Origin of the sequence: Streptomyces sp. NPDC087845 (genome assembly GCF_044742755.1) — a bacterium.
Lineage (GTDB): Bacteria > Actinomycetota > Actinomycetes > Streptomycetales > Streptomycetaceae > Streptomyces.
On record NZ_JBIUVC010000002.1, the window covers coordinates 338,978 to 453,312 of the forward strand.

The following is a 114,335-nucleotide window of genomic DNA, read 5'->3' on the forward strand; positions in this document are numbered from 1 at the left end:
TTCCTGATGGCCTCCCCCTCCCCGTACCACGCCGTGGCCACCGCGGCCGAGCGGCTGGAGAAGGCCGGATTCCGGCAGGTCGAGGAGACCGCGGCCTGGGACGGCACCAGCGGAGGCAAGTACGTCCTGCGCGGCGGCGCGATCGTGGCCTGGTACGTGCCGGAGGGCGCCGCGGCGCACACCCCGTACCGGATCGTCGGAGCGCACACCGACTCGCCGAACCTGCGGGTCAAGCCGCTGCCCGACACCGGGGCGTACGGCTGGCGGCAGATCGCCGTGGAGATCTACGGCGGGACACTCCTCAACACCTGGCTCGACCGCGACCTCGGCCTCGCCGGGCGGATCTCGCTGCGCGACGGCACGCACCGGCTGGTGAACATCGACCGGCCGCTCCTGCGCGTACCGCAGCTGGCCGTGCATCTGGACCGGTCGGCCAACCCCGACGGCCTGAAGCTCGACCGGCAGAAGCACATGCAGCCGATCTGGGGCCTCGGGGACGTCGAGGAGGGCGACCTGATCCGGTTCGTCGCCGAGGAGGCGGGCGTCGACGCCGACGACGTGACCGGCTGGGACCTGATGCCGCACGCCGTCGAGCCGCCCGCCTACCTGGGCCGGGACCGCGAGCTGCTGGCCGGGCCCAGGATGGACAACCTGCTCTCCGTGCACGCGGCCGCCGCCGCGCTCGCCGCCGTCGCCGGGCAGCCGGACGCCGAGCTTCCGTACATCCCCGTCATGGCCGCCTTCGACCACGAGGAGAACGGCTCGCAGTCCGACACCGGCGCCGACGGGCCGCTGCTCGGCACGGTCCTGGAGCGTTCCGTCTTCGCCCGCGGCGGGACGTACGAGGACCGCGCCCGTGCCTTCGCCGGAACCGTCTGCCTCTCCTCCGACACCGGCCACGCGATCCACCCCAACTACGCCGAGCGCCACGACCCGACCCACCACCCGGTGGTCAACGGCGGACCGATCCTCAAGGTCAACGTCAACATGCGGTACGCGACCGACGGCAGCGGCCGGGCCGTGTTCGCGGAGGCGTGCCGGAAGGCGGACGTGCCGTGGCAGACGTTCGTCTCCAACAACTCGATGCCGTGCGGCACCACGATCGGCCCGATCACGGCCGCCCGGCACGGCATCCAGACCGTGGACATCGGCGTCGCGATCCTGTCGATGCACAGCGCCCGTGAACTGTGCGGCGCGGACGACCCGTATCTGCTCGCCAACGCGGTGGCGGCGTTCCTGGCGGGCTGAGTCCGCCCCGCCCGGCCGCGGCCCCGGGCATGGCCGCCGCCGGGCCGGGTACCCGATCCGTACACCGGCCCGGAACCGCCGGGCCGTCGAGGAGGCGGGATTCATGGGACTCGGAGGATGCATCATCCTCATCGGCGCCGGGGCGATACTGACCTTCGCCACGGACTGGGAGATGGACACCGTCAACGTCGACCTGGTCGGCTGGATCATGATGATCGTCGGCATCATCGGGGTCTTCGTCTACGCGAGCATCGCGCGGCGCCGCCGGATGGTCGTGCCGCCCAGCACCACGATCGTGTCCGAGGACGAGCGCCACCACCCCTGACCCACGGCGTCTGCCGGTAGCGCCCCGTCGACCGGCCGGTGACCCCTCGCCGACACCGCGGCACCCCCGATATCCTGGGACTTTGCCCGTGCCCCCACCTCGGGCGTACCCCGCCCGGAAGGGAAGCCGTACGTGGAGTTCCGGCTGCTCGGCACCGTCTCCGTCGACACGCACACCGGGCCGCTCCCGCTCGGCCCCGCCAAACGCCGCAGCCTGCTGGCCGCGTTGCTGCTGTCCGCCAACACACCCGTATCCATCGCGCGGTTGACGGACTCCCTGTGGGACGACGAGCCGCCGCTGCATGCCCGCAGCGTCATCCAGGGGCATGTGTCCCGGCTGCGGGCCCTCCTGGTGGGCGCGGACGCGGAGGCGTACGGGGTGGAGCTGGTCACGCTCGGCGACGCGTACGTGCTGCGGGCGCCGGAGACCCTGCTGGACTCGCAGCGGTTCGAGGAGCTGCTGGTCCTGGCGCGGGAGCAGCGCAACCCCGCCGACACCGTACTGATGCTCAAGGAGGCCCTGTCCCTGTGGCAGGGCCCGGCGCTCACCGGCGCGTTCGCCGGGCCGCCGCTCCAGGCCGCCGCCCATTCGCTGGAGGAGTCGCGGCTGGCGGCGGTCGAGCAACTGGCACGCACCTACGCGGCGCTGGGGGAGCACAGCCGGGCGGCGGCGATGCTGCGGGCGGAAGCGGTCGCGCATCCGATGCGGGAGTCGCTGGCGGCGGCGCTGATGACGGCGCTGTACCGGGCGGGGCGCCAGTCGGAGGCGCTGGACTGGTTCCACCGCACGCGGCGGCTGCTCGCCGACGAGCTGGGGATCGACCCGGGACACGAACTCGCCGACGCGTACGCGCTGATACTCCGCGGCGACCCCGGTCCGGACGAACGGCCCGCCGAACCTGCCGAACCTGCCGACCGCTCGCACGACGTGAACGGCGCTACGGAGGGCGGGGCCGGGGCCCGGACGGAGACCGGGGCGGGGACCGGGGCAGGGGCCCGGACGGAGACCGGGGCGGGGCCCGGGGCAGGGGTCCGGACGGAGGCCGGGGCCGGTACCCGTACGGGCATCGTCCCCGGCCCGCCGCCGCCTCCCCGTCCGCTCGCCCCGCCGCCCCTCGTCGGTGACCCGCACCCCACCGATCTGCTGCCCCGCGCACCCCGCGGCTTCCACGGGCGGGTTCCCGAGCTGGCCGCGCTCACCAGGGCCGCGGCGGGCGAGGCGCCCGTCTGCCTGGTCACCGGACCGGCCGGCGTGGGAAAGACCGCGCTGGCCCTCCAGTGGGCGCACCGCAACCCCGCCGCCTTCCCGGACGGACGGCTCTTCGCCGATCTGCGCGGGTTCAGCGACACCGGTGAGCCCGCGCTCCTCGAAGTCCTGCGCGAGTTCCTGCTGGCGCTCGGCGTCGCCCCGCGCCGCGTCCCCGAGTCCGTCTCCGCCGCAGCCGCTCTCTTCCGGTCCCTGACGGACCGGCGCCGGCTGCTCGTCGTCCTCGACAACGCCCGTGACTCCGCCACGGTCAGGCCCCTGCTGCCGGGCGGCACCGACTGCGTCACGCTGGTCACCAGCCGGCACCGGCTGGAGGGCCTCATCGCCTCGGACGCGGCCCGCCCCGTCCCGCTCGACATACTCGAACCGCAGGACAGCACGGCACTGCTGGCCGGGGTGCTCGGTGAGGACCGGGTCCTCGCCGAGCCCGTGGCCGCCCGTCGGCTCGCCGGACTCTGTGGCGGGCTGCCGCTCGCCCTGCGCGTCACCGCGGCCCGGCTGGCGGGACGTCCGCAGCGGACGCTGGCCGACGTGACCGACGAACTGGCCGACGAGCGCAGCCGGCTGACCTACCTCGACGTGGACGACACCGGCGTCTCGGCCGCGCTGCGGCTGACCGTGCAGCAGCTGCCGCCGGACGCCGTCCACCAGTTCACCCGGCTCGGCCACCACCCCGGCGGCCACTTCGACCCGTACACGGCCGCCGCGCTCGCCGGCACGGACCCGGTCGCCGCCGCGGCGGCGCTGGAACGGCTCGCCACCGCCCACCTCGTCACCGAGACGGCACCCGGGCGCTGGGGGCTGCACGATCTGGTCCGCCTCTACGCCCGCGGGCTGGACCCCGCGTCCGGCGCCGAAGCCCTCGTCGGCGTCCTCGACCACTACATCGCCACGGCGCTCGCCGCCGCCGACACGGCCGAACCCGGCGGTGAGCCCTGCTTCGTCCTGCCGGACGGCTACCACCGCCCCACCGCCGTCAGGGACTTCACCGACCGGGCGGCGGCGATGAACTGGCTGGCCACCGAGCGCGACGACCTCGCCCTGGCCGCCGTCGCGGCCCGGACCGCCGGGCTCGACGACCGGGCCTGGCGGATCATCCTGCTCCAGTGGCCGCAGGTGGTCTGGCGGGTACGGGACGGCTGGGCCCCGCTGCTGGAACTGGCCCTGGACTCCGCCCGCACCGAGAACGATCCGTACGCCGAGTCACGGGTGCTGAATCTGCTGGGCTGGGTGCTGACCGAGGAGGGCAGGACCACCGACGCCGTCACCCTGCTGGAGCGCTCGCCCGCCCTCGCCCGGCAGGCCGGTGACCGGCTCGGCGAGGCGACCGCGCTGATCAACCTGGCCATCGTCCAGGCCGAACAGGGCGGGCTCGACGCGGCGCTGGAAGGCTGCGGACGGGCCGTCGGCCTGGCCCGCGAGGAATCCGACGCGCACACCGAGATGCTCGCCCTGCAGCACCTCGCCCGGATGCAGCTCACCGCCAACCGCCCGCAGGACGCCCTGCACTCCGCCCGGACGGCGCTCGACCTCGGGCCCGAGCACGAGGAGGTCGCCCGCCGGGTTCTGCTGCTGGCCGTCAGCGGCGAGGCCCGGCTGGCACTCGGCGAGGAGGACGACGGCATCCAGCTGCTGGACCTGGCCGCCGGGGAAGCGGAGAGCGCCGGTTACGACGAGGGCGCGGTACGGGCCCTCGAAGCGCTGCTGCGGGTCACGGCGCGAACGGAATACCGCAAACGGTACGAAGAGGCGGTCCGGCGGCTCACCGACAACGGCTGAGCCGCGCGCCCGCGCGATGCTGAGCCGCGCGCCCGCGCGACGACGTGAGAGTGACGGTCCCGAACGTCAGCGGGACGTCAGCGGGACGCCATCAGAACATGAGCGGCCCGCCCCAGACTCATAGATGTCAGCAGGTCAGGGGCGTTCGCCAATGACCAGGCGTCCGCCTCACCGTCACACTCGGGGGAATTTCCATGAGCACGCTCCGCCACCGCACCACCGTCCTCGCCGCCGCGACCACCGCGGTGCTCGCCCTGGCCCTCACCGCCTGCGGTGGGGACGACACCGGCACGAAGTCCGCCGGTTCGGCGAGTGACGCCGCATTGGCTGCCGCTTCGACGGGCGCCTCCCAGCCCGCCGCCGACGCGACGACCACGAACACCGGAGCCACGAAGGCGAACACCTCGAAGACCGGCACGTCCAACGGCAGCGCCAAGACGGGCGGCAGCACCAGGACGGGCGGCGACACCAGCGACAGCTACGCCTACAAGCACCCGTGCAAGAGCGGGGACCTGTCGGTGCGCGTGTACCCCCGCGAGGGTTCGGCCACCCAGCAGGTGATCGAGGTCAACAACGTCGGCGCGAACTCCTGCGGCCTGAGCTACTTCCCGCGGGTCAGCCTGGGCGCCGCGAAGGCCTCGGACCACAGCTCCGACATCCAGCCGGCCGTTCCCGGCGGCCTGGGCGGCGCACCCGCGTACCCGGTCAAGCCCAAGACGGCCGCCATTGCGGTGATCGACCTCAACCCGAGCGGTGCGAACGGCCTGACCTGGATCGACGAGATGAACGTGCTCACCGACGGCGACCACATGCCCAACGCCGACACGCAGAACTTCGAGCTCGGCCCCGATGTGAAGGTGCGCGACCCGAAGCTCGGCCTGTACCGGAGCACGGTCGCCGAAGCGGTGAGCTCCATGAAGCAGGCGGGCACCTCCTGACCCGCTGAGCCGGGACGTACGGCGAGCCCCGGGACGCGGCCCCTGCCCCGCCGCACACACCGCACCCGGCGCAGAAGGCCCTCCTTGTCCGGAGGCCGGGGCTCCGGCGCCGTCAGGCCCGCTCGTCCATCCCTGCCAGCACCAGCGGCAGCCGGGGCGTTCCCTCCGCGGTCACGCGGACGGGGACGCCCCAGTCCTGTTGGTGGACGTGGCAGGCCGGGTACTCGTTCGCCCCCGCGGCAGAGCCGCTGTCGGATGCAGTGTCGTCGCAGGACGCCGCCATCGCGGACACATGCAGGACCCCCTCGGTGACGCCGTCGGCCAGGACCAGGTCGCGGAACAGGTCGGTGCCGGGACCGGACCCCTCCGCCAGCAGCCCTGGCGGGGTGGCCGAGACCAGCAGCCGGGTCGAGGGACCGTACCGGGTGTCCAGCTTCTGGCCGGCGGGCGCCTGGAAGACCACGTCGAGCCGGAGCGTGCCCGGGGCGATCTCGGTGGCCGCGCGCCGGGTGCGGTGCGCCTGGTCGGCGACGCGCACGGCCTCCTCGGGAAGCCGCAGCCGGGTCAGCCGGTGCCGGGCGGACTCGACGACGACGAGATCGCCGTCGGCCGCCACGGCGCCACTGGGCTCGCGCAGATCCGTGGCCAGGGTGGTGACCTCACCGCTCGCGGGGTCGTAGCGCCGCAGCGCGTGGTTGTACGTGTCGCAGACGGCCACGGACCCGTCGGGCAGCGCGGTCACTCCCAGCGGGTGCTGGAACAGCGCCTGATCCGCGGCGCCGTCGCGGTGCCCGAAGTCGAAGAGGCCGGTGCCGACGGCCGTGCGGACGGCGAAGCCGGTCCCGTCGCGTTCGACGTACCGCAGGGCGGACGTCTCCGAGTCGGCGACCCACAGCCGCTCCCCGTCGGCCGACGCGGCGAGCCCGGACGGCTGGGCGAACCAGGCCTCGTCGGCCGGACCGTCGACCAGGCCCTCGTTGGTCGTGCCCGCCGCGACCCGCACCGTCTCCGTCGCGGGGTCGTACGTCCACAGCTGGTGCACGCCCGCCATGGCGATCCACAGCCGGTCCGCGAACCAGGCGACGTCCCAGGGGGAGGAGAGGTCGACCTCGCGGGCCGGGCCCGTCGTCGGCGAGCCCTGCCACCACTGGCGGCCGGTGCCGGCGAGCGTCGTCGTCACCCCGGTGGCGAGGTCGAGGGCGCGAAGGGCGTGGTTGACGGTGTCGGCGACCGTGATCCGGCCGTCGGGCAGCACGGCGAGCCCCTGCGGCTCGGAGAACCGGGCATCCTCCGGTCCGCCGTCGGTGAACCCTCGGTCCCCCGTACCGACGTGACGACGAACCGTTTCGCTGTCACGTTCGATCTCGACGAGGCGGTGGCGGGTCGTGTCGGAGACGAGGAAGCCGCCGTCGGGCAGGAGCAGGGCCTTGCCGGGGAACCGCAGATGCGTGGCGACCGGTTCGGGCGCGACATAGGGGCCGTCGCCGCGGCGCAGCGTGCCCTTCGCCCCGTGCTCGGCCTCCAGCTCCTCGACCAGCTTCGCGAGGGCGTGCGCGTGGCCCTCGCCCGCGTGCTGGGCGACGATGTACCCCTCGGGGTCGATGACGACGAGCGTGGGCCAGGCGCGTACGGCGTACTGCTTCCAGGTGGCCAGTTCCGGGTCGTCGAGGACCGGGTGGTGGACCTCGTACCGCTCGACGGCGTCGACGACTGCCTGGTGCTCGGCCTCGTGGACGAACTTCGGCGAGTGCACACCGATGATCACGACGGTGTCGCGGTGCTTCTCCTCCAGCTCGCGCAGCTCATCGAGGACATGCAGACAGTTCACACAGCAAAAGGTCCAGAAATCCAGGATCACAATGCGTCCTCGCAGGTCAGCGAGGGTGTATTGCTGGTCGCCTGTATTGAGCCAGCCGCCCTTGCCGATCAGCTCGGGGGCCCTGACGCGTGCACGTGTTGCCATGTGAAGAGTCAACATCACCAGGGCCCGCGCGCATTCCGGAGGGTCCACGCATTCCGGAGAGCCCTGGGGGAACCTGTGAACCATGAGATTCCTGGTACGTGAACGGCTCTTCGCTGTCGGTGACGACTACTGGATCGAGGACGCGGACGGCCGCAAGGTCTTCCTCGTCGACGGCAAGGCCATGCGGGTGCGTGACACCTTCGAGCTGAAGGACGCGCAGGGCCGGGTCCTGGTCGAGATCCGGCAGAAGCTGCTCAGCCTGCGCGACACGATGCTCATCGAGCGCGACGGCGAACAGCTCGCCACGGTCAGACGCAAGCGGCTGTCGCTGCTGCGCAACCACTACCGGGTCACGCTGCTGGACGGCACCGATCTCGACGTCAGCGGCAAGATTCTGGACCGCGAGTTCGCCATCGACTACGACGGGGAACTGCTGGCCCAGATCTCACGGCGGTGGCTGACCGTCCGGGACACCTACGGCATCGATGTCGTACGGGAGGACGCCGATACGGCGCTGCTCATCGCCGTATCGGTGTGCGTCATCGTGCTCGCCGACAAGGAGCACCACGAGGACTGACCCCGGCACGTTTCACGTGAAACGCGCCGACCTGCCCGCCTCCGGAACGCGTGCCGACCCGCCCGCCTCCGGAACGCGTGCCTACCCGCCCGCCTCGGAAACGCGTACCTACTTGCCCGCCCCGGGAGGGGTCAGCCCCAGCCGCCGGTCCTTGAGCGCCGGGAACTGCTCGCGCGTGGCGGCGACCTTCGCCGGGTCGAACTCCACGCTCAGCACCTCCTCGTCCGCGCCCGCCTCCGCGAGCACCTCGCCCCAGGGGTCGACGACGATGCTGTGTCCGGCCTGCTGGACTCCGGCGTGGGTGCCCGCGGTGCCGACGGCCAGGACGTACGACTGGTTCTCGACGGCGCGGGCCTGGGCCAGCAGCGTCCAGTGGGCGCGGCGGCGCTCGGGCCAGCCCGCCGCGACGATCAGCGTCTCGGCGCCCGCGTCGACCAGGCCGCGGAACATTTCCGGGAAGCGCAGGTCGTAACAGGTGGCGAGGCCCAGCGTGGTCTGCGGCAGGGCGACCGTGACGAGCTCCTCACCGGCCCCCATCATGACCGCCTCGCCCTGGTCGAAGCCGAAGCGGTGGATCTTGCGGTACGCGGCGGCCCGCTCGCCCTCGGGCGTGAAGACGAGCGCGGTGTTGTAGAGGGTGCCGTCGGCCGCGCGCTCGACGAAGGAGCCGGCGTGCAGCCAGACACCGGCGTCGGCGGCGGCCTTCGCCATGATGTCGTGGGTGGGCCCCTGGAGCGGTTCGGCCTCGTCCGCGAAGGCGGTGTACGCGAAGGCGCCGACCGGCCAGAGTTCGGGAAGCACCACGAGATCCGCACCGCGCTGGGCCGCGATCAGCGAAGCCGCGCGTTGCCTACGGGAATTGACGGATTCGTCCGGGTCTACTGCGATCTGGATGAGGGAGGCGCGCACACTACCACCGTCCTGGCATTCGAGCCGTCAACACGGGCCTACGATCGTCACACGAAAGCACTGCCGGGGTGCCTGCTCGCAGCGTAACTTAGCGATCGAACCTCCCACGCAGCCCGCCGCCCGCGCCCAGCACTCCAGCCCATGCACCGCAGAACCGCACGAGGGGTCCCGTGACCGTCCATCCCAGCCTCCAGACCTACGCCGATGCCTGGACCCACTCCATCGAGTCGATAGCCGAGCTGGTGAAGCCGCTCGCCGAAGGAGAGTGGAACAGCCGTACGCCGTGCCCCGCCTGGTCGGTGCGTGACATCGTCTCGCACATCATCGGCATGGAGTCCGAGCAGCTCGGCGATCCGCGCCCGATCCACACGCTGCCGCGCGATCTCTACCACGTACAGAACGACTTCGCCCGCTACATGGAGATGCAGGTCGATGTGCGGCGCCACCACACCGCGCCGGAGATGACCTCCGAGCTGGAGTACACGATCATTCGCCGCGCACGTCAGCTGCGCAACGAGTCGCGTGACCCCCAGACCATGGTCCGGGCGCCGCTCGGCGCCGAGCAGACCCTCGAACTGGCCTTGCAGATGCGGGCCTTCGACGTCTGGGTGCACGAGCAGGATCTGCGGGCGACGCTGGGGCAGCCCGGCAATCTGGACTCCCCCGGCGCCACCGTCGTCCGGGACACCCTGCTCGCCGCGCTGCCGAAGGTGGTGGCCAAGGACGCGGGCGCGCCGGCCAGTTCGGCGATCGTGCTCGATGTGCACGGGGAGCTGGAGTTCCTGCGCACGGTCAGAGTCGACGCGGAGGGCCGCGGGTCGGTGGACGGTTCACCGTCCCTCGGACCCGCGGTGACGCTGGCGATGGACTGGGAGACGTACTACCGCCTCGCCTGCGGGCGGGTGCGCGCGGGGGCGGTCGCGGACCGGATCAAGGTCGAGGGCGACGCGGACCTGGCTGCGGCGATCCTTCAGAACTTCGCCGTGACGCCGTGAGGCCGTGAGGCCGTGAGGCCATGAGGCCGTACCGCCGGGGCATTCGCAATGCCCGGACGTCGCAATGCCAGGCGCCGTAGCGCCTCGGCGGCGCCGTGCCACTGTGGTCGGCGGCGCCCGTCGCGCGAGGACGGGCGCGCCGCCGATCCGGCGCGACAGCCGCGCTACGCGGGTACGTGCACGGCTTCCACCCGGCTGATCACATGGTGGTCCCGCTCACGGTGCGTGGCGCGGGAGTGCAGCCGCAGAATCTGTACGACGCCGAGCGCCTCCAGTACGAAGACCGAGGAGAACGCGATCCGGTAGTCGTCCCCGGTCGCGTCCAGCAGCACGCCGACGGCGAACAGCGTGGTCATCGAGGCGATGAAGCCACCCATGTTGACGATGCCCGACGCGGTGCCCTGACGCTCCGGCGGGTTGGCGGGCCGTGCGAAGTCGAAGCCGATCATCGAGGCGGGACCGCAGGCACCGAGCACCACGCACAGGACGACGAGCAGCCACGTCGGCGCGTGGTCGTCCGGGTAGAAGATGGTCGATGCCCAGAGCAGCGCCGTCACCGCGACCGTGCCGAGTGCCAGCGGGGCGCGCGCCGCGTGATGGCGGGCGATGATCTGCCCGTAGACCAGTCCGAACGCCATGTTGGAGAGCACCACCAGGGTGAGCAGCTCACCGGCGGTGGACCGGCTCAGCCCCTGCGCCTCCACCAGGAACGGCAGCCCCCACAGCAGCAGGAACACCATGGCCGGGAACTGCGTGGTGAAGTGCACCCACATACCCAGCCGGGTACCGGGCTCCCGCCAGGACGCGGCGATCTGCTTGCGTACGTAGGCGGCGCCCGCGTGCTCGGCGGGCGGCGGCTCGTGCCCCTCGGGGTGGTCCTTCAGGAACAGGAGAAGGAGGACGAGGACGAGAACCCCCGCGGCGGAGCTGCCGGCAAAGGTGGTGGTCCAGCCGAATCCGTGCAGGGCCCGCGCGATGAAGAGCGTGGAGACGAGGTTGCCCGCCATCCCGAAGAGCGCGGCGACCTGCCCGATCAGCGGGCCGCGCCGGGCCGGGAACCAGCGGGCGCCGAGCCGCAGCACGCTGATGAACGTCATCGCGTCGCCGCAGCCGAGCAGCGCCCTGGACGCCAGTGCCATGCCGTACGAGGGGGAGAGCGCGAAGCCCAGCTGCCCCAGGGTGAAAAGGACGGCCCCGAGGGTGAGGACCTTCTTGGTGCCGAGCCGGTCGACCATCAGGCCGACGGGTATCTGCATGCCCGCGTAGACGAGCAGCTGGAGGATGGAGAACGTGGAGAGCGCGGAGGCGTTGACGTGGAACCGGTCGGCGGCGTCGAGCCCGGCGACCCCCAGGCTGGTGCGGAAGATGATGGCGACGAAGTAGACGGCGACACCGATGCCCCAGACCCACGCGGCACGCCGGCCGCCGGGTGGATCGCCGGGCAGGGACAGGGTGGGAGCAGCGGCGGAACTCACCGGTCCTCACCCCTGACGAGCACCTTGACCCGGCTGACATGACGCCGCACGACCTGCGCGGCACTGTCCGCGTCACCGGACCTGATCGCCTCCAGCAGCTCACCGTGCTCGGTGATGTTCGCGGCGATCCTCCCCGGGTGCGCCTCCATCACGGCGACCCCCATCCGCAACTGCCGGTCGCGCAGCTGGTCGTAGAGGCGCGAGAGGATGTCGTTGCCCGCGTTGCGCACGATCTCGGCGTGGAAGCAGCGGTCCTTCACGGACACGGCTGCCAGATCCCCGGCCTCCGCCAACTGCCGCTGATCGTCGAGAAGTTCCTCCAGTCGCCCGATCAGCTGCGCCGACGCGGGCACGGCCTTGCGGGCCGCGAACTCCTCGACCAGCAGCCGGGTCTCCACCACATCCGCGATCTCCTGCGCGGAGACGGCGAGCACGAGGGCGCCCTTCTTCGGGTACAGCTTGATCAGCCCCTCGACCTCCAGCCGCAGCAGTGCTTCGCGCACGGGCGTGCGGGAGACCCCGACGGCCTCCGCGAGATCGCCTTCGGTGAGGAGCGTGCCGCCCTCGTAGCGACGGTCGAGGACCGCTTCCTTGATGTGGGTGTAGACGCGCTCGGCGGCGGGCGGCTGTTTGACGGAAGACTTCACGGCGGACTTCGCAGGGGGCTTCAGGGCTGGAGGGGCGGCAGGCATGCACACAGCATAGATACAAGATGCGTGCATGAGTGCACCCGTCCGGGATCCGGATGGATTTTCGGACGGATCCGGGACAGGTCGCATACGGGTGCGGGCCTTTCCGGACGGATGCGCGTACGGAAACGAGACGGGTTTCCGGACGGGTACCCTCCTCCGGCCCGAAATCTCCGTTGCTCCGAAATTGCCCCAGGAATCAGCACATCCTTCCCCGGGTCTCATGAGTCTCACCACCGAGCGGCACCCTCATGTGGCCGCATTCCAGGTGCATTTGGAGCGTTCAAGTTGAAAATCGGCATTAAGGGCATAAACCGCGTTACCGCCACTGCCACCGTGGCCCTGACGGCGGGTGCCGTCATCGCGGGCAGCGTCTTCGCCTCCACCGCGCAGGCTGCCACGCCCACCCCCACGATCACCGCCAAGGGCGGTTTCGTGATGAACAACGGCACCGCGAAGACCCTGTTCAGCAAGGCCGCGGACACCCGACGCCCCACCGGCTCCACCACCAAGATCATGACGGCCAAGGTGGTGCTGTCGCAGAAGAACCTGAACCTGGATTCCAAGGTCACGGTCCAGAAGGCGTACAGCGACTACATCGTCTCCAAGGGCGCCTCGTCGGCCCACCTCATCGTCGGCGACAAGGTCACCGTCCGCCAGCTGCTGTACGGCCTGATGCTGCCGTCCGGCTGCGACGCCGCCTACGCGCTGGCCGACAAGTACGGCTCGGGCAGCACCCGCGCGGCCCGCGTGAAGTCGTTCGTCGGCAAGATGAACTCCCAGGCCAAGTCCCTCGGGATGAAGAACACCCACTTCGACTCGTTCGACGGCATAGGGAACGGCTCGAACTACTCGACGCCGCGCGACCTGACGAAGCTCGCCAGCAACGCGATGAAGAGCTCCACGTTCCGCACGGTCGTGAAGACCAAGTCGACCAAGCAGAAGGTCACCACGAAGTCCGGTGGCTACCGCTACATGTCGTGGTCCAACACCAACACGATGCTCAGCAGCTACAGCGGCGCCATCGGCGTGAAGACCGGCTCCGGCCCGACCGCCAAGTACTGCCTGGTCTTCGCCGCCACCCGCAAGGGCAAGACGGTCATCGGCACGGTGCTCGCCTCCACGAACGCGACCACCCGCACCGCGGACATGAAGAAGATCATGGACTACAGCTTCAAGAAGTAACCCGGCCGACCACGGCAGCACACACGGAGGGGGCTCGCGCCACGCGGGCCCCCTCCCGCTTTCGCGGCCCCGTCAGGCAGTGCCTTCCAGCCGGGGCGGCAGGGCCCGTCGTGCCGCGCTGATGAGGTTCTGCGCGTCGGCGCCGTACGCGGCGGACTGCCTCAACGTCTCCCAGGTGCGCAGATAGGTGCTGACGCTCGGCTCGTCGTCGATCCACAGCTCCGCGTGCCAGTTCTCGACGATGACCTGGCGGTCGTCGTAGATCCAGAATGCGGTGGCGGGGGGAATCCTGAGCGAAGCGGACAACGGGACGATCCCCAGCTCCACCGTGTCCAGCCCGATGACTCCCGCGAGGCGGTCGAGCTGAGCGGCCAGCACCGGCGGCGGGCAGACCAACGCATGGAGGGCGGCTTCCCACAGAACGAGGTGGAAGCGCTTGGCGGAGTCGTACAGCGCCTCCTGCCGCTTCATACGGGAGCGGACCGCGTCCTCCGTGTCGGCCGGCGATCGTTGCAGTTCCGCGTATCTCGTGAAGACCGACCGGGCGTAGTCCGGGGTCTGGAGGATCCCGAAAATCATGGAGGACTCCCAGCCACGGAACACGGAAGATTCGGCGTGGGCGCTCAGGTGGGTGTCCTGGACCGCCTTGTGTCCCGAGGCCAGCTGCCGCCGCCATGACCGGATATGTGACTCGAAGCCGCGCAGGCGCGCGAGCAGTTCGTCGTAGCTCTCGGGCCGACCGGTCGCCTCCGCCCACCTGCGCAGGTCGTCGGACGTTGGGGTCTGCCTGCCGTTCTCCAACCGGCTGACCTTCGACTTGTTCCACCCGCACCGCTCTGCGAGCCCCGTACCGGTGAGCCTGCCACCGGCAGCCGAGAGCCGGAGTTCACGCAACCGCACTCCGAGTGCTTCTCGTGCCTGCTGATAGTCCGTGCTCACCGGTACGCGCCCGCCTACTCGTTCTGTGCGGCCCGTCCTGCCGCGAACTCGTCGTACGGGACGGCGTGATGCAGCGCGGCATCGCGTGCCATGGCGTACCGCAGTACCGCCGCCGGCTCCGTGACCATCCGTTGACGCCGCTGCCCGTGCCGTTGAAACGCAGCCGTCGGGTCATGATCACGTCCTTCCCTCGGAAACTGGTCCCTCAGGCTTCCACAGGGTCGGAGCCCTGCGCCTCGGGCTACATCAGCCTGAATCAGCAACCTTAAGCAACGCCACCGACGGGAGGCGCAACTTCGCGCAATTCCCATGGCGTTCCAAGACTGCCGCTCCTTACCGTCCCATTCGTACTCCGCAATGCCCGCCCTGTGCTTCCCGCAAGCGGCGAGCTCGAATCGATACGGCACAGTCTGTCTCCGAAGGAGTAGTCCATGACCGTCGCACTCGACCGGCCTGTCCGAACCCGCCCGTGCACACGTGACCCGAAGGAACTTCTCAACACCGCCCAGTCCCACGTCAGGCACCTGACCATCAACGTTCTGGACAGCGGAATGACGCTCTGGGACCGCGAAGTCGCCCTACTGCTGCGAGACCACACGCTGGTTCGCGACATGGCCGAGCGCATCCTCGGCAACGCCGTCATGTACACCATCGGCTGTATGGAGCACCCCGAGGTCCACCTCGGGGTCGGCAAGCTCGTCGACATCGGCGTCCACCAGCTCATCCTCGACACGCCCGTGTGGTGGGCCCTCTGCGACGCGTACAACGAAGGCCGGTACAAGCATCATGCCCCGTTCATCGCACGGCGCCGCGACGGTCTGTGTCTGCGCACGGCGGACTTCCTGAAGTCCATCGGCTTCGACATCGACGAAGAACTGTGGGCGATCGACGGCACGGACTGCTCGCCGTGCGACAACAAGGTCCCCGACAGCCACTGAACCACCCCGCGCTGGCTCCTGCCCTCGGCCCTCCGAAGGCAGGGGCCAGCCCTTTCCGAGAGGAATCGTCTTGCCCGCGCAGCACGACATCGCCGCCGAGACCGAACTGTGGGACGCCTACGCCGCTTCCGCCTTCAAGGACGACCTGGAGCCGGTCTTCTGCTGGACCCAGTACGCCGGTCACGGACCCGGTCCGGAACTGCTCGGCACCCCGCGTTCGGTCCTGGAGATCGGCTGCGGCACCGGCCGCGCCCTCGCCCACCTCGCTCAGCTGGGTATCGCCGCTCGGGGCATCGACCTGTCTCCGGTCATGGTCGAGAAGACTTCCACGAGATGGTCCGACAGCGGCGCGGAGTTCGTGTGCGCGGAGGTCCTGGATCACCTGAGCAAGTACGGGGACACGTACGACGCCGTCTACTCCATCTTCGGAGCCGCCTGGTTCACCGACCCGGGCCGCCTCTTCCCGCTCGTCCGCCGACGGCTCAACCCCGGCGGTGTCTTCGCCTTCTCGCAGCCACCGGCCATCCCCGGCGCGTACGGACCACAGGGCATGTACAAAGGCGGCTTCGCGGGCCGGGCGATGTTCACCTACCGCTACAGCTACCGCCCCGCGTTGTGGGAGCGCCTGCTCACCCGCGCCGGGTTCGCCACGGCCGACGCACAGGTCCTGGACGCCCCCCATCCGGGTCACATCGGAACGCTGCTCGTGCGCGCGGTCGCCTAGAAATCCCGGAAGGTGCGGCCGTTCCGGGTCAGCCCGACTGGACCAGCCCGTCCCGGAAAGCGTCCCAGGCGGCGGGAGCGATGACGATGACGGGGCCGTCGGGCCGCTTGGAATCGCGGACGGCGATGGTGCGGGGGATGTTGCGGGCCACTTCGACGCACTCCTGGCCCGCGTTGCCGCCGCTGTAGCTGGACTTGACGAACTTGTACCCGGGCACGCGGTTTACAGCTCCCTGAGGATGTCATTGATGAGTCTGACCGAGGTGTGTTGCGCAAGCCCCAGACGCGAGATGCGGTCGAAATGGCTGCCGTGGCGCTCGGCATCAGTATCGCTCTCCAGCCAGAGAGTGGTCGAGGTCGTATCCATGTGAACCACGTCGAGCGCTCCCGGTTCAGCGAAGGACACGATGGTGAAGGCGCTTGTCATGCCAGGGTGAGCACCCGCGATGTACGGCATCACCTGAAGCTTCACGTTCGGCTGCCGAGCCACGTCCAGCAGCCTGCCTAGCTGTTCCCTCATCACCTCGCGTCCGCCCACCAACTGACGCAGGGCACCTTCGTGCACCACCGCCCGCAGCTCAAGCGGTCGGTCGCCACTCAACCGCGCCTGCCGCGTCATCCTGGACTCGACGAAGGGTTCGATCTCATCAGGGTCATCCCAGGACCCGTTTCCCACGGCGAGCGCTCTGGCATAGTCCGGGGTCTGAAGCAGTCCGGGCACGATAGCGACTTGCCACGTACGGAGACTGGTGGCGATGTCCTCCAGAGCCACGTACTCGACCATGGACTGAAGTCCCGGGTACTGATTCCACCAGCCGCTCGCCTTGCGACGTTCGCGGTCGGTCTTGGCAAGAGCCAGCAACCTGTCGACGAAATCGGCGTCAGCCTCGCCGTACAGGTGGCACAGGGCCCTGATGTCAGGATCCCGTATCGGTACGAGGCCCCGCTCGATCTTCGCGACCTTGGCGACCGACGCCGTCAGCGCCTCCGCAGCGTGCGATTGCCGCAGGGAACGCCCCTCACGCATGCGCAGCAACTCGCCGCCGAGACGGCGCCCGAGCACAGTCGAAACCGTCCGGCCCCGATCAGGGCTGTTACCTGCCACGTCGCATCCCTCCGCCGAGTGGCCCAAGTCTGGGACTCATTCTCCTCGAACACCAACTAGGGCAGAGAATTTTCTGCCCGAACTTATTGCTGCACACGCAATCACACCGCTACCGTCGGTACTCCACCGCTCGCACAGCGGAGTCGAAACCGGCGGAAGTGCACCGCCCTGCCTCGCGCCGAAACCGGCGCCCCGCAGGCGCGGCATCGCCACCGCCCCCTCACCGAGAGGCACGCGTCCATGACCGCAGCCGAACAGATCTCCGTCCCCGAACCCGTCCTCCGCGAGGACCGGCTCGCCTTCACTCCGACCGCCCGCAGCGTCTCCTTCTCCCGGCGCCGCACCGCGCGGCTCGTTCGGGAGTGGGGCCATCCGGAGCTGGCCGGCGACGCGGCCCTCCTGGTCAGCGAGTTGGCGACCAACGCACTGCTCCACGGCGCCATCCGGGGCCGCCTCTTCCGCGTCCACCTCACCCTCACCGCGATCGCACTCCGTATCGCGGTGAGCGACCCGCGCGGTGAACGGCTGCCGGTCCCACGCGAGGCCGAGGCCGACGAGTGCTACGGGCGGGGCCTCATGATCGTCGCGCGGCTCGCGGACCGGTGGGGCGTCGAGCCGCGCACCGTCGGCAAGACCGTGTTCGCCGAACTCGCCCTGAAGCAGGGGCCGGACGCGCCGGTGGGCCCGCGCGAACATCGCGCGGGCCCACCTCATACACGTATCGCCGAAGGGACACGTACCGCCCAAACCTCTACGCCCAGGTGATCAGCCGCTTCGGCTGTTCCAGGATCGCGGCGACATCCGCCAGGACCTTGGAGCCGAGCTCGCCGTCGACCAGGCGGTGGTCGAACGACAGGGCCAGCGTGGTGACCTGACGGGGCTTCACCTTGCCCTTGTGGACCCACGGCTGGAGCTTGATCGCACCGACCGCGAGGATCGCGGACTCGCCCGGGTTCAGGATCGGCGTGCCCGTGTCGACGCCGAAGACACCGACGTTGGTGATGGTCACCGTGCCGCCCGCCATCGCAGCCGGGGACGTCTTGCCCTCGCGGGCGGTGGAGACCAGTTCGCCCAGGGAAGCGGCCAGCTGCGGGAGCGTCTGCTCGTGCGCGTCCTTGATGTTCGGCACGATCAGACCGCGCGGGGTGGCGGCCGCGATGCCCAGGTTGACGTAGTGCTTGCGCACGATCTCCTGGTTCGCCTCGTCCCAGGCGGAGTTGACGTCCGGGTTCCGCTTGATCGCGACCAGAAGCGCCTTGGCGATGATCAGGAGCGGGTTGACCCGGACCCCCGCCATCTCCTTGTCTTCCTTGAGCTCCGCGACCAGCTTCATCGTGCGCGTCACGTCGACGGTCACGAACTCGGTGACGTGCGGGGCCGTGAAGGCGCTGCCGACCATCGCCTGGGCGATGGCCTTCCGTACGCCCTTGACCGGGATACGGGTCTCCCGCGCGCCCGCGACGACGGCGACCGGCGCCTCGGCGGCGGGGGCGGCCTCCACCGCGACGGGTGCCGGCGCCGGCGCCTGTGCCGGTACGGGCGTGGCCGCCGCGTGCACGTCCTCGCGGGTGATGATCCCGCCCTCGCCGGTCGGGACGACCGTCGCCAGGTCGATGCCCAGGTCCTTGGCCAGCTTGCGCACCGGCGGCTTGGCGAGCGGCCGGCTCTCCCGGACCGTCACGGCGCCGTGGCCGTTCATCTCGCCCTGGATCGCCGCCGCGGCAGCGGGCACCGCCGTCGTGGCGCCCTTGCGGGCACGCCGCTTGGTCGAGCTCTCGGAGACGCCGTACCCGACCAGGACCGGCTGACGGCCCTTGGGAGCCTCCGGCTCCGACGGTTCCGGTTCCGCGACCGGCGCGGGAACTGCGGCCGGCGCCGGGGCCGCGTCACCGCTGCCCGGTGCCACGTCCACCGCGATGATCACCTGGCCGACGTCGACGGTCGTGCCCTCGGGGAAGCGCAGCTCGTGCACCACCCCGTCGAACGGAATCGGCAGCTCCACGGCCGCCTTCGCCGTCTCGACCTCGCACACGACCTGACCGTCGGTGACGGTGTCGCCGGGCTGGACGTACCACTTGAGGATCTCGGCCTCGGTCAGTCCCTCGCCCACGTCGGGCATCTTGAACTCACGGAAGCGAGCAGCGTTGGATGTGTCGGTCATCGTTGTCACGTCCCAGTCCTCAGTACGCCAGCGAGCGGTCGACGGCGTCGAGCACGCGGTCGAGACCCGGCAGGTACTCGTCCTCCAGCCGCGCCGGCGGATACGGGGCGTGATAGCCGCCGACCCTCAGCACCGGTGCCTCCAGGTGGTAGAAGCAGCGCTCGGTGATCCGGGCGGCGATCTCGGCACCGGAGCCGTAGAACACCGGCGCCTCGTGGACCACGACGAGCCGGCCGGTCTTCTCGACCGAGGTCTGGATGGCGTCGAAGTCGATCGGGGACATCGAGCGCAGGTCCAGGACCTCGATCGACTTGCCCTCCTCCTCGGCGGCCTCGGCCGCCGCCAGGCAGACCTTCACCATCGGGCCGTACGCGACGAGCGTGAGGTCGGTGCCGGTACGGGCCACCGAGGCCTTGTGCAGCGGACCGGGGATGGAGTCGGTCTCGACCTCGCCCTTGTCCCAGTAGCGGCGCTTCGGCTCGAAGAAGATGACCGGGTCGTCGCTCTGGACGGCCTGCTGCATCATCCAGTAGGCGTCGCTCGCGTTCGACGGCGAGACCACCTTCAGGCCCGCGACGTGCGCGAACAGGGCCTCGGGGGACTCGCTGTGGTGTTCGACGGCGCCGATGCCGCCGCCGTACGGGATCCGCACGACGACCGGCATCTTGATCTTGCCGAGCGCGCGGGCGTGCATCTTCGCGAGCTGCGTGACGATCTGGTCGTACGCGGGGAAGACGAAGCCGTCGAACTGGATCTCCACGACAGGCCGGTAGCCGCGCAGGGCCAGGCCGATCGCCGTACCGACGATGCCGGACTCGGCGAGCGGGGTGTCGATCACCCGGTCCTCGCCGAAGTCCTTCTGGAGTCCGTCGGTGATCCGGAAGACTCCGCCCAGCTTGCCGACGTCCTCACCCATGATGAGGACCTTGGGGTCGGTGTCGAGAGCCTTGCGCAGCGACTCGTTGAGAGCCTTCGCGATGGACATCTTTTCCATGGCCATGGCTACTTGCCCTCCTCGGCGGTGTCTGCGAACGATGCCTGGTAGGCGGCGAACTGGGCGCGCTCCTCGTCGACGAGCGGGCTCCCGTCGGCGTAGACGTGGTCGAACATCGCCATCGGGTCCGGATCGGGCATCGCCCGTACCGCCTCGCGCACCCGCTTGCCGAGGGCCTCGCTCTCCTCCTCCAGCGCGGTGAAGAACGCCTCGTCGGCGGCGCCCTGCTTCTCCAGGTAGGTACGCAGTCGCAGGATCGGGTCCTTGGCCTCCCAGGAGGCGCGTTCCTCGTCGGCCCGGTACTTCGTCGGGTCGTCGGAGGTGGTGTGCGCGCCCATGCGGTAGGTGAACGCCTCGACGAGCGTGGGCCCTTCTCCCCGGCGGGCCCGCTCCAGCGCCGACCTGGTGACCGCCAGGCAGGCGAGGACGTCGTTGCCGTCGACCCGTACGCCGGGGAAGCCGAAGCCCTGCGCGCGCTGGTAGAGCGGGACGCGGGTCTGCTTCTCGGTCGGCTCGGAGATCGCCCACTGGTTGTTCTGGCAGAAGAAGACGACCGGGGCGTTGTAGACCGCGGAGAAGGTGAAGGACTCGGCGACGTCTCCCTGGCTGGAGGCGCCGTCGCCGAAGTACGCGATCACGGCCGAGTCCGCGCCGTCCTTGGCGACGCCCATGGCGTAGCCGGTGGCGTGCAGGGTCTGCGAGCCGATGACGATCGTGTACAGGTGGAAGTTGTTGCTGTTCGGGTCCCAGCCGCCGTGGTTCACACCGCGGAACATCCCGAGCAGATTGGTCGGGTCGACCCCGCGGCACCAGGCGACGCCGTGTTCGCGGTACGTCGGGAAGACGTAGTCGTCGTCGCGCAGGGCCCGGCCGGAGCCGATCTGGGCGGCCTCCTGGCCGAGCAGGGAGGCCCACAGGCCCAGCTCGCCCTGGCGCTGGAGGGCGGTGGCCTCGGCGTCGAAGCGGCGGGTCAGGACCATGTCCCGGTACAGACCGCGCAGTTCTTCGGCGGTCAGGTCGATCCGGTAGTCCGGATGCTCCACGCGCTCGCCCTCGGGCGTCAGCAGCTGTACGAGCTCGGGCTCGGAACTCTGCGGCGTCTTGGCGGGCGTCTTCGCGGACGTCTTCGCGGTCGTTTTCACGGTCGTCTTCGCGGTCGTTTTCACGGCGCTGGTCCGCTTACTGCTGCGTCGCGGTTTGCTCGCGGCAGTGCTCTCCACGGTCACGTGCGTGCTCCTCCGTCGGTCCGGCCCCCGGGGTCTGCCGGGAAGCCAGTGCGGCTCGCCTGTGTCCGTACCCGTGCACGGGGTGGGTGCCGCTCGGTCCGGGAACAGGCGTGACAGGTGCCCCGGCGAGCGCCCTGCCAAAAGCACGTTACCCAGTAGGCCGCATAACTGCGAAACCCTATCTGACCTGCGATTTTGCTTGGATTTCCAAGTAAATCGAAAAAGTCGGGAACTCTCGCTGGTCACAGCTCTGGGAACAGCCTTGCAGGCCGCCGGAACAACGGCACGTTATCCCGCCGTTCGGCGGCAGGGAAGAGGCGAGTGTGTGAGACTGCGTTTTGTGCGCGAACAAGGAAAAATCACTGTTTTTCTGCTGGACGACCACGAAGTCGTCCGGCGCGGAGTCCATGAATTGCTCTCGGTCGAGGACGACATCGAGGTCGTCGGTGAGGCCGGCACGGCGGCGGACGCGCTGGTCCGCATCCCCGCGACCCGGCCCGATGTGGCGGTGCTCGACGTACGGCTGCCGGACGGGAGCGGGGTGGAGGTCTGCCGGGAGATCCGCTCCCAGGACGAGAGCATCAAGTGCCTGATGCTGACCTCGTACGCCGATGACGAGGCGCTCTTCGACGCGATCATGGCGGGTGCCTCGGGCTATGTGCTGAAGGCGATCCGCGGCAACGAACTGCTGAACGCGGTACGGGACGTGGCGGCCGGGAAGTCGCTGCTGGACCCGGTCGCGACCGCCCGGGTGCTGGAACGGCTGCGCGACGGCAAGAAGGGCCGGGGCGACGACAAGCTCGACAGCCTCACCGAACAGGAGCGCAAGATCCTCGATCTGATCGGGGAGGGACTGACGAACCGGGTGATCGGCGAGCGGCTGCACCTCGCCGAGAAGACGATCAAGAATTACGTCTCCAGCCTGCTCGCCAAACTGGGCATGGAACGGCGCTCGCAGGCCGCCGCGTACGTGGCCAGGCTCCAGGCCGAGAAGGGCTGAGCAGCACGGCGGAACAGCCCGGGGCGCAGGCGGTCGAGCACCGCGTGACGGGACGGCCGGGACGGGACCGGGCGGCACACGGCAAGGCGGCCCGGATGCGCGGGCGGGCGGCGCGCGCCGGACATGCCGGGAAGTGGGCGAAGAGGCCGCGGCCCTCGGTGATCTTCGGGACTTTGGTCCCGGACCACCTGGGGCCGCGGCCTCTGTTCACGGCCTCCCCGGTGACGGAGAGTCGAGGGCATGCCCCCTGAGGAACTCCACGCGATCGAACTGCTCGGCCGCGTCCCGTACGGCCGACTGGCGACGAGCATGCGAGCCCTCCCGATACTGGCGGTCGCCCGCCACATCGTGATCGACGGCCGCGTCGTCCTGCGGATGCACGACGGCCTCGGCTACCACGAGGCCTGCAACGGCACGGTCGTGGCGTACGGGGCGGACAACTTCAACACCGCAGCCTGCGGGGACGCCGGTGAGCTGTGGTCCGTGCAGTTCACCGGCCCCGCCGAGATCGTGCACCCGACCCCCGAACAGCAGGAGCGCTTCGGCGCCGCCCCGGCCCAGGTGAACGGAGAGCCCTTCGCCCCGGCCTACCTCGGGGTCGCCCCGCACTTCGTCTCCGTGCACACTCTGGGCTTCCCGCGCAAGTCCGCGGAGCCGCAACGCAGCGTGATCTAACATCTGGCGAGTGCTGCGCTCATCTGTAACCCTTCCGTCTGCTCCGCCGGCCGGCGAGGCGCTGTGCTCGTCCGCACCCCGTCCGGCCGCGCCCCGCCCGCCCGTTCCTCCGGTGGACGAGGTGCTGCGCCGCTACCCGGATGCCGGTGAGCCCCTCACCTGCAAGCCCATCACCCAGGGGCTGCTCAACCACGGCTACCGCGTCTCCACCACCCGCGGCCGCTACTTCCTCAAGCACCACCTCGACGACGCCACCGGCGACCGCGCCACGATCGTCCGCCAGCACCGCGCCACCCAGCGGCTCCAGTCACTCGGCGTGCCCGTCGCCCCGCCCGTGGAGGACACCGAGGGCGACACGGTGACGGAGATCGGCGGCCGGTGCTACGCCCTGCACCCCTGGGTCGACGGGTTGCACCGGGCCGGCGCCCAGCTCACCGCCGACCAGTCGCAGCGGCTCGGAGCGCTGCTCGGGGCCGTGCACACCGGGCTCGAACAGGTCATGGAGGCGGGCACGGGGCTCGCCGGCCGGTCCGGCGGGTACCGGAGCCCCGACCCCGCCGACACCTTCGCGCTGATCGAGGACCTGCTGGCGGCGGCGCGCGGGCGCCACCCCCGGGACTCCTTCGACGAGCTGGCCGAACACCGCCTCCTGGAGCGGCGGGCCCTGCTGGAACAGCACGCCGACCGCCGGCCGCCCACCCCCGACATCCCGGCCACCGGGTGGGTGCACGGCGACTTCCACCCGCTGAACGTCCTCTACCGGGGCACCGACCCGGTCGCGATCGTCGACTGGGACCGGCTGGGAGTCCAGCCTCGCGCGGAGGAGGCGGTACGGGCCGCGGCGATCTTCTTCGTGCAGCCGGCCGGAAAGCTGGAACTGGAGAAGGTACGGGCGTACGCGGGTGCCTACCGGCGGGCGGCCGGGGCGGGAGCGGCAGAACTGGCCGCGGCGGTGCACCGGGTGTGGTGGGAGCGGCTCAACGACTTCTGGATACTGCGCTGGCGGTACCGCCTGCACGACCGGAGGGCCGACCCGCAGTTCCCTGCGGTGTCGGCCCTGGCGGTCTGGTGGACGCGCGAGTACGAGGCGGTGTGCGAGGCGTTCACCGGGTGAGTCCCCGGGAAGGCGGTGAGGCCCCCGGAAAGTGGTGAGGCCCCTGGAAGGTCAGGGGGCCGCGCCCCCGGGGAGGCCGGCGTTGCCGCCCTGACCCGCGCTGGTCCCCGTGGTGTCGCCGGCGGAACCGCCTTCGTTCCCTCCCGTACCCGCTGTCGCGCCGTTGTCGGTGTTGCCGCCCGTACCGGTGCCGCCGCTGTCGCCCGAACCGGTGCTGGTGCCTTCGTCCGTCCCCGTGCTGCCGTCGGTGCCGGTACCGGCGTCGGTGTTGCCGCCCGTGGACGGTGTCGACGGCTTGTTGGACGGCGGCTCGGACGGCTTGCTCGGCGGGACCGACGGGGAGTAGGAGTGCCGCGGGGTCGTTTCCTGCTGGTTTCCGGTGGAGTTCTCCGGCTGCTGGCTGCGCTCGGTCTGCCGGTCGGTCGGCGAGGGCGGACTCTCCGGCTCGGACGGCGAGACGGAGGTCTCCGTGGGCGTCTTCTTGTGCTGGTTGTCGTTGTTGCCCGCCGCGTTGACGGCCATGGCGACGCCGGCCCCGATCGCGATCAGCGCGAGCACGACGAACAGCCACAGCTTGCTGCGGCCGCCACCTCCCTGGTGCCCGCCTTCGTAACCACCGTCATCGGGGTTCATCGGCGGCAGGATCGGGCCCTGCGAGGTGTCGCCGTGCTGCGGGTGGCCCATCGCCATCGTGGCGCCGGTGACGCCCAGGGCCGGGGTGTGGCCGCCCTCGTGCATCGCGACCGGGCCGGTGTTCCAGGTGCCCGTGTGGCCGCCCTGCACCTGGAGCATCTGCAGGCTGTACTGGACGAGGCCGCGCATCTCCTCGGCGCTCTGGAACCGGTCGTCCGGGTCCTTGGCGAGCGCGCGCATCGCCAGCCCGTCCAGCTCCGGCGGCACCATGTCCAGCACCTCGGACGGCGGGATCGGAATGTCCTGCACATGCTGATATACGACGGAGAGCGGCGTCTCGCCCGTGAACGGAGGCCGCAGCGCCAGGAGTTCGTACAGCAGGCAGCCGGTGGCGTAGAGGTCGGAGCGGTGGTCGACGGCCTTGCCCAGCGCCTGCTCGGGGGAGAGGTACTGCGGCGTCCCCATGACCATGCCGGTCTGCGTCATCGTCGACTGCGCGCCGTGCAGCGCACGGGCGATGCCGAAGTCCATCACCTTGACCGCGCCCGAGTTCGTGATGATCACGTTGGCGGGCTTGATGTCGCGGTGCACGATGCCGTGCTGGTGCGAGTACGCGAGGGCTTCCAACACGCCCGAGACGATGATCAGCGCCTGCTCGGGCGGCGGGGCCTCGGCACTGAGGAGCAGGTCGCGGATGGTGCGGCCCTCGACGAGCTCCATCACGATGTAGGGGACGGTCTGGCCGCCCACGACGTCCTCGCCGGAGTCGTACACGGCGACGATCGCGTGGTGGTTGAGGCCCGCGACCGACTGCGCCTCGCGCGTGAACCGGGCCTTGGAGACCGGGTCCTCCGCGAGGTCGGCACGCAGGAGCTTCACCGCCACCGTGCGTCCCAGCCTGACGTCCTCGGCCGCGAAGACCTCCGCCATGCCGCCCCGGCCGAGCCGGTGGGTCATCCGGTAACGTCCGTCACCGACGACACCGTCGATGCCCCAGGAGTCGGTGCCATCCGAAACTCCGCCGCCGTTTGCTTCGGAATCGGGTGCCATCAGTCCTCGCCGTCGTATCTGTCCGCGCGTCCGCGGGTTCTCACGGTGTCTAGCTGCATTGCCACGTCACGCTACAGCCTTTGCCGGACACACCGTTTCCGAGAGGGACCGGTCATCCAACCGCCCGGCGCGCCGGGCGCACAAATTCCATGAGGTTCCTGTAACGCTTCCGAGACGCTTCTTGTGCGTAGGGTCACGGAACGAGCACCTGGCTTGACGTGTCGTACCCCTCGGGCAGACTTGGCCTGATAGGGATCATCGCGTCAGTCGCGCGCCGAGGGGGAAGCAAGTCATGAGCCAGGACGGCGCACACGGCGCTCAAGGGCGCTACGCGGGCGGTTCGGTCGCCGGCGGCCGGTACCAGCTTCGCGACCTGCTCGGCGAAGGCGGGATGGCGTCCGTATATCTGGCGTACGACTCCGCTCTGGACCGCCAGGTCGCAATCAAGACACTGCACACGGAGCTGGGCCGCGAGCAGTCGTTCCGCGAACGGTTCCGGCGCGAGGCGCAGGCTGTTGCCAAACTGCAGCACACCAACATCGTCTCCGTCTTCGACACCGGCGAGGACGAGCTCGGCGGCGCGCTGATGCCGTACATCGTCATGGAGTACGTGGAGGGGCAGCCGCTCGGCTCCGTGCTCCAGGCGGACATCCAGAGCTACGGCGCGATGCCGGCCGACAAGGCGCTCAAGGTGACGTCCGACGTACTGGCCGCGCTGGACACCAGCCACGAAATGGGTCTCGTCCACCGCGACATCAAGCCCGGCAACGTGATGGTGACCCGGCGCGGTGTCGTGAAGGTCATGGACTTCGGCATCGCCCGCGCCATGCAGTCGGGCGTCACCTCGATGACGCAGACCGGCATGGTCGTCGGCACCCCGCAGTACCTCTCCCCCGAGCAGGCCCTGGGCCGCGGGGTGGACGCGCGCTCCGACCTGTACTCGGTCGGCATCATGCTGTTCCAGTTGCTGACCGGGCGCATCCCGTTCGACGCGGACTCGCCGCTCGCCATCGCGTACGCGCATGTCCAGGAGGAGCCGGTCGCGCCCTCCGCCATCAACCGGTCGATCACCCCGGCGATGGACGCGCTCGTCGCCCGCGCGCTGAAGAAGAACCCGAACGAGCGCTTCCCGAGCGCCGCGGCGATGCAGGACGAGATCGCGCGTGTGCTGAGCGCGGGCGCGCAGACGGGCGCCCCGGTGATCGTCGCGGGCGGCGGCGCACCGTCGAACAGCGGTTCGGGCGTCGGCTCGGCGGTCTTCCCGCCGGTCGACCAGTCCACTCCGGCACCGCAGAGCGTCCAGACGCCGTACCAGCCGGGCCCGTACCAGTCGGGCCCGTACGGCGCGCCGACCCCGGCTCCGTCGTACGGCTATCCGCAGTCGGGCCCGGCGTACCAGGGCCAGGCGCCGATGTCCCCGATGCAGCAGCAGACCCCGCCGCCGTACACGATCGCGCCGCAGACGCAGCCCGGCTCCCGCGGGGGCGACTCCAGGCGGAACATGCCGGTGATCGTCGGCTCGATCGTGGTCGCGCTGATCGCGATCGGCGGGTTGATCACCGTGCTCTCGCTGAAGGACCCGGGTTCGGGCGACGACCCCGCCGCGAACGACTCGCCGGCCACGAGCGAGCACAAGGACCCGGAGCGGAACCGGACGATGAGGACCGAGGCCTGCACGGACCCCCTGGAGGACACCAACGACCCGAACAAGGTCGACGCGCCGAGCTTCCTCTACAAGGACATCCTCTCGGCGAAGGCGTGCGCGGACGCGGCGGGCTGGACGATCAAGGAGATCAAGGTCCCCGGGAACGCCTACGCGGAGGACCAGGTCGTCGACCAGTTCCCGACCTCCGGAACGGCCGTGCCCAAGACCGGCGCCCACTTCGAACTGCGCATCGCGACGGGCGACCCGGCCTGAGCGGACGCGGGCACGGATGCTCGCGCAGAGGGTGCTTGCGCAGAGGGTGCTGCGCGGGTAGGCGGTCGGAGGGCGGTGCACAGATCAGCGGTAGGCCGTGGGGCACGGGCAGGCCGTGATGCGCGGGCAGGCCGTGGTGCACGGCTGTGGGGAAGTGACGGCCCGCTGTGTCCGTCCGCGAGGGTGCCTTCCGGGACCGCGCACGCGTAGTGGCGGCTCCAACGCGTAGTGGCGGCTCCCAGGGACCGGTGCGGCCCCAGGGGTTCACCACACGCCCGAGATGCCGGACATATCGTCACATGTGACGCTGCCCTCATGGCTCCAGGACTTCTCCCTTCGCGGTCCACGAGGTGCGTGGTCTGCCTCATATTCTCGGCGGGCGCGGCGCTGGGGGCCGCGACGGGCGAGGCGCACGCGGAACGGCGTGCGCCCGGCGGGGCGGCGGGGGCGGTCAGCGTCCCGGTGACGCCGCCCGCGACCACGTCGTCCGCACCGCCCGCCCGCCCGTCCACCGCCCCCGATACCGAACCGCCGGACGAAGCTCCGGCCACCCCCTCGGCCACTCCTTCGGCCGAATCCCCCGCGATACCCACGGCCACTCCCCCCGACGACGCCTCGACCGCCCCCGCACCCCCGGCGTCCTCCGCACCCCCGGCATCCCCGGCATCCCCGGCATCCCCCTCCCCGACCTCCGGCGCCCCTTCACCCCCGCCCTCCGCCGACCCTTCCCCCGCCTCCGCGGCCGACGGGTCACCGCCCCCCGAAGCGCAGTCCCCGCTCGCCGGGCGCGAGGCCGGGGAGGGGCGACTGCGGCCCGGACGGCCGCACCCGCCGTGGGAGCCCACCCACGCGAACAGTTCCCTCGACGAGCCCGACGCGCGACCTGCGGCAACCGATCCGGGGCCGGTGCCCGCCGCGATACCGGCGGCCAGCACGTCACCCGAGCCCGGCCGGCCCGCGCCCCAGGCCTTCGGCGGTCCGGCCGCGGAGCGGGTGCAGCGGGTGTCGCTGGGAGGGGGAATCGCGTTGATAGGACTGGGCCTGGGCTTCCTGGCGTTCCGCATGCGCCGCCCGAACTGAGGCGGGCCGCAGCCCCGCCGCAGCCTCCCCTACCCCAGCACCCACGGCCTTCCCACCAGCGCCCATGGGCTCCCGACGGGACTTGCGCCGAACAACATACTCGGTATACATACTCAGTATGTCGATCCGTCACGGGCTACTGGCCCTGCTGGAACGGGGGCCCAGATACGGCTCCCAGCTCCGTACCGAATTCGAGTCGCGCACCGGCTCCACCTGGCCGCTCAACGTCGGCCAGGTTTACACGACCCTGAACCGGCTGGAGCGCGACGGCCTGGTCGTCCAGGACGACGAGGACGACCAGGGGCACGCCCTCTACGCCATCACCGACGACGGCCGCACCGAACTGCGGAGCTGGTTCGAAACGCCCGTCGACCGCACCAATCCGCCCCGCGACGAGCTGGCCATCAAGCTCGCCATGGCGGTCGGCGCGCCCGGTGTGGACATCCGGGCCGTCATCCAGGCCCAGCGCCACCACACGGTGAAGGCGATGCAGGACTACACCCGCCTCAAGGCACAGGCCCTCGCCGATGTCCCGGCCAACCGCGACGAGGTGGCCTGGCTGCTCGTAATCGAACAGCTGATCTTCCAGGCGGAGGCCGAGGCCCGCTGGCTGGACCACTGCGAGTCCCGGCTGATCCGCCTCGCCGAGGCCGCCGCCACGGAGCCGGAGCCCGAGGCGCGTACGACCGGCCGCACCCCGGCCGACCGCGCTCCTGCCCGTATCGCCCGCCCGCGCACCCGGCGCTGACCACGGCCCGCCGCGTACGCGCCCGGCGCCCGGCACCGCCCCGGCCCACCGCGTACGCGCCCGGCGCCCAGCACCGCCACGGCCCACCGCGCACGCACCCGGCGCCCAGCACCGCCACGGCCCACCGCGCACGCACCCGGCGCCCAGCACCGCCACGGCCCACCGCGCACGCGCCCGGCGCCCAGCACCGCCACGGCCCACCGCGCACGCACCCCGTGCCGGCCCCGGACCGCTTCGGCGTCCGGCGTCGGCCCGACAGATCCGCTCCAAGGGGGAACCACCCACCATGTCCTCGCGCGCGCCGTCCCGTTCCACGGCCTCGTCCGGCTCATCGCCGGCCGTCGACGCACCGGTGCTCGAACTCCGAGCACTCACCCGCACCCACGGCACCGGCATCGCCGAGGTGCACGCCCTTCGCGGCATCGACCTCGCCGTGCACGCCGGTGAACTCGTCGCGGTGATGGGGCCCTCGGGCTCCGGAAAGTCCACCCTGCTGACCATCGCGGGCGGCCTCGACACCGCGACCAGCGGCCAGGTGATGATCGAGGGCCAGGACATATCCGGTCTCGGCCGCAAGGGCGTCGCCGCCCTGCGCCGCCGCAGCATCGGCTATGTCTTCCAGGACTACAACCTGATCCCCGCGCTCACCGCCGCCGAGAACATCGCCCTGCCGCGCGAGCTCGACGGGGTCTCCGTGCGCAAGGCCCGCAAGGAAGCGCGGGCGGCGCTGGAGGAGATGAGGCTCCTGGAGATCGCCGACCGGTTCCCGGACGAGATGTCGGGCGGCCAGCAGCAACGCGTCGCGATCGCCCGCGCGCTGGTGGGGGACCGGCGCCTCGTACTCGCCGACGAACCGACCGGGGCGCTCGACTCCGAGACCGGCGAGGCCGTGCTCGCGCTGCTGCGCAACCGCTGCGACAAGGGCGCGGCCGGTGTGATGGTCACGCACGAGCCGCGGTACGCCGCCTGGGCGGACCGGGTCGTGTTCCTCCGGGACGGCTCGCTCGTCGACCAGACGCTCACCGCCGGCGCCGACTCGCTGCTGGCCGCCGAGGGTGCCGAGGGCGCCGCGTGAGCGTCTTCACGGGCTGGCGCGCCGCCCTCCGCATCGCCAGGCGCGACGCGATGCGCGCCAAGGGCCGCAGCGCGCTGGTGGTCGCGATGATCGCGGTACCGGTACTCGGCGTCACGGCGCTCGATGTGACGTTCCGCAGCGTGACGCCGAGCGTCGCCGAGACGCTGACCAGCAAAATCGGCTCCGCCGACGCGCTGTTCAGCGACGAGGCGATGGGGCCCATCGAGCAGCTCCCCGACGGAGCGGTGAGCAACGTCTACATGGGCGTCGACGACGCACCGCCCGTGAAGGACGGCGGCGCGGTCGACGTCAGGGCGACGTTCCCCGAGGGTTCGCGGGCGATCACCATGCAGTCCGTCCCGGCGAATGTCACCACCCGGTACGGCGTCACGGACACCGAGATCGTCGAGATCCGGACGTCGGACGAGATGGTGCGCGGCAAGATCGACCTCGTGCGCGGCGCCTACCCGCACGGCAAGGGCGAGATGGCCGCCACGGAGCCGTTCCTGAAGGCGACCGGACTGCACGTCGGCTCGACCACCACCGTGCGCAACTCCGGCCGGACGTACACCGTCACCGGCGTGGTCGAGCTGCCCAGTGAGCTGAAGGCCAAGGTGCTCTACGCCGACCCCGGTGCGGTCATCGCGCCGTGGCAGGCCAAGGCCGACCACGACAAGAAGGTGCTTCCGCCCAACGCCGGTTCAACGGACTGGCTGGTCAAGGGACCCGCAGGGGTCGGCGTGACCTGGCCGACCGTCGTGGAGGCCAACAAGTCGGGCGTGCTCGTCACGTCCCGGCAGGTCGTCAACGACCCGCCGCCGGACTCCGAGGTCCCGCTGATGGCCAGAAACCCCGGCATCAGCGACAACGAGCCCCACGTGCTCAGCACGGCACTGATCACCGTGATCGCCATGGCGGTCCTGGAGATCGTGCTGCTCGCCGGACCGGCCTTCGCGGTCGGCGCGCGCCGTTCGCGCCGCCAACTCGGCCTTCTCAGCACCTGCGGTGGAGACCGGCGCCACATCAGGGCCGTGGTGCTCGGCGGCGGTCTGGTGCTCGGCGGCACGGGAGCGGTGGCGGGTGTCGTGGCCGGCCTCGGGCTCACCACGGCTCTTCAGCCCATGATCGAGAACTGGGCCGGAAAGCGGTTCGGCTCCCTCACGACGCCGCCCCTGGAGTTGCTGCTCATCGCCGCGATCGGCCTGGTCACCGGCCTGCTGGCGGCGATCGCCCCGGCGATCGTGGCGAGTCGGCAGTCCGTACTGGAGTCGCTCACCGGCCGCCGCGGCGTCCGTCGCTCCTCACGCGTGCTGCCCGTCCTGGGCGCCTGCGTGATGGCGTTCGGCGCCGCGATCGCCCTCTACGGCGGCATCAGCGGAAATTCGGCACTGGTCGCCGGTGGCTCGATCGTCGCCGAACTCGGGCTGCTGGCCTGCATCCCGGTGATCGTCGGCTTTCTCGGGCGGCTCGGCAGGATGCTGCCTCTCTCGCCCCGGGTGGCGCTGCGCGACGCGGCCCGCAACCGCGGCCGTACCGCCCCCGCGGTCGCCGCGGTGATGGCGGCCGTCGCGGGTTCGGTGGCCATCGCCACGTACATGGCCAGCCAGTCGGCCGAGAACGAGTACAACTACGTTCCCCTGCTCACCAAGGGAACCGTCGTCCTCTCGTCCACCGACGAGAAAGCGGCCGAGCGGCTCCCGCTGGTGCGGAAGGCCGTGGAACGGAGCCTGGCCGTCACCAGCGGACACGCGGACTTCCGGCGGGTCTGGGCAGGCAGCGACTGCAACACCTACGAGGAGAACCACTGCGGCTCGCTGGAACTGGTCAAGCCCACCGGCAAGGCCCACAGCTGCCCGCTCACCGGCAAGGGTGCCCAGAAGCTCGCCGCGCGGCTCTCCGCCGACGAGCACAAGAAGCTGATGCGGTCCCCCGCGTGCCTCGTCGACCTGACGGCATCCGGAGCCTTCAGCACCGATGAGAGCGACATCGTCGTCGCGGACGCGGCCCTTCTCGACACGTACGTGAAACTCGACGACCCCGCGGCCGCCAGGGCACTGGCCGCCGGCACCCCGGTGCTGCTCAACCCGGTGTACGCAAAGAACGGCGAGGTCACCGTCAAGGCGGTCCACCAGTACAGCGAGAAGGACAAGGAGAACGGGAAGCTCCACCCGGGCAAGGCGCGGACCACCGTGGACAAGCTGAAGGTGTATGTGGCCCCGGCGAAGTACGCCGCCACCCCCGGAATCCGCATGATCCTCCCGGCGAAGACCGCCGAGCGGCTCGGCCTGCACACCAGGGCGACCGGAAGCGCGTATGCCGTCGTCCATACACCGACGGACGCCGAGTACCAGCGGGTTTCCGGTGCCATCGAACAGGCCGGCGGCGGCTTCTGGGTGCAGTCCGAATCCGGCCCCGGCCGGCGGGACGACACCGGCCTGCTGATCCTGACCCTGTTCGCCGGCACGGTGACCCTGGGCGCGGCCGCGATCACGACGGGCCTCGCCAAGGCGGACGCGGAAGCCGATCTCAACACCCTCAGCGCGGTGGGCGCCCCTCCGGGCGTACGACGGAAGCTCTCCGGCTTCCAGTGCTTGGTCGTGGCGCTCACGGGTGTGGTGCTCGGCACACTGGCGGGCCTGGTGCCCGCGGTGGCGCTGCGCCTCATCGACCTGCAGGAAGCACTCAAGACGATGCGGCTCGAACCCACGCACTCGGCGTACACGCCGATCGTGCTGCCCTGGGAGACCATCGGCCTGCTGGTCGTGTGCATTCCGCTGCTGGCCGGGGTGCTCGCGGCGGCGTTCACACGGTCGCGCCTGACGTCGGCCCGGCGGCCCGGATGACGACGCCATCGGTGCGGTCAGTGGCCTGACCGGCTGAATTGGTGCCCCCGCGAACGGTGGATCAACCGTTCACGGGGGCACCACCGTGTTGCACGGCAGGTGTGCGAGACAATGGCGCCATGGAGATGCCGAGGAATGAACGGTCGCAGGAGCACCCCCAAGTCCTCGTAGTGGGGCAGGACGGCATGGCGATCGGCGGCGGTGGCACTGACGACGAGTCGCGTGAGGTCCCGGTGACGGAGATGGTCGAACAGCCCGCGAAGGTCATGCGCATCGGCAGCATGATCAAGCAGCTCCTGGAGGAGGTCAGGGCTGCTCCTCTCGACGAGGCGAGCCGGGTCAGGCTCAAGGAGATCCACGCGAGTTCCGTGAAGGAGCTGGAGGACGGCCTCGCGCCGGAGCTGGTGGAGGAGCTGGAGCGGCTCTCCCTGCCGTTCACCGAGGAGTCGGTGCCCTCCGAGGCGGAACTCCGGATCGCGCAGGCCCAGTTGGTGGGATGGCTGGAGGGCCTCTTCCACGGCATCCAGACGGCGCTGTTCGCGCAGCAGATGGCGGCGCGGGCCCAGTTGGAGCAGATGCGCCGCGCCCTCCCGCCGGGAAGCGGACACGAGGACGAGGACGGCGGCGGGGACCAGCACGGAGCCATCCGGTCGGGCCCGTACCTCTAGTCGGTACGCCCTTCTAGTCGGTACGCCCCTCCGGTCCGTACCCCGCATGGGTCGGCACACCGCGCTGACACGTATGCGCCGCACCGGCCGGTACCCGCTGCACCGGCCGGTCCGTGCCGCACTGGTCGTACGCGCCTCTCTGGTCCGTACGCGCCGCACTGGCCGGTGCGCCCTCCGGTCGGCGCCGCTCTGGCCGGTACGTCCTCCGGTCCGTGCCTCTCGATGGCGGAGCAACACCACCAAGGCCCGGCACACATGGTCGACGACCTGTGTGCCGGGCCTCGTAGCGTGCGGTGCGTGCTGCTCGGTGGCGGGGCGGGGGTGGGGGTGGGGGTGGGATTGGGGCGAGGGCGGGGGGGCGGGCCGTGGGGTGTCAGCCCGCGGGTGTCCGCAGAAGCACCTTCCCGATGTGCACGCTGGACTCCAGCACCCGGTGGGCCTCGGCAGCGTCGGGCATCGGCAGCGTGCGGTCCACGATCGGCCGTACGATGCCGTCGGCGATCAGCGGCCAGACGTGTTCGCGTACGGCAGCGACGATGGCGGCCTTCTCGGCGAGCGGGCGGCCGCGCAGCGAAGTCGCGGTGATGGCGGCCCGCTTGTTCAGCAGGGCGCTCAGATTCAGCTCGCCCTTGACGCCGCCCTGGAGGCCGATGACGGCCAGCCGGCCGTTGACGGCAAGCGCCTGCACGTTCCGGTCCAGGTACTTCGCACCGACGATGTCGAGGATGACGTCCGCACCGGCCCCGTCCGTCGCCTCGCGCAGCTCCTCGACGAAGTCCTGCTCCCGGTAGTCGATCAGGATGTCGGCGCCCAGCTCCGCGCAGCGCGCCAGCTTCTCCGGTCCGCCCGCGGTCACGGCGACCCGTGCGCCCACGGCCTTGGCGAGCTGGATCGCCATCGTGCCGATGCCGCTGGACCCGCCGTGCACCAACAGCGTCTCGCCGGGGCGGAGATGGGCCACCATGAACACGTTCGACCAGACCGTGGCCGTCACCTCGGGCAGCGCCGCGGCCAGTGCCAGGTCGACTCCGTCCGGCACGGGCAGCAACTGCCCGGCGGGTACGGCGACCTTCTCCGCGTAACCGCCTCCGGCGAGCAGTGCACACACCTCGTCACCGACCGACCAGCCGCTGACCCCGGGCCCGATCGCCGAGATGCGGCCCGCGCACTCCATGCCCGGGTACGGGGACGCGCCGGGCGGCGGGTCGTAGAACCCCTGCCGCTGCAGCACGTCGGCGCGATTGACCGCGCTGGACACGACATCGACGAGGACCTCGCCCTCGCCGGCTACCGGATCGGGCACCTCGGCCCATACGAGCGCCTCGGGGCCACCGGGTTCGGGGATCGTGATCGCATACATGGCGGCGAGGCTACTCCGTGGCACGCCCGGGTCGAGGCCGTGCCACGGGCCGGAGGACACCGTGCCACGGGCCGCACGACGGCGGGGCGAGCGGACGGGGAGGCGGCGGCATGATGTGGCCGCGCAACGGCGGGACACGGTCCGTCCGACGTGCACGGGAACAGACACAGGAACGGGAACGGGCACGGGCACGGGAGCAACGCCCGGCAACGAGCGCGGCACCGGAGCAACGCCCGGCTACGAGCGCGGTGTGCCCGTGGCCGGGTTGCTCAGCGGCGGTTCGTTCGAGGCGCGCACGATGGTGATCAAACGGTCCGTCAGCTGCAGAGGACTGGCCGCCGGATCGTCGTATCCGAGCAGTCGATGCCCCCGCAACACACTGACGACGAGATCCTCGGTCTCCCGGACGCTCTTGCCCACCTCGGCCTTTATCACTGGCCGTTCGACGAGGTCGAGGCCGCTGCCCTGCTGGATCAGGTCCTCCATCACCGTGCCCGCGCTGGGACTGAGGACGGAGAGGCCGAGCAGCCGGCCCGCCGCACTGGCACTGGTGATCACGGCGTCCGCCCCGGACTGCCGGAGCAGCGGCGCGTTCTCTTCCTCGCGCACCGCGGCAACGATCTTCGCCCCACGGTTGAGCTGCCGCGCCGTCAACGCCACCAGCACCGCCGTGTCGTCGCGCTGGGTGGCAATGATGATCTGCCGCGCCTTCTGGAGCTCGGCACGCAGCAGCACCTCGCTGCGCGTCGCATCACCGACCACGCCCACGAACCCTTCGGCGTTGGCGATCTCGATCACCTTGGACGCCGGGTCGACGATGACGATCTGCTCTTTCCTCAGGCCGGTGGCGCACAGGGTCTGGATGGCCGAACGGCCCTTCGTGCCGAAGCCGACGACAACGGTGTGGTCACGCAAGTTGGCTCTCCAACGCTTCAGCCGAAAATCCTCCCGGGTCCGTTCCGTGAGGACCTCAAGAGTGGTGCCGACCAGGATGATCAGGAACAGCACCCGCAGCGGCGTCACGAGCACCACATTGGTGAGCCGGGCCGTGTCTCCGTACGGGGTGATGTCTCCGTAGCCGGTGGTGGAGAGGGTGACCGTCGCGTAGTACACCGCATCGAGCAGGTCGACCTTGCCGTCGGCGGCATCGTGATATCCGCCACGGTCGAGCCAGACAATCAGCACAGTGGCCGCAAGCACCAGCAACGCCATCATCAGCCGCTTGGCGACCTGTCGCGCCGGTCCGGCGACGACCCTGCGCGGGAGCTGCACCCGCGTGGGCACGACATGTTCGTCGGCGCGCCTGGCCATCGCATCGTGGCCGGGAAGTTTCACGTGAAACACCCTTCCGTCCACGGCAACGCCGAGGCCCACGGTAGATCGAGGATCTCCACCTCGGTGCCGGACCGTACCCCGCCCGGAGGTACGACGGCCAGCCCGTCGGCCGCGGCAATTCCTCGGAGCATCGCCGGACCGTTGTAATGCAGCGGTACGACGTGCTCGGCAGCGCTGCCGGTTCCCGCTCTTCCGAGACTGTGTGCGCTGCCGCCGGTGCCGCCCGTGCCGCCCGTGCGGCGGACGACGGGCACCAGACGGGTGTCGTACGGGTGCCCGTGCACCTCGTCGCGCACGAGGACCCGGTACGGCGCCGCCGGCGCACGGCCGGCCAGCCCTCGGAGCAGCGGCTCGGCGAGCGTGAGGAGCCCGGAGACGGCGGCCAGCGGATTGCCCGGCAGCCCGACCAGATACGGGCCCGCATCCGGGCCCGCATCCGGGCCCGACGGCTTGAGCCCGGCCAGCAGCATCGGGTGGCCGGGGCGGACGGCGACGCCGTCGACCAGCAGCTCGGCCCCGATCTCGGCAAGGACCGGGTGGACGTGATCGACAGGTCCCGAGGCCGTACCGCCGGTGGTGATGACCAGATCGGCGTCGGAGGTGGTGAGGGCGCGCCGTAGGGCCGCGATGTCGTCGCCCAGACGCTGCGGGGCCGCGGCCTCGGCGCCCAGTGCGCGCAGCCAGGGGCCGATCATCGGGCCGAGCGCGTCACGGATCAGTCCGTCGTGGGGCAGCCCGCCGGTGAGCAGTTCGTCACCGAGGACGAGGACATCGACGCGGGGGCGGGGGACGGTGTTCAGCTCGTCGTACCCGGCGGCGGCGGCCAGACCGAGGACTGCGGGCGTCACCAGGGCCCCGGCGGGGAGAAGCTGATCCCCGGAGCGGCATTCCTGACCGCGGGGCCTGATGTCCTGTCCGGGATGTACCTGGTGCTTCGCGTGGAGCAGCCCTTTGGCCTCGTCCACGCGAGCGTGCTCGCTACGGATCACGGCGTTGGCGTCCGCCGGGATGCGTGCCCCGGTGGCGATCCGTTCGGCATCGCCGTCGGGGAGCGCGGCAGGGGCGCGGTGCCCGGCGAGGATGCCCAGCCCCGGGCCCGGTCGGGGGCCTGCGTCGGCGCCCGCGCCCCCGCCCGCGTCTCCGGAGCCCTCCTCGTTTCGGTTCCCCTCGACCTCGCGAACGGTCCATGGCCCCGGCCCGGTGACCACCCAGCCATCCATGGCGGAGGTGTCGAAGGACGGCAGATCGGTGAGCGCGACGAGCGGTTCGGCGAGTACGTGTCCGAGCGCCCGGTCGAGGGGGAGCCGCCGGGTACGGACGGGAACGTCACGGCCCGACCGCGCGGCGAGGGCGCGCGCCTCCCGCCAGGAGACCGCCCGGCTGTGCCGGTCACGCCCGTGCGGCCGGACCGCGCCCTGGTTCGGCGGCGGGGGTGAAGACGGGGCCGGCGACGGGGCCGGGGGCTGGTATGCGGACGCGCGCTCTTCCGTGGGGCGGGGCCGGTCCGTGGAGTCCGACGGCTCCGAGGAACACGCGTCCATGGAATCGGACCGGTCCACAGAGCGAGGCCGGTCCACGGAGTGGGGGCGGTCGTCGGACTGAGACCGGTCCCCCGAGCGGAGCCGGTCCGCAGGCTGAGACCGGTCCCCCGAGCGGAGCCGGTCCGCGGGCTGAGGCCGACGTGACGGGTGGGGCTCACTTGAAGACCGGCGCCCGACCAGAGCGAGGGCCTGTTCAACAGCCCGGTCCTCCTCGGCGGCCCGCAGTTCCTCCCGGGTCGGCACCCGGTCGCCCGACGCCGGACGGTCACGCGCCGAAGGCCCGTCGTCCACCGTGGCCCCCACACCCGTCGAGGGCCCGTCGTCCACCGTGTGCCCCACACCCGTCGAGGGCCCGCCGCCCGTCGGCACAGCGCCCATCGACGCGGCATCGGTCGCCGGGGACAGGTCGGGCCCACCGTGGCGGGCGGTCATTGCGTCTCGTTCTCGTCCGCCCACCGGAGGGCCAGCGCGGCAGCCTTGCGGGCGGCCTCGGCCACCGCCTCGGGGCCGTCGCCGTCGCTGCTCGCCTTCGCCGCCGCGTACCCGACGAGGAACGTCGTCAGGGGCGCGGCGGGGCGGGCGACGCCGTGGGCGGCGTCACGGGCGAGATCGAGCAGGACGTCGGTGTCGACGTCGAGTTCGATGCCCAGTTCGTTCTTGACTGCGGTGATCCATTCGTCCAGCACCGTCCCATGGTCTCTGATGCGGGCGCGGGCCGATGCGATGTCCTCCCAGGTGTCGCAGTCGAAGGCGGCGAGGGGACCGGCCTCCACCCGGGCAAGGTCGAGTTCATTCGTCAGCAACCGCAGGGGCAGTCCGGACAGACCGCCGTGCTCGGTGGCGATCAGGGCGAGCTCGCGGCGCAGCGGTTCGCCACGGTAGACGGCGACGAGAGGCTGGTCGCGGCCGTCCTGATCGGTGCACAGGGCCCCTTCCCGCCCGCCGTCACATGCGGCGGCCAGCAACGCTCCGACCGTGCTCTCCCCGAGGAACGGCAGGTCGGCGGAGAGTACGAGAACCCATTCCGCGCCGGTACGCCGGACCCCGGCGTCGAGCGCGGCCAACGGGCCACCGCCCTGCGGTTCTTCACGCGTCCAGGTCACGGCGCGCACGGTGGGCCGCCGACCGCCCACCACCACGGTGGTCGAGGCACCGGCGCAGGCCGCGAGCACCCGGTCGAGCAGCGCACGGCCACCGACCCGGATCCCGGGTTTGTCGGCGCCGCCGAGCCGTTTGGCGGCCCCTCCGGCAAGGACGATGGCGTCGTACGCGGTCATGCCTCCGAGTATGCGGGCCACGGACTCCCGTTGGTCCTCCCGGTCCGCGATCCGGCGGATCCACGAAGGGAGGCAACGGGAGCCCCCAGCCGAATCCGCCTACAACGTGCGCAGCAGCACCGCCGGTTGTTCCACGCAGTCGGCCACGTAACGCAGGAAGCCGCCTGCCGTACCGCCGTCGCAGACCCGGTGGTCGAAGGTCAGCGAGAGCTGGACGACCTGTCTTACGGCCAGCTCGCCCTCGTGCACCCACGGCTTGGGCACGATCCGGCCGACGCCCAGCATCGCCGCCTCCGGGTGGTTGATGATCGGGGTCGACCCGTCGACCCCGAACACCCCGTAGTTGTTCAGTGTGAACGTCCCGCCCGTCAGCTCCGCCGGGGTCAGCCTCCCGGTCCGGGCCGCCTCGGTCAGCCGGGCGATCTCGGCCCCGATCGACTCCGCGTTCCGGGCCTGCGCGTCCCGTACGACCGGGACGACCAGTCCCCGCTCGGTCTGCGCCGCGAACCCGAGATGGATCTCCGGCAGCCGCACTATCTCCCGCGCCTCCGGATCCACCGTGGCGTTGAGCTCGGGGAACCGGGCCAGCGCGGCAGTGCAGACACGAGCCAGCAGGGCGAGCACCGACACCTTGGGCCCCGCGGCCGTACCACCGGCGCTGTTCATCGCCGATCTGGCCGCCATCAGCTCGGTGGCATCGGCGTCTACCCAGCACGTGGCATCGGGGATTTCCCGTCGGCTGCGCGCCAGCTTGTCGGCGACCGCGCCCCGTACACCGCGCAACGGAATCCGCTCCCCGGCCGAGCTTGCGACCCGGCGCCCGATCGACGGCTGCACCGGAGGCAGCGGCGCCGCTACGGAAGGCGCCGCTGCGGAAACCGGCTCGGGCGCCGAAACCGGCTCGGTCATCGGAACCGACTGCGGGATCGCGGTCGGCGAAGGAGCCGCCACGCCGGCTGCCAGTGCCCTGATCGCCGACTCGACATCGGCACGCATGATCAGTCCCTCGGGCCCGGAGCCCGCCAGCTGCCGCAGATCGAGGTCGTGCTGCCGTGCCAGCTTCCGAACCAGCGGGGAGACGACGGCCACCGGGCCCTGCGTCCCCTGGGGCGCGTCCGGAACAGACGCGGGGGCTGCGGCCACCGCCGCCACCTGTGCGACACCAGGCACCGCCACCGCCTCCGGACGGACCCGTCGGCGGCGCGCCACCGGCGCACCCGTCCCGTACCCGACCAGCACATTGCCGGACGGCTCCACCTCACCGGCGCCGGAGACGGAACCCGCCCCGCCCGGACCGGCCCCGGAACCCCCGGCCGACACCACCGCGCCGGCCCCCGTGCCGTTCCCCGACCCCGAGCCCGTCATTCCGGCCGGCCCCGGGGAACCCGCCACCCCCAAGGCCCCCTCGGACCCCACAGCCACCGTCAACAACGGCGCCCCGACCGGAAGCTCCGCGCCCTCCTCGCCGAACCGCGCGGTCACCACGCCCCCGTACGGGCACGGCACCTCCACCATCGCCTTGGCCGTCTCGACCTCGACGACCGGCTGGTCGATGGCGACGACGTCGCCGACCTCCACCAGCCAGCGCACGATCTCCGCCTCGGTGAGCCCCTCGCCGAGGTCCGGGAGCTTGAATTCGAGTACCTGTGGCATCAGCTCTCCGCCTCCCACTGCAAGCGGGCGACCGCGTCGAGCACCCGGTCCACGCCCGGCAGATGGTGCCGCTCCTGCATCGGCGGCGGATACGGAACGTCGAACCCGGTGACCCGCAGCACCGGCGCCTCCAGGTGGTGGAAGCAGCGCTCGGTGACCCGGGCCGCTATCTCGCCGCCCGGACCTCCGAAACCGGAGGATTCATGGACGACGACCGCGCGCCCCGTACGCCGCACGGAAGCGGCGACGGTCTCGTCGTCGAACGGCACCAGTGAGCGCAGATCGACGACTTCGAGGTCCCATCCCTCTTCGACGGCGGCTTCCGCGGCCTCCATGCAGACCGGAAGCGACGGCCCGTACGTGATCAGCGTCGCGCTGCGGCCGGTCCGGCGGACGACGGCCCGTCCGACCGGTTCCACGGCCAGCGGTGCCTCGGGCGACCAGTCCGACTTCGACCAGTAGAGCCGCTTGGGCTCCAGGAAGACCACCGGATCGTCGGAGGCGATCGAGGCCCTCAGCAGCCCGTACGCGTCCTCGACAGTGGCGGGCGTGACGACGTGGAGACCGGGCGTCGCCATGTAGTACGCCTCCGAGGAGTCGCTGTGGTGCTCGACGCCGCCGATCCCGCCGCCGTACGGCACCCGGACCGTGATCGGCAACGGCATGGCACCGGCCGTCCGGTTCCGCATCTTGGCGACATGGCTGATGAGCTGCTCGAACGCCGGATAGGCGAAGGCGTCGAACTGCATCTCCACCACGGGCCGCAGCCCGTACATCGCCATACCGACGGCCGTGCCGAGGATGCCCGCCTCGGCCAATGGGGTGTCCGTGCAACGGTCCTCGCCGAACTCCTTCACCAGACCGTCGGTGATCCGGAAGACCCCACCGAGCGCGCCGACGTCCTCGCCGAGGACATGCACCGTCGGATCCTCGGCCATCGAGTCGCGCAGCGCTCGTCCGAGCGCCTGCGCCATGGTGGCGGGTTTGGCCTTCGCCGTCCGCTCTCCGGCCGGTGCCGCTGCGGTGGTCATCGCCCTTCCTCCATGTCGTTGCCGTGCTGGTCCTGCTCGGCCTCCAGCTCGACCCGCAACCGGGCGGCCTGCTCCCGCAGTTGCGTGGTCTGTTCCGTGTACACGTGGGCGAAGAGATCCATCGGGTCGAGCACCGGATCGGTGTTCATGCGCTCGCGCAGAGCTGCCGCCATCCGCTCCGCGTCCACGCGCGCCTCCTCGATCCCGTCGTCCCCGAGCAGCCCCCGCCCGGTCAGCTCCCGCTCCAGGAGCTGAATCGGATCGTGCGCGCGCCACGCCTCCACTTCGCTGTCGCCGCGGTAGCGCGTGGCGTCGTCGGCGTTCGTATGGGCGTCCATGCGGTACGTCACCGCTTCGACGAGCGTCGGCCCGCCACCGCTCCGGGCCCGTGCCACCGCCTCGCCGAGGACCTGGTGCACGGCGACCGCGTCATTGCCGTCCACCAGCCGGCCCGGCATCCCGTACCCCACGGCCTTGTGCGCCAGGGACGGCGCAGCGGTCTGCTTCGCCAGCGGCACGGAGATCGCGAAGCCGTTGTTCTGCACGAGGAAGACGACCGGGGCCCGCCAGACGGCCGCGAAATTCAGTGCCTCGTGGAAGTCGCCCTCGCTGGTCCCTCCGTCACCGACCATGGCCAGCGCCACCACGTCGTCGCCCTTGAGGCGCGCCGCGTGTGCCAGGCCCACGGCGTGCGGCAGCTGGGTGGCGAGGGGGGTGCAGAGAGGCGCGATGCGGTGTTCGCGCGGGTCGTAGCCGGTGTGCCGGTCGCCACGCAGCAGCGTCAGTGCCTCGACCGGGTCCAGGCCGCGCGCCACGGCCGCCAGCGTGTCGCGGTAGCTGGGAAAGAGCCAGTCCCGCTCCTCCAGCACCAGCGCGGCCGCTATCTCGCAGGCCTCCTGCCCCGTGCTCGACGGGTAGACGGCGAGCCGGCCCTGCTTGGTGAGAGCGGTGGCCTGCGCGTTGTACCGCCGGCCACGGACCAGCTCCGCGTAGAGCCGCAGCAGCAGCTCGGGGTCGGCGTCGGCCACGGCATCCGTACCGAGCACGCGGTACGGCTCGGGGTCCGGGAGCAGCGGCGCGGGATCGGTGAGCGGCTTCCAGGCCGGTGGCGGCGTGGGCCGGTAAGCGGCCGCGCCGGGCAGCTCTTGGACCGTCATGACAAGCACCTCCTGGCATCGAGGGGTTTCGAGCGGCGTCGGTCGGCGTCGGGGGTCGTCCGATGCCGAGGGGTGTCGAAATACATCGAAATGTCGAGCACTGTCCGAGGCGCTGATGTGGCGTGCCTCACCTACCGATTGTTCGGTCGCGAGCGCATTTTGGCTACAGGCGCCTTCAGCCTGTGGACAAACGGTTATCCACAGCCTGGGATGGGGGCAGGTCGTCCAGGACAGGGAGGCGCGGGCACATGTCAGCTGAACAAATGGCCGAGGGGGGCGAGGGTCCCGGCCAGATTCCGCCCGCGCGCCCGCTGGACGCAGTCGACCGCGACATCCTGCGGTTGCTCCAGACGGACGGCCGCGCCTCGATACGGTCGGTGGCCGACCGCGTCCATGTGTCCCGGGCCAACGCGTACGCCCGGATCAACCGGCTCATCGACGCCGGCGTGATCCGCGGTTTCAGCGCGCGCGTGAACCATGAGCGGGCGGGGCAGGGGGCCTCCGCGTACATCACGCTCAAGATCGTCCAGAATTCCTGGCGCACCGTGCGCGAGCAGCTCCAGGCGCTGCCGGGGGCCACTCACATCGCGCTCGTCAGCGGCGACTTCGATGTCCTGCTGCTGGTGCACACCCCGGACAACCGGTCGCTGCGCGAACTGGTCCTGACCAAGATCCAGGCCATCCCGGAGGTGCTCTCGACCCGCACGCTCCTGGTCTTCGAGGAGACGGACCTGGCCCCGGGCCCGGCCAGACCCACCGAGCTCACGTAACGGGACCCCGTAACCGGAAATTCAGAACGTTTCGGCCCCGCGGCTGGACCGCCCAACGGCTGCCCGACGGCTGGACCGCTCAGCGGCTGGACCGCATCCCCTCGAAGGCCACCAGGACGAGCGTGTCCGCCAGCCGCTCACCGTCGACGCCGCCGTCCGGCTGCGGCCGATACCACTCCACCAGGGAGTTGACCATCCCGAAGAGCAGCCGCGTCACCAGTCGTATGTCCACGTCGGAGCGGAGATCGCCGTCCGCAACAGCGGCCCTGAGGAGGTCGGTCACCCGGTGGTCGAACTCGCGCCTCCGCTCCATGGCCCATCGCTCGGTCTTCGTGTTCCCCCGTACGCGCAGCAGCAGCGTGACGTAGGGAAGTTCGGCTATCAGCACGTCGACGGTGCGACGGGTGACGTACTCGACCCGTTCGATCGCACGCCCCTGCGTCGCCCCCGGCTCGTCGAGAATGCCGAAGAGCCCGTCCAGCGCCCGGCTCACCGCGCGACGGAGCAGCTCCTCCTTGCCCGCGACATGGTGATAGATGGACGACTTGGAGATGCCCGCAGCCCTGGAGAGATGCTCCATGGACGTGCCGTCGTAGCCGCGCTCGTTGAAGACACGGACGGCGACGGTGAGCAGAGTCTCCGGGGTGTACGTGTCCCGCTTGGCCGTGGTCATGTCCGCGATCCTCCCCTACGAGTTGTCCACAGGTTTGGCGGGCCCCCTTGTCCCGACCGATCGTTCGGTTACTCTAACTCTGTCCGCCCGTCCCTGCCCAGCTCGCTGAGGAGTTGGTCCGTCATGGCCGCCGAGCTCTCCCCGCACCTGCTGTCCGAGAAGCACCGCCCCACGCTCGACCAAGCCCTCGACGCGATCCGTACGCGCGCCTACTGGTCCCCGCATCCCGAGCATCCGAAGGCATACGGCGAGGGCGGTGCCCCCGGCAGCCTGAGCCCCGCCGAGGGCAAGGCCGCCTTCGACGCCGTGCTGCACACCCGGCTGGACCTCGGCCAGCCGGGCACCGACGGCTGGACGGGCGGTGAGATCTCTCCGTACGGGCCGGAGCTGGGGGTCGAATATCCGCACGCCGACCTGGATGTCCTGCTGCCGGCGATGCGTGCGGGTATGGCCGCCTGGCGGGCGGCGGGCCCCGAGACCAGGGCCCTGGTCTGCCTGGAGATCCTCGCGCGGATCAGCGCCAGGACCCATGAGTTCGGCCACGCGGTGATGCACACCAGCGGCCAGGCCTTCATGATGGCGTTCCAGGCGGGCGGCCCGCACGCCCAGGACCGCGGCCTGGAAGCGGTGGCGTACGCGTACGAGGAGCAGATCCGCACCCCGCAGAGCGCCGACTGGTCCAAGCCCCAGGGCAAGCGCGACCCGCTGCAACTGCACAAGTCGTTCACCGCGGCCCCCCGCGGCATCTCGCTCCTGATCGGCTGCAACACGTTCCCCACGTGGAACGGCTATCCGGGCCTCTTCGCCTCCTTGGCCACCGGCAATCCCGTCCTGGTCAAGCCGCACCCGCGCGCCGTGCTTCCGCTCGCGCTCACGGTGCAGCTGGCCCGCGAGGTGCTCGTCGAGGCAGGCTTCGATGCCAACCTGGTCGCCCTGGCCGCCGAACGACCGGGGGAAGGCATCGCGAAGACTCTCGCGGTGCGTCCCGAGATCAAGATCATCGACTACACCGGCTCCACCGCCTTCGGCGACTGGCTGGAGACCAACGCCCGCCAGGCCCAGGTCTACACGGAGAAGGCCGGAGTCAACACGATCGTCCTCGACTCCACCGACAACTACCGGGGGATGCTCGCCAACCTGGCGTTCTCCCTCTCGCTGTACAGCGGCCAGATGTGCACCACCCCGCAGAACCTGCTGATCCCCCGGGACGGCATCACGACCGACGACGGCGACAAGACGTACGACGAGGTCGTCGCCGACATCGCCGCCGCAGTGAACGGCCTGCTGGGCGACGACACCCGGGCGAACGCACTGCTCGGCGCACTGGTCAACCCCGAGGTGAAGGCCCGCCTGGAGGCGGCCGCGGCGCTGGGTGAAGTCGCCCTGCCCTCCCGTGAGGTGGCCAACCCGGAATTCCCCGACGCCGTGGTCCGCACCCCCGTCGTCGTCAAACTGGACAGCACCAAGCCGGACGACGAGGAGCACCTCTTGTCGGAGTGCTTCGGACCGGTCTCCTTCGCCGTAGCGGTCGACTCGACAGCCGACGCCGTGGAGCTGCTCCGCCGCACGATCCGCGACAAGGGCGCGATGACGGTCGGCGCGTACACCACTTCGCCGGCGGTGGAGCGCGCGGTGGAGGACGTCTGCCTGGACGAGTCGGCGCAGCTCTCGCTGAACCTGACGGGCGGGGTGTACGTCAACCAGACCGCGGCGTTCTCCGACTTCCACGGCTCGGGCGGCAACCCGGCGGCGAATGCGGCCCTGTGCGACGGAGCGTTCGTGGCAAACCGCTTCCGCACAGTGGAAGTCCGCCGCCAGGCATAACCCGCACCGCTCTCCCGGGCCCCTCTCCAGCCCCTCGGGCGTTCGAGGAGCAGAGGTCCGGGGGACGGAGCCTGCGGTTACGGAAGGGGAAGGGCGGGGCAGCGAACCCGCCGCAGACGCCCCGCGGACGCCCTGCAGGCAACCGCTCCGCGCCCGCCCCGCCTACCGCGCTGTCCCTGGAATCTCCGCGTACCGCTGCACCCACGCATGCATGGCAATCGCGGCCGCGGCCCCCGCATTGATCGACCGCGTCGATCCGAACTGCGCGATGGAGCACACCATCGCCGCGTGCTCGCGGGCCTCTTCCGTCAGCCCGGGCCCTTCCTGCCCGAAGAGCAGCACGCACCGCCGCGGCAGCTCGGTCCGCTCCAGCGGAACCGCCCCCGGCAGATTGTCGATCCCGATGATCGGCAGCCCCTCCGCCGCCGCCCATGCGGTCAGCGACTGCGTGTCGGGGTGGTGCCGCACATGCTGGTACCGGTCGGTGACCATCGCACCGCGCCGGTTCCAGCGCCGCCGGCCCACGATGTGGATCTCCTTGGCGAGGAAGGCGTTCGCGGTTCGCACCACGGAGCCGATATTGAAGTCGTGGCCCCAGTTCTCGACCGCCACATGGAAGTCGTGCCGTCGCAGATCAAGATCGGCGACGATCGCCTCCCGGGTCCAGTACCGGTAGGCGTCGCCGACGTTGCGCCGGTCGCCGTGGGCGAGCAGCTCGGGGTCGTACCGCTCGTCCACGGGCCAGGGCAGTGGGTGCGGTCCGACGCCGATCTCCGAGCCGAACCCGTCGTCGTACTGCATCGGTTCCGTGGCCGGGCCGGGTTCCGCCGCCGGTACGGGCGCGACGGCCGGTTCATGTCCTGGGGACTCCTCGATCAGCGGCTTCCCGCCGGTACTGCCAGTGCCGCCCATGCCGTCGGTGCTGCTGCCGCTCTCACTACTCACCCGACGAGCGTATGGCCCCCGTCGCCGCTGTGCTGCGGGGCCTCCTCGTCATCGACGGCACGCCGCTGCCCCGGCGCCTTGCCCCTGCGCGAGAACAGCAGCTCCCGTCCGAGGGTCACGCGGCCGCCGAGCCAGACCAGGAAGACGGTCGGCAGGAAGACGGAGTCGGCGGCGATCATCGCCATCGAGAAGAAAGGCAGCCCGAGCAGCAGGGCGATGCCGGCGTGCTCGCAGATCATGGCGACGAGCAGGACGTTCTTGACCCGCCGGTTGAACAGGGTGAAAGGAAAGGCGACCTGAACGATGACCGTGCCGTACGTCAGCAGCATGACCATCACGCCGCTGGCCGCGAGAATGTCCGACAGTCCGGGCCAGGGCGTGAAGTAGTCGAGCTTGAGCGGGTAGTACAGCGCCGTGCCGTCCTGCCACCGCGATCCCTGGATCTTGTACCACCCCGCCGTCGCGTAGATCATGCAGACCTCGGCCGCGATCACGACAAGGGTCGCGTTGTGGGCGAGATTGGCGATGACATCGAGCAGGGTGCGCGCTTCACTGTCCGGCGCACGGCGGTTCACGACCCACCAGGCGCCCTGGCCGGCCCAGAGGAGCCAGAAGAGAGCCGGCAGCCACGTGGTGCCGCCCAGACCGTCTGTCACGGTGGCCGCGATCAGAGCCAGGCCGAGGACCACCCAGAGAATCGGGCCGGCCACGTCCCGCGGTGCCGAACGCCGAAGGGCGGCGATGTCCGCATCCGTATCCGTATCCGTATCCGCGTCAGCCGGCAGCCCCGGTGTGCGGCCCACACGCCCCGCCGCTCCTGCGCGATCTGCACGGCCTGCGCGCCGGGCGTCCAACGACCAGACCTGCCCGCAGCGCGTCAGCACGAGGTAGATCGCCATGAGATGGATGACGTTGTCGCCACCGTCGCCCATGAAGATGCTGCGGTTCTGCAGGGAGAGCACACCGACCATGAAGAGGACCGACATGGCGCGGGTGTGCCAGCCGACCATGAGCAGTGCGGCGGAGAGCAGCGCCACCGCGTACACGATCTCGAACCAGACCGTGCTGTCCGACCACATGAGCGTGGTGAAGGCTTGATTGCCCGATATGAGCTGCTGCGCCATGTCCCAGCGCCATGGGGCGTCGGGACCGTACATCTCATGGCGGTGTGGGAGTTCACGCAGCAGGAACAGCAGGTAGGTGGCGGAGAAGCCGATCCGGATGACGGCGCTCTGGTACGGGCCGAGGGCCGAGGAGGTGATGCGCTGGATGCCGCGGGCGAGCCTGCGATCGAAGGTTGGCGTGCTCACTTGTCCGCCCCCTTGGCATTCTCGGGGAGATCGGCCGGGGTGATGGTCCACCACGGCAGCACCCGGTAGGACGGCTTCGTGCTGATCTTCTCCTCGCTCCAGCCCGGCGCCGCGATGGACCGCACCTCGGAACGGATCTGGATGCGCTCCACGGTGCCGCCGTAGTCGTGCTCGCTGAGGCGCCGCATGGCGATACGGCGGATGTAGCGCTCGGAGAGCTCACCGCGCAGGCCGTTCGCCCGGTCCTCGTTGTCGTGCGAGTTGATGTAGAAGTCCCAGCTGCGGCGCAGCTCGTTCTGATGGATGTGGCTGGGGAGAAGATTGCCGCGTATCGCCTTCTCGTCCTCACCGGAAAGACTCATCCAGGAGGTGGTGCGGCGGCGGTCGGCCCCGGCTATCTCGGCTCGCACGTGAACGGCCACGTTCTGCTGGAGGGGGTTCGGGGCGAAGAGCTTCCAGTTCTGTTCGAACTCGGGATAGATCCAGTCGTCGACCGCTTTGCCGTGCTGCTTGGTCAGGGTGTTGGAGGGCGCGACATGCAGGAACACCATGGCCAGCTGACCGCACGCGACCAGCCCGATGACGGACAGCGCGATCGCGGCAACGATCTGGTACGGAAGCGACAGGGCGGCGATGCCCCCGCGAGGAGGTGAACCCGGCTCCCGACCGGCGCCCGGCGATGTGTCCTCGCCCCGCCCCGGCCCTGGCCCGGCGCCCCCGCTCCCGCTCTCGGCACCCCTGTCGTCGTACGAATCCATCCCGCCCCGATCCCCGTCGATCCCCGGTCAGTTATCCACAGGGTTGACACCCTACGGGCCGCCGACTCACCATTGAAGACATTGAACCGAACGATCGGTCGGTCGGTAGGGAGTCCGGGATGACGGCAGTGACTGCGGACCAAGCGGCGCAGGCGGGACCAGGCAGGCCCGAAGGGGCGGACGAGGCCCTGGAAGCGGCTTTCGACGCCGCGGTGGCTGCGGACGAGCGCATCGAGCCGCGCGACTGGATGCCTGATGCGTACCGCGCCTCGCTGGTCAGGCAAATGGCCCAGCATGCCCATTCCGAAATCATCGGAATGCAGCCGGAGGCCAACTGGATCTCGCGAGCGCCCTCGCTGCGCCGCAAGGCGATCCTGATGGCCAAGGTGCAGGACGAGGCCGGGCACGGGCTCTATCTGTACAGCGCCGCGGAGACCCTCGGCACCGGCCGCGAGGAGCTGCTCGACAAGCTCCACGCAGGCCGCCAGAGGTATTCCTCGATCTTCAACTACCCGACGCTGACCTGGGCGGACGTGGGCGCGATCGGCTGGCTCGTGGACGGCGCCGCGATCACCAACCAGGTACCGCTCTGCCGCTGCTCCTACGGCCCGTACGCCCGGGCGATGGTCCGCATCTGCAAGGAGGAGTCCTTCCACCAGCGCCAGGGATACGAGCTGCTGCTCACCCTCAGCCGCGGCACCCCGGCGCAGCACGAGATGGCCCAGGACGCGGTGGACCGCTGGTGGTGGCCGTCCCTGATGATGTTCGGCCCGCCGGACGACGCATCGGCCCACTCGGCACAGTCGATGACCTGGAAGATCAAGCGGCACTCCAACGACGAGCTGCGGCAGCGCTTCGTGGACATCTGTGTCCCCCAGGCCGAAGCGCTCGGACTCACCCTTCCGGACCCGGATCTCCGGTGGAACGAGGAGCGTGGGCATCACGACTTCGGGGCGATCGACTGGAAGGAATTCCAGGAAGTCCTCAAGGGCAACGGCCCGTGCAACGAGCAGCGCCTCACCCAGCGCCGCCGGGCGCACGAGGAGGGCGCCTGGGTCCGGGACGCGGCAGTCGCGTACGCGGAGAAACACGCAGCAGTACCCGATGGGGAGGCGACAGCATGAGCAGCTCGACCGAATGGCCACTGTGGGAGGTGTTCGTGCGTTCGCGCCGCGGGCTGTCCCACACCCACGCGGGCAGCCTGCACGCCCCGGACGCGGAGATGGCCCTGCGCAACGCGCGCGATCTGTACACACGCCGATCCGAGGGCGTCTCCCTCTGGGTGGTCCCCTCCGCCCAGGTCACGGCCTCCTCGCCGGACGAGAAGGACTCCTTCTTCGAACCGGCCGGTGACAAGCCCTACAGGCACCCGACGTTCTACGAGATCCCGGAAGGGGTGAAGCACCTGTGACCGCGGCCCTCGCCCTGGGCGACGACGCGCTGGTGCTCTCGCACCGGCTGGGGGAGTGGGCCGGCCACGCCCCCGTGCTGGAAGAGGAAGTGGCCCTGGCCAACATCGCGCTGGACCTGCTGGGGCAGGCCCGGATACTGCTCTCCCTCGTCGGGGACGAGGACGAGCTGGCGTATCTGCGCGAGGAACGCGCCTTCCGCAACGTCCAGCTGGTCGAGCAGCCGAATGGCGACTTCGCCTGCACCATCGCCCGCCAGCTCTACTTCTCCGCCTACCAGCGACTGCTGTACGAGCAGCTGGCGGCCGGTGGGAGCCCGTTCGCCGGGCTGGCGGCGAAGGCGGTCAAGGAGGTCGCGTATCACCAGGACCACGCGGAGCACTGGACACTCCGGCTCGGCGACGGCACAGCCGAGAGCCATGAGCGGATGCAGCGCGGGGTCGATGCTCTGTGGCGGTTCACCGGCGAGCTGTTCCAGCCCGTGGAGGGCGTGGAGATCGACTGGCAGTCACTGCACAGCGGCTGGCTGGAGTCCGTCACCGCGGTACTGGAAAGGGCCACGCTGACCGTGCCGACGGGACCGCAGTCCGGAGCGTGGACTGCGGGCGCGGGCCGCCAGGGTATCCACACCGAACCCTTCGGCCGGATGATCGCCGAGATGCAGCATCTGCATCGCAGCCATCCGGGGGCGTCATGGTGACCGGAACACTCCTGGAGGAGGAGCTGTACAGGCTCGCAGGGTCGGTGCCCGATCCCGAACTGCCCGTGCTGACCCTGGACGAGCTGGGAGTGCTCCGGGGCGTGGATGTCGTCGCGCCCGGCAGGGTCACCGTGCGTCTCACCCCGACCTACACCGGCTGTCCGGCGATCGAGGCCATGTCGTCGGACATCGAGCGGGTGCTTCATGACCACGGCATACCGGAGGTCTCCGTGGTCACCGTGCTCTCACCGGCCTGGTCGACCGACGACATCAGCGCGGCGGGGAGGCGCAAGCTGGCCGAGTTCGGCATCGCGCCCCCGCGCCCGCACGACGCCACGGCGCCCTCGGACGGCCCGGTGCCGCTCACGCTCTCGGTGCGCTGCCCGCACTGCGGCTCGACCGATACGGAGCTGCTGAGCCGGTTCTCCTCCACCGCCTGCAAGGCGCTGCGCCGGTGCGTGACGTGTCGCGAACCGTTCGACCACTTCAAGGAGTTGTAGATGTTCCATCCGCTCCGGGTCCGCGCGATCGAACGGCTCACGGACGATTCGGTGGCCGTCACCCTCGCCGTGCCGCCCGAGCTGCGCGAGACCTTCCGCCACAAACCCGGTCAGCACCTCAATGTGCGCTACATCGTCGACGGCGAGGAGATCCGCCGCTCGTACTCGATCTGCTCCCCGGCCGCGGAGGAACCGGCCGACCCGGTGCTGCGAGTGGGCATCCGGCTCGTCGACGGCGGCGCGTTCTCCACCTACGCGCTGAAGGAACTCGCCGTCGGTGACCTGGTCGAGGCGATGCCCCCCATGGGCCGCTTCGTGCTCACGCCCCGCGCCGGACATTTCGCGGCGATCGTCGGGGGCAGCGGGATCACCCCGGTGCTGTCGATCGCGGCAACGCTGCTGGCGCGGGAGTCCGACGCCCGTTTCTGTCTGATCCGCAGCGACCGGACGGCACTGTCGACGATGTTCCTCGACGAGGTCGCCGACCTCAAGGACCGCTACCCGAACCGGTTCCAGCTGATCACGGTGCTCTCCCGGGAGGAACAGCAGGCAGGTCTCCCGTCCGGCCGGCTGGACCGGGATCGGCTCGTCGAGCTGCTGCCCGCGCTGCTTCCGGTCACGGAGGTGGCCGGCTGGTACCTGTGCGGGCCGTTCGGACTCGTGCGGGCGGCCGAAGGCGCACTGCATGGCCTGGGCATCGACCGGACCCGTATCCACCAGGAGATCTTCCATGTGGACGACGGCCCGAACGCGCCCGCCCGCACCCCGGCCGAAACGCCCGCCCACAGCCGGCTCACCGCGACCCTGGACGGCCGCTCCGGAACCTGGCCGGTGCAGGATGGCGAATCACTGCTGGAGACAGTGCTGCGCAGCCGCTCCGACGCCCCATACGCCTGCAAGGGCGGTGTGTGCGGGACCTGCCGGGCGTTCCTGGTCTCGGGAGAGGTGCGGATGGACCGCAACTTCGCGCTGGAGCCCGAAGAAACGGGAGCCGGCTATGTACTGGCATGCCAATCGCATCCGGTCACTCCGGAGGTGGAACTCGACTTCGACCGCTGAGCGTCGGCCGGTGACCGCTGGCCACACCCCAGTTCACCCACCCAGCCCCACGCATCCACGCATTCACGCATCCACGCATCCACGCATCCGAGTCTCCCCTCCTGTTCCCTTCTCATAGAACGTGTCCTATCTTGACGATCCGTCAGATCCGGGTACAGGAGCAGCGGTTCGCGGGAGGCCAGGGCAGTGGACTTCACCTTCACCGAGGAACAGCAGGCAGCCACCGAGGCAGCGAGAGCGGTCTTCTCGGACGTCGCGCCCGACGGGGTTCCCAGCCCCGCTCTCGTGCCGGGCGCGGTGGCCGAGGACATCGACCGGTCCCTGTGGGCCGGACTTGCCGCAAGTGACCTGCTGAGCCTGACGCTGTCGCCGGAGCACGGCGGAGCCGGACTGGACCTCGTCGCGCTCTGCCTGGTGCTTCGCGAGTCCGCCAAGGTGCTTGCGCGGGTGCCACTGCTGGAGACGTGCGGGGTCGCGATGGCCCTTCAGCGCTACGGCGACCCGGGGCTGGCCGCCGAATTGCTGCCCCGGGTCGGCCGGGGCGAGCTGGTCCTCACCGTCGGGGCCAACGGCCGTTCCGGCCACGATCCGGCCGAGCTCGCCGTCGCAGCCCGCCGTGACGTTCCCGCGAGGAACGACCGACCGGGCGCAGAACCTGGCGAAGGGCCCGACGAGAGTCCTGGCTTCGCGACCGCGAATGCCGACGGTGACGCTGCGGGCTGGGTGCTCGACGGGGTGCAGTCGGGGGTGCCATGGGCGCAGGCTGCGGACTGGATCGCGGTTCCCGCCCACACAGGCGAGGGCCGGGCCGTTCTCGCACTGATCCGGCCCACCCACGAAGGCGTCACCCTTGCCGAGCAGGTCTCCACCAGTGGTGAGCTGTTCGCAGAGGTCCGGCTGGATTCGGTGAGGATCGACGGCCGCGCGCTGATCGACACCGCCGGAACCTGGGAGTGGCTGCGCGCCCTGCTCACCATCGGGACGTGCGCGCTCGCGCTCGGGCTGGGCGAGGCCGTCCTCGCCATGACGAGTGAATACACCGGCAAGCGTGAGCAGTTCGGCTTTCCGATCGCGACCTTCCAGTCCGTCGCGGTACAGGCTGCGGACCGTTACATCGACCTGCGGGCCATGGAAGTGACGCTCTGGCAAGCGGCCTGGCGGATCTCCACCGGGGCCGACGGTGCGCTGCCCGTCGAGGGCGACATCGCCGTGGCGAAGATCTGGGCGTCGGACGGTGTCCGCCGGGTCGTGCAGACGGCACAGCATCTGCACGGCGGCTTCGGCGCGGACACCGACTACTCGCTGCACCGCTTCCACGCCTGGGCGAAGCAGATCGAACTGTCCCTCGGCCCGGCGGCTGCGCACGAGGAGGCACTGGGCGACCTCCTGGCCGCGCACCCGCTCGGCTGATTCCTCACCAGGCCCTCAACCGTCGCCGGTCCGAGCAGCCGAGCAACCGCGCGGCGGCCCGGCGGGCGGCGTCGCGCCCCAGCGCCCCGGCTGCCCTGCGACCAGGCAACCGGGCGGCCACTCGGCTCAGAGCACGAAAGCCGGGTTGCCGTTGTCGGTGATCATCGGGCGCCCGGCACCGTCCCAGGCGAGCATCCCGCCATCGATGTTCACGGCATCGATGCCCTGCTGCACCAGGTACTGGGTGACCTGGGCGGACCTGCCACCGACCCGGCACATCACATGCACGCGCCGCCCGTCCTCGGCCGCTTCGGTGAGCTCACCGAAGCGGCCCACGAAGTCACTCATCGGAATGTGCAGGGCGCCTTCGACATGCCCGGCCGCCCATTCGTCGTTCTCCCGGACGTCCAGCACGAAGCCGTCCGACGGAACCGCCGCAACATCCACCGAGGGCAGCGGGGCGAAATTCATGGGTCATGCCTTCTCTCGTACGTACGCTCCAGAGTCACCAGGAACGCTACTGCACGAGACCGGCCAGATCCGCCTCACGCCGAGCGACCTCGCCCAGCAGCTGATCGGCGATCTCGTCGAGCAACCGGTCCGGATCGTCCGGAGCCATCCGCAGCATGGCCCCGATCGCGCTTTCCTCAAGCTCCTGAGCGAGCACCGTCAGGAGTTCCTTGCGCTGGGTCAGCCAGTTCAGCCGGGCGTAGAGCTCCTCGCTCTCACTGAGCTCCGCCTCGGGCACCACCGGCCCCGCCGCCCACTCCTGCGCCAGCTCCATCAGCAGCGCCTCGTCACCACGCCCGTAAGCGGCGTTGACACGGGTGATGAACTCGTCGCGGCGGGCCCGCTCCGTCTCGTCCTGTGCCAGGTCCGGGTGGGCCTTGCGCGCCAGTTCGCGGTAGAGCTTGCGCGCCTCCTCGGTCGGCCGGACCCGCTTGGGCGGCCGGACCGGTTGCTCGGTCAGCATCGCCGCCGCCTCGGGGGACAGCCCGTCGGAGTCGATCCAGTCGTGGAACAGCTCGTCGACGCCCGGCATCGGCATCACGATCGCCCGGGCCTCCTGAGCCTTGCGGAGGTCCTCGGGATCACCGGTCCTGGCGGCACGGGCCTCCGCGATCTGCGCATCGAGCTCATCGAGGCGGGCGTACATCGGCCCGAGCTTCTGGTGATGCAGACGGGAGAAGTTCTCGACCTCGACCCGAAAGGTCTCCACCGCGATCTCGAACTCGATCAGCGCCTGCTCCGCCACCCGCACCGCCTTGGCGAGCCGAGCCTCGGGACGAACCTCCTCCGCGCTTCCGCCGGCAGCCCCGCCGGCCCCATCAGCGGCACCGGCCCCCGAACCGGCACCATCGCCGACACCGGCTGACCCGCCGTCCTGCGCATCCGGGGCATCCGGGGCATGCTGTTCGTGCTGCCGGTCGTTGTCCTGCCGGTCATCGTCGTTCCGGGTGGTCGGCACCCCGGCGGCTTCGTGGCTCACCCGTCCAGCGTATGGCCACCTTCGACGCCCCGATCACGCGCGGTCGGCGGACTGCCTCTCACACGTCCAGTTCGGCGGCTATTCGCCCCGCTCCTACGGCCCGTACCAGCTCTGCGTGGTCCGCCTCCGTACGGTCCGCGTAGGTCACCGCGAATGCCGCCACCGCCTCGTCCAGCTCGTCGTTCTTGCCGCAGTACCCCGCGATCATTCGCGGATCGGCGCTGTGCGCATGGGCCCGCGCCAGCAGCGCACCCGTCATCCGGCCGTAGTCGTCGACCTGGTCGGCTGCCAGGGCCGCCGGGTCCACGCTGCCCTTGCGGTTCCTGAACTGCCGTACCTGGAAGGGTCGCCCGGCCACGGTGGCCCACCCCAGCAGGATGTCGCTGACGACCTGCATCCGCTTCTGCCCGAGCACCACCCGGCGTCCCTCGTGCGCCACCTCCGGCACGTCGAACCCGACAGCCGGCAGATACGGCGTCAGTACGGAGGGTCGCGCCTCCTTCACCTGCAGCACCAAGGGCTCGCCACGGTGATCGAGCAGGAGCACCACGTACGACCGCGTGCCGACGCTCCCCGTGCCGACCACCCGGAACGCCACGTCGTGGATCGCGTATCTGGCGAGGAGGGGCACCCGGTCCTCCGAGAGCGTGCCCAGATAGTCGCCGAGCCCCGTCGCCACCGCGGCGGCCTCCTCGTCCGGTACCCGCCGCAGCACCGGCGGCGCGTCGATGAAGCGGCGTCCGCCGTCCCCGGAATCCTCGGTGGACTTGGCCGCGAAACGAGCGCTGGTGTTGTTGCGGGCCTTCTCCGAGACGCGCTCCAGAGTGCCGAGCAGATCCCGCGCGTCCGTGTGCGAGACCAATTCCTCGTCCGCGATGGCGTTCCAGGCATCGAGTGCGGGCAGCTTGGCCAGCAGCCGCATCGTCCGCCGGTAGGCGCCCACCGTGTCGTATGCGCCCTGGCGGCAGGTCTCCTCGTCCGCCCCGGCCTCCCGGCCGGCGAGCACCAGCGACGTGGCGAGGCGCTTGAGATCCCATTCCCAGGGGCCGAACACGGTCTCGTCGAAATCGTTCAGATCGATGACCAGGCTGCCGCGCGCATCGCCGTACAGCCCGAAATTGGCCGCGTGCGCATCGCCGCAGAGCTGGGCGCCCACCCCGCTGAGGGGCGTGCCCACCAGGTCGTGGGCCATCAGCCCGGCCGCGCCCCGCAGAAAGGCGAACGGCGTGGCCGCCATTCGCCCCACCCGGATCGGGGCGAGACCGGGCACCCTGCCGCGGCTCGACTCCTCGACCGCCTGCACGGCGTCGGGCCGCCCGGCCGGAAGCTCCAGAGAGGAGTGAGAGGCCCTGGACACCCTCTCCCGCAGGGCCTTGCCCGCCTCCTTGGGCGACTGCGGCGCGCTGCCACCCGCCCCGGCCGCCCTCCTTGTCCGCCGCGCGAAGCCGGGCACGACCGGAATACGCGGATTCCCGGTCGCAGCCCGCTGAACCGGCACCGACGCTTCGATTTCGCCCATGGCGCGCAGCCTCCCCCGCCCTCGTCCTGCGCTCCTGGGCCCGACGCCCTGTCGCAGATCAATTGCGACGAAGGTACCGCCGTGCGCCGAAAGCCGTCCGCCCCTGTGGAAAACTCATCCGCCAACCTGTGGGCAACTGCCTGTGGCACTGTCCTGTCCTGGTCGGACCCCGGTCAGACGCCGACGGCCTGTTCCAGTTCCTCTTCCAGCTCTTCCTCGCCGTCCGCCTCGGTCCGGGCTTCGGCCCTGACGTGCCGCCCGGGTCCTCGTACCGCCCCGGCCTCCGCGGATCCGCCGACCGGCCCGGCCGGAACCGTCGCCACGGTGACCTTCCGCCGCCTCGCCTCGGCCAGCCCTGCCATACCCATCACTGCCAGACCCACCACGAACCAGAGCGCGAGCACCAGCACGTGCCGGCCGAGTGCGTACCCGCCGAAGTACACATGGCTGCGTACGCCCTCGACGAAGCCCGCACCGTTCCAGAAGGAGTGCAGCGCGCCGAAGAAGCCGGGCTGCAGCTCGGGCCGGAAGATACCGCCGGAGCTGGTGAAGTTGAGCATCACGAAGAGCACCATCACGCCGAGCGTCGTCCACCGCTTGAGGAAGGTGTGCAGCCCGACGCCGATCAGCAGAATGCCCGCCGAGTACAGCCAGGCCATGGCCCAGAGTCCGCCGAGCCCGTGGTCGACAAGACCGAACAGCGGACCGGCGAAGAACGCTCCGATCAAGCTCACCACCAGGGATGCGGCGATCGTCAGCGCGGCCCTGATCCGCAGCGCCAGGACCGCGCCCGCGCCGCCGATCACGGCGACCGACGCGTAGGAGCCGATGCTCACCGCGACCAGCAGGAAGAAGATGCCCTGGCCGGTGGGGTCACCGCCCGCGGTCGGTGCCGTGTCGGTCACCTTCAGCGGGTGCCCGTGCTCGGCGGCGACCTTGGTGAAGACCTTCTCGACCACCGTGGCGCTGGTGTCGGAGGACGCCCCGGCCACCAGCAGCTCGGGGTGCTTCCCCGGCAGGTAGGCGCCGTAACTCGCCTGTGTCCTCAGGTGGTCCACCGCCGCTGCGCGATCGGGGACCGTGCGGACACTCAGCGCCCCGTCGCCCTTGTCCTGCAGCGTCTGCGCGAGCACCTGCGCGCTCGGCCCCGATCCGACCACGTCCACCCGCAGATCATGCGGCTCGGGGGCGTGGAACGCCCCGAGGTAGGCGAGCCCCATGCCGACGCACATCAGCAGCGGTGTGACGAGGTGGCTCAGCACGTGGCGCAGAGCGGCTGCGGTGGAGCCGGGGGCGGCACTCGGGCCTGAGGACATACGGAACTCCAATAGTTGGCTTTTACAACTCTTAACCCGTTGTACTATACAACCGAATCCCGAGAGGGGCGAGACGGAGGGTGGATCAGTGCCAGGCAACCCCGGAGAACGCGAAGAATCGCTGGATGTCATCCAGCGCGAACTGACCGCCTTCGCGCGTCGCGCGCGGGCCGCGGCGGCCCGCCTCCATCCGGAGCTGCCGCTGGTCTCGTACACGCTTCTGGCGCACATCGACGACCAGCACGGCTGCCGCGCGACGGATCTCGCCGCGCACTACATGCTGGACAAATCGACGGTCAGCCGGCAGATCGGCACGCTGGAGAAACTCGGACTGGTCGAGCGCCACCCCGACCCGGACGACCACCGCATCCAGGTACTGCACCCCACCGAGGCAGGGACCCAGGCGCTCGCCTCGACGCAGGCCAGCCGCCGCGCCGCATACCAGGAGCGCCTCGCCGACTGGACTGCGGACGACCTCGCCAGGTTCGCGGAGTACCTGCTGCGCTACAACTCGGCGGGAGACACGAGCGCGACCACCCCGCAGGCACCCTGACCCGCACCCCGCAGACCACCCCGCCCCGCTGCCGCACCCGGACGCCGCCGGTGCGGCGCCGAGGAACCCATTGCGCCGCGAACTCGCAGACGAGCCGGCAGCGGCGGACGCCGTCCTGACCGGCGCTCCGATGTACAACTTCAGCATTCCGTCCGCGCTGATGGCCTGGCTCGACCGGGTGATCACCGTCGGCCACGAGATGGGTGAACCCGGACGGCCCCGTGACGGGCACCCTGATCACGATCGTCGCCGGCCGTGGGCGGCTCGTACGCCACCGGCACTCCGCGTGAGGACGCAGAGTTCGTCCAGAACTAAAGGCCGAGCGAGAAAGGCCGGGACGAGAAGGGCCGGATCCCGGAGAGACCCCGGAAGGACCCCGGACCGGCCCCCTTCGTACGTACGGGAACATCCCCAATCGGGTGTTTCACGTGAAACAGAGCCCAATCATCCTGAGCTCAGCCCATACGCCACAGCCCTCCTACAGGCCCGCGTCCCTCGCCAACAACGCGGCCTGCACTCGGTTCTCGCATCCCAGCTTCGCCAGGATCCGGCTCACGTACGTCTTCACCGTCGCCTCGCTCATGTGCAACCGCCTGCCCGCGTCCGCGTTGGACAGCCCCTCCCCGAGCAGTGCCAGCACCTCGCGTTCCCGCCCGCTGAGCGCGGCCACCCGCTGTCGCGCCTCCTCGCCCCGGACCGCCGCCCGGCCCAGGGTCAGCTGATCCACCACATGCCGGGTGGCGCCGGGCGAGAGATAGGCGTCTCCGGCCGCGGCCGCCCGCACCGCCTGGATCAGTTCGGCCGGAGCCGTGTCCTTGAGCAGGAACCCGGCACCCCCTTGCTCCAGCGCCCGCAGCACGTTCTCCCGCTCGCCGAACGTCGTGAGCACGATCACCCGTGCCGCCGGAGCCGCCGTTCGCAGCTCCGCCAGCGCCGTAAGCCCGTCCATCACCGGCATCTGAATGTCGAGCAGCACCACATCCGCGGAATGGGCGCGGACCACCTCGATGGCCTCTCGACCGTTCGCCGCCTCCGCGACGACCTCGATGGAATGGTCCGAGGTGAGGATCATCCGTATCCCGGCGCGGATGAGAGGCTCGTCGTCAGCGATGACGACCCTGATCAACTGACCCGTCACTCATACCCCCGTGCTCGTCCCGGGCGCCTCATCTACTGGCGACCTCGTAGGACTTCTTCTCGATCAGCTTGCCGTCCCGGAAGCAGAACCGGAACACCGGCTCGGTGTCGAGGTTGTCGCCGATCTCGGAGGACATCAGGACCAGACACTTCGCCCCGGCCGGCTTCTCGGGTCCCTCACCGTCCAGTCCGGCCGTCATGAATGTATCCCCGGCAGGCAGTTTTCCCCGCACCTCGTCCTCTGCCGTGCCGATCTTGATGGACCGGTACTGGCTCGGATCGATCATTCCCTTGTCCGCCTCCGCAAACAGGAAGTACAGACCGAAGCCACAGGCCAGCACCAGCAGCACCAAGACCCCTGCCCCTATCCCACAGCCCAGCGCGACACCGCTGCCCGTACTCTTTCCGCTGCTGCTCATTGCCAACTCCCGCTCGGAAACCGTCCAGTCCATGACCGGACCACCGTTCCTCTGCGGGGCCGTCCGGGACTGCTGCCGGAAGTCGTCCTCTGCATCAACCATCGGCGCACCCGCCGCTCCGCCGACCACGCCCTCGACGCCGTACGGAAGCACCCCGGCCACCCGGAATCCGCCGTCCTGGGTCCGGCTGGTGTGCACCATGCCGCCGACCAGTCGGGCCCGCTCACGCAGACCGGGCAGCCCCTGCCCACCGCTGACCACCTCGCCCGCAGACTGCGCGTGCCGCTGTGGACCATTGACGATCTCGACGACGAAGGAGTCCGGCTCGTAGCGCAACTCGACCGTGATCGCCGCGCCCGGCGCATGCTTGTAGGCATTCGTCAGCGCTTCCTGGACGATGCGGTACGCCGCATGGTCCGAGGCCGCGACGAGTGCCCTGGGACTTCCTGTACGGCGAAGCTCCACAGTGCCCCCTGCGGCCCGTGCCGCCACCGTCAGCTCCTCGATGCCGGCGGTCCCCCGTGCCGCCGGCTGTCCACCCTCACCGCCCTGTGCCGGCCCCTCGACGCCGTCCCGGAGAATGCCGACGACCTCACGCAGCTCGTGCATCGCGTGGACGGAAGCGTCTCGCAGCACCCCGACCACTTCCCGCTGCCGTTCCGTCAGCTCACGGTCGACCTCCAGCGCTCCCGTATGGACAGAGATGAGCGCCAGCCGGTGACCGAGGCTGTCGTGCATGTCCTGGGCGATCCGCTGGCGTTCCATGAGCCGCGCCTGTCCCACGATCATGGCCCGCTCCCGGATGAGCTGCGCATTGCGCTCCTGCAGGGCGTGCAGAAGGGTGCGGCGCTGGGTCCAATACCGGCTGGCGAGGCCGGGCACGAGGGTCGTCGCCAAAAAGTAGAGGGTGGTGAACAGCACCTGGGTCAGCGGCCGCATCGCCGACCAGCCCGCCGCCACGGTCAGACCCACATAGACCGCGTATGAAGCGGTGAAGGCCCCCAGAGCCCGGCCGGCCCCGGCAATCCGGCGCCCGGAACTCCACGCCACCACCATCAGCAACAACGCGAATCCGCCGGACAGCCCGGCCAGGGCAGCCGAGACCACCAGCACGGTCACCGGCAGCAGGCGCCTCATCAAGGACAGCACCACGACCGCGGCCGGTACCGTCCACAGGCGCAGTTCCCCACTGCGCAGCAGTTCTTCCGTGCCAGCCGCGAGCAGCCCGAGCACCGCGGCCAGCACAGCCTCTCCGGCCGTCCTGCGCCGGGACCACAGCTCAGGCGCCGCACACCACTGCCATCCGGCCCTGAGCTTCGATATCGCATACACGCCCTGCACCCTAGACAGCCCCGCATGCGCAGGACGCCCCGCTTTCGTCGCACCCGCCGACGACGAAAGTCGCCCACACCCCGCGCCGCCCATCAGCCACACACGCCCACGCCCCGCGCCACCTCAACCCCACAGAAGCCCGAACCCGCCGCCCATCAACCCCACAGAAGCCCGAACAGGAAACACAACGGTCATAACGGGCATGACGGACACCAGCCAACTTTGATGAACGTCCGGGAACGAAGAAGCCCCACAGACCGTTGGCCTGTGGGGCTTCTCTCTTGTGCGCGAGGGGGGATTTGAACCCCCACGTCCCTAAGGACACTGGCACCTGAAGCCAGCGCGTCTGCCGTTCCGCCACTCGCGCAAGAGTGGTGTTTCCAGACTCTCTCACCGTTTGGTGCGAGCGCCTGGCGACATCCGGAAGATTAGCACGCTGAACAGGGTGGATTCACATCCGTTGTTTCACCGAACGCCTGGCGGGAACGGGGAACGCCCGGCGGCCGCCCCCACTCCTCCTCAGTGGACCCCGCGTGCGGGACACTGTCAGGAGGCCGCCTCTACGATCCGTGTGAGAGGTGACACTCATCCACAGGGCAGACAAGGGGAACCAGCCGATTTCCCGACGCGTGGATACGATCAGTAAGCAGTACAGGGACGACTACAACGGAGGAGGTGCCCCATGGGAGTCATGAAGCGTTTCGAGCAGCGTCTCGAAGGTCTGGTCAACGGCACCTTCGCCAAGGTCTTCAAGTCCGAGGTCCAGCCGGTCGAGATCGCGGGAGCCCTCCAGCGCGAGTGCGACAACAACGCAACGATCTGGAACCGTGAGCGGACCGTCGTCCCCAACGACTTCATCGTCGAGCTCAGCACCCCCGACTACGAGCGACTCAGCCCGTATTCCGGCCAGTTGGGCGACGAACTCTCCGGCCTGGTCCGCGACTACGCCAAGCAGCAGCGGTACACCTTCATGGGCCCGATCAAGGTCCATCTGGAGAAGGCCGACGACCTCGACACCGGGCTCTACCGGGTGCGCAGTCGCACCCTGGCGTCGAGTTCGTCACAGCAGCAGGACCACCAGGCAGACCGGCCAGGACCGCACGGCCAGCCGCCCCACCCGGGCCCGGGGCGTCCCTCGCAGCCCACCGGCGGCTACGGCTACCCGCCCAGCTCCGCCCCGCCCATGCCCGCGGCCCCGCCGCCGGGCGCGGGCAGGCCCGGAGCACCCAGTACCGACCGGCACGCGCCGGCCGGGCCCAGCCCCCTGCCGAACACGCAGGTGCGGCGCTGGATCGAGATCAACGGCACCCGCCATCAGATCTCCCGCCCGACGCTGGTGCTGGGACGCAGCACCGAAGCCGACGTGCGGATCGACGACCCCGGTGTATCGCGCCGGCACTGTGAGATCCGGACCGGAACGCCCTCGACGATCCAGGATCTCGGGTCCACCAACGGCATCGTGGTGGACGGGCAGCACACAACCCGCGCTACGCTCCGCGACGGCTCGCGGATCGTCGTGGGCAGCACCACCATCGTTTACCGGCAAGCCGAAGGGTGAAGCGGGGGCAATGTCAGAGCTGACCCTGACGGTCATGAGGCTAGGTTTCCTGGCCGTTCTGTGGCTGTTCGTGATCGTGGCCGTCCAGGTCATCCGCAGCGACCTGTTCGGAACGCGCGTCACGCAGCGCGGCTCACGCCGCACCGCGACCGACGCGCGACCGCCACAGGCACGCCAGAATGCTGCTGCTGCGCCGCCGCAGCAGCGCCAACAGCCCGGCCGCCAGCGCCGGGGGGCACCCACAAAGCTGGTCGTCTCCGAGGGCACCCTCACCGGCACCACGGTGGCGCTCCAGGGACAGACCATCACGCTGGGCCGGGCCCACGACTCAACGATCGTCCTGGACGACGACTACGCGTCCAGCAGGCATGCCAGGATCTACCCCGACCGTGACGGCCAGTGGATCGTCGAGGATCTCGGGTCCACCAACGGCACATATCTCGACCGGACCCGACTCACCACCCCGACACCTGTTCCGCTGGGCGCGCCGATCCGGATCGGCAAGACCGTCATCGAGCTGCGGAAGTAGTACGACAATGAGCGAGCGGAGCGAGCGAGCCGCGGCGGCCCGGGCAACGGACCCGGCCCGGCTCCCGACCGGAGGGTGGGCAGTGTGGCTCGAGACCGGCTGTACCCCGAGCCGACGGGAGAGGTGCGCATGAGTCTTTCCCTGCGCTTCGCCGCCGGATCGCACAAGGGCATGATCCGGGAGGGCAACGAGGACTCCGGCTACGCCGGTCCGCGCCTTCTCGCCATCGCCGACGGCATGGGCGGCCAGGCTGCCGGCGAGGTCGCCAGCTCCGAGGTGATCTCCACGCTCGTCCAGCTCGACGACGACGTCCCGGGCTCGGACATCCTCACTTCGCTCGGTACGGCGGTCCAGCGGGCCAACGACCAACTGCGCATGATGGTCGAGGAGGACCCCCAGCTGGAGGGCATGGGCACCACGCTCACCGCCCTGCTCTGGACCGGCCAGCGCCTCGGTCTCGTCCACGTCGGCGACTCCCGCGCGTACCTGCTGCGCGACGGCGTACTCACCCAGATCACCCAGGACCACACCTGGGTGCAGCGGCTGGTCGACGAGGGCCGGATCACCGAGGAAGAGGCCACCACCCACCCGCAGCGCGCCCTTCTGATGCGTGCGCTGGGCAGTGGCGACCATGTCGAACCCGATCTCTCCATTCGCGAGGTCCGGGTCGGCGACCGCTATCTGATCTGCTCCGACGGACTTTCCGGCGTCGTCTCGCACCAGACGATGGAAGAGACCCTCGCCAGCTACCAGGGCCCCCAGGAGACCATCCAGGAGCTGATCCAGCTCGCCCTGCGCGGTGGCGGCCCGGACAACATCACCTGCATCGTCGCCGACGTCCTCGACGTCGACAGCAACGACACCCTCGCCGTACAGCTCAACGACACCCCGGTCGTCGTCGGCGCGGTCGCCGAGAACCAGGCCGCCCAGCAGAACGACGGCGGCGCCATGCAGACCCCCGCCGGCCGCGCGGCCGGCCTCGGCCGCCCCGTCCCGCCGCCCGCCGGCGGCTTCGGCCCGCCCGGTAGCGACGACGACGCAGGCTACGGCGGAATGCCGGACGGCTCTTTCGACGCGTACACCGACGACGACTTCGTCAAGCACGGAGGCGGCCGCAAGTGGCTCACGAGGTCCCTCTACACCGTGCTCGTCCTCGCCGTCATCGGCGGCGGTCTCTACGGCGGCTACCGCTGGACCCAGAACCAGTTCTACGTCGGCACGAAGAACGAACACGTCGCACTGTTCCGCGGCATCAGCCAGGACCTGGCATGGGTCTCGCTCTCGAAAGTCGAGAAGGACCACCCCGAGATCGAACTCAAGTACCTCCCGCCCTACCAGCGCAAGCAGGTCAAGGCGACCATCGCCGAGGGCAACCTCACCGCCGCACGCGAGAAGATCAGCGAACTCTCTGTCCAGGCATCCGCCTGCAGGAAGGACGCCCAGCGGCGCGCAGCCGCGAAGGTCGCCTCCGACGAGGGCGAAGCCAGCGGTACGGACTCGGACGCAGCCAAGCCGTCCGCCACCTCCGATTCCACCAAGACCAAGCCGACCGCAGCGACTCCCACTCCTGGTCCCAGCCTCTCGGAGGAAGAGAAAAAGCTGGTCCCGCAGTGCGGTAAGCAGTAAAGCCGTAGGGGGCCTTCAGCACCATGAGCGTTGTCACCAATACGACCACGATCGGCGCGATCGACGCGCCGAGCCGTCGCAACACCGAACTGATGATGATGGTCTTCGCCATCGCCATCTCGGTGTTCGCCTACGCCAACGTCGGACTCGCCATGGACGGCAAGCTCCCGTCCGGCATGTTCGGATACGGAGCCGGGCTCATCCTGCTCGGCGGCGTCGCCCACCTCGTGGTGCGCAAGTTCGCGTCCTACGCGGATCCGCTGCTGCTCCCGCTCGCCACCCTGCTCAACGGCCTGGGGCTGGTGCTGATCTGGCGACTGGACCAGTCGGAACGGCTGATCCAGCGTGCCGAGACTTTGTACGGGTCGTACAGCGCGGACGCCCCCAAGCAGCTGCTGTACTCGGCGATCGGCGTCGCCTTCTTCGTCGCCGTGCTGGTGATCCTCAAGGACCACCGCATCCTCCAGCGCTACACCTACATCTCGATGGCCGCGGCGCTGATCCTGCTGATCCTGCCAGTGTTCTTCCCCGCGGTGAACGGCGCGAAGATCTGGATCAGCCTCGGCCCGCTTTCGATCCAGCCGGGAGAGTTCGCCAAGATCCTGATCGCGGTGTTCTTCTCCGGATATCTCATGGTGAAACGTGATGCGCTGGCACTGGCCAGCCGTCGCTTCATGGGTCTGTACCTGCCGCGCGGACGCGACCTCGGACCGATCATCACGATCTGGGCCCTGTCGATCCTGATCCTGGTCTTCGAGACGGACCTCGGCACCTCACTGCTGTTCTTCGGCCTCTTCGTCGTGATGCTGTACGTCGCCACCGAGCGAACCAGCTGGATCGTCTTCGGTCTGCTGATGTCCGCGGTCGGCGCTGTCGGTGTGGCGTCCTTCGAGTCGCACGTGCAGGCCCGTGTGAACGCCTGGCAGGACCCGTTCTCCTGCTACTCCACCAACGGAGCCTGCGAGCAGATCTCGAACGCCATCATGTCGTTCGGTTCGGGCGGCACTCTGGGCACCGGATGGGGCCAGGGCCACTCCGACCTGATCGGCTTTGCCGCCAACGCAGACTTCATCCTCTCCACCGTCGGCGAGGAGCTGGGCCTGGCTGGAATGATGGCTGTGCTGCTGATCTACGGCCTCATCATCGAGCGTGGCGTACGCACGGCGCTCGCCGCCCGCGACCCCTTCGGCAAGCTGCTCGCCATCGGCCTGTCCGGGGCCTTCGCCATCCAGGTCTTCGTGGTTGCCGGCGGTGTCATGGGGCTCATCCCGCTCAGCGGTATGACCATGCCGTTCCTCGCGTACGGCGGCTCGTCCGTGCTGGCCAACTGGGCGCTGATCGCCATCCTGATCCGAATCAGCGACACCGCCCGTCGCCCCGCTCCGGCCCCCGCCCCGTCCTCCGACGCCGAGATGACTCAGGTGGTCCGACCGTGAACAAGCCTCTTCGCCGGATCGCGATCTTCTGCGGCGTCCTCATCCTCGCCCTCCTCGTGCGGACCAACTATCTGCAGTACGTCCGCGCCGACGAGCTGAACAGCCGCGACGAGAACCGCCGCGTCCGCATCGAGCGTTACGCACACGAGCGCGGCAACATCATCGTTGACGGCAACCCCGTGACGGGGTCGGTCGCGACCAAGGTGGGCGACTTCAAGTACAAGCGCGTCTGGAAGAACGGCCCCATGTGGGCGCCCGTCACCGGGTACTCCTCGCAGGCATTCGACGCCAACTTCCTCGAGAAGCTCGAGGACGGCATCCTCACCGGCAACGACGACCAGCTCTTCTTCGACCGGACCCTGTCGATGTTCACCGGTGGGAAGAAGCAGGGCGGCAACGTCGTCACCACCCTCAACGCCGCCGCCCAGAAGGCCGCCTTCAAGGGGCTCGGCGACAAGAAGGGCGCCGTCGCCGCGCTCGACCCGCAGACCGGCGCCATCCTGGCCCTCGTCAGCACTCCTTCGTACGACCCCTCCACCTTCGCGGGCAACTCCGACGCCGACTCCAAGGCCTGGCAGAAGCTCTCCAAGGACAAGGACAAGCCGATGCTCAACCGGGCATTGCGCGAGACCTACCCGCCGGGCTCGACCTTCAAGGTCGTCACCGCCGCGGCCGCGCTGGAGAACGGGCTGTACACCAGCGTCGACGAGCCCACCAAGTCGCCGCTGCCCTACCGTCTCCCGCTGACCACCGGCGACCTGAAGAACGAGGGCAACATCCCGTGCGAGAACGCCTCGCTGCGGGAAGCGCTGCGGTGGTCCTGCAACACCGTCTTCGGCAAGATCAGCGATGACCTCGGCAACCAGAAGATGATCGACGAGGCCAACAAGTTCGGCTTCAACAAGGACATCTTCACCCCGGTCCGCGCCGACGCCAGCGTCTACCCCAAGGACAACCGCCCGCAGAACGCCATGGCCGGCATCGGCCAGGCGTCCAACCGCGCCACCCCGCTGCAGATGGCGATGGTCGCCGCCGCGGTCGCCAACGACGGCAAGCTGATGCAGCCGTACATGGTCGCCGAGCGCCAGGCCCCCAGCCTGGACGCGATCTACACCCACGAGAAGGAGCAGCTCAGCCAGCCCCTCTCGGGTGAGAACGCCCAGAAGCTCCAGCAGATGATGGAGACCGTCGTCGAGAGCGGCACCGGGAAGAACGCCAAGATCCCCGGCGTCACCGTCGGCGGCAAGACGGGTACGGCCCAGCACGGCCTCAACAACAGCGAGAAGCCGTACGCCTGGTTCATCTCGTACGCCAAGACCGACAAGGGCTCCCCGGTCGCCGTCGCCGTGGTCGTCGAGGACGGCCAGGCCAACCGCGACGACATCTCCGGTGGCGGTCTGGCCGCCCCGATCGCACAGGCTGTGATGAAGGCGGTCATCGACAGCAGGAGGTGATGCCCATCACATCGGGCGCCATACCTGCACATTGGGATACCGGTCAGATATCAGGTCCGGACTCCGGGCCGATCAGGTAGTGCGCGGCCGGTAGCGTATGCGCGAGCAGCACACCGCCGGACCGCACACCGGTGCGGTCGGGACTGACGGAGAGGGCTGGAACAGTTATGGAAGAGCCGCGTCGCCTCGGCGGCCGGTACGAGCTGGGCTCGGTGCTCGGCCGTGGTGGCATGGCCGAGGTCTACCTCGCACACGACACCCGGCTCGGCCGCACCGTAGCTGTGAAGACGCTCCGGGCAGATCTGGCCCGCGACCCGTCCTTCCAGGCCCGGTTCCGCCGTGAGGCCCAGTCCGCCGCCTCGCTCAACCACCCGGCGATCGTCGCTGTCTACGACACGGGTGAGGACTACGTCGACGGGGTCTCCATCCCGTACATCGTCATGGAGTACGTCGACGGGTCGACGCTCAGGGAGCTTCTGCACTCCGGCCGCAAACTGCTGCCCGAGCGCACCCTGGAGATGACCGTCGGCATCCTCCAGGCGCTGGAGTACTCGCACCGGGCAGGCATCGTCCACCGCGACATCAAGCCGGCGAACGTCATGCTGACGCGTACCGGCCAGGTCAAGGTCATGGACTTCGGCATCGCCCGGGCCATGGGCGACTCCGGTATGACGATGACCCAGACCGCGGCCGTCATCGGCACCGCCCAGTACCTCTCCCCGGAGCAGGCCAAGGGCGAGCAGGTCGACGCGCGCTCCGACCTCTACTCGACCGGCTGCCTGCTCTACGAGCTGCTGACGGTCCGGCCGCCGTTCATCGGGGACTCACCCGTCGCGGTCGCCTACCAGCACGTACGGGAAGAGCCCCAGAAGCCCAGCAACTTCGACCCCGAGATCACGCCCGAGATGGACGCGATCGTGTTGAAGGCCCTGGTCAAGGACCCCGACTACCGCTACCAGTCGGCCGACGAGATGCGTGCCGACATCGAGGCCTGCCTCGACGGCCAGCCGGTCGCCGCCACCGCGGCGATGGGTGTGCCCGGTTACGGCGGCTACGACGGTTACGGCAACGACCAGCCCACCACCGCGCTGCGTGCCGCGGACCAGAACGGCGCGCCCACGTCCATGCTGCCCCCGGTCAACCCGGACGACGGCGGCTACGGCTACGACGACCGGCCGGACCGCCGGCGCCAGAAGAAGAGCAACACCTCGACGATCCTGCTGATCGTCGCGGGCGTCCTCGTGCTGATCGGTGCGATCCTGATCGGCCGGTCGCTGTTCAGCGACACCGACAGCAACAGCGGCGAGGTCGATGTGCCGAACATGGTCGGCTTGACCGTGCCGCGGGCGGAGGGCCTCGCGAAGAACGCCGGAGTCGTCCTCAAGGTCGGCTCGCGCGAACCGTGCGAGGACCAGGCCAAGGGCAAGATCTGCAGCCAGACCCCGACCGCCGACGGCAAGATGGCGGAGAAGGAGACCGTCACGGTCGTCGTCTCCACCGGTGCGCCGAAGATCGAGGTCCCGGACGTCACGGAGAAGTCCGAGGAGAACGCCCGCAAGTACCTTGAGGAGAAGGGCTTCACGGTGAACATCACCACCGTCGAGTCCGGCAAGCCCGCGGGTACGGTCATCACCCAGGCCCCCGAGGGCGGCACGAAGGCCGAGAAGAACTCCGAGGTCACGATCACGGTCGCCAAGCAGGCCACCCAGAAGGTGCCGAACGTGGTCGACCGGGACTACGACGCCGCGGTGGCCCAGCTCAACGCCCTGGGCTTCAAGAACGTCTCCCGGACCGACGTGGATTCGGACAAGCCCGCGAACCAGGTGACCAGTCAGACCCCGCAGCCCGACTCGGCACAGCCGCTGACCGCCCAGATCGTCCTGACGGTCTCGAAGGGCCCGCAGCAGCCGGAGCAGACCAAGGTTCCCGACCTGCAGGGCAAGACCCTCGCCGAGGCGAAGTCCTTGCTCGCCGGGGCGGGACTGCAGCTCGGCCAGGTGCAGGGACCGAATGACGACAACGCGAAGGTCATCACCCACCAGCCCGGTGCGAACCAGCAGGTCGACAAGAACAGCGCGGTCAACGTGTGGACCATGCCGGGAGGTGGCGGCGGAGACGGCAACATCTTCGGCGGCCCGTCCGGCTCACGGCGGCACTGACCCCGAGCCGCACCGACTGCCATCGGGCCCCGGCACCGCAACGGTGACCGGGGCCCTTTGCTGTGCCAGGCACGCTGCCTCCGGCCCTGCTTACCGCACATGCGGCCGTGAACCGATCGTGTCTTCATATGTGCCGATTCGTTGATCGGATGGGGCAGGGCATCGGACTCCGGCCGCGCGAACGGATACGCGAAGGGTCAAGAGCATGATCAACGAGGTCGCTCTGGTGGAATCACAAGCTTTGCGTCAGAGCTTCACCGAGCGGACGGAGGCACTCGACCGAGTCAGAGCGCTGTCCTTGCTGCCGGACGGTATGCACGTGACCACCGCCATGGTCGCTGCCTACTTCGAGGTGGCGGAAACAGTCGTCAACAACCTCCTCAGCCGTCATCGAGGAGAGCTCGTATCGAACGGCCTGAGGGTAATCCGCAGCGCTGAGCTGCAGAAATTTAAGGAACTCACCTTGAGTTCCTATCCGGAGAGTTATCCACAGCCCCGTTCGAGCATGGCCCCTGGTCCCGGCGGACCGTCCTGAACGTGGCCATGCTGCTCCGGGACAGTCGGCTCGCGCGTCGCGTGCGTACCCATCTGCTCGATGTCGAACACGGCTCCCGGCCGCATCCGGTGATCGTGGACGCTCCGCACCACGTCAGCGACGTCGAATCACTCGACGCACGCATCACGCGACTCGGCGAGGAGAGCTTCACGCGCCTCCTCGGCACCACCGTCGTCCCCATACTGAACGCCCTCATCGAGACCTCCGGCGAGCAGCAGCGGGAGCTCATCGGCCTCCGCGAAGCCGTCCGGCAGATCGAGCGCAGGCTCGTCCGGCACGACAACCAGTTGCGGCGTCTTCAGCGCGCGCAGGAACAGCGCCCCGTCGCCGGAGTCATGGCCTCGATCGACGCCATGAACCGGCGTGAGTTCGAGCAGCACATCGCCGGACTGCTGCGTCGGGACGACTGCACCGGCGTCGAGGTCCACGGTGGAGCGGCGACCGCGGGGCCGACATCACCGGGTACACGGCCGACGGGCGCCGGCTGGTCGTCCAGTGCAGGAACTTCGCCCCGTACCGCTCGGTGTGGAGCGGCGAGATGCAGAAGTTCGTCGGCGCCAGGACGCTGCACCGGGCGGACGTGGCCGTGTACGTGGCGACCTGTCCGTTCTCCCGCGAGGCGCACGACATCGCGGTACAGGCCGGCGTCACCGCTGTGCACCGTGGCCTGCTGGAGGCCTGGACGCCGGTGCGAAGCTGCAGGTGCTCACGTAGGTCCAGGACGGCCGAGGGCCCGAAGTCGCAAGGACTGGTTGCGACTTCGGGCCCGGATCAGCGCATCGGCTAACGAAGCTCCGCCGGCTTCGTACGGTCCTTGTCCACCTTCTCCGTACGCACCAGCTCGCCCCACACGATGTAGCGGTACTTCGACGTGTAGACCGGTGTGCAGGTCGTCAGCGTGATGTAGCGGCCGGGCTTCTTCGCTCCCGATCCCTTGGGCACCGCCTGCAGCACGTCTACGTTGTACTTGGACGTCTCGGGGAGCTCCTTGAAGACCTTGTAGACGTACCAGGTGTCCCTGGTCTCGAAGACGACCGCGTCCCCCGTCTTCACCTTGTCGATGTTGTGGAACTTGGCACCGTGCCCGTCGCGGTGTGCCGCCAGGGTGAAGTTCCCCTTCTCGTCCCAGGGGAGAGCCGACTTCACCGGGTCCGTGTAGTAACCCGCGATGCCGTCGTTGAGGTTCTCGGTGTCGGTGCCCTTCTTGACGAGCACCTCGCCGTTCTTCATCGACGGAACGTGCAGGAAGCCGATGCCGTCCTTGGTGTCCAGCGCGCCGGGTCCGCCCGCCCACCGGTCACGGACGGTGTGGCCCTGCTTGGTGGCCTCGCGATCGGCGAGCACGTTCGTCCACCAGAGGGAGTAGACGACGAAGAGCCCCAGCACCAGGCCTGCGGTGATGAGCAGTTCACCGAAGAGGCTGATCGCGGTCGCGACGGGATGACGGCCTCCGCGCCGCGGCGGGGGCGCGGACTCACCGCTTCGCTCGTCGTGCTCGGTCCTCGCTGTCACCGCACCCGTCCCTGTCGTGATGATGTTTCAGCCCACGAGCGCGTCGGGCTTCCCCTTGCTGCGCGGTCGTTCGTCGACCATCTTGCCCCAGACGATCAAACGGTACGTACTCGTGAATTCCGGCGTACAGGTCGTCAGCGTGATGTACCGGCCCGGCCCGGTGAATCCCGAACCCGGCGGCACCGCACCGATCACCGAGACATTGGACGGCGAAGTCTGTGGAAGGGTCTTCGTCGCCTCGTACGTGTAGTAGGCATCCTGCGTCTCGACCACGATCAGGTCACCGGGACGCAGCCTGTTGATGTAGCGGAATGGTTCGCCGTGCGTGTTGCGGTGGCCTGCCAGCGCGAAGTTGCCCTGCTTGGCGGAGGGCATCGCGGTGCGCAGCGTGCCCTCGCTGTAGTGGCCGACCATGCCCCGGTCGAGGACCTTCTCCTTGCTGATGCCCTCGGCGATCGGAGCGACGACGTCCAGTTTCGGGATGTGGATGATGGCGAAGCCTTGCCCTGCCTCGAACACTCCCGGGTTGCGGTCGCCCTTCGCCCAGTCGTCCTGGATCTTGTGCGTCTCCTTGCCGGCGTACTGGTCGGCGCGCACATTCGTCCACCACAGCTGGTAGGTGACGAACAGCAGCATCAGCACACCGAGCGTGATGAACAGCTCTCCGGTGACCCGGCTGGCGACAACGGCCGGGCTGTCCTTGGCCGCGCGCGCCGCACGCCGGGCCTCGACGCGCGACATCGGCTTCGCGGCCGGCGTCGCAGCCGGTGCCGTGGCCTCCGGCCGTGTTCCGGTACGTCGGCGGCCGCGCCCCTTCGCCGCGCGTCGGCGCTCGGCGCGGCCTCCGGTACGCGGTTCGGAATCGGCCTTCTCGGGCTCCCGGTCCTGGCCCCGTTCCGCATCCGGTTCTGGCTCCGCCCCCGGATCCGCGAGGCTCACCGGCACCGGCACCTGCGCTGGCGCCGACACCTGCCCCGGCCCCCGCTCCGGCCCGGGATTCGGCTGCCGGTTCGGCACCGCCTGATCGACCTGGCGGCGGGTGTCCGCCGTCCGCAGTCCGACCGTCTGGTCGTCCACGGGGAGGGAAACGGGGACGGGCTGCGCCCGGGGCGTCGGCGCGGGCGTCTGCTGCCCGTACCAGTCGCGTTCGAACCCCTCGGGGTCGTACCACTCCCGCGGGGTCCCCGCCGCCTCCTGCGCCCCCTGCGGCGCCGGTCCCGGCGCTTGTCCCGGCGTCTGCCCCGGCTCCTGTGCTGGTGTCCGCTTCTGCGGTCCCCGCGTCCCTGGATCCGGTGCCCGGTGCAGCCCCCGCCCGCGCCTCTGTCCCGTGCCCGGCTCCTCCGGCTCCTCCGGCGGGAGGTTGCCGGACCGGAACCACGGCGAGGCATGCTGCCCCGGCAGGGGATCGTTCAGCGGATCCGCCAGCCGGTCGACCGCCGCCTCGAACGCGCCTGCGGCCTCATACGCTTCTTGCTCGTACGGGCCGTCCTGTCCGGCGTCGTGTTCGGGGCGGAGCGCGGTCACGCGACGGCCTTGCCCACCACCGGCGCGAGCCCCGCCGACCGCGCGACGGCCGCTGTGTCGCCGCACTGGGCCAGCCAGTTGGCCAGCATCAGGTGGCCGTGCTCGGTCAGCACCGACTCCGGATGGAACTGCACACCCTCCACCGCCAGTTCGCGGTGCCGCAGCCCCATGATGATGCCGTCGGCGGTGCGCGCCGTCACCTCCAGCTCCGGCGGAACCGTGTCGGGTTCGGCGGCGAGCGAGTGGTAGCGGGTCGCGGTGAAGGGGGACGGCAGGCCGGTGAAGACCCCGGTGCCCTCATGGGTCACCAGCGAGGTCTTGCCGTGCAGCAGCTCCGGGGCGCGGTCCACCACACCGCCGTACGCCACCGCCATCGACTGCATCCCGAGGCAGACGCCGAAGACCGGGACGCCCGTGTCCGCGCAGTGGCGGACCATGTCGACGCAGACTCCTGCCTGCTCCGGGGTACCGGGGCCGGGTGACAGGAGGACCCCGTCGAAGCCGTCCTGGGCGTGTGCCGTGGTCACCTCGTCGTTGCGCAGCACTTCGCACTCGGCGCCGAGCTGGTAGAGGTACTGGACGAGGTTGAAGACGAAGCTGTCGTAGTTGTCCACGACGAGGATGCGGGCGCTCACTGTCCGGCCCCCGTCCCGGTCGAGCCGTCGACCGTCACGTCGCCGAACGGAAGCAGCGGCTCCGCCCAGGGGAAGACGTACTGGAAAAGCGCGTAGACGACAGCCAGCACCAGCACGAGCGAGATGAGCGCACGCACCCATGCGTTGCCCGGCAGATGCCGCCAGATCCAGCCGTACATGCTGTCCCCTCCATTCGGTACGGGACCAGACTAAAGGGCCGGGGCAGGAGCGTGGGTCAGCTGTGGAAAGCTGCCGGCCTGCCGTCGGTCACAGGCTGGGTCGCATCGAGGTGCGCCCAGGCGATCAGCCGGTGGCTGCTGCCCCATTCGGGGTCGCACGTGGTCAGCGTCAGATAGCGGCCCGGCCCGTCGAAGCCCGACTTGCGGGGTACGGGATCGATGACCCCGACGTCGCTCGGTACCGTCCGGTAGGGCTTCTTGTCGATGCGGTACGTGAACCACGTCGTCCCGTCCCTCAGCAGTACCGCGTCGCCCGGACGCAGCTTCGGGAAGTCCTTGAACGGGTCGCCGTACGTGCGGCGGTGTCCGGCCACCGCGAAGTTGCCCGTCGCGCCGAGGCGGGCGGTCCCCCTGTAGTGGCCGAGCCCTTTCTGCAAGGTCCTGACCTCGGTGTTCTCCAGGACGGGCCATTCCCAGCCCTTGCCGAAGCGGGGGATGTACAGCATCGCGAACGGCTTTCCGTCCCGGTACGCCGCGCGGGCGGGCGGCGTCGGCGGCGTCGGGGACGCCTCCGGTGCGGGGGCGGACACCGTGCCCCGCGCCCACTGGTCGCGCAGGGTGTCGATCTGCCCCTCGGTCGCGCCTGCGGCCTTCACCCCAGTCCAGAACAGCACGTACGCCACGAAGAGCACGATCAGGGCGCCGACGGTGATGCAGAGTTCGCTGAACGTCCTCACGACCAGTCGCACCGACACCCTGCCGGCCTCCCCACAGACGCTCGCTACTTCACCGGCTCCGCATAGTGGAGGTCCACTGTGCCCGAATAGCCGGGAAGAGTCACCGCCTCGTGCTCGTCGACTTTCCAGCCGAGACCGTAGGCCTTCACGTACAGCAGGTAGTTGTTGATCGCCGGGGAGTTGTCGAGTGCCCGCTTGAGGCCGGCCGGGTCGCCGACCGCGGTGATCTTGTACGGCGGGGAGTAGACCCGGCCCTGGAGGATCAGGGTGTTGCCGACGCAGCGCACCGCGCTCGTGGAGATCAGCCGCTGGTCCATGACCTGGATGCCCTGGGCGCCGCCCTGCCAGAGGGCGTTGACGACCGCCTGCAGGTCCTGCTGGTGGATGACCAGGTCGTTGGGTTGCGGGTCGGGGTAGCCGGGGTTGGCGGTGGCGTTGGGCGGGGCGTCGTCGAGGGTGACGGACACGGACCGGCCGGAGAGCTTTGTGGTGCCCGCGGCCCGCTCCAGCTCCTTGAGCCGGGCGTCCTCCGCCTCGGTGCTGCCGTCGTCGCGGCGTACGAGGGTGTCGATGTCCTCGCGTGCGGACGCGTTGGTCTCGTCCAACTGGGCGTTCTTGCCGCTGCGCTGCTGGATGAGGTCGGAGAGCTTCAGCAGCGAGGAGTCGGTACGGATATTGGTGCCCTTGGCCGTGTTGGCGCTGGTGACGAAGATGAGTCCGGCGAGGGCGAAGACGGCAGCGGTGAGCACCCGGACCGGGTGCCGGAAGGTGCGCCGGACCGGTCCTTGGGGGGAGTCGGCAGAATTGCTCAACGTACCCTTATCTCCTTCGGCGCCACGGAAGCACTACGCTAACGGACGCCCGGGGGAGGCAGCATTCCCCCTCGCGCCCCGCCCCGGCGCCAGCCACAGTTCCCTGCGCGGTCACGCAGCGCATCGACAGGAGAGTTCCTCGTGCCGAAGTCACGTATCCGCAAGAAGGCCGACTTCACGCCCCCTCCGGCGAAGCAGGCAACCAACATAAAGCTGACCAGCCGTAGCTGGGTGGCGCCGGTGATGCTGGCGCTCTTCCTCATCGGTCTGGCCTGGATCGTCGTTTTCTATGTGACCGACGGCGATCTGCCGATCGATTCACTGGGGAACTGGAACATCGTCGTCGGCTTCGGCTTCATCGCCGGCGGCTTCGGTGTCTCCACGCAGTGGAAGTAGTGCCGCAGGGCACCTGATCCCACAGCGGGGCCCGGTCCCGCAACCCTTGCCCCGAGTTACCCACAGCGTTATCCACAGGCGGGGGAAAAGGTCAGACGATCTGTGGATAACTCCCTGACTGTTGACGCCGATGTGACTGCAGTCCCCTCGTCGAGGGATGGCACGCCCCTTGTCCCTGCTGGAAAAACCCAGCTCAGTGACAAGGGGCACAGCTGTTCCCACAGAATGCACAAGATCCGGCACGCGCTGTGGACAACTGACGCTGTGGACAGGCGGCTGAGGGAGCACCCCGGGAGAACCGGGCCCGTGGAGGCGTGGTGTCCGCTCAGTAACCGGTGGCTGGTCCCAGGTAACGGGGGGCGGATCCCAGGCAAGTGGGGCGGGTCCCACAGGTGTGGCCAGGCAACCGGAGAGGTCCCAGGTACTGGTCCCAGGTACTGGTCCCAGGTAAGCGGGAGGCTGTTCTCAAGAGGCGTCTCAAGCGTTCCAGGCGGTCAAGACATTCTCAGGTGAGCGCGGCTGTTCTGGCAACGACGATGGCGACCACAGCCACCAGGACCAGGGCACAGGTTCCGTACTGCACGAGTGCGCGCCGCTCGCGGGGTGCGTGCACCATGGCGATCGCGATCAGCGTGCCCGCGATCAGGCCGCCGACATGCGCCTGCCAGGCGATTCCGCCCCAGGGGTTGAAGGTGATGACCAGATTCACCGCGAGCAGCACGAAGACCGGGCGCATGTCGTAGTTGAGCCGGCGCATGAGCACGGCGGTGGCGCCCAGCAGGCCGAAGATCGCTCCGGAGGCACCGAGCGAGCCCTGTACGGGCGCGGAGAGCCAGTAGGTGAGAGCGCCGCCCGCCAGGCCGGAGAGCATGTAGAGCGTGAGGTAGCGGGCGCGGCCGAGCGCGGCTTCCAGCGGTCCGCCGAGCCACCACAGCCCCAGCATGTTGAAGACGATGTGCCACATCTCCTGGTGCAGGAACATCGACGTGACCAGCCGGTACCACTGTCCCTCGGCGACGCCTTCCAGCGGACCGCCGAAGTGGGTCGTGGCGCGGCCGAGCAGCAGCAGCTCGTTGACCAGCTCGCTCTTCGCCAGCACGGCGATGTACACGGCGACGTTGATGCCGAGGAGGATCTTGGTGACGAGGCGGGGGTCGGCCGCGATGCTGCCGCCGGCGACGGTCCGCGGCTGATTGGCGGCCGGGCCGTGTCCCGTACCGGATCCCTGGCGGACGCAGTCCGGGCACTGGAAGCCGACCGAGGCGTTGACCATGCACTCGGGGCAGATCGGGCGGTCGCAGCGGACGCAGCGGATGTGCGTCCCGCGGCCGGGGTGGCGGTAGCAGCCCATCGAGCCGTCCGCGGCGGCGGACCGGTCCTGCTCTTCCGGCGGCTGCTGGTCCATCGGTCCCATGACTTCCCGGTCCCCTCGGTCCTTGTCGTGAGCGGCAGCGCGCACAACGCCGCCCTGCTCGTCCGCTATGTAACAAGTACGGACGAGCAGGGCGGTTGGTTCCCGGGAGGACAATCAGCGAGTGATCATCCGATGACCACCGGTCGTCATCGGTTCTCGATGACGACCGATTCGATCACGACGTCCTGCAGCGGACGGTCGGTACGGGCGTTGGTCTGGGTGGCCGCGATGGCGTCCACGACCTTCTGGCTAGCGGGGTCGACGACCTCGCCGAAGATGGTGTGCTTGCCGGTCAGCCAGGCGGTCGGCGAGACGGTCACGAAGAACTGCGATCCGTTGGTGCCCGGCCCGGCGTTGGCCATGGCCAGCAGGTACGGCTTGTTGAAGCTGAGGTCGGGGTGGAACTCGTCACCGAACTCGTATCCCGGGCCGCCGGTGCCGTTGCCCAGCGGGTCGCCGCCCTGGATCATGAAGCCACCGATGACGCGGTGGAAGACGGTGCCGTCGTACAGCCGGTCCGTGGACTTCTTGCCGGTCTCGGGATGCGTCCACTCACGCTCGCCCTTGGCGAGCTCGACGAAGTTCTTGACCGTCTTGGGTGCGTGGTTCGGCAGAAGCCGGATCTCGATGTCGCCCTGATTGGTCTTCAAGGTGGCGTAAAGCTGCTCAGCCACGATCTGCCTTCCGTGAGTCTTCGGTGAGTCTTCGGTGACGCCACATCCGCGAGGGGTGACGTCAGGTCTGCGCTGACGTTCCACCGATCCTCGCACGGACCTTCCGCTCCGGCGCCCGGCCGCCACCCCGAACGCGCTCCGCTCACCTTCTTGCCCGATCGGGCGCCCGGTGCGACCGCGTCGCCTCCGCTCCGTTCGCCTGCGGCTTCCCCGAAACCGCGCCCTTGCCGCTCCCCGCAGGAACAAATGCGGCCAAGTGCGTGACCAACCGGCGCGGGCTGAACCGAACCGTGGCATTGTCGTCGGCAAGCTCCCCTTGCCCGCATTGCCCGAAAGTGTCAGACATGACCTGAATGACCCGGATGCCTGCCCCACGTGCCGTACAGGCCCAGGGCAGGCATGATCTCGAAATGGGTGGAAAGGCGAAGTACCTACCCGCCACCAAGGAGGAGGATTCCCGTGACCCGCATCGACAGCGTGCGCGCCGCAACCGACTCGGCCAAGGACAGCGTGCAGCACGCCGCGGAAGTGGTGGCGCCCTATGCCGGCTCGGCCAAGCACCAGGCCGCACATCTCGCGTGTGAGGCCCGCACGCGGCTCGCGCCGAAGGTGTCGAAGGCAGCCCAGCAGGCCCGCGTCCAGTACGACGCGCGTCTTGCACCACGTATCGAACTGGCCCGTTCCCATGTGCCGCCCAAGGTCGACGAGGTGGCCCAGCGCGCCGCACACCGCACCCGCCGGGCCGCCCGTACCGCCGCGGACTACACCGTGCCGCGCGTCGAGCACGCGATGGCGGTCGCCCAGCCCGTCGCCGAGGAGGCCTCGGCCCGCAGCGCCGCCGCGCTGGCCGCGCTCCGCGGGCAGGTCACCGCGAAGGAGATCAGGCAGCTGGCCAGGAAGCACGAGCGGCGGGCGAGGGCCGGCCGGTTCTTCAAGGTGTTCGCCGTGGTCGGCGTCGTGGCGGGCGGCGCCTACGCCGCCTGGAGGTGGTGGGACAGGCAGGCCAACCCGGACTGGCTGGTCGAGCCGCCCGCTCCCACGGAGGTGTCCGACCGCGCACCGCTGAGCTCCGTCGACGGCAGCGGTCCGACTTCGCTCGACCCGGAGGTCCAGGCCAAGCAGGCCGATGCGGAGAACAAGGGGACGGACGGTCCCGAGGGTGTGGACGGCACCGATCTCGACGACCGCCGCTGAGCAGTCCCCGCACGACGGAGCGGGCGTCGGAGGACCTTGAGGTCTTCCGACGCCCGTTCCGCCTTTCGTATGTGGCGCCCAGGGGATTCAAACCCGACACCGAGACGCTCCTCACCTGCGGTTCTGTCGGCGAAGCAGACATTTACCCCCGCGAATGTCACGGCGGACGGCTCGTCCGCCTGCCCCTGCGCCGGCCTCGTCGACGGGGGCGCGGCCTTCGGTCCGGGACAGCCCTCAGGCGACCAGTTGATCGCCCAGCCGGCTGCGCAGATACAGGACCGTGTGCCCGTAACGGGCCCTGCTGACCAGGCCGGCGCGGTTGAGGACGCCCAGGTGTTGGCTGACGGTGCCCGGGCTGAGTGCGAGGCGGCGGGCGAGGTCGGTGGTGCTGCGTGGTTCGTCGAGGTGGAGGAGTACGCGTGCGCGTGTGCGGCCGAGGAGGTCGGCCAGGGCGCTGGGCGGGGTGGTGTCGCTGGTGTGCCACACGGTGCCGCGGCCGCGGGCCGGGTACCGGATCCGCGGTGGGAGGGCCGGGTCGACAAGGGTGACGGCGTGGTCGCAGAAGAGAGAGGGGGTGAAGGTCACCCCGCGGCCGTCGACGTCGATGTCGTGGTGTTCCCCGGGCCAGGCGTCCATGACGAGGGTGCCGTCGCTCCATTGCAGGCCGGGATCGATGCCGCGGAACAAGGCTGCGGCCCCGTCGTCGGTCAGCCGGCGTGCGCGGTGGAGAACGTCGGCGCGCAGGACGGCATGGATACGCGGCCAGTGGGGGGCGACCACGAGAACCCAGTAGGCGTGCAGGGCGTCGGCGATGCGGTGCAGCAGGGCGTGCGCGTCGTGGTGGGCCTGGTGCAGCAGCGGGTGCAGTGGCCGGCCGTCGGCCGCTTGGCGCAGTTCGCGGGTCACACGCTCGGGCGCGGTGGCGCGCAGCGCTCGGAACTCGTCGTCGATGTCGGGTTCCGGCACCGGCGGGTGGGGGGTGAGGAAGTCGGGGAGCAGCCGGCGGGGGCCGACGAGCGCCTGGAGGAGCGGCCAGTCCAGCTGGTCCAGCAGGGGTGCGGATTGGCGCAGGAAGGCTTGATGCACCGCGTGTCGGATGGGGTTGTGCCAGGCCCACAGACTCAGGACCGTCTCCTGGAGCGGTGAGCCGGCGAACCGGACCGCGGCCAGGTCCCGCATTCCGAGATGGAACGACAACATTCGGCCCAGATTAAATCTATGGCCCCCGACCGGTCGACCTGCTGGTCTTGGCCGCATGGAATCCGCTGCTACCGGCTCCGGGCCGGCGACCTACGACCGCGTCGGGACCGGCTACCGGCTCGTCCGCCGCCCCGATCCGCGACTGCACTCCCTGATCGGCCAGGCCCTGGCAGGCGCGCGCACCGTCGTCAACGTCGGGGCCGGCGCCGGTTCGTACGAGCCCGAGGGCGCCGACGTCACCGCGGTCGACCCCTCGAACGTCATGCTCGACCAGCACCCGGGGCTCAGGAAGGTGAAGGCCTGCGCCGAGCGCCTGCCGTTCCCGGACGGCTCCTTCGACGCGGCCATGGCGGTCATGACCGTCCATCACTGGCCGGATGTGCGCCGCGGGCTGAGTGAACTGCGCCGCGTCTCGCGTGGTCAGGTGGTGTTCACCTGGGATCCGGTCCACCGGCCGGAGCTGTGGCTGCTCAAGGAGTACCTGCCGGAGATCCGTGAGCTGGAGAACGCCCGCTTCACCCCTCTGTCCGAGGTCGCCGAGGCGCTCGACGCGCATACGGTGCTGCCCTTCCCCATCCCGCACGACTTCACCGACGGCTTCCAGATCGCCTACTGGCGCAGGCCCGAGCTCTACCTCGATCCGGCCGTCCGGCAGGCCAGCTCCACCTTCGCGCAGCTTCCGCCCTCCGTCGTGGAACCGGCGATGGAGAAACTGCGCGCCGACCTCGACTCCGGTGCATGGCGGCGCCGCCATGCAGACCTGCTCGACAAGGAAAGCGTGGACTACGGGTATCGCCTGCTCATCGCAGGGGAGAGCTTCGGCCCCAGGTGACGGCACCCTCCCGGGATCCGCTCGCACACCCGCCCCGCAAACCCGCCGGGGGCTACTCCGCCCCCGTATCGAGCGTGTCCTTGGCGACCAGTCTGGAGCCGGAGAAACACAGGCGGTAGAGATCGACCTGGTCCAGGAGGTTGCCGTTCGAGCGGTAGAACTCGCAGGTGGTGCCGGGCGGCCTGGGCGCCAGGCGCGCGTCGTCGGGGGGATAGGGGAAGGGGCGCGGCGGAAGGAGGTGTGCGATTTCGGTACGCGGCCGGCCGACGCGCAGCTCCTCGTAGCGGGACGGCGGCAGCACACTGGTGGTCAGCTGGTAGGCCAGATACGCGACGGCGGGCAGGAAGATCACCGCTGCCCCGGTGGGGACCGCGAAGACGGCAGCGAAACGCCAGCGGGCGCTGCGCCGTATGCGAGCCAGTCGGCGCGCCGATTCGGGTGCGGTGCCGGTGGCCGTGCCTTCTGCGCCCATCTCCTCCGCGCCGTTCGCGGGGAGGGGGCGGGTGATGTCTTCGGGCCAGGCCCGCAGCGTCGGTTTCGCCGTCGCGTGGTGCGGCAGGGTGGCGCTCACCTGGAAGCCGCCCTCGTACGGGCCGGTCCGCAGTGAGCCGCCGAGGACCGCTACCCTCTCCCGCAGTCCTGCCAGGCCACGGTTGCCCGCCACGGTGCCGGGCAACGGGCCTGCGGGCGGCCTGGAGTTGACGATCCGGACGTGTATGCGGTCGCTGTCGTGGGTGATGCTCACCCGTACGGTGCTGCCCGGGGCGTGTTTGGTGGCGTTGGTGAGTGCCTCCTGCACCACCCGGTATACGCCGCGTTCGATCAGCGGTGACAGTGCGGGCAGGGGGCCGTCGCGCTCCCATCGCACCGGGACGCCGGAGGCGACCGCACGGCCCAGAAGTTCCTCGACGCTGTCGGCCGCGGGCGGACTCGCCCTTGTACGGGGCTCGTCGCGCAGCACGGTGACGGTCTCACGTAGCTGGTCGACGGCGTCCGATACCGTCCTGCGCAGCTCGGCGACGTCGGCGCGGTCCTGAGGGGCGAGCGTGGGGGAGAGCTCCAGGGCCCCGGCACGCAGAGCGACCAGGCTCAGTACGTGGCCCAGCGAGTCGTGCATGTCGACGGCGATGTCCGCGCGTTCCGTCAGCCTCGCCCGCTCCGCGATGAACCGCTGCCGCTCCTCCAGACTGCGGGCCAACCGCCAGCCACCCCAGACCAGTTCCCTCCGGCCCCGCCAGTAGCGGCCGGCGAGCCACGGCAGCAGGAGCGCGGAGGGAAGCACGGTCATCGCGTAGAACCACCACACCGCGGGCACCCGGAGTGCGGCGCACAGCGCGAGATCGACCGCCAGGCAGCCGGCGAGCACCAGCAGCGGGGTGCGGGCCGTGCCGGTACGCGCTCCCAGCAGGCAACTCACCCCGGCCAGCGCCAGTACGTAGGCATTCGCGGGGCTGGCCGGGTTGGTCAGTCCCATGACGCACAGGGCGTTGACCAGGAGGACCGCCGTCCCCGGCCGGGACCGGGCAAGGGGGACCGCGACGGCCAGCACGAGCAGCGGGAGCACCAGGTCCAGCGCGACCGAGGTCGCCGGGCCGTTGCTGAACCAGATGACGCCTGCGGCACAGAAGACAGCCCACAGCGCCGTGTCACCGAGCACCGGCCTCAGCCGGGTGCGAACCTGCCACATGGGCCGTCGGACTTCCTCTCCATCGGTCGCGGCGTGTGCTGTCATCCGCCCGACGCTACGTCAGGATCCACCGGCACGGGCAGCCCCGTCCGCCGGGCCGACGGGCGGAAAGAGGGGCCGGCCGGGTGACGGCTCGGGCCCAGGGGCGAGGGCCGCGCCGCTCTTCAGGCGTCGCGACGGCGCAGCACATACAAACCGGTCAGATGGGCTGCCAGTGTCCACGCCAGCAGGATCAGCACCGCTGCGGCCGACGGGTACGGAGCGGAGCTGCCGCTGCGCATGAAGTGGTCGCCCGCGCTGTACGGCAGCCAGTCGTTGATGGCGAGCAGGACGGGGCCGCCGAGCCCCACAAGCATGCTCGGCAGGGCCCACAGCAGAGTGAAGAGCACGGTCAGCGCTCCGGCCGCATGCCGCGTGGCGAAGGACACCCCTACGGCCAGTACCGCGACGAGGGCGTAGAAGACACCGACGGCCAGGACCTGGCCGACCGCCGCGCCGGCGTGGAACGAGGCATGGCCGGAGAACGGTCCCCAGGCCACCGCCATGCCCACCACGGCGAACATCGCGCCGGCGGCGAAGGCGACCACGGCGGTGACCAGTGCCTTGGCCAGTTGAACCCGGTGCCGGACCGGCACCCACAGCAGCGACGAACTCATGCTGGAGGTCGTGTACTCACTCGTGACCGTGACCGTGGCCAGGACGACCACGGCGAACTGGACGAGGACCGTGGAGGACACCACGGCGTTGCCGACCGGCTGGACGGCATGCTCGTTGATGCGGGCGATCGATCCGTAATAGAAGGTGAACACCCCCGTCGCCGACAGACCGACCAGGAGGCACAGGTACGGCGCACGGACCGACCACAGCTTGGTCCACTCGGCGGCGACCGCGCCGGGGAACCGGCCGCCCGGCCGGTCCCGGGTGGCACGTCCGGACGTATCCGCGGCCATGTCCACTGTCATGTCCGTCGTCATGTCCGTCGTCATCGTGACCACCGTCCGGTCTCCCTCGCCGTGCCACGTTCGCGCCGGGTGCCCTGCTCAGCGCCGGTGCTGCGCCCCGGCCCGGTCTTGCGGTCCTCTTCCGATCCCGTGCCCGTCGCGTACTCGACACTTCTCACCGTCAGTTCCATGTACGCCTGTTCCAGCGAGACCTGCGCGTCGCTCAGCTGATGCAGCCGGACGCCGGAGCTGTGCGCGAGGTCCCCGACCTCGGCAGCGGTCCGGCCGCTGACAACGATCTCGTCCTTGCCCGATGCCTCGACCTTCACGCCGCTGTCCGCCACCAGGCGCCTCACCAGCACGGACAGCTCTTCGGGGTCCGGCACCCGGGCGCGCACGGATGCCCGGGAACTACCGGCAAGGAAGTCCGCCATGGATGTGTCGGCCAGTAGCTCTCCCCTGCCGATGATCACGAGGTGATCGGCCGTCAGCTGCATCTCGCTCATCAGATGGCTGGAGAGGAAGACCGTACGGCCCTGGACGGCCTGGTCGCGCACGAGCTGTCGCATCCAGCGCACGCCGTCGGGGTCGAGGCCGTTGACCGGTTCGTCCAGGATCAGAGTCGACGGATCACCGAGCAGCGCGCCGGCCACACCAAGACGCTGGTTCATGCCCAGCGAGTACGTTCCGGCACGGCGTCGCGCCGCCTTGGCCAGGCCCACCGTCTCCAGTACTTCGTCCACTCGGCGCACCGGGATGCCGTTGCTGCGTGCCTGCGCGACGAGGTGACTGCGTGCCGAGCGCGCCGGGTGCAGCGCCTTCGCGTCCAGCAGTGCGCCCACTTCGCGGACCGGGTGGCGCAGGGCGGAGTACGGCCTGCCGTCGATGAGTGCCGTGCCCCGCGAGGGGCGGTCCAGGCCCAGGACCATCCGCATCGTGGTTGATTTACCGGCCCCGTTGGGGCCGAGGAACCCGGTCACCTTTCCTTCCTCGATGTCCAGTGTCAGGTCGTGCACAGCGACGGTTTCGCCGTATCGCTTGGTAAGCCCTCTGAGGGTGATCACATCGGTTCCTTCGGCATCTGCCGGACTTCTTCTCCCGTACGGCGGCGACGCTAGAGGGACTGGGCGCGGCGGCACATGGGCCGTTCGTCAGCACCTTCCTTCCTTTCGTCAGGGGTGCGCCCCGCCGCTGGTCGCACTTCTCCCAGCGATCGGTCCCACGGCCACCCCGAGGCCGTACGCTCGGCCCGTGGAAGAGACGACACCGGACCGTCGGCCGGTCCGCGTCCTTGTGGCGGACGACGAGGCGATGGTCCGGGCCGGGGTACGGGCCATCCTGGCCAGGGACCCGCGCACCGAAGTGGTCGCCGAGGCTGCCGACGGCCACGAGGCCGTCTCGCTGACGCGCCGTCACCGCCCCGACGTGGTCCTCCTGGACATCCAGATGCCCGGACTGGACGGCCTGGCGGCGGCGGCCCGGATCCACCAGGCACTGCCGACAGCCGGCGTGATCATGCTGACGACCTTCGGGGAGGACGACTTCATCACACGGGCCCTTGAGGACGGGGCCAGCGGCTTCCTGCTCAAAGCGGACGACCCCCGGGAACTTCTGAACGGAGTGCAGGCGGTGGGAGCCGGCGGGGCCTATCTTTCGCCGAGGGTTGCCACCCGGGTCATCGCCGGTCTGCGCGCACGCCGGATGGCACGCCCCCACCGCCCGCTCGAACACTTGACCGGACGAGAACTCGACGTGCTGGCCGGGCTCGGGGCAGGACTGTCCAACTCCGAGATCGCCGCCAGGCTGCATCTGGTCGAAGGCACCGTGAAGGCGCACGTCAGCGCAGTCCTTGGCAAACTGGGGGCGCGCAACCGGGTGGAGGCCGCCATTGCCGCGCACGAGGCCGGCCTGGTCCCTCGCGCCCCGTAGCCGTCTCCGGCGGTCCACCGGTCCACCCGGATCGGCCGCCCGCACGTACGCGGTCCACCGCAGCGGTGTGCACCGGCACCTGGTGGCGCTCTTCCGCGTGGTCGCCCCGGGGCCCGGCCCGCTGCTGGTCACCGGGACGGGCGGGAGCACACGGACCGCCGCATGGCGGTCACTGACCGACCTGCCCCCTGCGCTACCCGTCCCGGCGTCGATCGGCGCGCTCGTCATGCTCAGCAGCCGGAACGCTCACCGCGCGTACCCCGCCCCCGCGGAGACGAAAAATGCCCTCCGAGGCTACGTTTCCGCAGGTCGGAGGGCATTTAGTACGTGGAGCCTAGGAGATTCGAACTCCTGACATCTGCCTTGCAAAGGCAGCGCTCTACCAACTGAGCTAAGGCCCCGAAAAGACGGACAGTACCGGACGCTTCGACGTCTCGGCGACCGCCGCAGACCAGAGTACCGGGTACCCCCCGGAATCTTGCAAAAAGATAGGGACTCCCGGTCGGCGACCACTCTCCGTAAGATGCTCGACGAGGTTCGCAGCAGCGAAGTCGCAGCGATGGGGAGACGCCATGGATGCCGCCCAGCAAGAGGCAACAGCAAGAGCCAGGGAGCTTCAGCGCAGTTGGTACGGAGAACCTCTGGGGGCGCTCTTTCGCCGGTTGATCGATGATCTCGGTCTGAACCAGGCCCGGCTCGCCGCGGTCCTCGGGCTGTCCGCCCCCATGCTCTCCCAGTTGATGAGCGGCCAGCGGGCCAAGATCGGAAACCCCGCGGTCGTCCAGCGCGTCCAGGCGCTCCAGGAACTGGCCGGTCAGGTCGCCGACGGCAGTGCCAGCGCGGGAGAGGCCACCAACCGCATGGAAGAGATCAAGAAGTCCCAGGGCGGCTCCGTCCTCACCGGGACCGGCCAGACCTCCCACACCGGCGGCGCCCCGACGGTCCGGCGCGTGGTGCGTGAGATCCAGTCGCTGCTGCGGTCGGTCGCGGCCGCCGGTGACATCATCGATGCCGCCGACTCCCTCGCCCCGACCCACCCGGAGCTGGCAGAGTTCCTCAAGGTGTACGGCGCAGGACGTACCGCGGACGCGGTGGCGCACTACGAGGGACACCAGAGCTAGGGCCTGTCCGACATGTCCTAGGGCACTACCCCCGAGAGCCGGGCACGAGCCGAAACAGGAACTGGGAGCGGGCGCAGCGCAATGGGTGAGGTCTTCGCCGGTCGGTACGAACTGATCGATCCGATCGGACGTGGTGGGGTCGGCGCCGTGTGGCGCGCCTGGGACCACCGGCGCCGCCGTTATGTGGCGGCCAAGGTCCTCCAGCAGAGCGATGCACACACGCTGCTGCGCTTCGTCCGCGAGCAGGCGCTGCGGATCGAGCATCCGCATGTGCTGGCCCCGGCCAGTTGGGCCGCGGACGACGACAAGGTCCTGTTCACCATGGACCTGGTGAGCGGCGGTTCGCTGGCCCATGTCATCGGCGACTACGGGCCGTTGCCTCCTCGTTTCGTCTGCACGCTGCTCGACCAGTTGCTGTCGGGACTGTCGACGGTGCACGCGGAGGGCGTCGTCCACCGGGACATCAAACCCGCCAACATCCTGATGGAGGCCACCGGCACCGGACGGCCGCATCTGCGGCTGTCCGACTTCGGTATCTCCATGCGCAAGGGCGAGCCGCGTCTCACCGAGACCAACTACGTGGTGGGAACGCCGGGTTACTTCGCGCCGGAGCAGATGATGGGCGCGGAACCCGATTTCCCCGCGGACCTGTTCGCGGTCGGTCTCGTGTCGCTGTATCTGCTCCAGGGGAAGAAGCCGGACGCACAGGCCATCGTCGAGCACTTCGCCACGTACGGGACTCCCGGCGCCCCGGAGGGGATTCCCGAGCCGCTGTGGCAGGTCCTCGCGGGGCTGCTGCAGCCGGATCCCCAGGCCAGGTTCCGTACGGCCACGGGTGCGCGCAAGGCGCTGACGGCCGCGGTCGACATGCTGCCCGAGCCCGGCGTCGACGACGAGCCGGTGGAGGTGTTCGACCAACTCGGGCCGCTGCCCGCCGGCTTCGGGCCCGACGGACCGATCACGCCCCCCAGAGCGGCCGCGCAAGACGCGCAGCCCATACCGCCCGTGCCGCCCGTACAGCAGGACCAGGCAGCCCCGCAGCCCGTGCAGCAGCCCTACACCCAGCTACCGGTCCCGATGTCGGAAACGGGCAGCTTCCACCTCCCGCCGCCTCCGCAGCAGCCCGCGCCGCAGCTCCAGCAGGCGCAGACTGCCACGCCTCCCACTCCGCCCCCGGCGTACACGTCCGCCCCGTTCGCCACGCCCGCACCGGATCCTTCGCAGGCTCCCACGGCCGGGGTGCACCACGAGCCGGCTCTCACCCGCGCCTACACCACCGGGCAGCCGCAGGTTCCCGCCACGGGATACGCACCTCCCGCGCACGCACCGCAGAAGCGTCCGGGACCGCCCCTGAAGGTGGCGGTCCCGGTCCTGCTGGTGGCGCTGATCTGTTTCGCCGTGGGTGTCTGGGCACTGACCCAGAGCTGAGCGCGTCGGCCGGAACCTCCGCCGTACGCGGCAGCGGTTCCGGCCCGCTACCAGGTCTGCGGCGGGCCACCGTAGGGCGGTTGCCCGCCCCCGGCCGGGCTTCCCGCGGCGGGACCGTTCGCACCGGGCGGGGCTGCCTGCCCCGCCAACGCTGCCGAACCTGCCGAACCCCCCGGACCCCCCGGACCCCCCGGGGCGGTCACCGCGCGGCGCCGTGCCAGCAGCGTCCACACGCCGAGCCCGAGCACCAGCACCGCACCCGCGCTTATCCCGGCCACGCCGACCGTCCTCATAGTGGCGCTCCTGGCCGCCTCGGGGTCGCTCTTGCCGCTCTTGGCCATGTCCCTGTCGTCCTGCGTGACCGAGAAGATCCCGGCGCCCCCCGCGTACGGCGACTTCCGCGCCGTCCCCTCGACCTTGATCCTGAGGTTCAGCGGGATGGCCTTGTCGCCGTACGATTTCGCGACCTTCGGGCTGAGCGTCACCGACAGGTAGTACCAGCCGGCGAACCGCATGGCACTGACGCTGCTGGTGGAGTCGTAGCGGTTCTCGTACGCCACCGGAGGCAGCGGATCCAGCGATACGGACGCGGGCTTGCCGGAGTACGACAGCGGCGTCGCGTCGTCGACATGGCCATGGGCCGGATTGTCGAGGGACACCGCGAGCGCGCTGCCGATGAATTCGTCCGAGGCGTTGTTGTTGCTCAGATCGGCGGTGGCGAAGATCTGCTGGCCCCAGTCCACCGGCACCCGGTAGAAGCGGGTCTGCCCCGGCGCGATGTCGTCGTGCCACTCGCCGGTTTCCAGGCTGGTCGCGTCGTAGTAGCTGGTGCCGCCCGACCGCTTCTGCGGAGCTGCGGTGGGGGGCACCGGGGAGGCCGACGGCCAGTTCTCCGGCGCCACGGTCGGCATCGAACCGGCCGATTTCAGCTGCGGTTCGGACTCGTAGCGCAGCTCCAGGTCCCATGCGCCGGATGAGGACGTGGCCTTGCTCTCCCGCTCGATCAGGACGTTGTACGTTCCGGCTTCCTGACAGGTGCTGCTGTCCTTCTTGGTGATCCGGTAGGCGTACGCCGCGATCGGACGCGGGTATTCCGCCGACTCGAACCGGGCATCCTCCGAACTGCACTGCAGGTCCGCGCTGTCCCTGATGCTGACCGTGATGCCGTCCCCGTAGGCGACCTGGCCGCCGTCCCTGGGCACGGCCACCGCCGAGACGTACGCATTCGTCTTCGCGTCGAGGTTCAGGCGGTAGTAGAGCTTCTCGCCGCGCTTGATCGAGCTCTTGTAGACCGATCCGGACGAGAGCGCCGACGCCTCGGTGCTGACCTCCGCGCCGCTGACCTTCTTCGCCCCGGGATCGAAGGTGTACGCGGCGTCCTCCCCGGCCGCGTACGCCTGTCCCGGCAGCGCCACCGCCGCGCACATCGCCGCGACGGCGGCCAGCACCACCCGGCCCCTGTTGCGCTGCCTCATCACGCGCTTCCCCTCGTCGTCTGTGTGGCGCGCCTGCGACGCCCGCGCACGAACACGAGCCCCGCGATCACGACCACCACAGCGCCCGCCCCGGCAGCGGCCGCAATGCCGGTCCATCCTGCCCCGCCCGTACCACTGCTGTCTGCGACGCTGCTCGGATTACCCTTCTTGTCCACCTTCTTGGCCATGGCGGGCGGCATGGTGCTCCGGGCCGGCCAACCCGTCACCGAACACCGGCTCCCGCGGCCTCATGCCGGTCCGCGCGTTCTCCGCGATCTCGGCGGCCCTGCCGACGCGATCTCAGCGGCCTTCCGCCCCTGCCGCAGTACGGCGGCGTCGGTCCTGCGCCCCCACGCGTACCCCCGACCGAAAAATCCGGATCTTTTGCTCTCGCAACCTATTGATTTGCTTAGGTGAACTCAAGGGCGCAGACGTCACGGTCCCGCAACAGCACGAAGCCCCGGCCGCTCAGCGACCGGGGCCCGCAATCAGGCTGTTCTGTCTCACACACCCGAACCTGCGGGCACGGAGTCAGTCGCCTCCGTCCACAGATCCTGCTCGGCGCGATCCGCCTGGATCTGGCGGTACACGAGGAGCCCGCCGATGGCGGCCAGTGCGACCAGGAGAAGCTTCTTCACCGCGCGACCTCGTCTTTCCTTGACGTAGGGGACTTCTGCCGCCCGACTATACACACCGGCCGATATCGATCGGTGACCTACCTGCGCCCCAACTGGCGCCAGGGAAAAGCGACCACCCGGGAATCGCTCCGACCGGGTGCCGTGCCCGCACCGATCGTCCCGCGCAAGCCCGTCAAGCCCAGTTGCACCATACGAGTGGTGTTCATCTGAAGATCGACGGATCTGCGGCGTCGGTCCACGAATTCACGGGCCACATCCACATCATCAGAAAGGTAAGCAAACCGGATCACCCGAAAGCGAGGGGCCATGCGCACCTTCAAGGCCAGGAACATCTGGACCGCCTTCGTCACCGCCTTCTTCGCACTCCTCGCCGCCCTGGGGCTCATGAGCACCCCCGCGGCGGCCACGGAGCCGAGCGCCCCGGAGCCGACCACCACGAACCAGGAGCACACGGGTGCGACCGCGGCAACCGCGACCACCCCGTCGGTGCGATGGACCCTTCCGCGTGACAGGGCGCTGCCACCCACGATGAAGCAGCGCATCCACGCCGAGGCACACGGCTCCTCACCCGCCACCCGGCATCTGTCCGCAGACACGACGGACGCCACGGAAACCAGGAGCTCCGCCCGCGCCACCCACGGAGCCCCGGCGGGGGACGCGTCCCTCCTCCCGCCGTGAGAGCCGCGCAACTGACGCACAGAGCCCCCGGGCCGGTTCACACCGGACGGGGGCTTCTCCGTGCGCTCCAGCCCCGCCCTGCACCCTTCCGGCACGAGGGGCGCGGCGCGAGGGCCCGGCACGAGGGCAGAGGGCAGGCGAGGAGGACAGCCGAGAAGACGACGGAGGCGGACGGCAGAGGGGACGACAGGGGAGGACGGCAGAGGCACCCGGCCAGGCACACGCGCCCCTGCACGGAACCGCACGCAGGACCAGGCCCAACCGGAACCCGGCCCCAACCTGGCCCGAACTACCCGCCCCACACGGAGAACGCGTCGCAACGACCACACGCAGAAGGCCCGGTGCCTCCGAAGAGGAACCGGGCCTTCTGTTGTCACTGTGGGGCTAACAGGATTTGAACCTGTGGCCTCATCCTTATCAGGGATGCGCTCTAACCAACTGAGCTATAGCCCCGCCGCGCTCTGCGCTGACTTCTGAAGATTAGCGCACGTCGGGGCCAGTCCCAAAATCGATACTCCGAGCCCTACTCGTCCTCGGCCAGCGTGAGCTCGATGCCGCCCACGAAGCCCGCCGAGAGGTTGTAGATGAAGGAGCCCAGCGTCGCCAGCGCGGTCGCCAGCACCACGTCGATCACCGCGATGACCGAGGTGAAGATGAGGACCCGCGGAAGCGACAGGAACGACTGGAGATCGAAGCCGTTGCTGTCGTTCGAGCCGGTGGCCTCGCTGATCGTGCCGCCCACGGTCTCGAAGACGCCCATCGCATTCATCACCATCCACAGCACGGCGGCCGCCACCACCGTGCAGATGCCGAGCGCGATGGAGAGCAGGAAGCTCACCTTCATCACCGACCACGGGTCGGCCTTGGCCACCCGCAGACGCGCCTTGCGGGTACGCGGAGTCGTCCGCGCCCCTGTCCGCGGCCGCCGGGCCGCCTGCGCGGCGCCGGCGCCCTCTGCACCACCCTGCGTGCCGTGCGGCCGGCCGCCCTGGGTCCCGCCCGCGGGCGAGGGGTATGCCTGCGGCGGGTGGTACGGCCCGCTCGCCTGCCCCGCTGCAGGCTCGCGCTCACCGGGCAACGGCCCGGTCGCGTAACCCTCGTACTGGGGCTGAGGCCCCCGGGTGTCCGTCACAGTGCCCCCTTGGGAGTCCGTGGCAGGGCCACGGGCACCGTTCGCTCCTGCTCCGGAAGCGGCCGAACCGGCGCCCGTGGCTCCACTCACGCTCTACTCCTCGTGCTCCCCTGCCGAAGGCGACGTGCCTTCGGCATTGCCCTCGACCGTGCTCTCGGCAGCTTCCGCCGTCGCGGTCTCGGCGTCATCGGACCCCTCGACCTCTTCGGCCTCACGACCGGCTTCGGCGTTGCGGGCGATGCCGACGACGGCATCGCGCTTGCCCAGATTGATCAGTTGGACGCCCATGGTGTCACGGCCCGTCTCCCTGACTTCATTGACTCGCGTACGAATCACACCACCGCCGAGCGTGATGGCGAGGATCTCATCCGTCTCCTCGACCACCAGCGCGCCGACCAGCGAACCCCGGTCCTCCACGATCTTGGCAGCCTTGATGCCCAGGCCGCCACGACCCTGAACGCGGTACTCGTCGACGGGAGTCCGCTTCGCGTACCCACCGTCGGTGGCAGTGAACACGAACGTACCCGGCCGGACAACATTCATCGAGAGCAGTTCGTCGCCTTCGCGGAAACTCATGCCCTTGACACCCGAAGTGGCACGGCCCATCGGGCGCAGCGCATCGTCCGTCGCAGTGAACCTGATCGACTGGGCCTTCTTGCTGATGAGCAGCAGATCGTCCTCGGCCGACACCAGCTCCGCACCGATCAGCTCGTCGGCCGTGCCGTCGGCACCGTCCGCCGTCTCCCGGAGGTTGATGGCGATGACCCCACCGGAACGCGGCGAGTCGTAGTCCTTCAGCGCGGTCTTCTTCACGAGACCGCCCTTCGTGGCCAGGATCAGATACGGCGCGGCCTCGTAGTCGCGGATCGCCAGGATCTGCGCGATCCGCTCGTCCGGCTGGAAGGCCAGCAGGTTGGCGACATGCTGACCACGGGCGTCACGGCCGGCGTCCGGCAGCTCGTACGCCTTCGCCCGGTACACCCGGCCCTTGTTCGTGAAGAACAGCAGCCAGTGGTGCGTCGTCGACACGAAGAAGTGGTCGACGATGTCGTCCTCCTTCAGCTTCGTGCCACGCACGCCCTTGCCGCCGCGCTTCTGCGAGCGGTAGTCGTCCGTCTTCGTACGCTTCACATAGCCGCCGCGCGAGATCGTGACGACGATGTCCTCCTCGGCGATCAGGTCCTCGATGGACATGTCACCGTCGAAGGGCACCAGCTTGGAACGCCGGTCGTCGCCGAACTTCTCGACGATCGCCGCCAGTTCCTCGCTGACGATCTGCCGCTGCCGCTCCGGCGACACCAGGATCGCGTTGTACTCGTTGATCTTCGCCTGGAGCTCGTCGTGCTCGGCCGTGATCTTCTGGTGCTCCAGCGCGGCCAGCCGGCGCAGCTGCATCTCCAGGATCGCGTTCGCCTGGATCTCGTCGATCTCCAGCAGGCCCATCAGGCCCTCACGCGCCACCTCGACCGTCTGGCTGCGCCGGATGAGGGCGATGACCTCGTCGATCGCGTTCAGCGCCTTGAGGAGACCACGCAGAATGTGCGCCCGCTCCTCCGCCTTGCGCAGACGGAACTTCGTACGCCGGACGATGACCTCGATCTGATGCGTCACCCAATGGCGGATGAACGCGTCGATCGACAGGGTGCGCGGCACACCGTCGACGAGCGCCAGCATGTTGGCGCCGAAATTGGTCTGCAGATCGGTGTGCTTGTACAGGTTGTTCAGCACGACCTTGGCGACCGCGTCCCGCTTCAGCACGACGACCAGACGCTGACCCGTACGCGACGACGTCTCGTCACGGACGTCCGCGATCCCGCCGATCTTGCCGTCCTTCACCAGGTCGGCGATCTTCTGCGCCAGGTTGTCCGGGTTGGTCTGGTACGGCAGCTCCGTCACGACCAGGCACTGCCGGTTCTGGATCTCCTCGACCGCGACGACCGCGCGCATCGTGATCGAGCCACGGCCGGTGCGGTACGCCTCCTCGATGCCCTTGCGGCCCACGACGAGCGCACCCGTCGGGAAGTCCGGGCCCTTGATCCGCTCGATCAGCGCGTCCAGGAGCTCCTCCTGCGAGGCCCCCGGGTGCTCCAGGTACCACTGAGCACCGTCCGCGACCTCGCGCAGGTTGTGCGGCGGAATGTTGGTCGCCATACCGACCGCGATCCCCGCCGAGCCGTTGACCAGCAGGTTCGGGAAACGCGCCGGCAGAACCGTCGGCTCCTGGTTGCGGCCGTCGTAGTTGTCCTGGAAGTCGACGGTCTCCTCGTCGATGTCCCGGACCATCTCCATGGACAGCGGCATCATCTTGCACTCGGTGTACCGCATGGCGGCGGCCGGGTCGTTGCCCGGAGAACCGAAGTTGCCGTTGGAGTCCACCAGCGGCATCCGCATCGACCACGGCTGCGCCAGTCGCACCAGCGCGTCGTAGATCGACGAGTCACCGTGCGGGTGGTACGTACCCATGACGTCACCGACGACACGGGCACACTTGTAGAAGCCCTTCTCGGGCCGGTAGCCGCCGTCGTACATCGCGTACAGCACCCGGCGGTGGACGGGCTTGAGACCGTCCCGTACGTCCGGCAGCGCACGCGAGACGATCACGGACATCGCGTAGTCGAGGTAGGAGCGCTGCATCTCCGTTTCGAGCCCCACGGGCTCGACACGCATGCCCACACCGGCGGCGGGCTCCTCTTCAGGTGTCACAGGGGTGTTCTCGTCGGCCATTGCTGGTCAAAGTCCTTTCGAGCGGCGGCTTGCTGGTACGGCCGACTCAGATGTCGAGGAAGCGGACGTCCTTGGCGTTGCGCTGGATGAACGAGCGCCGCGCCTCGACGTCCTCGCCCATGAGCACCGAGAAGAGGTCGTCGGCCTGCGCCGCGTCGTCCAGCGTGACCTGGCCGAGGACCCGGTGGTCGACGTCCATCGTGGTGACGCGCAGCTCCTCGGCGTTCATCTCGCCGAGGCCCTTGAAGCGCTGGATCGAGTCGTCCTTGATCCGCTTGCCGTTCTGCTTGCCCAGCTCGACCAGGGCGTCGCGCTCCCGGTCCGAGTACGCGTACTCGAAGTCGTCCCGGCCCCACTTGATCTTGAAGAGCGGCGGGCGGGAGAGGTACACGTGCCCGGCCTCGACCAGCGGACGCATGAAGCGGAAGAGGAACGTCAGCAGCAGGGTGTTGATGTGCTGGCCGTCGACATCGGCGTCCGCCATCAAGATGATCTTGTGATAGCGGAGCTTCTCGATGTCGAAGTCCTCGTGGACCCCGGTACCGAAGGCCGAGATCAACGCCTGGACCTCGGTGTTCTGCAGGATCTTGTCGACCCGGGCCTTCTCGACGTTCAGGATCTTGCCGCGGATCGGCAGGATCGCCTGGTACATCGGGTTGCGGCCGGACTTCGCCGAACCACCGGCGGAGTCACCCTCGACGATGAAGATCTCGCACTTCGTCGGGTCGTTGGACTGGCAGTCACTCAGCTTGCCCGGCAGCGAGGCGCTCTCCAGGAGCCCCTTGCGGCGGGTCAGATCACGCGCCTTGCGGGCCGCGACACGGGCCGTGGCCGCCGCGATCCCCTTGCGGATGATGTCGGCCGCCTCATTGGGATTGCGGTCGAACCAGTCCGTAAGCTGCTCGTGGACCACCTTCTGGACGAAGGTCTTCGCCTCCGTGTTGCCCAGTTTGGTCTTCGTCTGGCCCTCGAACTGCGGCTCGCCCAGCTTCACCGAGATGATCGCCGTCAGACCCTCGCGGATGTCGTCACCCGTGAGGTTGTCGTCCTTCTCGCGCAGCAGCTTCTTCTCACGCGCGTACTTGTTGACCAGCGTGGTCAGCGCGGCGCGGAAGCCTTCCTCGTGCGTACCGCCCTCGTGCGTGTGGATCGTGTTCGCGAAGGAGTAGACCCCCTCGCTGTACTGCGTGTTCCACTGCATCGCGATCTCGGCCGAGAGAAGGCGCTCCTTGTCCTCGGCCTCGATGTCGATCACCGACTGGTGGATGACATCGCCCTTGCGGGAGTTGAGGTACTTCACGAAGTCGACGATGCCGCCCTCGTAGTGGTACGTGACCGTGCGGGCCTGCTCCGCCTCGGCGACCTCGGCCACCTCGGCGACATCCGCGCCCAGCGTCGCCTTCGCCGACTCGCGCTCGTCGGTGAGCTTGATCGTCAGGCCCTTGTTGAGGAACGCCATCTCCTGGAAGCGGCGCGACAGGGTCTCGAAGGAGTACTCGGTCGTCTCGAAGATGTCCCCGTCGGCCCAGAAGGTGACGGACGTCCCCGTCTCCTCGGTGGCCTCGTTGCGGGCCAGCGGAGCGGTGGGCACACCGAGCTTGTAGTCCTGGGTCCAGCGGTAACCGTCCGTCCGGACCTCGACCGAGACCCGCGACGACAGCGCGTTGACCACGGAGACACCGACACCGTGCAGACCGCCGGAGACAGCGTAGCCGCCGCCGCCGAACTTGCCGCCGGCGTGCAGCACCGTCAGCACGACCTCGACCGCGGGCTTCTTCTCCGACGGCACGATGCCGACCGGGATGCCTCGGCCGTTGTCGATCACACGGACCCCGCCGTCGGCGAGGATCGTGACGTCGATCGTGTCCGCGTGCCCTGCCAGCGCCTCGTCGACCGAGTTGTCGACGACCTCGTACACGAGGTGGTGGAGGCCGCGCTCACCGGTGGAACCGATGTACATGCCAGGTCGCTTGCGGACCGCGTCCAGACCCTCGAGGACGGTGATCGCGCTGGCGTCGTACGAGGCCGTGACCTCGCCCGAAGCGGCTGTCTCGCCCGAAGCGGGTGCCTCGCCGGAGACGAGTGCCCCGCCCGAGGCGATCACCTCGCCGCTCTCACCGGGTGTGGACGGAATGTTCTCGTTGGGGTTGCCGGAATCGGCCACGAAGCGCCCTTTCTGGCACAGCACAGGCCGTTCTCCGGACAGTCGGGAGCGGCTGCGTCGTTCGGCTTGTATCGACGACTCCCGCAAGGATGCGGGATTCTTCACCAGTCTACCGGTAGCGCCGACACGAATGGGGGTTTGCCGGTACCTGAGTACGCATGTGCCGCCCTGGATGAGCGCCTGACGACTCCCCATATTCAGGAAGGGCCCCCAAGGGGCTCACACCGGCATTGAGCGCTTCGACCTGTCAACCTCTCGCTACCGTGAGGGACGCCCCAATCCACCCGCCCGGTTGCAACCACCACATACCCGCACAACACAGACGCGACGGACAGCACCACCAAGAAGACAGCACAGAGCCCCGGCCCCGTCCAAAACCCGGCCCCAGCCCCTCAAGAAGAGAAAAAGCCCAGCTCAGAAGCGTCAGCCGTACGTATCGCCAGGCCCGGTGCTCCCCGGCGCCCGCAGCGGACCGAACCTGCGCTGCGGCCCCCCCGGCCCCAACACCTTGATCAACCTCACCGTGCCGTGCCCCAGATCCGCATTCAGCCGGGCCACCAGCTGAGGCGCCAGCAACCGCAACTGCGTCGCCCACGCCGTCGAATCGCACTGCACCGTCAGCACCCGCTCGTCCGGATCCTCGTCGTACCGCAGCGGAACACAGTGATTCGCCAGGTCCTCACCCACGATCTGCGGCCAACGCCCCATCACCCCACCCACCGCGGCAGGCGTCTCCCAACCACGCTCAGTGATCAGACGATTGATCGCAGCACCCAGCGGCAACGGATCCCGCCCGTCCGCCCGCGCCCCCGAACGCAGCCCACCACCCCGCCTGGCCTGCTTCTTCTGCTGCGCCGCAGCACCACGCGCACGCGCCTGCTCCTTCGCCGCACGCAACGCCACCCTCGCCAGGTCCACACCCGACGGCTCCGGCCGGTTCCCTTCCCCCGAAGATCCCTGAGCCGACTCCCCGGAAACCCCGGACACCTCACCACGGCCACTCACAGCCGCTCCACCTCACCCGCGGACACCGCGTACCGAGCCCCCGCCAGAACCCCCGGAACATCGTCGCCCACCGCCGCCGTCACCAGCACCTGCTCACCCGGAGCCACCAACTCCGCCAACCGCTCACGACGACGCGCATCCAGCTCCGCGAAGACATCGTCCAGCACCAGCACCGGCTCATTGCCCTCGCTGCGCAGCAGATCGTACGAAGCCAGCCGCAGCGCCAACGCGTACGACCAGGACTCACCATGGCTCGCGTACCCCTTGGCCGGCATGTCCCGCAGCCCCAGCAGCAGATCATCACGGTGCGGACCGACCAGCGTCACCCCCCGCTCGATCTCCTGCTTGCGGACATCCGCCAGAGCCGCGATCAGCTGCTCGTACAGCTCCTCACGGCCGTGCGCCGCACCCGCACCGACCGAACTCCGGTACTCCAACGCCACCGGACCACCACCCGGCGCCACGTCCCCGTACGCCTTGTCGGCCAGCGGCTGCAACGCGGCGATCAGATCCAGCCGCTGCGCCAGCAGCTCCGCACCGACCCGGCCCAGATGCTGGTCCCACACATCGAGTGTGGACAGATCCATCGACCGGCCGCCGTGCCTGCGCGCCATCGCCGCCGACTTCAGCAGGGTGTTGCGCTGCTTCAGCACCCGTTCGTAGTCCGAACGCACCCCCGCCATCCGCGGCGAACGCGCCGTGATCAGCTCGTCGAGGAAACGCCGACGCTCTCCGGGATCCCCCTTGACCAGCGCCAGATCCTCCGGCGCGAACAGCACCGTACGCACGATTCCCAGCACGTCGCGTGGTCTGACCTGCGACGACCTATTGATCCGGGCCCGATTCGCCCTGCCCGGATTGAGCTCCAGCTCGATCAGCTGCGAACGCTCGCCCTGCGTGACAGCGGCCCGGACGACAGCACGGTCCGCACCCATCCGCACCAGCGGCGCATCCGAGGAGACCCGGTGGCTGCCGAGCGTCGCGAGGTAGCCGACGGCCTCCACCAGATTCGTCTTGCCCTGGCCGTTGGCCCCCACAAAAGCGGTGACGCCCGGATCGAGAGGTACCTCGACCCGGGCGTACGAGCGGAAGTCGGCCAGCGAGAGATGCGTGACATGCATGGGTGTGCGCCGACCTTCCCGGCTTCCTGCTCCGTGGTGCGGGTCGGACGCCCCGGCCCGGCCCGCTCCTCGTCGCGGTTACTTCTTGTTCTACTTCTTGTTCTCGACCGCGTGGCCACCGAACTGGTTGCGCAGCGCGGCGATCATCTTCATCTGCGGGGAGTCGTCCTGCCGCGAGGCGAAACGCGCGAAGAGCGACGCCGTGATCGCGGGCAGCGGCACCGCGTTGTCGATCGCGGCCTCCACCGTCCAGCGGCCCTCGCCGGAGTCGGCGGCGAAGCCGCGGAGCTTGTCGAGGTGCTCGTCGTCGTCGAGCGCGTTGACCGCCAGGTCGAGCAGCCAGGAACGGATGACCGTGCCCTCCTGCCAGGAGCGGAAGACCTCGCGCACATCGGTGACGGAGTCGACCTTCTCCAGGAGCTCCCAGCCCTCGGCGTAGGCCTGCATCATGGCGTACTCGATGCCGTTGTGGACCATCTTCGCGAAGTGGCCGGCGCCGACCTTGCCCGCGTGGACCGAACCGAAGTCGCCCTCGGGCTTCAGCGCGTCGAAGACCGGCTGGACCTTCGCCACGTTCGCGGCGTCGCCGCCGTACATCAGCGCGTAGCCGTTCTCCAGGCCCCAGACACCGCCGGATACGCCGCAGTCCACGAAGCCGATGCCCTTGATGCCCAGCTCGACCGCGTGCTTCTCGTCGTCCGTCCAGCGGGAATTCCCGCCGTCCACGACGATGTCGCCGGGCGACAGGAGCCCGGCCAGCTCGTCGATGGTGGCCTGGGTCGGGGCACCGGCCGGCACCATCACCCAGACGACCCGGGGTCCCTTCAGCTTGCCTACGAGCTCTTCGAGGCTGTGGACATCGGAGACGTCCGGATTGCGGTCGTAACCGATGACGGTGTGGCCTGCGCGGCGGATGCGCTCGCGCATGTTGCCGCCCATCTTGCCGAGGCCGACGAGACCGAGCTCCATCAGAGATTCCTTAAGCGTTGTGCCGATTCGTACCCAAGGCCGAGCCTACGCCCGGCCGGGGACAGACCGACGGGCATGCTCGGCGCCGAGCGTGCCCGTCGGGAGCTGCCGACGCGGGACCAAAGGGCCGATCAGCCGGAGAGGCGGACCGGCATGATCAGGTACTTGTACGCCTCGTCCGCCTCGGCATCCACGGCCGGACGACCGCTGAGCAGCGCGGGCTTGGTGGACGTCGTGAAGGACAGCTGAGCGACCGGGGAGTCGATCGCGCTCAGGCCGTCCAGCAGGAAGGTCGGGTTGAAGGCGATCGAGATGTCGTCGCCCTCCAGCACCGCGTCGACCCGCTCCACAGCCTGTGCGTCGTCGCTGGAACCCGCCTCCAGGATCAGCACACCCTGCTCGAAGCTGAGCCGCACCGGAGTGTTCCGCTCGGCGACGAGGGCCACACGCTTGACGGCCTCGACGAACGGAGCGGTCTCGATGACGGCCACCGAGTTGAACTCGGTGGGGAACAGCGTGCGGTACTTCGGCAGATCGCCTTCGAGCAGTCGCGTGGTCGTACGCCGGCCCGCGCCCTCGAAACCGATCAGCCCCTCACCGGCACCCGATCCGGACAGCGCCAGCGTCACCGTGTCACCGCTGGTCAGGGCCTTGGCGGTGTCCAGCAGGGTCTTGGCGGGCACCAGGGCGACGGCCGAGGCATCCGGGTTCTCCGGCTTCCAGAGGAATTCGCGGACCGCGAAGCGGTAGCGGTCGGTGGAGGCCAGGGTGACGGTCTCGCCCTCGATCTCGATGCGGACACCGGTCAGGACCGGCAGCGTGTCGTCACGGCCCGCGGCGATGGCGACCTGGGCGGCGGCCGAGGCGAAGACCTCACCGGGGACCGTGCCGGTCGCGGTCGGCATCTCCGGCAGCGCCGGGTACTCCTCCACAGGAAGGGTGTGGAGTGTGAACCGCGAGGAGCCGCAGACCACGGTCGCCCGTACACCGTCTGTGGAAATCTCCACCGGACGGTTGGGGAGGGCGCGGCAGATGTCGGCGAGCAGACGGCCGGAGACCAGCACCGTGCCGTCCTCCTCGACCTCCGCGTCCACCGAGACCCGGGCCGAGACCTCGTAGTCGAAGCTGGAGAAGCTGAGGGCGCCGTCCTCAGCCTTCAGCAGAAGGCCCGCAAGAACGGGCGCCGGCGGACGGGCCGGGAGGCTACGGGCCACCCAGGCCACAGCCTCCGCGAGTACATCGCGCTCCACCCGGATCTTCACCGGAACCGCCTCCTGCTGTTGCTCGCTCGCCCTGCTGGCCTTCGTCGTCTGATCGGGTCTCCCACCGATGACAGGGGGAGGACGCCGGGGTCCAGTCTGACGTACGGCACCGACACTCGGTGCTGCTCGGGGTCAAGTCGCGACAAGAGGCTCGGAGCGCTCCGGCCCCGAGTTGTGCACAGGCCCCACTTCGAAGCGGATTCCGGGCTAACTCTAGGTGGCAGTAGTAGTAGGGCCTGTGGAAACCGTGGATAACGTCGTTCTCGCAGGTCAGGCCTCGTTTTTTGTCCACCGACCCTGTGGGCGGCACCGGTGGACAACCCGGCGCTTCTGTGGACACACGAAAGTTCTGCACACCCGATACACAGGACAGGGGGGTTTCTCCCCAGGGCTGTCCCCAGCTTTACCCAGGTTCCCCACAGCTCAACCGGCCCTCTCGGTGTGACGCCTTTCACTCGGCGCAGTGAAAGGCGGCGTCGCGTTGCCGAACAGTGGACAGAGGTGTGGAGAAGCATGAGGAAGCTGGGGACAACACGGCCCGGGCTGTGGGCCGCCGGTGGACAACATCATCGACCACCTGTGGACGAATATTTTGTCCACAGGCTGTGGATCACTGTTGACCACAAATCCCCAGGCCCTTGACCTGGCCTGATGGAGTATCGGCAGTCGCCCCTGTGGAAGCAATATGGACAACTTCCCGATCCCCAGGCTGTGGAGGGGAAAATCTCCCCAGATCTGTGGAGAACGGACGGCCGGCGGCAGGTATTCGAACACCGCGACCGCTCCGCAGTGCGGAGGCGGGCTTCGGAGCGACGTCAGAACGGGTCCCTGAGGGCCGCCGGAGCGGGCTCCGGGGGCGTCGGAGCGGTTCTCGGAGGGGTTGGCAGGGCTCCGGAGCGGCGCGGAGCCGGTTGCGGAGCGGGCTTCGGAGGGGCTTCGGAAGGGGCGCTGAGCGTGTGCAGGAGCGGGCTTCGGCCGTTTCGGACCGGAAGTCGGAGCGGGCTTCAGCGGCCCCGGACGGAAGTCGGAGCGGGCTTCAGCGGCCCCGGACGGAACTCGGAGCGGGCTTCGCGGCACCCAAGGGGCCTCGGAGAACGAAGAAGAGCGCCCGAGGTCCCCGGTGGAGGTTCCTCAGGCGCCCTTCCGGCGCGGTACAGAGCGTGGGCGCCCCCGCCGGGCGTCCCGTCAGCCGTTCTTGATGCGGTTGGTGAGCTCGGTGACCTGGTTGTAGATGGAGCGTCGCTCCGCCATCAGCGCGCGGATCTTCCGGTCCGCGTGCATCACCGTCGTATGGTCGCGGCCGCCGAACTGCGCCCCGATCTTGGGCAGTGAGAGATCGGTCAGCTCCCGGCAGAGGTACATGGCGATCTGGCGGGCCGTCACCAGGACGCGGCTGCGCGAGGTTCCGCAGAGATCGTCCACCGTCAGCCCGAAGTAGTCCGCGGTCGCCGCCATGATGGCCGTCGCCGTGATCTCGGGAGCCGAGTCCTCGCCTCCCGGGATCAGGTCCTTCAGCACATGCTCGGTCAGCCCGAGGTCCACCGGCTGGCGGTTGAGGCTGGCGAAGGCCGTGACCCGGATCAGCGCCCCTTCCAGCTCCCTGATGTTCCGGGAGATACGGGAGGCGATGAACTCCAGCACCTCCGGCGGTGCGTTGAGCTGCTCCTGGACCGCCTTCTTGCGGAGGATCGCGATCCGCGTCTCCAGCTCCGGCGGCTGTACATCGGTGGTCAGACCCCACTCGAAGCGGTTCCGCAGCCGGTCCTCCAGAGTCACCAGCTGCTTGGGCGGCCGGTCCGAGGACAGCACGATCTGCTTGTTGGCGTTGTGGAGCGTATTGAAGGTGTGGAAGAACTCCTCCTGCGTCGACTCCTTGCTCGCCAGGAACTGGATGTCGTCGACCAGCAGGATGTCCACGTCGCGGTAGCGCTTGCGGAAGGTGTCGCCCTTGCCGTCGCGGATCGAGTTGATGAACTCGTTGGTGAACTCCTCGGAGCTCACGTACCGCACCCGGGTGCCCGGGTAGAGGCTGCGCGCGTAGTGCCCGATGGCGTGCAGCAGGTGGGTCTTGCCGAGTCCGGACTCCCCGTAGATGAAGAGGGGGTTGTACGCCTTGGCGGGTGCTTCGGCGACCGCGACCGCCGCGGCGTGAGCGAAACGGTTGGAGGCACCGATGACGAAGGTGTCGAAGAGGTACTTCGGATTCAGCCGGGCCGCCGGCTCGCCGGGGCCGGGCGTGGGGGCGGGCTGTGCGCCCATCGGCCCGGAGGCGCCGCCGGGCCGCCCGGTGCCGGCACCACCGGGCCGGTGCTGGGCCTGCGAATCCTGCATGTCGTGGCGCTCGGGGCGCTGCTGCTCGTAACTCTGGCGCTCGGGCGGCTGCGGCCGGTAGTCGTGCTGCGGCTGCTGGGGACGCCCGCCGGCGTACGGCTCGCGCCACTGCTCCGCGGAGGTGTCGCGGTCCTGGAATCCGCCGAGCCGGGGCTGCTGCCAGGAGAGGTCCTCCTGGGTGCGCGGCCACGCACCGGGGTCGGGGCGCTGCTGCTGGTAGTCGGGGTAGGCGGGCCGGGCGGTCGGCATGCCGTCGTCCGAGGGCCGGTGCCCGTATCCGTCGTACGCGTCGTTGTGCTGGCGGTCGTCGTGCTGCGGTCCCTGATAGCGGTGCTGCTGGGGCTGCGGGGACTGGTGCATCGGGGGGGCGGGCGGGCTCGGAGGTTCGCCCGCGGAGTCGTCGACGGTGATCGCGATGCGGATCGGGCGGCCGCATTCGCGGCTCAGTGTCTCGCTGATGAGCGGCGCGAGCCGGCCTTCCAGTACGCGCTTGCCCCATTCATTGGGGACGGCGAGCAGCGCAGTGTCGGCGACCAGCGCGAGGGGCTGGCAGCGCTCGATCCACTGCTTGTCCTTCGGCTCGATGCCCTGCTGGCCCTCGCCGAGGAGCTGCTCCAGCACGCGTGGCCACACTGCGGCAAGATCGGCAGGTACGTCAGCCACAAGGCACGCTCTCTCGCTGGTCCCACGAATGTGTGGTTCTCGGGACGGGATGGTTCGGGATGGGTGAGGACCGGCAGGCAGGAAGAAAAAGAACCGGAGTTCAGCCACGGTAGTCAGGCCGACCCGCGTGGTTCAAGTTGTTGTCCACAGCCTGTGCACAGTGGGGGGTGCGGTAGAGCTGGTTTGACCGGATGGCGTAGCCGCGCGTACCGTGGCCAGGTCGAGTTGTCGATGGCTGCTGCCGCCTGCCTCCGATGGGCAAAGATCACGATCTGTGATTGTGAAGCGGTGCACTAGAGCGTTTACGCGAGTCTCTCGTGGGCGCACGGTGACAGCCAGGCGATGTCCCGCCAACACACGAGTCATTTCTGGAGCCCCCGAGTGAGCAAGCGCACCTTCCAGCCGAACAACCGTCGTCGCGCGAAGACCCACGGCTTCCGGCTGCGGATGCGCACCCGTGCCGGCCGCGCGATTCTCGCGTCCCGCCGTGGCAAGGGTCGCGCCAACCTGTCCGCCTGATCGCTTACAGGTCATGACGTGCTGCCTACCGAGAATCGGCTGAGGCGGCGCGAGGACTTCGCGACCGCAGTACGTCGAGGACGCCGGGCCGGCCGCCCGCTACTCGTCGTTCATCTACGCAGCGGTGCAACGGACCCGCACGTGACTGGGGAGAATGCTCCCCCGCCGCGTGCGGGTTTCGTTGTCAGCAAAGCCGTGGGTGGAGCGGTCGTCCGCACAGCGGTGAAGCGCAGGCTTCGCCATTTGGTCCGCGAACGGCTTGCCCTGCTGCCCCCCGGTAGCCTGGTTGTCGTACGAGCGTTGCCCGGAGCGGGCGACGCCGACCATGAACAGCTGGCCCGAGACCTGGACGCCGCTCTGCAGCGGCTGCTGGGAGGGGGCGCGCGATGAAGTACCCGCTGCTGGCTCTCATCAAGCTCTATCAGTGGACGATCAGCCCACTTCTCGGGCCTGTCTGCCGTTACTACCCGTCGTGTTCCCACTACGGATATACGGCGATCGACCGGCACGGAGCGATCAAGGGAACCGCGCTGACGGCTTGGCGCATCCTGCGGTGCAATCCGTGGTCACCCGGTGGCGTGGACCACGTTCCACCACGCAAACGTCCGCGTTGGCATGAACTCCTGCGTAATGCCATGCGCGGTGGCAAGGGCGGGGACTCCGCCGCTGATGCGCCTGTCCGGGGATCGGTTTCCGAAGCCCCGAGTCAGGCCGCAGAGACTTCGCCCAATGCTCAAGGAGCCTGATTAGTGGACACGATTGCCAGTCTGTTCAGCTTTATCACCTGGCCCGTCTCATGGGTCATCGTCCAGTTCCACACGTTGTACGGGGCGATCTTCGGAGACAACACGGGCTGGGCCTGGGGCCTGTCCATCGTGTCCCTGGTGGTGCTGATCCGGATCTGCCTGATCCCGCTTTTCGTCAAGCAGATCAAGTCGACCCGCAACATGCAGGTGCTCCAGCCGAAGATGAAGGCGATCCAGGAGCGCTACAAGAGCGACAAGCAGCGTCAGTCCGAAGAGATGATGAAGCTGTACAAGGAGACGGGTACCAACCCGCTTTCCTCGTGCCTTCCCATCCTGGCGCAGTCACCGTTCTTCTTCGCCCTGTATCACGTGCTGTCGGCCATTGCCTCGAACAAGAAGATCGGCGTCATCGACCAGTCGCTGCTCGACAGCGCCCGTCAGGCACACATCTTCGGTGCTCCGCTCGCCGCCAAGTTCATGAACAGCCCGGCTGAGGTCAGCGCTCTCGGCGCCTCTCTGACCGACGTCCGGGTCGTCACCGCGGTCATGATCGTGATGATGTCGGCGTCGCAGTTCTTCACCCAGCGCCAGCTGATGACGAAGAACGTCGACCTGACGGTCAAGACGCCGTACATGCAGCAGCAGAAGATGCTGATGTACATCTTCCCGGTGATCTTCGCCGTCATGGGCATCAACTTCCCCGTCGGTGTCCTTGTCTACTGGCTGACCACCAACGTCTGGACCATGGGTCAGCAGATGTACGTGATCAACCAGAACCCGACCCCGGGCAGCAAGGCGCAGGACCAGTACCTGGCACGTCTGCTGAAGAGCGTCACCGCTCACGGCGAGGTCCGCGGCAGGACCCGGCGCAATATGGTCAAGCGGATCGTGTCCAAGGGCCCGGACCGCAATGACATCGAGCGGAAGTTCATCACCGGGCTGGCCAAGCTGGGCCTCGCCGCCCAGGAGGACGGCACGGTGATCAAGGGCGAGGCCGCTGTCGCCGAGGCCGAGGGCGGGGCCGCGCAGCGGCGTCAGCAGCCCAAGCGCCAGACCAAGGCTCAGCGCCAGACCGGTGCCGTAAGCCAGGCGGGGGCCAGGGACGCCGATTCCACCGAGTCGGGTTCCAAGGCATCCCTGCACAAGCAGGACGCAACGCAGGACGAAAAGCTCAAGCCGGCGGGCAAGCCCGCGTCCGGCTCCTCACGCCAAGCCAAGTCCGGACAGCGCAAGGGCCCGCAGCGGCCCAAGCACCCGTCCAAGAAGTAAGAAGGAGTCCATCCGTGACGGAAGGCACCACCTCCACGGCCGCTGAGGGCAGCGACACCTTGACCCGCCTTGAGCAGGAGGGTGAGATCGCAGCGGACTACCTTGAGGGCCTGCTCGACATCGCCGACCTCGACGGTGACATCGACATGGATGTCGAGGCGGACCGGGCCGCGGTCTCGATCATCAGTGACTCGGCGCGTGATCTGCAGAAGCTCGTGGGCCGCGACGGTGAGGTGCTGGAGGCGCTCCAGGAGCTGACGCGGCTTGCTGTCCACCGGGAGACCGGTGACCGCAGCCGTCTGATGCTGGACATCGCGGGGTTCCGGGCCAAGAAGCGGGCCGAGCTGGCCGAGCTGGGTGCCAAGGCCGCGAACGAGGTCAAGAGCACCGGTGAGCCGGTGAAGCTGGACCCGATGACGCCGTTCGAACGCAAGGTTGTGCACGATGCGGTTGCGGCCGCTGGTCTGCGCAGCGAGTCAGAGGGCGAGGAGCCGCAGCGCTTCGTCGTCGTTCTCCCGGCCTGACCGGACCCTTGTTCTGTCGGCCCCGTCTGTTCGCAGGCGGGGCCGATCTTTGTCAGCCTGATAGTCAGCCACGCACAGTGCGGTATGGAAGGACGGTTCCCGTGACGGCGGAAGTAGAGCTTCCCCAGGCGCCCGAAGGGGCGCGGGCGGTTTTCGGCGAGTTCTTCCCGGAGGCTGTCCGGTACGCGGAACTGCTGGCGGATGCCGGTGTGAAGCGGGGGCTGATCGGTCCGCGTGAGGTGCCGCGGCTGTGGGAGCGGCATCTGCTGAACTGTGCGGTGCTCTCCGAGGTGGTGCCCGAGGGCGTCTCGGTCTGTGATGTGGGCTCCGGCGCGGGCCTTCCGGGTATTCCGCTGGCGCTGGTGCGTCCGGATCTCAAGATCACTTTGTTGGAGCCCCTGCTCCGGCGGACGAATTTCCTTCAGGAGGTCGTCGAACTGTTGGGGCTGGACCATGTGACGGTCGTGCGGGGCCGGGCCGAGGAGGTCCTGGGGACGCTTCAGCCGGTTCACGTCGTTACGGCTCGGGCTGTGGCTCCGCTCGACCGGCTGGCAGGCTGGGGCGTTCCGCTGTTGCGTCCGTATGGAGAGATGCTGGCGCTCAAGGGGGACACCGCCGAGGAGGAGATCGTCGGTGCGCGGGCGGCCTTGAGTAAGCTCGGTGTGGTGGAGACCGAGGTGCTGCACGTCGGAGAAGGCATTGTCGATCCGATGTCCACGGTGGTGCGTGTGGTGGTCGGAGAGAGTCCGGGCGGTGTGAGGTTCGCCGCAAAGAGGGCCAAGGCTGCGAGGACGAGTCGTACGAGGCGCCGTCGCTGACGCGTCCGACCACGCTGTGGAATCAGCCGTTGCCTGCGGTTGGTGCCGTTTGTCGGTGATGATTCCGGCAGCAGTCATACGTGCCCCATGCGGAGTGTCGTGCCCCCGTAGTTACGCTGCGGGGGCATCGTGTTTCACGTGAAACGTCGCTCTCTGCTGCATGGGATCATCAGCCGCGGTCGTGTGGCTGCCGCGCCGCGGCATCGCAGCCCCGTTAGGGCTACGGAGTTGTCCACAGAAGTGGATTCATCCACAGAAGAGCGGGCCTCGCTGGTTCACGACCCCGAAAGCATGGCAGGCTCTGTTCATTGCGAGCCTGAAGTCGAGGAGAGTGAATCCTTGCGGTCCGACGCCAACATCGCGGGACCGATGACCGATCCGGTCCCCGGTCCCCGAACCGAATCGGTGGGGGAGGGTGTTTCACGTGAAACACCGCCGCCGATGGATGACACACCCATCGGTCGTGCGGCCCAGCTGGCGGTCGAGGCCCTCGGCCGCGCCGGCGAGGGCCTGCCCCGTCCTGACCGGACGCGCGTCATGGTGGTGGCCAATCAGAAGGGTGGGGTGGGCAAGACGACCACGACGGTCAACCTTGCCGCCTCGCTCGCGCTTCACGGTGCACGTGTGCTGGTGGTCGACCTCGACCCGCAGGGGAACGCCTCTACGGCTCTGGGCATCGATCACCATGCCGAAGTCCCCTCCATCTATGACGTCCTGGTGGAGAGCAGGCCGCTCTCCGAGGTTGTCCAGCCTGTTCCGGATGTCGAAGGCCTCTTCTGTGCCCCCGCCACCATCGATCTCGCCGGTGCGGAGATCGAGCTGGTGTCGCTGGTGGCGCGGGAGAGCCGGCTGCAGCGGGCGATCCAGGCGTATGAGCAGCCGTTGGACTACATCCTGATCGACTGCCCGCCTTCGCTCGGCCTGCTGACGGTCAATGCTCTGGTCGCCGGTGCCGAGGTGCTGATCCCTATTCAGTGCGAGTACTACGCGCTGGAGGGGTTGGGGCAGCTGCTGCGCAATGTGGACCTGGTGCGGGGGCATCTCAACCCCGACCTCCACGTGTCGACGATTCTGCTCACCATGTACGACGGCAGGACCAGACTCGCTTCGCAGGTCGCGGAGGAGGTGCGCAGCCACTTCGGTAAGGAGGTGCTGCGGACGAACATTCCGCGGTCGGTGCGGATTTCGGAGGCACCGAGCTACGGGCAGACCGTGCTGACCTACGACCCGGGTTCGAGTGGGTCGCTGTCGTACCTCGAAGCGGCGCGTGAGATCGCGCTGAGAGGTGTTGGGGTGCAGTACGAGGCCCAGCATGCCCACACGGGCAGCGGGAACAGCCAGCAGAGCAATTCGGAGGGGATTCAGTGAGTGAGCGTCGAAGAGGGTTGGGGCGTGGGCTAGGTGCCCTGATCCCCGCCGCTCCGCAGGAGAAGCAGGTGCCGTCCCCGGGGGTGGGTTCGGCCTCTTCCGGGGCGGGTTCTGTGATGACGGCAGACCGTGGGGTGGCCGCTGCGAAGGTGGCCGGTCTCGCGTCCGCTCCGGTTGTGCCGGAGCCGAGTGCGCCGGTTTCGGAGCCGGAGGCGGCAGCAGCGTCGGTGGGAGCCACCGGGGCGTACTTCGCCGAGGTTCTTCTCGGCTCCATCACGCCCAATCCGCGTCAGCCCCGTGAGGTGTTCGACGAGGACGCGCTTGCCGAGTTGGTGACCTCCATCAACGAGGTCGGTCTTCTCCAGCCCGTGGTCGTGCGGAAGACGGGGCCGGAGCGCTACGAGCTCATCATGGGCGAGCGGCGCTGGAGGGCGTGCCGTGAGGCGGGTCTGGAGCGGATCCCGGCGATCGTCCGGGCCACGGACGACGAGAAGCTGCTTCTGGACGCACTCCTGGAGAACCTTCACCGGGCTCAGCTGAATCCGTTGGAGGAGGCGGCCGCGTACGACCAACTGCTCAAGGACTTCAAGTGCACGCATGACCAGTTGGCCGACCGGATCGGGCGTTCCCGTCCGCAGGTGTCCAACACCTTGCGTCTGCTGAGGCTTTCGCCTCCTGTGCAGCGCAGGGTCGCGGCCGGGGTGCTGTCGGCCGGTCATGCGCGGGCACTGTTGTCCGTGGACGACTCGGAGGAGCAGGACAGGCTGGCACACCGCATTGTGGCCGAAGGACTTTCGGTGCGTGCGGTCGAGGAGATCGTGACCCTCATGGGGTCCAGGCCCACGAGCCCTGGCAAGGCCAAGGGGCCGCGGGCCGGCGGGCGGGTGTCGCCGGCGTTGTCCGATCTTGCTTCCCGGCTCTCGGACCGTTTCGAGACCAGGGTGAAGGTCGACCTCGGACAGAAGAAGGGAAAGATCGTCGTCGAGTTCGCATCGATGGAGGATCTTGACCGCATTCTCGGCAGTCTGGCACCGGGCGAGGGGCGCGTGCTGGACCAGGCACCGTCTGAGGATCCTGCTGAGGGCGACGAGGGCTGACGTCTGCCGGATGAGCTGTAGGGCGGGCCGTGTTCCGGTGGATGCCGGAACACGGCCCGCCCTTTGCTCTCTCTCGGTGTCGGCTTTATCCCTGGGTGGATACGATGCGTTCTGGTATGGCGCATCCGTTGTGAGCCACCTCGGTGAGGGAGGGCTGTGCGGTCGGTGAGCCGCAGCCGACTGGCGACAGTGGGGCTGGGCTTGTGGGGGCTGCTGCCGGAGGGTTTGTCGGCGGTCTGCTCCTGGAACGGAGTGCACTTGACTGCCGCACGCGATGCGGCGGGCGAAGGAAGCGAGGAACAGCCTTCATGGGGCGCCGGCTCGTACCACTCACCCTGGACAACCTTTCCGATCTCCCGAAGCGCTGCCGCTCGTGTGTCTTCTGGGAGCTTGATCCGGTCAGCGGCGAGGCCGCGATCCAGGCAGGAACCCCCGGGCTGGAAAAAGAGGCATGGATCTCGGCCGTTCTGCTGGAGTGGGGTTCGTGCGGCCGCGTCGTCTACGTCGACGATGTACCGGTGGGCTTCGTTCTCTATGCACCACCGGCCTATGTACCGCGCTCGACGGCTTTTCCCACCAGTCCCGTCTCCCCCGATGCCGTGCAGTTGATGACTGCCTGGATCATGCCGGGGTACCAGGGGCAGGGGCTGGGCCGGGTCATGGTGCAGACCGTCGCCAAGGACCTGCTGCGTCGGGGATTCAAGGCGATCGAGGCTTTCGGCGATGCCCGGTGGAAGGAGCCCGCCTGCGTGCTTCCTGCGGATCACCTTCTCGCGGTGGGATTCAAGACCGTACGGCCGCATCCCGTCCATCCGCGGCTGAGACTGGAACTGCGGACGACGCTCTCCTGGAAGGAGGACGTCGAGCTGGCGCTGGACCGGTTGCTGGGTGCCGTCCAGAAGGAGCCGGCGTTGCGGCCCCTGTGACCCCAGGGCCCAGAGGCTATGCGAAACGGGTCCATCCCCCGAGGGGATGGACCCGTTTCACGTGAAACAACGGACCATGGTCCTACGCGCTGATGAAGCCTTCAAGATCCCGGAGGAGTGCGGCCTTCGGCTTGGCGCCCACGATGGTCTTGGCGACCTCGCCGTCCTTGTAGACGTTCAGGGTCGGGATGGACATGACGCCGTACTTGGCGGCCGTGGCCGGGTTCTCGTCGATGTTGAGCTTGACGACCTCGATCTCGTCGCCGTGCTCGGCGGCGATGGCCTCCAGGGAGGGCGCGATCTGGCGGCACGGACCGCACCAGGCGGCCCAGAAGTCCACCAGCACAGGCTTCTCGCTCTTCAGGACGACCTCGTCGAAGGAGTCGTCGGTCACGTTCTTCAGGTCGCCGGCCACGGCGGCCTCCTTAACTTCTTGGGGTGTGGGGGTGGGGATCAGACGGTGGCCGCGGCGGCCTTCTCGTCGTCGGCGAGCGCAGCGAGGAAGCGCTCGGCGTCGAGAGCGGCCGAGCAGCCCGTGCCGGCAGCTGTGATGGCCTGCCGGTAGGTGTGGTCGACGACATCGCCGGCGCCGAAGACACCGGTCAGGTTGGTGCGCGTCGAGGGAGCGTCGACCTTGAGGTAGCCCTCGTCGTCGAG

Annotated in this window: 106 protein-coding genes, 3 tRNA genes and 1 pseudogene (2 of these 110 running past the window's edge); 53 read left to right on the plus strand and 57 right to left on the minus strand. The window is 69.5% G+C overall.

Translation table 11 applies throughout. The features are described 5' to 3' along the window. From ACIOMQ_RS07125 to ACIOMQ_RS07140, 4 genes are all read left to right on the plus strand, one after another. Positions 1–1,248 carry the 3' portion of a M18 family aminopeptidase gene (locus ACIOMQ_RS07125; protein WP_362192738.1) on the plus strand. It extends 51 nt beyond the left edge of the window, so the window shows 1,248 of its 1,299 coding nt (coding positions 52–1,299); the start codon falls outside the window, past its left edge; its stop codon occupies positions 1,246–1,248. Positions 1,249–1,351: 103 nt separating this feature from the next. Continuing rightward, positions 1,352–1,573 carry a DUF6458 family protein gene (locus ACIOMQ_RS07130; RefSeq protein WP_401262134.1) on the plus strand — a complete coding sequence of 74 codons (222 nt, stop codon included), beginning with the start codon at positions 1,352–1,354 and terminating at the stop codon, positions 1,571–1,573. A 132-nt stretch (positions 1,574–1,705) separates the two neighbouring features. Next, entirely contained in the window at positions 1,706–4,618 is a 2,913-nt protein-coding gene (locus ACIOMQ_RS07135; protein WP_402188164.1) for a BTAD domain-containing putative transcriptional regulator, read from the plus strand. Between the two features lie 194 nt (positions 4,619–4,812). Next, positions 4,813–5,556: a DUF4232 domain-containing protein gene (locus ACIOMQ_RS07140; protein WP_402188166.1), complete on the plus strand. Its 744-nt coding sequence runs from the start codon at positions 4,813–4,815 to the stop codon at positions 5,554–5,556. Positions 5,557–5,668: 112 nt separating this feature from the next. Here ACIOMQ_RS07140 and ACIOMQ_RS07145 read toward each other — a convergent pair whose 3' ends face one another. Beyond that, positions 5,669–7,519 carry an NHL domain-containing thioredoxin family protein gene (locus ACIOMQ_RS07145; RefSeq protein WP_402188168.1) on the minus strand — a complete coding sequence of 617 codons (1,851 nt, stop codon included), beginning with the start codon at positions 7,517–7,519 and terminating at the stop codon, positions 5,669–5,671. 82 nt (positions 7,520–7,601) lie between these two features. Here ACIOMQ_RS07145 and ACIOMQ_RS07150 point away from each other — a divergent pair, with 82 nt between their 5' ends. Further along, complete coding sequence (locus ACIOMQ_RS07150; protein WP_401262127.1) at positions 7,602–8,096, plus strand: LURP-one-related/scramblase family protein; 495 nt, start codon at positions 7,602–7,604, stop codon at positions 8,094–8,096. A 108-nt stretch (positions 8,097–8,204) separates the two neighbouring features. On the opposite strand, the gene ACIOMQ_RS07155 is transcribed toward ACIOMQ_RS07150, so the two are convergent. Continuing rightward, on the minus strand, positions 8,205–9,005 hold the full coding sequence (locus ACIOMQ_RS07155) for a carbon-nitrogen family hydrolase (protein WP_401262124.1): 801 nt from the start codon (positions 9,003–9,005) through the stop codon (positions 8,205–8,207). A gap of 170 nt (positions 9,006–9,175) precedes the next feature. Between ACIOMQ_RS07155 and ACIOMQ_RS07160 the strand changes: the two genes are divergently transcribed. Beyond that, entirely contained in the window at positions 9,176–10,000 is an 825-nt protein-coding gene (locus tag ACIOMQ_RS07160) for a maleylpyruvate isomerase family mycothiol-dependent enzyme (protein ID WP_362192719.1), read from the plus strand. A 164-nt stretch (positions 10,001–10,164) separates the two neighbouring features. On the opposite strand, the gene ACIOMQ_RS07165 is transcribed toward ACIOMQ_RS07160, so the two are convergent. Further along, positions 10,165–11,475, minus strand: a complete 1,311-nt coding sequence (locus tag ACIOMQ_RS07165) for an MFS transporter (RefSeq protein WP_362192716.1) — start codon at positions 11,473–11,475, stop codon at positions 10,165–10,167. Then, positions 11,472–12,167, minus strand: coding sequence for a GntR family transcriptional regulator (locus ACIOMQ_RS07170; RefSeq protein WP_362192713.1), 696 nt, complete (start codon positions 12,165–12,167; stop codon positions 11,472–11,474). Before ACIOMQ_RS07170 ends, ACIOMQ_RS07165 begins: the two co-directional genes overlap by 4 nt. A gap of 285 nt (positions 12,168–12,452) precedes the next feature. Between ACIOMQ_RS07170 and ACIOMQ_RS07175 the strand changes: the two genes are divergently transcribed. Continuing rightward, complete coding sequence (locus ACIOMQ_RS07175) at positions 12,453–13,349, plus strand: serine hydrolase (protein ID WP_362192710.1); 897 nt, start codon at positions 12,453–12,455, stop codon at positions 13,347–13,349. A 72-nt stretch (positions 13,350–13,421) separates the two neighbouring features. Here ACIOMQ_RS07175 and ACIOMQ_RS07180 read toward each other — a convergent pair whose 3' ends face one another. Beyond that, a complete protein-coding gene (locus tag ACIOMQ_RS07180) occupies positions 13,422–14,288 on the minus strand; it encodes a helix-turn-helix domain-containing protein (RefSeq protein WP_401262119.1) in 867 nt (288 codons plus the stop codon). 431 nt (positions 14,289–14,719) lie between these two features. Between ACIOMQ_RS07180 and ACIOMQ_RS07185 the strand changes: the two genes are divergently transcribed. Both ACIOMQ_RS07185 and ACIOMQ_RS07190 read left to right on the plus strand, forming a co-directional pair. Next, entirely contained in the window at positions 14,720–15,226 is a 507-nt protein-coding gene (locus ACIOMQ_RS07185) for a hypothetical protein (RefSeq protein ID WP_362192704.1), read from the plus strand. Between the two features lie 70 nt (positions 15,227–15,296). Next, complete coding sequence (locus ACIOMQ_RS07190; protein WP_401262116.1) at positions 15,297–15,950, plus strand: class I SAM-dependent methyltransferase; 654 nt, start codon at positions 15,297–15,299, stop codon at positions 15,948–15,950. Between the two features lie 28 nt (positions 15,951–15,978). Here the strand turns inward: ACIOMQ_RS07190 and ACIOMQ_RS07195 are convergent, their stop codons facing one another. Continuing rightward, complete coding sequence (locus ACIOMQ_RS07195; protein WP_402188171.1) at positions 15,979–16,167, minus strand: DUF397 domain-containing protein; 189 nt, start codon at positions 16,165–16,167, stop codon at positions 15,979–15,981. A 5-nt stretch (positions 16,168–16,172) separates the two neighbouring features. Next, entirely contained in the window at positions 16,173–17,054 is an 882-nt protein-coding gene (locus ACIOMQ_RS07200) for a helix-turn-helix transcriptional regulator (protein WP_362192695.1), read from the minus strand. Between the two features lie 240 nt (positions 17,055–17,294). Here ACIOMQ_RS07200 and ACIOMQ_RS07205 point away from each other — a divergent pair, with 240 nt between their 5' ends. Next, positions 17,295–17,819, plus strand: coding sequence for an ATP-binding protein (locus ACIOMQ_RS07205; RefSeq protein WP_401262110.1), 525 nt, complete (start codon positions 17,295–17,297; stop codon positions 17,817–17,819). Here the strand turns inward: ACIOMQ_RS07205 and ACIOMQ_RS07210 are convergent. From ACIOMQ_RS07210 to pdhA (ACIOMQ_RS07220), 3 genes are read right to left on the minus strand one after another with little or no spacing between them, the layout of a single operon-like run. Next, complete coding sequence (locus ACIOMQ_RS07210; protein ID WP_402188173.1) at positions 17,806–19,224, minus strand: dihydrolipoamide acetyltransferase family protein; 1,419 nt, start codon at positions 19,222–19,224, stop codon at positions 17,806–17,808. The genes ACIOMQ_RS07205 and ACIOMQ_RS07210 overlap by 14 nt on opposite strands. A 10-nt stretch (positions 19,225–19,234) precedes the next feature. After that, entirely contained in the window at positions 19,235–20,215 is a 981-nt protein-coding gene (locus ACIOMQ_RS07215; RefSeq protein ID WP_362192686.1) for an alpha-ketoacid dehydrogenase subunit beta, read from the minus strand. Between the two features lie 2 nt (positions 20,216–20,217). After that, complete coding sequence (gene pdhA / locus ACIOMQ_RS07220; protein WP_362192682.1) at positions 20,218–21,435, minus strand: pyruvate dehydrogenase (acetyl-transferring) E1 component subunit alpha; 1,218 nt, start codon at positions 21,433–21,435, stop codon at positions 20,218–20,220. A gap of 340 nt (positions 21,436–21,775) precedes the next feature. Here pdhA (ACIOMQ_RS07220) and ACIOMQ_RS07225 point away from each other — a divergent pair, with 340 nt between their 5' ends. The 3 genes from ACIOMQ_RS07225 to ACIOMQ_RS07235 all read left to right on the plus strand — a co-directional run bounded on the left by ACIOMQ_RS07225 (position 21,776) and on the right by ACIOMQ_RS07235 (position 24,224). Next, on the plus strand, positions 21,776–22,435 hold the full coding sequence (locus tag ACIOMQ_RS07225) for a response regulator transcription factor (RefSeq protein WP_362193697.1): 660 nt from the start codon (positions 21,776–21,778) through the stop codon (positions 22,433–22,435). A 240-nt stretch (positions 22,436–22,675) separates the two neighbouring features. Then, positions 22,676–23,110 carry a pyridoxamine 5'-phosphate oxidase family protein gene (locus tag ACIOMQ_RS07230; RefSeq protein ID WP_362192679.1) on the plus strand — a complete coding sequence of 145 codons (435 nt, stop codon included), beginning with the start codon at positions 22,676–22,678 and terminating at the stop codon, positions 23,108–23,110. Positions 23,111–23,231: 121 nt separating this feature from the next. Continuing rightward, positions 23,232–24,224, plus strand: a complete 993-nt coding sequence (locus tag ACIOMQ_RS07235) for a phosphotransferase (protein ID WP_362193694.1) — start codon at positions 23,232–23,234, stop codon at positions 24,222–24,224. 51 nt (positions 24,225–24,275) lie between these two features. Here the strand turns inward: ACIOMQ_RS07235 and ACIOMQ_RS07240 are convergent, their stop codons facing one another. Beyond that, positions 24,276–25,907, minus strand: a complete 1,632-nt coding sequence (locus ACIOMQ_RS07240) for a protein kinase (protein ID WP_401262102.1) — start codon at positions 25,905–25,907, stop codon at positions 24,276–24,278. 292 nt (positions 25,908–26,199) lie between these two features. Here ACIOMQ_RS07240 and ACIOMQ_RS07245 point away from each other — a divergent pair, with 292 nt between their 5' ends. The 6 genes from ACIOMQ_RS07245 to ACIOMQ_RS07270 all read left to right on the plus strand — a co-directional run bounded on the left by ACIOMQ_RS07245 (position 26,200) and on the right by ACIOMQ_RS07270 (position 34,239). After that, positions 26,200–27,825 carry a protein kinase domain-containing protein gene (locus ACIOMQ_RS07245; protein WP_362192673.1) on the plus strand — a complete coding sequence of 542 codons (1,626 nt, stop codon included), beginning with the start codon at positions 26,200–26,202 and terminating at the stop codon, positions 27,823–27,825. A 354-nt stretch (positions 27,826–28,179) separates the two neighbouring features. After that, a complete protein-coding gene (locus ACIOMQ_RS07250; RefSeq protein ID WP_401985942.1) occupies positions 28,180–28,905 on the plus strand; it encodes a hypothetical protein in 726 nt (241 codons plus the stop codon). Between the two features lie 118 nt (positions 28,906–29,023). Next, positions 29,024–29,653, plus strand: coding sequence for a PadR family transcriptional regulator (locus ACIOMQ_RS07255; protein WP_362192666.1), 630 nt, complete (start codon positions 29,024–29,026; stop codon positions 29,651–29,653). Positions 29,654–29,939: 286 nt separating this feature from the next. Beyond that, a complete protein-coding gene (locus ACIOMQ_RS07260) occupies positions 29,940–30,728 on the plus strand; it encodes an ABC transporter ATP-binding protein (protein WP_362192663.1) in 789 nt (262 codons plus the stop codon). After that, the gene (locus ACIOMQ_RS07265) at positions 30,725–33,571 is read left to right on the plus strand and encodes an FtsX-like permease family protein (RefSeq protein WP_402188176.1); all 2,847 of its coding nucleotides are present in this window, start codon (positions 30,725–30,727) and stop codon (positions 33,569–33,571) included. The genes ACIOMQ_RS07260 and ACIOMQ_RS07265 overlap by 4 nt, the downstream gene beginning before the upstream one ends. A gap of 119 nt (positions 33,572–33,690) precedes the next feature. Continuing rightward, on the plus strand, positions 33,691–34,239 hold the full coding sequence (locus ACIOMQ_RS07270; RefSeq protein WP_362192657.1) for a bacterial proteasome activator family protein: 549 nt from the start codon (positions 33,691–33,693) through the stop codon (positions 34,237–34,239). 373 nt (positions 34,240–34,612) lie between these two features. Here the strand turns inward: ACIOMQ_RS07270 and ACIOMQ_RS07275 are convergent, their stop codons facing one another. From ACIOMQ_RS07275 to pdhA (ACIOMQ_RS07305), 7 genes are all read right to left on the minus strand, one after another. Then, positions 34,613–35,599: an NAD(P)H-quinone oxidoreductase gene (locus ACIOMQ_RS07275; protein ID WP_362192654.1), complete on the minus strand. Its 987-nt coding sequence runs from the start codon at positions 35,597–35,599 to the stop codon at positions 34,613–34,615. Between the two features lie 237 nt (positions 35,600–35,836). Beyond that, positions 35,837–36,973, minus strand: a complete 1,137-nt coding sequence (locus ACIOMQ_RS07280; protein WP_362192651.1) for a potassium channel family protein — start codon at positions 36,971–36,973, stop codon at positions 35,837–35,839. Next, complete coding sequence (locus ACIOMQ_RS07285; RefSeq protein WP_402188402.1) at positions 36,931–38,853, minus strand: molybdopterin-binding protein; 1,923 nt, start codon at positions 38,851–38,853, stop codon at positions 36,931–36,933. Before ACIOMQ_RS07285 ends, ACIOMQ_RS07280 begins: the two co-directional genes overlap by 43 nt. 50 nt (positions 38,854–38,903) lie before the next feature. Beyond that, the gene (locus tag ACIOMQ_RS07290; RefSeq protein ID WP_362192645.1) at positions 38,904–39,752 is read right to left on the minus strand and encodes an NTP transferase domain-containing protein; all 849 of its coding nucleotides are present in this window, start codon (positions 39,750–39,752) and stop codon (positions 38,904–38,906) included. A gap of 99 nt (positions 39,753–39,851) precedes the next feature. Next, entirely contained in the window at positions 39,852–41,405 is a 1,554-nt protein-coding gene (locus tag ACIOMQ_RS07295) for a dihydrolipoamide acetyltransferase family protein (RefSeq protein ID WP_402188178.1), read from the minus strand. Then, positions 41,405–42,436: an alpha-ketoacid dehydrogenase subunit beta gene (locus ACIOMQ_RS07300; RefSeq protein ID WP_362192639.1), complete on the minus strand. Its 1,032-nt coding sequence runs from the start codon at positions 42,434–42,436 to the stop codon at positions 41,405–41,407. The genes ACIOMQ_RS07295 and ACIOMQ_RS07300 overlap by 1 nt, the downstream gene beginning before the upstream one ends. Beyond that, positions 42,433–43,593 carry a pyruvate dehydrogenase (acetyl-transferring) E1 component subunit alpha gene (gene pdhA, locus ACIOMQ_RS07305; RefSeq protein WP_362192636.1) on the minus strand — a complete coding sequence of 387 codons (1,161 nt, stop codon included), beginning with the start codon at positions 43,591–43,593 and terminating at the stop codon, positions 42,433–42,435. Before pdhA (ACIOMQ_RS07305) ends, ACIOMQ_RS07300 begins: the two co-directional genes overlap by 4 nt. 263 nt (positions 43,594–43,856) lie before the next feature. Here pdhA (ACIOMQ_RS07305) and ACIOMQ_RS07310 point away from each other — a divergent pair, with 263 nt between their 5' ends. Next, positions 43,857–44,363 (plus strand): Lrp/AsnC family transcriptional regulator, encoded by a 507-nt coding sequence (locus ACIOMQ_RS07310; protein ID WP_402188404.1) that lies wholly within the window; start codon positions 43,857–43,859, stop codon positions 44,361–44,363. 79 nt (positions 44,364–44,442) lie between these two features. On the opposite strand, the gene ACIOMQ_RS07315 is transcribed toward ACIOMQ_RS07310, so the two are convergent. Next, positions 44,443–45,036, minus strand: a complete 594-nt coding sequence (locus ACIOMQ_RS07315; protein ID WP_362192630.1) for a TetR/AcrR family transcriptional regulator — start codon at positions 45,034–45,036, stop codon at positions 44,443–44,445. A 123-nt stretch (positions 45,037–45,159) separates the two neighbouring features. Here ACIOMQ_RS07315 and paaN point away from each other — a divergent pair, with 123 nt between their 5' ends. Next, positions 45,160–46,860 carry a phenylacetic acid degradation protein PaaN gene (gene paaN, locus ACIOMQ_RS07320; RefSeq protein ID WP_362192627.1) on the plus strand — a complete coding sequence of 567 codons (1,701 nt, stop codon included), beginning with the start codon at positions 45,160–45,162 and terminating at the stop codon, positions 46,858–46,860. Between the two features lie 162 nt (positions 46,861–47,022). On the opposite strand, the gene ACIOMQ_RS07325 is transcribed toward paaN, so the two are convergent. The 3 genes from ACIOMQ_RS07325 to ACIOMQ_RS07335 all read right to left on the minus strand — a co-directional run bounded on the left by ACIOMQ_RS07325 (position 47,023) and on the right by ACIOMQ_RS07335 (position 49,873). Then, the gene (locus ACIOMQ_RS07325; protein WP_362193691.1) at positions 47,023–47,661 is read right to left on the minus strand and encodes a TrmH family RNA methyltransferase; all 639 of its coding nucleotides are present in this window, start codon (positions 47,659–47,661) and stop codon (positions 47,023–47,025) included. A 140-nt stretch (positions 47,662–47,801) separates the two neighbouring features. After that, complete coding sequence (locus tag ACIOMQ_RS07330; RefSeq protein WP_401262077.1) at positions 47,802–49,115, minus strand: HTTM domain-containing protein; 1,314 nt, start codon at positions 49,113–49,115, stop codon at positions 47,802–47,804. Beyond that, a complete protein-coding gene (locus tag ACIOMQ_RS07335; protein WP_362192621.1) occupies positions 49,112–49,873 on the minus strand; it encodes a DUF5819 family protein in 762 nt (253 codons plus the stop codon). Before ACIOMQ_RS07335 ends, ACIOMQ_RS07330 begins: the two co-directional genes overlap by 4 nt. Positions 49,874–49,992: 119 nt before the next feature. Between ACIOMQ_RS07335 and paaA the strand changes: the two genes are divergently transcribed. The 6 genes from paaA (at position 49,993) to ACIOMQ_RS07365 (ending at position 54,951) form a co-directional block, all read left to right on the plus strand. Next, the gene (gene paaA, locus ACIOMQ_RS07340) at positions 49,993–50,997 is read left to right on the plus strand and encodes a 1,2-phenylacetyl-CoA epoxidase subunit PaaA (protein WP_362192618.1); all 1,005 of its coding nucleotides are present in this window, start codon (positions 49,993–49,995) and stop codon (positions 50,995–50,997) included. Beyond that, positions 50,994–51,284: a 1,2-phenylacetyl-CoA epoxidase subunit PaaB gene (gene paaB, locus ACIOMQ_RS07345; RefSeq protein ID WP_362192615.1), complete on the plus strand. Its 291-nt coding sequence runs from the start codon at positions 50,994–50,996 to the stop codon at positions 51,282–51,284. The genes paaA and paaB overlap by 4 nt, the downstream gene beginning before the upstream one ends. Next, complete coding sequence (gene paaC, locus ACIOMQ_RS07350) at positions 51,281–51,982, plus strand: 1,2-phenylacetyl-CoA epoxidase subunit PaaC (protein ID WP_362192611.1); 702 nt, start codon at positions 51,281–51,283, stop codon at positions 51,980–51,982. The genes paaB and paaC overlap by 4 nt, the downstream gene beginning before the upstream one ends. Beyond that, entirely contained in the window at positions 51,976–52,482 is a 507-nt protein-coding gene (gene paaD / locus ACIOMQ_RS07355) for a 1,2-phenylacetyl-CoA epoxidase subunit PaaD (RefSeq protein WP_362192608.1), read from the plus strand. The genes paaC and paaD overlap by 7 nt, the downstream gene beginning before the upstream one ends. Continuing rightward, positions 52,483–53,541, plus strand: coding sequence for a 2Fe-2S iron-sulfur cluster-binding protein (locus tag ACIOMQ_RS07360; RefSeq protein WP_401262071.1), 1,059 nt, complete (start codon positions 52,483–52,485; stop codon positions 53,539–53,541). A gap of 186 nt (positions 53,542–53,727) precedes the next feature. Then, entirely contained in the window at positions 53,728–54,951 is a 1,224-nt protein-coding gene (locus ACIOMQ_RS07365; protein WP_402188180.1) for an acyl-CoA dehydrogenase family protein, read from the plus strand. Positions 54,952–55,077: 126 nt separating this feature from the next. On the opposite strand, the gene ACIOMQ_RS07370 is transcribed toward ACIOMQ_RS07365, so the two are convergent. The 4 genes from ACIOMQ_RS07370 to ACIOMQ_RS07385 all read right to left on the minus strand — a co-directional run bounded on the left by ACIOMQ_RS07370 (position 55,078) and on the right by ACIOMQ_RS07385 (position 59,275). After that, positions 55,078–55,422, minus strand: a complete 345-nt coding sequence (locus tag ACIOMQ_RS07370) for a rhodanese-like domain-containing protein (RefSeq protein WP_362192599.1) — start codon at positions 55,420–55,422, stop codon at positions 55,078–55,080. Between the two features lie 46 nt (positions 55,423–55,468). Beyond that, positions 55,469–56,440, minus strand: coding sequence for a hypothetical protein (locus ACIOMQ_RS07375; protein WP_362192596.1), 972 nt, complete (start codon positions 56,438–56,440; stop codon positions 55,469–55,471). A 58-nt stretch (positions 56,441–56,498) separates the two neighbouring features. Next, positions 56,499–57,959, minus strand: a complete 1,461-nt coding sequence (locus ACIOMQ_RS07380) for a DUF2252 domain-containing protein (protein WP_362192593.1) — start codon at positions 57,957–57,959, stop codon at positions 56,499–56,501. A 173-nt stretch (positions 57,960–58,132) separates the two neighbouring features. Next, positions 58,133–59,275: a hypothetical protein gene (locus ACIOMQ_RS07385; RefSeq protein WP_401754934.1), complete on the minus strand. Its 1,143-nt coding sequence runs from the start codon at positions 59,273–59,275 to the stop codon at positions 58,133–58,135. An 88-nt stretch (positions 59,276–59,363) separates the two neighbouring features. On the opposite strand from ACIOMQ_RS07385, the gene ACIOMQ_RS07390 reads away from it, so the two are divergent. After that, positions 59,364–59,828, plus strand: coding sequence for a MarR family winged helix-turn-helix transcriptional regulator (locus ACIOMQ_RS07390; RefSeq protein ID WP_362192587.1), 465 nt, complete (start codon positions 59,364–59,366; stop codon positions 59,826–59,828). A 25-nt stretch (positions 59,829–59,853) separates the two neighbouring features. Further along, positions 59,854–60,140: pseudogene (locus ACIOMQ_RS07395) on the plus strand (NAD(P)H-dependent oxidoreductase); the annotation flags it as partial. Between the two features lie 166 nt (positions 60,141–60,306). Here ACIOMQ_RS07395 and ACIOMQ_RS07400 read toward each other — a convergent pair. The 3 genes from ACIOMQ_RS07400 to ACIOMQ_RS07410 form a co-directional block, all read right to left on the minus strand. Then, on the minus strand, positions 60,307–60,966 hold the full coding sequence (locus tag ACIOMQ_RS07400; RefSeq protein WP_362192584.1) for a response regulator transcription factor: 660 nt from the start codon (positions 60,964–60,966) through the stop codon (positions 60,307–60,309). A gap of 28 nt (positions 60,967–60,994) precedes the next feature. After that, entirely contained in the window at positions 60,995–62,716 is a 1,722-nt protein-coding gene (locus ACIOMQ_RS07405) for a sensor histidine kinase (protein WP_401262058.1), read from the minus strand. 284 nt (positions 62,717–63,000) lie between these two features. Next, positions 63,001–63,083, minus strand: a tRNA-Leu gene (locus ACIOMQ_RS07410). A 315-nt stretch (positions 63,084–63,398) separates the two neighbouring features. Here ACIOMQ_RS07410 and ACIOMQ_RS07415 point away from each other — a divergent pair. From ACIOMQ_RS07415 to ACIOMQ_RS07445, 7 genes are all read left to right on the plus strand, one after another. Beyond that, positions 63,399–64,274, plus strand: a complete 876-nt coding sequence (locus tag ACIOMQ_RS07415) for an FhaA domain-containing protein (RefSeq protein ID WP_401262055.1) — start codon at positions 63,399–63,401, stop codon at positions 64,272–64,274. A 10-nt stretch (positions 64,275–64,284) separates the two neighbouring features. Next, a complete protein-coding gene (locus tag ACIOMQ_RS07420; protein ID WP_362192575.1) occupies positions 64,285–64,803 on the plus strand; it encodes an FHA domain-containing protein in 519 nt (172 codons plus the stop codon). A 129-nt stretch (positions 64,804–64,932) separates the two neighbouring features. After that, complete coding sequence (locus tag ACIOMQ_RS07425; protein ID WP_402188183.1) at positions 64,933–66,429, plus strand: Stp1/IreP family PP2C-type Ser/Thr phosphatase; 1,497 nt, start codon at positions 64,933–64,935, stop codon at positions 66,427–66,429. Positions 66,430–66,452: 23 nt separating this feature from the next. Further along, entirely contained in the window at positions 66,453–67,865 is a 1,413-nt protein-coding gene (locus tag ACIOMQ_RS07430) for an FtsW/RodA/SpoVE family cell cycle protein (protein ID WP_362192569.1), read from the plus strand. Then, complete coding sequence (locus ACIOMQ_RS07435) at positions 67,862–69,319, plus strand: penicillin-binding transpeptidase domain-containing protein (RefSeq protein ID WP_362192566.1); 1,458 nt, start codon at positions 67,862–67,864, stop codon at positions 69,317–69,319. Before ACIOMQ_RS07430 ends, ACIOMQ_RS07435 begins: the two co-directional genes overlap by 4 nt. A 167-nt stretch (positions 69,320–69,486) precedes the next feature. Further along, the gene (pknB, locus tag ACIOMQ_RS07440; RefSeq protein ID WP_362192563.1) at positions 69,487–71,478 is read left to right on the plus strand and encodes a Stk1 family PASTA domain-containing Ser/Thr kinase; all 1,992 of its coding nucleotides are present in this window, start codon (positions 69,487–69,489) and stop codon (positions 71,476–71,478) included. Positions 71,479–71,683: 205 nt separating this feature from the next. Continuing rightward, the gene (locus tag ACIOMQ_RS07445) at positions 71,684–72,013 is read left to right on the plus strand and encodes a hypothetical protein (protein WP_402188185.1); all 330 of its coding nucleotides are present in this window, start codon (positions 71,684–71,686) and stop codon (positions 72,011–72,013) included. Between the two features lie 128 nt (positions 72,014–72,141). On the opposite strand, the gene ACIOMQ_RS07450 is transcribed toward ACIOMQ_RS07445, so the two are convergent. Then, the gene (locus tag ACIOMQ_RS07450; RefSeq protein ID WP_402188187.1) at positions 72,142–72,462 is read right to left on the minus strand and encodes a hypothetical protein; all 321 of its coding nucleotides are present in this window, start codon (positions 72,460–72,462) and stop codon (positions 72,142–72,144) included. Positions 72,463–72,518: 56 nt separating this feature from the next. Between ACIOMQ_RS07450 and ACIOMQ_RS07455 the strand changes: the two genes are divergently transcribed. Continuing rightward, positions 72,519–72,821 (plus strand): restriction endonuclease, encoded by a 303-nt coding sequence (locus ACIOMQ_RS07455; RefSeq protein ID WP_402188406.1) that lies wholly within the window; start codon positions 72,519–72,521, stop codon positions 72,819–72,821. Here the strand turns inward: ACIOMQ_RS07455 and ACIOMQ_RS07460 are convergent. Genes ACIOMQ_RS07460 through ACIOMQ_RS07485 form a run of 6 tightly spaced genes read right to left on the minus strand, consistent with a single transcriptional unit; the run spans position 72,818 to position 77,433 of the window. Continuing rightward, complete coding sequence (locus ACIOMQ_RS07460; RefSeq protein ID WP_402188189.1) at positions 72,818–73,546, minus strand: class E sortase; 729 nt, start codon at positions 73,544–73,546, stop codon at positions 72,818–72,820. The genes ACIOMQ_RS07455 and ACIOMQ_RS07460 overlap by 4 nt on opposite strands. Positions 73,547–73,573: 27 nt before the next feature. Further along, positions 73,574–75,070: a class E sortase gene (locus ACIOMQ_RS07465; protein ID WP_402188191.1), complete on the minus strand. Its 1,497-nt coding sequence runs from the start codon at positions 75,068–75,070 to the stop codon at positions 73,574–73,576. Beyond that, positions 75,067–75,705 carry an aminodeoxychorismate/anthranilate synthase component II gene (locus ACIOMQ_RS07470; protein WP_401262044.1) on the minus strand — a complete coding sequence of 213 codons (639 nt, stop codon included), beginning with the start codon at positions 75,703–75,705 and terminating at the stop codon, positions 75,067–75,069. The genes ACIOMQ_RS07465 and ACIOMQ_RS07470 overlap by 4 nt, the downstream gene beginning before the upstream one ends. Beyond that, positions 75,702–75,884: a hypothetical protein gene (locus tag ACIOMQ_RS07475; RefSeq protein WP_351072028.1), complete on the minus strand. Its 183-nt coding sequence runs from the start codon at positions 75,882–75,884 to the stop codon at positions 75,702–75,704. Before ACIOMQ_RS07475 ends, ACIOMQ_RS07470 begins: the two co-directional genes overlap by 4 nt. A gap of 56 nt (positions 75,885–75,940) precedes the next feature. Then, positions 75,941–76,639, minus strand: coding sequence for a class E sortase (locus tag ACIOMQ_RS07480; protein WP_401262040.1), 699 nt, complete (start codon positions 76,637–76,639; stop codon positions 75,941–75,943). A gap of 26 nt (positions 76,640–76,665) precedes the next feature. Next, the gene (locus ACIOMQ_RS07485; RefSeq protein ID WP_401262037.1) at positions 76,666–77,433 is read right to left on the minus strand and encodes a DUF881 domain-containing protein; all 768 of its coding nucleotides are present in this window, start codon (positions 77,431–77,433) and stop codon (positions 76,666–76,668) included. A gap of 141 nt (positions 77,434–77,574) precedes the next feature. On the opposite strand from ACIOMQ_RS07485, the gene crgA reads away from it, so the two are divergent. After that, positions 77,575–77,829: a cell division protein CrgA gene (gene crgA / locus ACIOMQ_RS07490; RefSeq protein ID WP_148836940.1), complete on the plus strand. Its 255-nt coding sequence runs from the start codon at positions 77,575–77,577 to the stop codon at positions 77,827–77,829. Between the two features lie 505 nt (positions 77,830–78,334). Here the strand turns inward: crgA and ACIOMQ_RS07495 are convergent. Together ACIOMQ_RS07495 and ACIOMQ_RS07500 are read right to left on the minus strand one after the other, a co-directional pair. Beyond that, positions 78,335–79,234, minus strand: a complete 900-nt coding sequence (locus ACIOMQ_RS07495; RefSeq protein ID WP_362193684.1) for a rhomboid family intramembrane serine protease — start codon at positions 79,232–79,234, stop codon at positions 78,335–78,337. A 155-nt stretch (positions 79,235–79,389) separates the two neighbouring features. After that, the gene (locus ACIOMQ_RS07500; RefSeq protein ID WP_389792626.1) at positions 79,390–79,917 is read right to left on the minus strand and encodes a peptidylprolyl isomerase; all 528 of its coding nucleotides are present in this window, start codon (positions 79,915–79,917) and stop codon (positions 79,390–79,392) included. Between the two features lie 459 nt (positions 79,918–80,376). On the opposite strand from ACIOMQ_RS07500, the gene ACIOMQ_RS07505 reads away from it, so the two are divergent. After that, entirely contained in the window at positions 80,377–81,111 is a 735-nt protein-coding gene (locus ACIOMQ_RS07505) for a DUF5324 family protein (RefSeq protein ID WP_362192537.1), read from the plus strand. Positions 81,112–81,345: 234 nt separating this feature from the next. Here ACIOMQ_RS07505 and ACIOMQ_RS07510 read toward each other — a convergent pair whose 3' ends face one another. After that, positions 81,346–82,311, minus strand: a complete 966-nt coding sequence (locus ACIOMQ_RS07510; protein ID WP_401939349.1) for an ArsR/SmtB family transcription factor — start codon at positions 82,309–82,311, stop codon at positions 81,346–81,348. Positions 82,312–82,366: 55 nt separating this feature from the next. Here ACIOMQ_RS07510 and ACIOMQ_RS07515 point away from each other — a divergent pair, with 55 nt between their 5' ends. Next, positions 82,367–83,143, plus strand: a complete 777-nt coding sequence (locus ACIOMQ_RS07515) for a class I SAM-dependent methyltransferase (protein WP_401939352.1) — start codon at positions 82,367–82,369, stop codon at positions 83,141–83,143. A 52-nt stretch (positions 83,144–83,195) separates the two neighbouring features. On the opposite strand, the gene ACIOMQ_RS07520 is transcribed toward ACIOMQ_RS07515, so the two are convergent. The 3 genes from ACIOMQ_RS07520 to ACIOMQ_RS07530 form a co-directional block, all read right to left on the minus strand. Continuing rightward, positions 83,196–84,875, minus strand: a complete 1,680-nt coding sequence (locus ACIOMQ_RS07520; RefSeq protein ID WP_402188194.1) for a sensor histidine kinase — start codon at positions 84,873–84,875, stop codon at positions 83,196–83,198. A 119-nt stretch (positions 84,876–84,994) separates the two neighbouring features. Further along, on the minus strand, positions 84,995–85,816 hold the full coding sequence (locus tag ACIOMQ_RS07525) for an ABC transporter permease (RefSeq protein WP_401262023.1): 822 nt from the start codon (positions 85,814–85,816) through the stop codon (positions 84,995–84,997). Then, on the minus strand, positions 85,813–86,835 hold the full coding sequence (locus tag ACIOMQ_RS07530) for an ABC transporter ATP-binding protein (RefSeq protein ID WP_401939359.1): 1,023 nt from the start codon (positions 86,833–86,835) through the stop codon (positions 85,813–85,815). Before ACIOMQ_RS07530 ends, ACIOMQ_RS07525 begins: the two co-directional genes overlap by 4 nt. A gap of 187 nt (positions 86,836–87,022) precedes the next feature. On the opposite strand from ACIOMQ_RS07530, the gene ACIOMQ_RS07535 reads away from it, so the two are divergent. Next, entirely contained in the window at positions 87,023–87,700 is a 678-nt protein-coding gene (locus ACIOMQ_RS07535) for a response regulator (protein WP_402188197.1), read from the plus strand. A gap of 328 nt (positions 87,701–88,028) precedes the next feature. Here the strand turns inward: ACIOMQ_RS07535 and ACIOMQ_RS07540 are convergent. Further along, positions 88,029–88,101, minus strand: a tRNA-Ala gene (locus ACIOMQ_RS07540). Positions 88,102–88,272: 171 nt separating this feature from the next. Here ACIOMQ_RS07540 and ACIOMQ_RS07545 point away from each other — a divergent pair. After that, positions 88,273–88,821, plus strand: a complete 549-nt coding sequence (locus ACIOMQ_RS07545; protein ID WP_362192516.1) for a DNA-binding protein — start codon at positions 88,273–88,275, stop codon at positions 88,819–88,821. Positions 88,822–88,902: 81 nt separating this feature from the next. After that, positions 88,903–90,249, plus strand: coding sequence for a protein kinase domain-containing protein (locus tag ACIOMQ_RS07550; RefSeq protein WP_362192513.1), 1,347 nt, complete (start codon positions 88,903–88,905; stop codon positions 90,247–90,249). 47 nt (positions 90,250–90,296) lie between these two features. Here the strand turns inward: ACIOMQ_RS07550 and ACIOMQ_RS07555 are convergent, their stop codons facing one another. The 3 genes from ACIOMQ_RS07555 to ACIOMQ_RS07565 all read right to left on the minus strand — a co-directional run bounded on the left by ACIOMQ_RS07555 (position 90,297) and on the right by ACIOMQ_RS07565 (position 92,362). Beyond that, positions 90,297–91,724 (minus strand): hypothetical protein, encoded by a 1,428-nt coding sequence (locus ACIOMQ_RS07555; protein WP_402188199.1) that lies wholly within the window; start codon positions 91,722–91,724, stop codon positions 90,297–90,299. Further along, entirely contained in the window at positions 91,724–91,912 is a 189-nt protein-coding gene (locus tag ACIOMQ_RS07560; RefSeq protein WP_362192506.1) for a hypothetical protein, read from the minus strand. The genes ACIOMQ_RS07555 and ACIOMQ_RS07560 overlap by 1 nt, the downstream gene beginning before the upstream one ends. Positions 91,913–92,227: 315 nt before the next feature. Next, the gene (locus tag ACIOMQ_RS07565) at positions 92,228–92,362 is read right to left on the minus strand and encodes a DLW-39 family protein (protein WP_003958712.1); all 135 of its coding nucleotides are present in this window, start codon (positions 92,360–92,362) and stop codon (positions 92,228–92,230) included. 306 nt (positions 92,363–92,668) lie between these two features. Between ACIOMQ_RS07565 and ACIOMQ_RS07570 the strand changes: the two genes are divergently transcribed. Next, complete coding sequence (locus ACIOMQ_RS07570) at positions 92,669–93,040, plus strand: DUF6344 domain-containing protein (protein WP_362192503.1); 372 nt, start codon at positions 92,669–92,671, stop codon at positions 93,038–93,040. A 379-nt stretch (positions 93,041–93,419) separates the two neighbouring features. Here the strand turns inward: ACIOMQ_RS07570 and ACIOMQ_RS07575 are convergent. The 9 genes from ACIOMQ_RS07575 to dnaA form a co-directional block, all read right to left on the minus strand. Continuing rightward, positions 93,420–93,493 (minus strand) — tRNA-Ile (locus tag ACIOMQ_RS07575). A gap of 70 nt (positions 93,494–93,563) precedes the next feature. Beyond that, on the minus strand, positions 93,564–94,172 hold the full coding sequence (locus ACIOMQ_RS07580; RefSeq protein ID WP_362192500.1) for a DUF3566 domain-containing protein: 609 nt from the start codon (positions 94,170–94,172) through the stop codon (positions 93,564–93,566). A gap of 93 nt (positions 94,173–94,265) precedes the next feature. Continuing rightward, complete coding sequence (gene gyrA / locus ACIOMQ_RS07585; protein WP_402188201.1) at positions 94,266–96,896, minus strand: DNA gyrase subunit A; 2,631 nt, start codon at positions 96,894–96,896, stop codon at positions 94,266–94,268. Positions 96,897–96,942: 46 nt separating this feature from the next. After that, on the minus strand, positions 96,943–99,084 hold the full coding sequence (gene gyrB / locus ACIOMQ_RS07590; protein ID WP_401262011.1) for a DNA topoisomerase (ATP-hydrolyzing) subunit B: 2,142 nt from the start codon (positions 99,082–99,084) through the stop codon (positions 96,943–96,945). Between the two features lie 399 nt (positions 99,085–99,483). Then, positions 99,484–100,047: a DUF721 domain-containing protein gene (locus ACIOMQ_RS07595; RefSeq protein WP_389793338.1), complete on the minus strand. Its 564-nt coding sequence runs from the start codon at positions 100,045–100,047 to the stop codon at positions 99,484–99,486. 14 nt (positions 100,048–100,061) lie between these two features. Then, on the minus strand, positions 100,062–101,186 hold the full coding sequence (gene recF / locus ACIOMQ_RS07600; protein ID WP_362192488.1) for a DNA replication/repair protein RecF: 1,125 nt from the start codon (positions 101,184–101,186) through the stop codon (positions 100,062–100,064). Positions 101,187–101,276: 90 nt separating this feature from the next. Continuing rightward, positions 101,277–102,155, minus strand: a complete 879-nt coding sequence (gene gnd, locus ACIOMQ_RS07605; RefSeq protein ID WP_362192485.1) for a phosphogluconate dehydrogenase (NAD(+)-dependent, decarboxylating) — start codon at positions 102,153–102,155, stop codon at positions 101,277–101,279. A 131-nt stretch (positions 102,156–102,286) separates the two neighbouring features. Then, on the minus strand, positions 102,287–103,417 hold the full coding sequence (dnaN, locus tag ACIOMQ_RS07610; RefSeq protein WP_362192482.1) for a DNA polymerase III subunit beta: 1,131 nt from the start codon (positions 103,415–103,417) through the stop codon (positions 102,287–102,289). A gap of 1,185 nt (positions 103,418–104,602) precedes the next feature. Beyond that, positions 104,603–106,411 carry a chromosomal replication initiator protein DnaA gene (dnaA, locus tag ACIOMQ_RS07615; protein WP_362192479.1) on the minus strand — a complete coding sequence of 603 codons (1,809 nt, stop codon included), beginning with the start codon at positions 106,409–106,411 and terminating at the stop codon, positions 104,603–104,605. 381 nt (positions 106,412–106,792) lie between these two features. Here dnaA and rpmH point away from each other — a divergent pair, with 381 nt between their 5' ends. The 9 genes from rpmH (at position 106,793) to ACIOMQ_RS07660 (ending at position 113,678) form a co-directional block, all read left to right on the plus strand. Then, positions 106,793–106,930 carry a 50S ribosomal protein L34 gene (gene rpmH, locus ACIOMQ_RS07620; RefSeq protein WP_030930485.1) on the plus strand — a complete coding sequence of 46 codons (138 nt, stop codon included), beginning with the start codon at positions 106,793–106,795 and terminating at the stop codon, positions 106,928–106,930. 18 nt (positions 106,931–106,948) lie between these two features. Next, positions 106,949–107,320, plus strand: a complete 372-nt coding sequence (gene rnpA / locus ACIOMQ_RS07625; protein ID WP_093895046.1) for a ribonuclease P protein component — start codon at positions 106,949–106,951, stop codon at positions 107,318–107,320. Continuing rightward, the gene (yidD, locus tag ACIOMQ_RS07630; protein WP_362192476.1) at positions 107,317–107,676 is read left to right on the plus strand and encodes a membrane protein insertion efficiency factor YidD; all 360 of its coding nucleotides are present in this window, start codon (positions 107,317–107,319) and stop codon (positions 107,674–107,676) included. The genes rnpA and yidD overlap by 4 nt, the downstream gene beginning before the upstream one ends. 3 nt (positions 107,677–107,679) lie before the next feature. Further along, the gene (gene yidC / locus ACIOMQ_RS07635; protein ID WP_362192473.1) at positions 107,680–108,945 is read left to right on the plus strand and encodes a membrane protein insertase YidC; all 1,266 of its coding nucleotides are present in this window, start codon (positions 107,680–107,682) and stop codon (positions 108,943–108,945) included. A gap of 14 nt (positions 108,946–108,959) precedes the next feature. Further along, on the plus strand, positions 108,960–109,469 hold the full coding sequence (locus ACIOMQ_RS07640; RefSeq protein ID WP_351783406.1) for a R3H domain-containing nucleic acid-binding protein: 510 nt from the start codon (positions 108,960–108,962) through the stop codon (positions 109,467–109,469). A 101-nt stretch (positions 109,470–109,570) separates the two neighbouring features. Continuing rightward, positions 109,571–110,287, plus strand: a complete 717-nt coding sequence (gene rsmG, locus ACIOMQ_RS07645) for a 16S rRNA (guanine(527)-N(7))-methyltransferase RsmG (protein WP_362192468.1) — start codon at positions 109,571–109,573, stop codon at positions 110,285–110,287. A gap of 291 nt (positions 110,288–110,578) precedes the next feature. Beyond that, complete coding sequence (locus ACIOMQ_RS07650; RefSeq protein ID WP_401755197.1) at positions 110,579–111,655, plus strand: ParA family protein; 1,077 nt, start codon at positions 110,579–110,581, stop codon at positions 111,653–111,655. Then, positions 111,652–112,752, plus strand: a complete 1,101-nt coding sequence (locus ACIOMQ_RS07655) for a ParB/RepB/Spo0J family partition protein (protein WP_362192465.1) — start codon at positions 111,652–111,654, stop codon at positions 112,750–112,752. The genes ACIOMQ_RS07650 and ACIOMQ_RS07655 overlap by 4 nt, the downstream gene beginning before the upstream one ends. Before the next feature lie 308 nt (positions 112,753–113,060). Further along, on the plus strand, positions 113,061–113,678 hold the full coding sequence (locus ACIOMQ_RS07660) for a GNAT family N-acetyltransferase (protein ID WP_362192462.1): 618 nt from the start codon (positions 113,061–113,063) through the stop codon (positions 113,676–113,678). An 82-nt stretch (positions 113,679–113,760) separates the two neighbouring features. Here ACIOMQ_RS07660 and trxA read toward each other — a convergent pair whose 3' ends face one another. Then, positions 113,761–114,093: a thioredoxin gene (trxA, locus tag ACIOMQ_RS07665; RefSeq protein WP_362192459.1), complete on the minus strand. Its 333-nt coding sequence runs from the start codon at positions 114,091–114,093 to the stop codon at positions 113,761–113,763. 38 nt (positions 114,094–114,131) lie between these two features. Beyond that, a protein-coding gene (trxB, locus tag ACIOMQ_RS07670; protein ID WP_362192456.1) for a thioredoxin-disulfide reductase crosses the window boundary here: on the minus strand, positions 114,132–114,335 show its final stretch. Its footprint extends 759 nt past the window's final position; 204 of the gene's 963 nt are visible here — the last part of the coding sequence; its start codon lies off the right edge, out of view; it ends in the stop codon at positions 114,132–114,134.

Excerpts from the sequence above, each read along its gene's own strand:
- ACIOMQ_RS07520 (WP_402188194.1), bottom strand. The coding sequence starts at position 84,875 with ATGACAGCACACGCCGCGACCGATGGAGAGGAAGTCCGACGGCCCATG.
- paaD (WP_362192608.1), top strand. The coding sequence starts at position 51,976 with ATGGTGACCGGAACACTCCTGGAGGAGGAGCTGTACAGGCTCGCAGGG.
- ACIOMQ_RS07255 (WP_362192666.1), top strand. The coding sequence starts at position 29,024 with ATGTCGATCCGTCACGGGCTACTGGCCCTGCTGGAACGGGGGCCCAGA.
- ACIOMQ_RS07150 (WP_401262127.1), top strand. The coding sequence starts at position 7,602 with ATGAGATTCCTGGTACGTGAACGGCTCTTCGCTGTCGGTGACGACTAC.
- ACIOMQ_RS07360 (WP_401262071.1), top strand. The coding sequence starts at position 52,483 with ATGTTCCATCCGCTCCGGGTCCGCGCGATCGAACGGCTCACGGACGAT.
- ACIOMQ_RS07445 (WP_402188185.1), top strand. The coding sequence starts at position 71,684 with ATGATCAACGAGGTCGCTCTGGTGGAATCACAAGCTTTGCGTCAGAGC.
- ACIOMQ_RS07570 (WP_362192503.1), top strand. The coding sequence starts at position 92,669 with ATGCGCACCTTCAAGGCCAGGAACATCTGGACCGCCTTCGTCACCGCC.
- pdhA (WP_362192636.1), bottom strand. The coding sequence starts at position 43,593 with ATGACGGTCCAAGAGCTGCCCGGCGCGGCCGCTTACCGGCCCACGCCG.
- paaN (WP_362192627.1), top strand. The coding sequence starts at position 45,160 with ATGGCCGCCGAGCTCTCCCCGCACCTGCTGTCCGAGAAGCACCGCCCC.
- ACIOMQ_RS07260 (WP_362192663.1), top strand. The coding sequence starts at position 29,940 with ATGTCCTCGCGCGCGCCGTCCCGTTCCACGGCCTCGTCCGGCTCATCG.
- ACIOMQ_RS07310 (WP_402188404.1), top strand. The coding sequence starts at position 43,857 with ATGGCCGAGGGGGGCGAGGGTCCCGGCCAGATTCCGCCCGCGCGCCCG.
- ACIOMQ_RS07495 (WP_362193684.1), bottom strand. The coding sequence starts at position 79,234 with ATGGACCAGCAGCCGCCGGAAGAGCAGGACCGGTCCGCCGCCGCGGAC.
- ACIOMQ_RS07130 (WP_401262134.1), top strand. The coding sequence starts at position 1,352 with ATGGGACTCGGAGGATGCATCATCCTCATCGGCGCCGGGGCGATACTG.
- ACIOMQ_RS07325 (WP_362193691.1), bottom strand. The coding sequence starts at position 47,661 with ATGCAGTACGACGACGGGTTCGGCTCGGAGATCGGCGTCGGACCGCAC.
- ACIOMQ_RS07415 (WP_401262055.1), top strand. The coding sequence starts at position 63,399 with ATGGGAGTCATGAAGCGTTTCGAGCAGCGTCTCGAAGGTCTGGTCAAC.
- ACIOMQ_RS07275 (WP_362192654.1), bottom strand. The coding sequence starts at position 35,599 with ATGTATGCGATCACGATCCCCGAACCCGGTGGCCCCGAGGCGCTCGTA.
- ACIOMQ_RS07270 (WP_362192657.1), top strand. The coding sequence starts at position 33,691 with ATGGAGATGCCGAGGAATGAACGGTCGCAGGAGCACCCCCAAGTCCTC.
- yidD (WP_362192476.1), top strand. The coding sequence starts at position 107,317 with ATGAAGTACCCGCTGCTGGCTCTCATCAAGCTCTATCAGTGGACGATC.
- ACIOMQ_RS07335 (WP_362192621.1), bottom strand. The coding sequence starts at position 49,873 with ATGGATTCGTACGACGACAGGGGTGCCGAGAGCGGGAGCGGGGGCGCC.
- ACIOMQ_RS07515 (WP_401939352.1), top strand. The coding sequence starts at position 82,367 with ATGGAATCCGCTGCTACCGGCTCCGGGCCGGCGACCTACGACCGCGTC.
- ACIOMQ_RS07525 (WP_401262023.1), bottom strand. The coding sequence starts at position 85,816 with ATGACGACGGACATGACGACGGACATGACAGTGGACATGGCCGCGGAT.
- ACIOMQ_RS07300 (WP_362192639.1), bottom strand. The coding sequence starts at position 42,436 with ATGACCACCGCAGCGGCACCGGCCGGAGAGCGGACGGCGAAGGCCAAA.
- ACIOMQ_RS07215 (WP_362192686.1), bottom strand. The coding sequence starts at position 20,215 with ATGGCCATGGAAAAGATGTCCATCGCGAAGGCTCTCAACGAGTCGCTG.
- ACIOMQ_RS07245 (WP_362192673.1), top strand. The coding sequence starts at position 26,200 with ATGAGCCAGGACGGCGCACACGGCGCTCAAGGGCGCTACGCGGGCGGT.
- ACIOMQ_RS07315 (WP_362192630.1), bottom strand. The coding sequence starts at position 45,036 with ATGACCACGGCCAAGCGGGACACGTACACCCCGGAGACTCTGCTCACC.
- ACIOMQ_RS07650 (WP_401755197.1), top strand. The coding sequence starts at position 110,579 with ATGGCAGGCTCTGTTCATTGCGAGCCTGAAGTCGAGGAGAGTGAATCC.
- ACIOMQ_RS07660 (WP_362192462.1), top strand. The coding sequence starts at position 113,061 with ATGGGGCGCCGGCTCGTACCACTCACCCTGGACAACCTTTCCGATCTC.
- ACIOMQ_RS07560 (WP_362192506.1), bottom strand. The coding sequence starts at position 91,912 with ATGGCCAAGAAGGTGGACAAGAAGGGTAATCCGAGCAGCGTCGCAGAC.
- ACIOMQ_RS07385 (WP_401754934.1), bottom strand. The coding sequence starts at position 59,275 with ATGTCCTCAGGCCCGAGTGCCGCCCCCGGCTCCACCGCAGCCGCTCTG.
- ACIOMQ_RS07555 (WP_402188199.1), bottom strand. The coding sequence starts at position 91,724 with ATGAGGCAGCGCAACAGGGGCCGGGTGGTGCTGGCCGCCGTCGCGGCG.
- ACIOMQ_RS07285 (WP_402188402.1), bottom strand. The coding sequence starts at position 38,853 with ATGGGCGCTGTGCCGACGGGCGGCGGGCCCTCGACGGGTGTGGGGCAC.
- paaB (WP_362192615.1), top strand. The coding sequence starts at position 50,994 with ATGAGCAGCTCGACCGAATGGCCACTGTGGGAGGTGTTCGTGCGTTCG.
- ACIOMQ_RS07145 (WP_402188168.1), bottom strand. The coding sequence starts at position 7,519 with ATGGCAACACGTGCACGCGTCAGGGCCCCCGAGCTGATCGGCAAGGGC.
- ACIOMQ_RS07430 (WP_362192569.1), top strand. The coding sequence starts at position 66,453 with ATGAGCGTTGTCACCAATACGACCACGATCGGCGCGATCGACGCGCCG.
- gnd (WP_362192485.1), bottom strand. The coding sequence starts at position 102,155 with ATGGAGCTCGGTCTCGTCGGCCTCGGCAAGATGGGCGGCAACATGCGC.
- ACIOMQ_RS07185 (WP_362192704.1), top strand. The coding sequence starts at position 14,720 with ATGACCGTCGCACTCGACCGGCCTGTCCGAACCCGCCCGTGCACACGT.
- ACIOMQ_RS07140 (WP_402188166.1), top strand. The coding sequence starts at position 4,813 with ATGAGCACGCTCCGCCACCGCACCACCGTCCTCGCCGCCGCGACCACC.
- ACIOMQ_RS07425 (WP_402188183.1), top strand. The coding sequence starts at position 64,933 with ATGAGTCTTTCCCTGCGCTTCGCCGCCGGATCGCACAAGGGCATGATC.
- ACIOMQ_RS07290 (WP_362192645.1), bottom strand. The coding sequence starts at position 39,752 with ATGACCGCGTACGACGCCATCGTCCTTGCCGGAGGGGCCGCCAAACGG.
- paaA (WP_362192618.1), top strand. The coding sequence starts at position 49,993 with ATGACGGCAGTGACTGCGGACCAAGCGGCGCAGGCGGGACCAGGCAGG.
- pknB (WP_362192563.1), top strand. The coding sequence starts at position 69,487 with ATGGAAGAGCCGCGTCGCCTCGGCGGCCGGTACGAGCTGGGCTCGGTG.
- ACIOMQ_RS07205 (WP_401262110.1), top strand. The coding sequence starts at position 17,295 with ATGACCGCAGCCGAACAGATCTCCGTCCCCGAACCCGTCCTCCGCGAG.
- ACIOMQ_RS07420 (WP_362192575.1), top strand. The coding sequence starts at position 64,285 with ATGTCAGAGCTGACCCTGACGGTCATGAGGCTAGGTTTCCTGGCCGTT.
- recF (WP_362192488.1), bottom strand. The coding sequence starts at position 101,186 with ATGCATGTCACGCATCTCTCGCTGGCCGACTTCCGCTCGTACGCCCGG.
- ACIOMQ_RS07475 (WP_351072028.1), bottom strand. The coding sequence starts at position 75,884 with ATGTACGGCTGGATCTGGCGGCATCTGCCGGGCAACGCATGGGTGCGT.
- ACIOMQ_RS07295 (WP_402188178.1), bottom strand. The coding sequence starts at position 41,405 with ATGCCACAGGTACTCGAATTCAAGCTCCCGGACCTCGGCGAGGGGCTC.
- ACIOMQ_RS07170 (WP_362192713.1), bottom strand. The coding sequence starts at position 12,167 with ATGCCTGCCGCCCCTCCAGCCCTGAAGCCCCCTGCGAAGTCCGCCGTG.
- ACIOMQ_RS07240 (WP_401262102.1), bottom strand. The coding sequence starts at position 25,907 with ATGGCACCCGATTCCGAAGCAAACGGCGGCGGAGTTTCGGATGGCACC.
- ACIOMQ_RS07370 (WP_362192599.1), bottom strand. The coding sequence starts at position 55,422 with ATGAATTTCGCCCCGCTGCCCTCGGTGGATGTTGCGGCGGTTCCGTCG.
- ACIOMQ_RS07230 (WP_362192679.1), top strand. The coding sequence starts at position 22,676 with ATGCCCCCTGAGGAACTCCACGCGATCGAACTGCTCGGCCGCGTCCCG.
- gyrA (WP_402188201.1), bottom strand. The coding sequence starts at position 96,896 with ATGGCCGACGAGAACACCCCTGTGACACCTGAAGAGGAGCCCGCCGCC.
- ACIOMQ_RS07380 (WP_362192593.1), bottom strand. The coding sequence starts at position 57,959 with ATGGGCGAAATCGAAGCGTCGGTGCCGGTTCAGCGGGCTGCGACCGGG.
- ACIOMQ_RS07550 (WP_362192513.1), top strand. The coding sequence starts at position 88,903 with ATGGGTGAGGTCTTCGCCGGTCGGTACGAACTGATCGATCCGATCGGA.
- ACIOMQ_RS07510 (WP_401939349.1), bottom strand. The coding sequence starts at position 82,311 with ATGTTGTCGTTCCATCTCGGAATGCGGGACCTGGCCGCGGTCCGGTTC.
- ACIOMQ_RS07545 (WP_362192516.1), top strand. The coding sequence starts at position 88,273 with ATGGATGCCGCCCAGCAAGAGGCAACAGCAAGAGCCAGGGAGCTTCAG.